The organism is Streptomyces griseoflavus, from assembly GCF_014649995.1.
In the GTDB taxonomy this organism is placed as follows: Bacteria; Actinomycetota; Actinomycetes; order Streptomycetales; family Streptomycetaceae; genus Streptomyces; species Streptomyces griseoflavus.
The window spans coordinates 59,940-175,282 of the sequence record NZ_BMUC01000005.1 but is presented as its reverse complement, the minus strand read 5'-3'; the positions used below and the strand labels follow the sequence as shown (position 1 = coordinate 175,282).

Here is a 115,343-nt window from a genome sequence, read left to right as displayed (position 1 = left end):
TGGCGGCGTTCGTCAAGGCGGTGCGGACCGGTGGCCCGATGCCGGTGCCGCTCGAGTCGCTGGTCGCCACCACCGCGGCGACCCTCGCCGTGCGGGCGGGCCTGGCCGCCGGCGTGCCGGTGACGCTGGCGGGGGCACGATGACGGTGAGCTCGGGGAGTCCGGGCTGGTACCTGCGGCGGCTGTCCCGGATGGGGCCGCGGGAGGTCGCCGGCCGGGTGGGCGACACGGTGCGCAGACGGCGGTGGCGGTCGGTGCCGCCGCCGGACTGCCCGGCCGTGACCGGCGCCAAATTCACCGCCGTCCTGCCCGCCGGGGCGATCGCCGCGGTGCCGCCGGACGCCGCGAAACGCCTGGTCGCCGACGCGGACCGGCTGATGGCCGGGCACGCCGTGTTCTTCGGGGTGGAGCGCGCCGACCTGGCCGACCCGGACTGGTGGTTCGACCCGAAGACGGGCCGTCGCGCGCCGGGAGGCTACGCCTTCGACGTGCCGTACCGGGACGAGGACGCGGCCGGCGACATCAAGCAGATCTGGGAGCCGTCCCGGCACCAGTACCTCACCGTGCTCGCCGCCGCCCACGCGGTCACCGGGGACGAACGGTACGCCGAGCGCGTCGCCGGGCACCTGCGGTCGTGGTGGGCTGCCAACCCGCCGCTGCGCGGGGTGCACTGGACCAGCGGCATCGAGCTGGGCATCCGGCTGCTGTCGTGGGTGTGGATCCGCCGGCTGCTCGACGGCTGGCCGGGCGCGGCCGGGCTGTTCGAGGACGATCCGGTGGCGCGGAACCAGATCTGGCACCACCAGCGCTGGCTGGCCGCCTTCCCCAGCCGGGGGTCCTCCGCCAACAACCACGCCGTCGCCGAGGCGGCCGGACAGCTCGCCGCGGCCTGCGCGTTCGGCTGGTTCCCCGAATCGGCGCGGCTGCGGGCCGACGCGCTGCGGTCGCTGGAGCGGCATCTGCGCGGCAACACCTTCGGCTCCGGCCTCAACCGCGAGCTGGCCACCGAGTACCACGGGCTGGTGCTGGAGCTCGGCCTGGCCGCGGTCGCCGAGGCCGACGCCGCGGGCGTGGAGGTGCCCGCGACCGTACGGCGGGTGCTGCTGCGGATGACGGACGCGCTCGCGGCCGTGGTGGACGACCGGCTGCGGCCTCCCCGCCAGGGGGACGCCGACGACGGGCACGGTCTGGTGGTGGACGGCGCGGGCACCGACCGCTGGGGTTCGCTGCTGGCCACCGGGGACGCGGTCTTCGGCCGGCTCCCGTGGTGGCCGGAGGTGACCGGCACGGACGTGCGCACCCCGCTGCTGGCCGCGTTGATCCGGCCCGGAACCGGCCCGGCCCCCGCCCCCGCGCCCGCTTCCGCGGCCGGCGGGCGCCCCGGCCGCACGGCGTTCCCGGACGGAGTGCCGCGCGCCGGCCGCGGGGCGCCTTCGGGCCGGTGGCTCCGCCGCCCGCCCGGCGCCGGGCTCGTACAGCCGCCGGACGGCGGGACGCTCCCGGCCGTGACGCGCCCGGCGAGCCGGCCGGACCACTTCGCCGACGCGGGGCTCACCGTCCTGCGCGGGCCGGGAGGGATCTGGTGCCGCTGCGACGGCGGCCCGCACGGGTTCCTGTCCATCGCCGCGCACGCCCACGCGGACGCGCTGTCCGTGGAGGTCCGGCACGACGGGGTCGACGTGCTCGCCGACCCGGGAACCTACTGCTACCACGGGCAGCCCGAGTGGCGGCGGTACTTCCGGTCGACCCTCGGCCACAACACCCTGGAGCTGGACGGCGCCGACCAGTCCGTCTCCGGCGGCCCGTTCCTGTGGACGCGGCACGCCCGCAGCCGGGTCCTGTCCGTGGACACCTCCGGCGCGGACATGGCCCGCTGGTGCGCCGAACACGACGGCTACGGGGCGTCCGTGCACCGGCGCGAGGTGGAACTGACGCACGCCACACGCGAGGTGAGGATCGTCGACGAGGTGCGCGGGCCGCGCCGGGCCGTCCGGCTGGCGTTCCACCTCGGTCCCTCGGTCACCGCGGACCTGTCGGACGGCCGGGCGGTGCTCACCTGGTCCCGGGACGGCGCGGACCGCTCCGCGGTGCTCGACCTGCCCGCGCGGCTGGACTGGCGCGCGCACCGCGGCGAGAGCGACCCGCCGCTGGGCTGGTACTCCCCCGGCTTCGGCCGCAGGGAACCCGCCACCACGCTGGTCGGCACCGGCTTCACCGACGGCACGGAGGGCTTCACCACCGTGCTCGGGTTCCAGGACTGAGGGGAGGAGGGCAGGTGGGGAGCACGTGGCGGCGCCGGGCGTTACCGGCGGCACCGCTGGTACTGGTCCTGCTGGCGGCGACCGGCTGTGACGGCACACCGGACGCACGGCCGGAGCCGACCGCCGCGCCGGCCACCCCCGTCGCCCGGGTGTGCGACCGGCCCGCACCCGGACCGGCGAAGGCGCCGGCGGGAGCGGTGGCCGTCGACCCCGCGGTCACCGGCGACCTCGCCGCGAAGACCAGGAACAGCCCCCCGCACACCACCTTCTGGCTCCGGCCGGGCACGCACCGGCTCGGACCGGACCGCTACGCCCAGGTCGTCCCCAAGGAGGGCAACACCTACCTCGGCGCGCCCGGCGCGGTGCTCGACGGCCGGAGGACCAACCAGTACGCGTTCGGCGGCGCCGCCCGGGACGTCACCGTCCGCCACCTGACCGTGCGGGGCTTCGTCGCCCCGCACGACGAGGGCGTGGTCAACCACGACTCCGCCGACGGGTGGGTGATCGAGCACACGACGATCCGGGACAACACCGGCGCCGGTCTGATGGCCGGCGCCCGCCAGCGGGTCCGTGCCAACTGCCTGCGCGACAACGGGCAGTACGGCATGAACGCCTACAAGGGAGGCGGCCGGATCACCGGTCTGGTGGTCGAGGGCAACGAGATCACCGGCAACAACACCGGCGACTGGGAGCGGAAGCGGCCGGGCTGCGGCTGCACCGGCGGCATCAAGTTCTGGGCCGTCGACGGCGCCGACGTCCGCGGCAACTGGGTGCACGACAACCGCGGGACCGGGCTGTGGGCGGACACCAACAACAACGACTTCCGCATCGAGGACAACGTGCTCGAGGCCAACGACGGTGCCGCGCTGATCTACGAGACCAGCTACAACGCGGTCATCCGCGGAAACACCATCCGGCGCAACAACTGGGTCGAGGGCCGCAGGTACGCCGACCGCGGCGACACCTTCCCCCTCGCGACCGTCTACGTGTCGGAGTCCGGCGGCGAACCACGGGTACGGGCCCGCACGGACCGGATCGAGATCCACCGCAACGTGCTGGAGGACAACTGGTCCGGGATCACCCTGTGGGAGAACGCCGACCGGTTCTGCAACAGCCCGGCCAACACCTCCTCCGGCCACTGCACGCTGCTGGTGGCGGACACCGCCCGCTGCGCGCAGCCGCGGATCGCCGCCGCGCCCCTGCGCTCGGACTGCCGGTGGAAGACCCAGCGGGTGGACATCCACGACAACCGCTTCCTGCTGGACAAGTCCGTCGTCGACTGCGCGGACCTGTGCGACCGCATGGCGGTGCTGGCCAACTACGGCACCTACCCGGACTGGTCGCCGTACCAGGGCGAGGGGGTCGCCGAGGCGATCACCCACGGGCAGCACAACCGCTGGTACGACAACGTGTACGTCGGGGCGTGGAAGTTCGTCGCCCACGACCCGAGCCGGGTGCTGGACCGCGGGCAGTGGCAGGGCGCGCCGTACCGGCAGGACGCGGGCAGCACCTTCCGTACCCGGGACGGTGGTTGAGATGGGCGCGGAGCGCACGCCGCGGGCCGTCGGGACGGCCTGGGGGCTGCTGGTCCTCAACACGCTCGGCTCCGCCGGGGCGAAGACCATCGTGCCGCTGCCCCGCTCCCTCATCCAGATGGTCACGATGGGCGCGCTGGTCGCCGCGTTCGCGCTGGCGCTCGCGGTCGACCTCCGGCTGCGCGTCCGGCCGAGCGCCTTCCTGTTCCTGCTCACCCTGCTGCTGGTGCCGAGCGTGCTGGCCAGCGCGAGCCTGGAGTCGGGGTTCGGCGCGCTGTTCCGCTGCGCCCGGCTGACCTTCTTCATCGCCACGCTGTGGCTGCTCAGCCGCTGGTGGGACGGCGGCACGGCCTTCGTGCGGCACCACATCCGGATGTACTTCCTGGTGCTGTGTTCGGTGGCCGCCGGACTGGCCGTCTCGCCGGGCGCCGCCCTGCCCGACCTCTACGGCGGCCGGCTGGTCGGCGCGTTGTGGCCGCTCACCCCGCCGCAGATCGGACAGTACGCCGCGGTGATCACCGGGCTCACCGTGCTGCTCCTGCTGGGCCGCCGCACCGACCGGGGCAGCGCGGCCCTGGTGGTCGTGCCGGCCCTGGTGCTGCTGGCGCTGACCCACACCCGTACGGCCACGCTCGGTCTGATCGCCGGACTGGCGGTGGCGATCGGCTCGCTCGTGCTGACCAGCGCCGCCGCCCGCCGCTTCTTCACCTGGGCGGTACTGGTGGCCGCCGTGGCCGCCGTGGGGTTCGGCTCCCTGCTCCAGGCGTGGTTCCTGCGCGGACAGAGCCAGGAGAACTTCACCAGCCTCACCGGCCGGGCCAAGGTGTGGGACGCCCTGCTGGCGGCACCGCGGTCGACCCCGGAGTTCCTGTTCGGCTCGGGCCTGGGCGACAAGTCGTTCGGCGGGCTGCCCATCGACAACAGCTGGCTGGCCGTCTACCACGAGCAGGGGGTGACCGGCGTGACCCTGGTGGCGGCGATGATCGCCGTGCTGGGCGGGGTCGCGCTGCTGCGGCCGCCGTCGCTGTCGAGGGCCTGCGCGCTGTTCCTGATCAGCTACTGCGCGATCGCCTCGTACACCGAGGCCGGGCTGGGCGACGCCTCGCCGTACCTGCTGCACCTGACCGTGGCCGCCTCCCTGCTGGCGGCGCCCGCGGCGGCCCCCGCCCTCCCGGTGCCCGGGGCCGCCCGGCGGCGCGTACCGCGGTGGGCCCAGCGATCGGAGGTGACCTGACATGCACGTCCTCGTGGTGCACAACCGCTACGCCTCGGCGCAGCCGAGCGGGGAGAACAAGGTCGTCGACCAGGAGGTGGCGCTGCTGCGCGGGGCCGGCCACCGGGTCGGGCTGTTCGAGCGGCGCAGCGACGACATCCCCGGCCGGTCGCTGCCCGGCAAGGCGGCGCTGCCGCTGCTGGTGCCGTGGAACCCGGCGGTCCGCAGGGAGCTCGCCGCGCGGCTGCGCGCCGAACGGCCGGACGTGGTGCACGTCCACAACGTCTTCCCGCTGCTGTCGCCGGCGGTGCTGGCCGCCTGCGCCGACGCGGGGGTGCCCGCCGTCGCCACACTGCACAACTACACCCAGGTCTGCCCGCCCGGCACGCTCCAGCGGGACGGCCGGCCGTGCACCGAGTGCGTCGGCGGCTCACCGCTGCCCGCCGTCCGGCACGGCTGCTACCGGGACTCCCGGCTGGCCACGGTGCCGCTCGCGGTCAGTCTGTCGCTGAACCGGCGGCGGTGGTGGTCCGGCGTGGAGCGGTTCTTCTGCATCTCGGCGGCGCAGCGCGACGTGCTGGTCGGGGCGGGCCTGCCGGCGGGACGGCTGGCGGTGAAGCACAACTTCGTGCCCGACCCGGAGGCGCGGCGGGCGGGCGACGGTGAGCACGTGCTCTTCCTCGGCCGCCTCGCGGAGGCCAAGGGCGTGCGGCTGCTGATGGCCGCCTGGGACGAGATCGCCGCCGGCGGCGGCGCGGGCGTGCCGCTGGTGATCGCCGGGGCGGGGCCGCTGGAGCGGGAGGTCGCCGCCTGGGCGGCGGGCCGGGACGACGTGCGGTACGCCGGCCTGTACGACACGGCTCGGTGCCGGGAGGCCGTCGCGCGGTCGGTCGCCGTGGTGGCTCCCTCGACGTGGCTGGAGACGTTCGGCCTGGTGGTCGTGGAGGCGATGGCGGCGGGGGTCCCGGCCGTCGCCGCCGGGCACGGCGCCTTCGCCGAACTCGTCGACGACGGGGAGACGGGGCTGCTGCACCGGCCGGGCGACGCCGCCTCGCTGGCGGCCTGTCTGCGCCGGATCACCGCCGGGGGCGCCCGCAACCGGGAGATGGGGCGGGCGGCCCGGCGCCGTTACGAACGGGACTTCAGCCCGGCCGTCGGGCTGGAGCGCCTGCTGGAGGGGTATCGCGCCGCGGTCGCGGGGCGGTCCGGCGGCGGGGACGGCCCGCCGCCGGGGGACGGAAGCACTGGCTCGCGGCGGGGCGACCCGCGCGGGCGGGATGGGGGCAGTAGATGACACGATGCCGACTCTGCGGCTCGGCGGCGCTCGCGAGCGTCGTCGACCTGGGGGCGACTCCGCCGTGCGAGAGCTTCCTCGCCGCGGACGAACTGGACCGGCCGGAACCGGCGTACCCGCTGCATCTGCGGGTGTGCACGGACTGCTGGCTGGCGCAGATCCCTCCGCTGATCACTCCGGAGGAGACGTTCACCCAGTACGCGTACTTCTCCTCCTACTCCACCTCCTGGGTGGAGCACGCGCGCGCCTTCGTCGCCGACGCGGCGGCCCGGCTGGACCTCGGCTCGGACTCCTTCGTGGTCGAGGTGGCGAGCAACGACGGGTACCTGCTGAAGCACGTGGTGGACCGGGGGATCCGCTGCCTGGGCATCGAGCCGTCGGTGAACGTGGGCGCCACCGCCAGGGACGCGGGCGTGCCCACGCTCACCGCGTTCCTCGACCCGGCCACCGGCTCGGACGTGCGGGCCGAGCACGGCCCGGCGGACCTGGTCGTGGCCAACAACGTGTACGCGCACATCCCCGACGTGGTCGGCTTCACCCGGGGACTGCGCGCCCTGGTCGCCGACGACGGCTGGGTCTCGGTCGAGGTACAGCACCTGCTGACCCTGATCGAGGAGAACCAGTACGACACGATCTACCACGAGCACTTCCAGTACTACACGGTCGCGGCGGCGGCCCGGGCGCTGGCGAGCGGCGGACTGACCCTGGTGGACGTGGAGCTGCTGCCGACGCACGGCGGTTCGATCCGGCTGTGGGCCCGGCCGGAGGGGGTGGCCGGGGAGCCCTCCCGGCAGGTGTCCGAGGTGCTGGACCGGGAGAAGGCCGCCGGACTGCAGGAGCTGTCCGGGTACGCCGAGTTCGCCGCCCGGGTGGCCAAGGTGCGCCGGGACCTGCTGCGGTTCCTCATCGACGCGGCCGAGCGGGGCGAGACGGTCGTCGGCTACGGCGCGCCCGGCAAGGGCAACACCCTGCTCAACCACTGCGGCATCCGGCCCGACCTGCTGCCGTACACGGTGGACCGCAACCCCTACAAACACGGCAGGTTCACCCCCGGCACCCGCATCCCGGTCCTGCCGCCGGAGCGGATCGCCGCCGACCGGCCGGACTACGTGCTGGTGCTCCCGTGGAACCTGCGGGCCGAGCTGACCGAGCAGCTGTCCTTCGTGCACGAGTGGGGCGGACGGCTCGTCTTCCCCATACCCGAACTGAGCATTGTCGAGGTCGAGCGATGAAGGTCGTACTGTTCTGCGGCGGTTACGGGCTGCGGATGCGCAGCGGGACCTCCGACGACGTGCCCAAGCCGATGGCGATGGTCGGGCCGCGCCCGCTGATCTGGCACGTCATGCGCTACTACGCGTACTACGGGCACACGGAGTTCATCCTGTGCCTCGGCTACGGGGCGCACCACATCAAGGACTTCTTCCTCAACTACGAGGAGACGACGTCCAACGACTTCGTGCTGCGGGGCGGGCGGACCGAGTTGCTGTCCACCGACATCGCCGACTGGACGATCACGTTCGCGCAGACCGGCATCGAGTCGCCCATCGGGGAGCGGCTGCGCCGGGTGCGGCACCACCTGGACGGCGACGAGATGTTCCTCGCCAACTACGCCGACGTGCTCACCGACGCCCCGCTGCCGGAGATGATCGACCGGTTCGCCCGGCGTGACGCCGGCGCGTCGATGATGGTGGTGCCGCCGCAGTCCTCGTTCCACTGCGTGGACCTGGGCGAGGACGGGCTGGTGGGGGGCATCACCCCGGTGAGCGAACTGCCGCTGTGGGAGAACGGCGGCTACTTCGTCCTGCGCCGTGAGGTCCTCGACCACATCCCCGAGGGCGGTGACCTGGTCGCCGACGGCTGCGCCGGGCTCGCCAAGCAGGGGCGGCTGATGGCCTACCGGCACCGCGGCTTCTGGAAGCCGACCGACACCGTGAAGGAGCGGGCCGCGCTCGACGAGGCCTACGCGCGGGGCGACCGCCCGTGGGCAGTGTGGGAGCGGGACGGTGCGGGCGCCGGGGTGACGGCGTGATCCGGCTCGGGACCGGCCGTCTGGACCGGGTCGTCGCGGTGGGCGCGCACTGCGACGACATCGCCATCGGCGCCGGCGGCACGCTGCTGACCCTGTGCCTCGCGCGGCCCGGCATCCGCGTCGACGCGCTGGTGCTGTCCGGCGGCGGCGGTGAACGCGAGGAGGAGGAGCGGGCCGCGCTCGCCGCCTTCTGCCCCGGCGCCGACCTGCGGCTGACCGTGCTGAAGCTGCCGGACGGCCGGATGCCCGCGCACTGGGAGGAGGCCAAGGCCGCGGTCGAGGAGCTGCGCGCGCGGACCGAGCCGGATGTCGTGCTGGCCCCGCGCGCCGAGGACGCGCACCAGGACCACCGCGGCCTGGCGCGCATGATGACCACCGCCTTCCGGGACCACCTCGTGCTCGGCTACGAGATCGTCAAGTGGGACGGCGACCTCGGCCCGATGACGGCGTACCAGCCGCTGTCGCCGGAGACCGCCGAGCGGAAGGTGCGGCTGCTGCAGGAGCACTACCCCTCGCAGCGGCACCGGCCCTGGTACGACCGGGAGGCCTTCCTCGGTCTGGCCCGGATCCGCGGCATCGAATGCCACGCCCGCTACGCCGAGGCGTTCGCCGTCACCAAACTCACTCTCGACCTGGGGGAATGACCCGTGCGCGTACTGCTGACCGGACACCAGGGCTACCTGGGCACCGTGATGGCCCCGGTCCTCGCGGCCGCGGGCCACGAGGTCGTCGGTCTGGACGCCGGCCTGTTCGCCGACTGCGTCCTCGGCCCGGCGCCCGCCGACCCGCCGGGGACCCGGGTGGACCTGAGGGACGTCACGGCCGAGCACGTGGCCGGGGTGGACGCCGTGATCCACCTGGCCGCGCTGTCCAACGACCCGCTGGGCTCGCTGGCGCCGGAACTCACCTACGACATCAACCACCACGCCTCGGTGCGGCTGGCCCGGCTGGCCCGCGACGCGGGGGTCCAGCGTTTCCTGTACGCGTCGACCTGCTCGGTCTACGGGGCCGCCGGCGGTGACGACCTGGTGGGCGAGGACGCCCCGCTGCGCCCGGTGACGCCGTACGCGGAGTCCAAGGTGCGGGTGGAGGACGACCTGCACGCGCTGGCCGACGGCGACTTCAGCCCGGTGTACCTGCGCAACGCCACCGCGTTCGGGTTCTCGCCCCGGCTGCGCGCCGACATCGTGCTGAACAACCTGGTGGGCCACGCGCTGCTGTCCGGTGAGGTGCTCGTGCTCTCCGACGGCACCCCCTGGCGTCCGCTGGTGCACGCCGCCGACATCGCGCGCGCCTTCACCGCCGCGCTGACCGCGCCGCGGGTGGCGGTGCACGACCGGGCGTTCAACATCGGCACCGAGGCCAACAACGTCACGGTCGCGGAGATCGCCGGGCAGGTCGCCGAGGCGGTGTCCGGCTCCAAGGTGGTGATCACCGGGGAGAGCGGCGCCGACCCGCGGTCCTACCGGGTGGACTTCTCCCGCTTCCGGGCCGCCGTGCCCGGCTTCGACTGCGCGTGGACGGTGAAGCGGGGCGCGCTCGAACTCGCCGACGCCTACCGCACGCACGGGCTGACCCAGGAGGACTTCGAGCGGCGCTTCACCCGCCTCGCGGTGCTGCGGGCGGCCTCCGACGCCAAGGCCGTCGACGACACCCTGCGGTGGCGCCGGTGACCGACGTCGGCGAGGAGATGCACGCGCTGGTACGGCGGCTGTACCCGCTGTGCCGGAGCATCACCGGCGACGGGGTGCGCGCCACCCTGGACATCGTCGGTGAGTACGTCCCGCTGGAGGTGCACGAGGTGCCGACCGGGACCCAGGTCCTGGACTGGACGGTGCCGCAGGAGTGGAACATCCGCGACGCGTACGTCGCCGACGCCTCCGGCCGCCGGGTCGTCGACTTCGCCGCGTCCAGCCTGCACGTCCTCGGCTACAGCGTGCCGGTGTCGGCGACCATGCCGCTCACCGCACTGCGCCCGCACCTGCACACGCTGCCCGACCATCCGTCCTGGGTGCCGTACCGCACCAGCTACTACACACCGGAGTGGGGGTTCTGCCTGGCCCAGGAGACCCTGGACGCGATGCCGGACGGCGACTACGAGGTGCGGATCGACTCCACGCTCGCCGACGGCCACCTCACCTACGCCGAGCACGTGGTCCCCGGGCGGGTCCCCGACGAGGTGATCGTCTCCTGCCACGTCTGCCACCCGTCGCTCGCCAACGACAACCTGGCCGGCGTCGCGGTGGCGGTCTTCCTGGCCCGGGCGCTCGCGGAGCGGCAGCCCCACTACACCTACCGGTTCGTCTTCGCCCCCGGCACCATCGGGGCGATCACCTGGCTGGCCCGCAACGCCGAACGGGTGGGACGGGTCAGGCACGGGCTGGTGCTGGCCTGCGCCGGCGACCGGGGGCAGCTGACGTACAAGCGGAGCAGGCGCGGGGACGCGGAGATCGACCGGGTGCTGCGGCATGTGCTGGCGGCCTCCGGACGCCCGCACCGGATCACCGAGTTCACCCCGTACGGCTACGACGAGCGGCAGTACTGCTCGCCCGGGTTCGACCTCGGCGTGGGCTCGCTCAGCCGGACCCCGTACGCCGGGTACCCCGAGTACCACACCTCGGCGGACGACCCGGACTTCGTGTCCGCGGAGGCGATGGCGGACACCCTGGCGGTCTGCCGCGAGGCGTTCGGCGTCCTGGACCGCAACCGGCGGTACGTCAATCTGAGCCCGTACGGGGAGCCGCAGTTGGGCCGGCGCGGGCTGTACGACTCGCTCGGGGGGCGCAGCGACGCGAAGCAGGCCCAGATGGCGATGCTGTGGGTCCTGAGCCTGTCCGACGGGGAGCACGGCCTGCTGGACGTCGCCGAGCGGTCCGGGCTGCCGTTCGACACCGTCGCGGCGGCCGCCGACGCCCTGCACACCGCCGGGCTGCTCAAGGCATGACGCCGATGACCACCGAGGGGGAGAGGACGAGGCCGCGGGCGGCGTCGGCGAGGCGGGCCGTCGTCGGGCGGCTGTCCTGGGGACTGGCCGACCAGGCGGCCTCCAGCGTGAGCAACTTCGTGGTGGGCGTCTACGTGGCCCGCTCGCTCGGGGTGACCGCGTTCGGCGTGTTCAGCCTCGCCTGGGTGACCTACGGGGTGGTGCTCAACGTGTCGCGCGGGGTGGCCACCGACCCGCTCGTGGTGCGGTTCAGCGGCGTGCCGGAGGCGTCCTGGCGCGGGGCGGTGGCCCGGTCGTCGGGGGCCGCGCTCGGTGTCGGTGCCGCCCTCGGCGCGGTGTCCGTGGCGGTCGGTCTCGCCCTCGGCGGCCCGGTCGGGACGGCGTTCGCCTGCCTCGGTGTCGTCCTGCCGGGGCTGCTGCTCCAGGACGCGTGGCGGTTCGCGTTCTTCGCCGCCGGCACCGGGCGGAAGGCGTTCGTCAACGACGTCGTGTGGGGCGTGGCGCTCGTCCCGGCCCTGGTGGCGGCGGCCCGGGTGGGCAGCGTGTCCGCCTTCGTGCTCGCCTGGGGCGGGTCCGCCGCGGTGGCCGCGGTGTACGGCTGCTTCCAGTCCGGCATCCGGCCCCGCCTCTCCGGCGCGCGCCCGTGGGTGCGCGAGCACCGCGACCTCGGCTACCGCTACCTGGTCGAGAACGTCAGCAACAGCGGCGCGAGCCAGCTGCGGGCGTACGGGCTCGGCGCGATCGTCGGGGTCGGCGCGGTGGGGGTGATCCGGGGGGCGGAGCTGCTGCTGGGCCCGTTCCTCGCCCTGCTGATGGGCCTGTCGCTGGTCACCGTCGCGGAGGCGGCACGGGTGCTGCGGCGGGCCCCGCACCGCCTCGGCACGTTCTGCCTGCTCCTCGGCGGCGGTCAGGCCGTCGCCGCGCTGCTGTGGGGCGGGGCCCTGCTGCTGGTGCCGGACCGGCTCGGCGAGCTGGTGCTCGGCGGTGTCTGGAGCGCCGCCGCCGAGCTCGTCGTGCCGGTCACGCTGGGCGTCGCGGGCGCCGGCCTGGGCACCGGCGCGGCGGCCGGGCTGCGCGCCCTGGGCGCGGCCCGGCGCAGTCTGCGCAGCCAGCTGTTCGCCTCCGTCTGTTACGTCACCGGCGGGCTCGGCGGGGCGGTCGTGGCCGGCACGGCCGGCTCGGCCTGGGGCGTCGCCGCCGCCACCCTGTGCGGTTCGGCCGTGTGGTGGCTGCACCTGCGGTCCGCCCTGCGCGAGCACCACCAGAAGACCATCCGTGAAGTTCCGTGAAATCCCGTGAAGTCGCGTGAAGTGAGGACCTCATGACAGCCCAACCCAGGCTGAGCGTCGGCCTGCCCGTGTACAACGGCGAGGAGTACCTCGCCGAGGCGTTCGACGCGCTGCTCGGCCAGACCTACGAGGACTTCGAACTGGTCGTCTCCGACAACGCCTCGACCGACGGCACCCAGGACATCTGCCGGACGTACGCGGCGAAGGACTCCCGCATCCGCTACATCCGGCTGACCCGTAACATCGGCGCCGCCCCGAACCACAACCACGTGTTCACCCAGTGCCGGGGCGAGCTGTTCAAGTGGGCCTCGCACGACGACCTGTACGCCCGGGACCTGCTGCGGGCCTGCGTCGAGGCGCTGGACGAGCGGCCGGACGTGATCCTCGCGCACAGCGGCCAGGCCGTCATCGACGGCGACGGCAAGGTGAAGGTCCCCTACGCGTACGGGCTCGCCACCGACTCCCCGCACGCGCCGGAACGCTTCCGCAGCCTGCTGTTCGAACCCGGCGGCGACGACTTCTACGGCGTGATGCGGGCCGACGTGCTGCGCCGGGTCAAGCCGCACGACAGCTACCACCACGCGGACCGCACGTTCGTCGCCGAGATCACCCTGCACGGGCCGTTCCACCAGGTGCCGGAACTGCTGTACTTCCGCCGCGACCACCCCACCCGCGCCGAGCGGGCGAACCCCTCCAAGCGCTCCCGGTGCGTCAACCTGGACCCGCGCCGCGCGGGCCCGCTGCACCCGACGCCCCGGCTGCTCGCCGAGTACGTGTGGGGTTTCGTCTCGGCGATCCGGCGGGCGCCGCTGTCCCCGGCCGACCGGCGCGCCTGCTACCGCCACCTGGCCGCGTGGATGACCTCCCGGGCCCGGCCGGGCGCCGGCGAGCGGGTCGAGGACCGCGCCCCGGTCGACCCGGACCGGCTCACCGTGTCCGTCGACGCCCTCGTCGCCGGGCGGGAAGGGCGGCAGGCGTGAGGCAGGCGCGCGTCGGCCTGTTCGGCCTGCTCGGCTCCGGCAACCTCGGCAACGACGGATCGCTGGAGGCCGTGCTCGGGTACCTGCGGGCCGCGCACCCGGAGGCCGTCGTGGACGCGCTGTGCGGCGGACCCGAGGTCGTCACCGCCCGGTACGGCATCCCCGCGACACGGCTGCACTGGTACCGCGGGGAGTACCGGACCGCGTCACGGGCGGGCGCGATCGCGGGCAAAGGGCTGGGCAAGCTCGTCGACGCCGTGCGCACCGCCGCCTGGGTGCGCCGGCACGACGTGGTGATCGTGCCGGGCATGGGCGTCCTGGAGGCCACGCTGCCGCTGCGGCCCTGGGGCTTCCCGTACGCGCTGTTCCTGCTCTGCGCGAGCGGCAGGCTGCTCGGCACGAAGGTGGCGCTGGTCGGTGTCGGCGCCGCCCCGATCGGCAGCCGGCCCACCCGGGCCCTGGTGCGCCGGTCGGCGCGGCTCGCCGCCCACCGGTCGTACCGGGACACCCTGTCCCGTGACGCGATGCGGGCGATGGGCGTGGACACCACGCGCGACGCGGTCCACCCGGACCTCGCGTTCGCCCTGCCGGCACCCCCGGCCGGCGAGGGCAGGCAGCCGGGCCGGGTCTGCGTCGGCGTGATGGACTTCCACGGCGGCGACGACGACCGCGACCGCGCCGAGGAGATCCACCGGCGCTACCTCGACGGCACCGTCCGGTTCGTGCGCACGCTGGCCGGGGAGGGCAGGCCGGTCCGGCTGCTCACCGGCGACGCCTGCGACACGCGGGTCGTCGAGGCGATCCTCGACGCGGTGGACTCGCCCCTGGTCACCGCCGCCGAAGCCACCTCGCTGGCGGACCTGATGAAGGAGACGGCGGCCGCCGACACCGTGGTGGCCACCCGGTACCACAACCTCGTCTGCGCCCTGAGGACCGGGACGCCGACGCTGGCGCTGAGCTACGCGGCGAAGAGCGAGGCGCTCATGGCCCGCATGGGCCTGGACGCCTACTGCCACCCGGCCCGCGAGGTCGACGCCGACCGGCTCCTCGAACAGTTCCGGTCACTGGAGCGGCGGTCCGCCGGGCTGCGGCGGACCCTGGCCGAGCGGAACCGGGCCGTCACCGAGCAACTCGACCGTCAGTTCGCCGCGTTGACGGCAGCCCTCTTCCCGGCGACCGACCGTCCCCACGCCCCGCAGGAGAGTTCATGAAAGCGACCGACGTCCCGGCGATCGCCGGCGCGTACCTGTTCCGGCCGACGCCGTACACGGACGAACGCGGCTTCTTCTGCCGCACCTTCGACGCCGGCGTGGTCCGCTCGGCGGGCATCGACCCGGACGCCTTCGTCCAGGACAGCCTCTCCCGCTCGGTCCGGGGCGTCCTGCGCGGGCTGCACCTGCGCTCCGGCGCCGGCGAGGCGAAGCTGGTGCGCTGCTCGTACGGGAGGATCTTCGACGTCGTCGTGGACCTGCGGCCGGACTCCCCCACCTACCTGCGCCACGCCACGTTCGAACTGTCCGGCGAGACCCAGACGACCCTGTACGTCCCCGCGGGGTGCGCGCACGGCTTCCAGGCGCTCACGGACACCGCCGACACCTCCTACCGCATCGACCGCCCGCACGACCCGGCCGAGGACGTGACGATCGCCTTCGACGACCCGGACCTCGCCATCGACTGGCCGCTGCCGGTCACCTCGATGTCCGAGCGGGACCGGCGGGCGCCGAGCCTCGCCGACGTGCTGAAGCAGAGGGAGAACTGAGGCGTGAGTACCGCCGAATTCCGCCTGCCCCGTTCACGGGAGGCGAACGAACGCCTGCACGCCCTGATCCCCGGGGGCGCGCACACCTACGCCAAGGGCGACGACCAGTACCCCGAGAGCCTGGCCCCGGTCATCAGCCACGGCCGCGGCGCCCACGTGTGGGACGTCGACGGCAACCGCTACGTCGAGTACGGCTCCGGCCTGCGCTCGGTCAGTCTCGGTCACGCGCACCCGCGCGTGGTCGACGCGGTGCGGCGCGAACTGGACCGCGGCGGCAACTTCGTCCGCCCGTCCCTCCTGGAGGCCGAGGCCGCGGAACGCTTCCTGGCCACCGTGCCGACCGCCGAGATGGTGAAGTTCGCCAAGAACGGCTCCGACGCCACCACCGCCGCGGTCCGTCTGGCCCGCGCCGCCACCGGCCGCCCCCGGGTGGCGCTCTGCGCCGACCACCCGTTCTTCTCCGTCGACGACTGGTTCATCGGCACCACCCCGATGTCCGCGGGCATCCCGGCGGCGACCACCGACCTCACGGTGGGCTTCCCCTACGGCGACCTGGCCGCCACGGAGGAACTGCTCACCCGGTACGAGGGCGAGGTCGCGTGCCTGATCCTCGAACCCGCCACCCACACCGAGCCGCCGCCCGGCTACCTCGCCGGCCTGCGCGCCCTGGCCGACCGGCACGGCTGCGTCCTGGTCTTCGACGAGATGATCACCGGTTTCCGCTGGTCCGAGGCGGGCGCCCAGGGCCTGTACGGCGTCGTCCCCGACCTCTCCACGTTCGGCAAGGCGCTGGGCAACGGGTTCGCCGTCTCCGCGCTCGCCGGGCGCCGCGACCTGATGGAGCTCGGGGGCCTGCGCCACTCCGGGGACCGGGTGTTCCTGCTCTCCACCACGCACGGCGCGGAGACGCACTCCCTGGCCGCCGCGATGGCCGTGCAGCGCACCTACGCCGAGGAGGGCGTCACCGCGCGGCTGCACGCCCTCGGCGAGCGGCTGGCCACCGGGGTGCGCGACGCCGCGGCGAGCATGGGCGTCGGCGACCACGTCGTCGTCCGGGGCCGGGCCAGCAACCTGGTCTTCGCCACCCTCGACGAACGGCGGCGGCCCTCGCAGGAGTACCGCACCCTGTTCCTGCGCCACCTCCTCGCGGGCGGGGTGCTGGCCCCCTCCTTCGTGGTGAGCGCCGCCCTCACCGACGCCGACATCGACCACACCGTCGACGTGGTGTCCCAGGCGTGCGCGGTGTACCGCAAGGCCCTCGACGCGGGCGACCCGACGCCCTGGCTGGGCGGACGCCCGGTGAAACCGGTGTTCAGGCGCCGGGCGTGACCCGACGCCGGGACGGTCTCGCCCGACCGGCGTCGGCCACCCGGTCGACCAGCCGTGCGGCCGCCGGTGTCACCGCCGACGCCGTGCACCAGCCGCCGAGGACGTCGGTCGGGTAGTGCGCGCCCAGGGTCACCTGCGCCCAGCCCATGGCGGCGCCGGCGGCCAGGGCGGCGCCCAGCACCAGTGCCGTGCCGGCCGTCCTGCCGAGGCCGAGCCGGCCGGCCACGAGCAGCGCCGCGGTGAGGGCGAACGCGGTGAGGAAGGCGGTGTGCCCGCTCGGGTAGGACAGGTTGTCGTCGCCGTGGATGGTACGGCCCACCCATGGCTTGAGCAGCGTCGTCGCGGCCACGGCCAGACCGGCGCCGGTCACGGCCAGCACCGCCGCGCGAGGCCACCGGAGCAGCAGACAGCCGGTGACGGCGGCGCCGACCAGCACCGCCGCACCCGCCGGCTCCCCGAGGAAGTCGACGGCCAGGGCGGCCTTCCGCCACCACGGCCCTCCGCCCTCCGCCGCCGCGGACACCCGCGCGTCCACCGTGCCGGGCTCGCTGTCGCCTGCGTACAGCATCCCGAGCAGGGCGACCAGGAGTGCGGCAGGCACCGCGCCCCACCCCAACGGCCCTCGCAGCGGCGGGGGCAGCAGCACGCGCCCCGGCCGGCCGGTCACCCCGCCCCCACGCACGCCTCGGCCGTCCGGTGCCCCGGCCGGGGCGGACACCCCGCCCCCCACCGCCGATCCCCTGCCGCGGCCCATGACTCCCCCGTACGCCGCCCGACTTGGCCGGCCCGGCACGCGGGCCCGCTCCGGCCAGGCGATCGTACGTCACCGACGCCGCCCGGAAATAAGCACATGATGCACGCCGGTGCGCGGCCGTAGTGTGGTGACGACGGAGCGGACCCCACCTCACCAGGAGCCGGACGTTGACACCCGATCCCATGGTTCTCCACCCGCTGCCGGCCCACGACAGGGTGGTGTTCCTCAAACCGCTGGTCCGCTCCCCGAAGATCGTCGTCGGCGAGTACACGTACTACGACGACCCCGAAGCCGCCACCGACTTCGAACACCGCAACGTGCTCTACGCCTACGGACCGGAGCGGCTCGTCATCGGCAGGTACTGCGCCATCGCCATGGGCACCCGGTTCCTGATGGCCGGTGCCGCACACCCGACGACGGGCTCGTCCACCTTCCCGTTCACCATGTTCGGCGGCGAGTGGGCCGAGCGGACCCTCGACATCGTCACCGGCATGCCCAGCCGGGGCGACACCGTCGTCGGCAACGACGTCTGGCTCGGCCACGGCGCCACCGTCATGCCCGGCGTACGCATCGGTGACGGCGCCATCGTCGCCGCCGGAGCGGTCGTCACCGCGGACGTCCCGCCGTACACCGTCGTCGGCGGCAACCCGGCCCGCCGGATCCGGCAGCGGTTCGACGACGCCGACGTCGACCTGCTTCTGAGGGCCGCCTGGTGGGACTGGCCGGCGGAGCTGGTCACGGAACACGCCCGCACCCTCATGGCCGGCACCCCGGCCGACGTCGCCCGCATCGCCGCCGACCACGGACTGGAGACGGCATGACGAACGTGTCGATCGAGGAACACCCGGTGGGTGGCGGCGGACCGTACGCGGTCACCACCGGTCCGGACGGCGCGTTGTGGTACACCCTGGTCCACAGTGGCCGGATCGGCCGGCTCGTACCCGGCGGGGAACCGGACAGCCACCGGCTCGACCCGGACTGCGGACCGACGGTCATCACCGACGGTCCGGACGGAGCCCTGTGGTTCACCGAGTACCGGGCCCACCGCATCGGCCGCATCACCACCGGGGGCGACGTCACCGAACACCCCCTGCCCACCGCCGGGTGCGGACCGTTCGGCATCACGGCAGGGCCCGACGGGGCGCTGTGGTTCACCGAGACCACCGCCGACCGCATCGGCCGCATCACCACCGGCGGTGAGGTCACCGAGTTCCCGCTCCCGGTCACCGGCGCGTTCCCGTCCGCGATCACCGCGGGACCGGACGGCGCCCTGTGGTTCACCATGAACCAGGCCGACGCCGTCGGCCGGATCACGGTCGACGGCACCGTCACCCTCCACCCGTTGCCCACCGCGGCCTGCGCACCGGTGGGCATCACCTCCGGCCCCGACGGTGCCCTCTGGTACGTCGCCATCGCCGCCGGTCACATCGGCCGCATCACCCCCGGGGGCGGGATAACGGAGTTCCCGCTGCCCGACCGCGCGGGACGGCCGCACGCCATCACCCCGGGCGCCGACGGCTCCCTGTGGTTCACCGAGTGGGGCGGCAACCGCGTCGGCTCGATCACCACCGCAGGCGTGATCGCGGTGCACGACCTGCCCACCCCGGGCTCGGAACCGCACGGCATCACCCCCGGCCCCGACGGCGCCATGTGGGCGGCACTGGAGACCGGTTCCCTCGCCCGCATCACCCCGGCAGCCGCCGCCTCCCGGTGAGCACTCCGCCCACCACCGAGAAAGGGGTCGGGCGCCGGTGGTCAGTCGCAGGACGCCCGGTGCGTGAGGTGCGGGAAGAGCTGCTCCCACCGGTCCTCGGGGATGCTCGCGGGATGGGCCGCGCACAGGGCCCGGTAGAGGCGGTCCGTGTCGAGGTCGAGTACGTAGGTCCGCTCCGACAGCAGGCCGGGCGCCTCGCGGTCGGTGACGGCCAGCCACCGGGGGCCGTCGTCCCGGGCCGGCGGTACGCGTACCGCGTCCGCGTGCTCCAGGGTGAAGAGTTCGGGTGTCTCCCACCGCCCGTCCTCCCGGACGGACCAGAGGCGGTACGGCTCGCTGGTCACCGCGTGCCGGCCGTCGGCCGTCATGCCGATCGAGCGGACCGCACGGTCGAAGAGCAGGTCCTGGCGGGTCTTCTCGGGCCGCCCGGGATCGGAGACGTCCCAGAACTCGAGGCTTCCGTCGGCCGAGGCCGCCGCCAACTCGTCGCCTCCCGTGGGGAAGTAGCCGCCGGGTGCGGCCGGCAGCGTCCCGCCCTCGACGGGACGGGCGGGCCGGGACAGGTCCCAGAGCCGGACCCGGTCCCCGACCGTCTCCGTGAGGAGCAGCTGAGGGGTGTCGACATACATCGCGCCGTCCATCGCCGCCGCCCCTTCGATGCGGCCGCCCTTGCGGGGGCGGGACGGGTCGGAGAGGTCCCAGAACCTCAGGTGTTCCTCCTCCTCGACGGTCACCAGCGCATCCTGTCCGGCGAACCACAGCGTTCCCGAACCGAAGAGCGCGCCGCTCGACCGTACGGGGACGGCGCCCCGGCGCACGGGCCGGTCAGGATCGCGGATGTCCCAGATCGCGGTCCCGGGTTCCTCGTGCGAGCCCACGGCGAGGAGTGTTCCGTCGGGGCTCACGGTGATGCTCGGCATGTCGGCGGTGAACCGGATGCCGGCCCCCTTCCGCACGGCGCCGCCGGGGGTCACCTCCCAGAGTGCCAGGGTGTGCTCCAGTCCTTCGGTCCAGTGATGGCCGAGGAACACCGTCTCCTCACGCCGGGTCAGGAAGAACTTCGCCTCCCAGCCTCGCGGCAGCGTGTACCGCACCTCGGGCGACTCGAGGTCGCTGACGTCCCACACCTTCGTCGTGGACTGTCCCCCGGTGCTCTGCGTGGCGAGGACCAGGCTGCCGTCGGCGCTGAACGGGCCGGTGCCCGTCCGGTGTCCGTCGTCCACCCTCCCGGTGATCGCCGGTGTCCACGGCCGGTCGGGCCACACCCGTATCCCTCCGCCCACCTCGCCTGCCGCCAGGTACCGGCTGTCCGGGCTGAACGCCACCGACTGGGACGGCCGGCCCGTCGGCAGGTTCAGCGAGGGGAGGGGCGCCGTCAGGTCCGACACCTCCGCCGGGGGTTCGGCCCGCAGGACACCGGCTCCGCGGTCCGCCCCGGCCAGGTACCGGCCGTCCGCGCTGAAGGCCAGGGACGGCATGCCCTCGTACTCCGTGCCCCAGGTGTTCCGGTCGTCGTCCGCCACGGGCCGCAGTTCCCGTCCGTCCACCACCTCCCACCAGACGGTCCTCCCCGCCGCACCGGCGGCGACGACCAGGTCGCGGTCGGGGGCGGCGGCCACCGCCATGACCGTCTCGGTCTCCTCCGTGTCCCGCGGCACGGGCCGGTCCGGGTCGGTGAGGTCCCAGAGCCGGACCTGCGCGGGCCCGCCGCCCGTCCCCGTGGCCCCGTCCTCGTCCCCGTTCCCGTCCTCGGTCCCGTCCTCGGTCCCGTCCTCATCCCCGGCCCGGATGCCGTGGCCGGTGACCAGATGCGCGCCGTCGCGCGTGAAGGCGAGGGAGATCAGCGGCGCACCGGCGACCGTCCGCTGGGCGCGCAGAGCGGGCCGGGCGGGGTCGGTCACGTCCCACAGCCGCAGCAGTCCTCCCTCGCTCCCGGCCGCGAGGGTGCGGCCGTCCCCGCTGAAGGCCAGCGTGAACGTCGCCCGTGGGTCCAGTGGCACGTTCGCCAGACTCCGCGGTTCTCGCGGATCCGTGGTGTCCCACAGCCTCAGTTCGTCGGCGGACTGTGCGGCGAGGATCCGTGAGCGCGGGTGGTAGGCGACGGCTGCGCTGCTCCGCATGCTCACCCGGCCCGCTTCGGCGGGCCGCGACGGCACGGACACGTCCCAGAGCTGGATGCGGGCACCGGCCTCCCCGTCTGCCCGGTGACTGCCGGCCAGGACCTTGCCGTCGGGGCTGTAGGCGACGTTCAGGACGGGCATGCGGTGCGGTTCACCGGGCACGAGGTGCACCGGTGTGACGGTCATCGACGCCGCGTACAGACTGGAGCGGGTCGCGGGCGTCCGTGCCGTACGGTAGGCCGCCAGGGCGATGGCGAGCGCGGTCCGCGGGTCACGCTCGCGCAGGACGTCGGCCTTCGCGGCCAGTTCCCTGGCGATCAGTCCCCGCTCCCGGCTCGCCGCCTGCCCGTTCTCGTGGAACGCCCACCCGAAGAGGGACATCGCCACCAGGGCGAGCGCGGAGAGCGAGGCGATCCACGCCCGGGTGACGAGGCGCCGCCGGCGTTGCGCGAGTTCACCGGCGGCGACGAAGTCCCGCACCACGGGCGGGACCGGCACCCGGACGGCCGGCGTGTCCGCCACGTCGGCCGGGCCGGCGGCGAGCACCGCACCGGTCCGCACGGTGTGCGCCCCGGTGAGCTTCCGCGCCTCCGCCAGCGCGTCGCCCGCGTAGAGGCCGCTCGGCCTGCGCCCCGCCTCGGCCCAGGTCTCCGCCGCCGCTGTCAGCCGGCGCAGCCTCAGCAGGTCGTCCCGTACCTCGTCGATCCAGCCGCGCAGCCTCGCCCAGGCGTGCAGCAGCGCGTCGTGGCCCAGTTGGGCCCCGCCCTCCTCGTCCACGACGACCAGGCGCGCGTCCGCCAGCCGGCGCAGCAGGTCCTCGCTCCCGGCCAGTTCCGCCGGCAGCGCCCGGCGGCGGACCAGCCGCCCCTCACCGTCGACGACGTGGACCATGGACAGCAGGAGCGTCCGCAGTGCCGTGCGGCCGGAGTCGTCCAGGGAGTCGTGGATGCGTTCGGCGGCCGTGGCGACCGCGCCCCGGATGCCTCCGGCGGCGGCGTACCCGGCGTACGTCAGCGTCGTCCCCCGGCGCCGCAGCCAGATCTCGGGGAGTGCGTAGGAGAGGAAGGGAAGCGCCGCCGCGTCGCCCGTGCCGCGCCGTTCCTCGTTCACGTCGCGCCGCAGGAGCCGCGGTACGCCCTCCTCCCACCGCAGGCCCGCGTACCGGGCCGGGCCCACGATCGCGGCCTCCACCTCGGCGTCGGTCAGGGCGGGGACGGCGAAGTGGCCGGGTCGTACGAGCGGCGCCAGGCGCGGGTCGCTCAGGGCGTCGCCGTAGAAGTCGGCACGCAGGGCCAGGACGAGGCGGGGCCCGGAAGCTCCCCCGGCGGTGAGGGCGGCGGCGAACCGGTCGCGCTCGGCCTCGTCGGAGCAGAGCGTGAAGTACTCCTCCAGTTGGTCGACGACGAGGAGACCCGGCGCCCGCCCGCTCCCGGGGCCCGTCCGCGGCGGCTCGCTCCAGCGGCCCCGTTCCAGGTCCCGCACCACCTCCGACGCGGCCCTGTCGACCGCCGCCGCCCACGTCTCGGCGAGCCTGCGGAAGGGCCGCTCACCCGGGGCGGACACCAGTCGTACGGGCCCGAGCCCCGCGTCCTCGGCGCTCACGGCGAGCCCTGCCCGCAGCAGGGAGGACTTGCCGACGCCCGAGGGTCCGACCAGGACCACCGGCTCGCCGGGCCGTGCCCGCCCGACACGGTCCAGCAGCTCCCGGGTCAGTCCTTCCCGGCCGAAGAAGAGCCGGTGCTGTTCCGGGAGGAAGGGGACGATGCCGGGGTACGGGCAGACGGCGTCCGGATCCGCGACGGCGGACGCCGGTTCCTCGGTCCGCGGCTCGTACCGCCGGTTGACGGCGAGGGCCAGCTCGCTCATGCGGGCGGTGCCGCCCCCGTAGGGCCGGCCGGCGCCGCCCTGGAGCCGCTGGTCGAGCAGCCGGTAGACACCACCCAGGGTCAGCCGCTTCGGGCCGGCCGCGTCCCCCTCCCGCAGCAGCTCGATCAACCGGCCACTGAAAAGGGTGTGTTCCGCGTCGCGCGGGGCGTACGCCAGGGTGTCACGCATCGCCGAGGCGAGCAGGTAGCTGCCGGCGGGCCGGGCCGCGGCGAAGGAGTCCGCGGCCGTCGGCCGTCCCGGCTCCCGGGCGTTCCCCGCGAAACAGCAGTCGAGGATCACGACCGGGTCGGCGGCGGCGTCGCTCAGGTATCGCTCGGCCTCCGCATAGGGGACGGAGTGCGCGAGGTCCGTCTGGGACTTGGTGCTCGCGGTGGCCAGGTAGAGCCGCCGGCCGGGACCGCGGAGCCCGTGCCCGACGAAGTACAGCAGGACGGTCCCGCGTGTGTGACGCTCCTCGGTGGGTTCGGCCAGGCGAATCACCGTGGCCAGCGCCTCCAGCACCTCGCTCGGCGAGTCCGGGTCGGTGAGCAGGGTGACCCGCTCGCCCATGCCGCACACCGTGCTCAGCACCTCGGCCACGTCCCGCGCCGACCGGAGGGCGGAGGGCAGGCCGGGCAGGTGCGGCCCCGGGTGGGTGCCCGTGCCGACCACCAGTGCGTGGCAGCCCGGCGCGGCCAGATCCGTCCCCGCCGCTCCGTGCGGAGCCTCCCCCGAAGCCATCGTCAGCCCGCCGCTCCCGACGATCCGCCCTCCGCGGCGCGCGGCCCGTCACCGTCGGCCGCCCGGCTCCCGGGCCGCCCCTCCTGCCGCTCCTGCTGGAGCGCGGCGGCGACCCGCTCGGCCAGCTCACTGGCGCCTTCCGCGGTCAGACCGCGCACCTTTTCCGAGGAGACCACGACCTGCGTGCCGTCCGGCAGGGTGAGCGTCACCGTCTGGTTCCCCCGGCGCCCCTGCAACCACACCACCACGGCCGCCCCCACGGCGGCGGTCGGGCCTCCGGGGGCGAGCAGCAGCGACACCAGTTCCCCCAGCGCCCCCATGGCACCGTCCTCCGGTGCCGCGGGAACCTCCCGGCGCACGAACGGTCGCACGTCCGGGTCCTGGCGGAGCCACTCATACAGGTCCTCGGACGCTCCGGCCTCGTCACCGTCCCCGGACGCGACGGCCAGTGTCACTCTCATCTCCGCTGCCCTTCCGACCCCACGACGGCACAAGTGACACCAACTCTGAACGCAGGGAACGGAGTTGGCAACCGCGGCAACGCGGCCACGACGGCCTGCTCCACTGCCGGTTTCGCCGTACGACGAGTCCGGCTGCCGGTGAGCGCTTTTCGGACAACTGCGGCCAACCGGGTGAGCGGAGCCAACCCGGAGGGTGCCCGGCCCCCTCTCACGTTCCGAACACAGCAGCCCCACAAGCCAGTTCGGGCCGCACTGCTCATCCAGGTTCCACAACGCACTCCACAGCCGGAAGCACGAGGACTGATGACCAGACTCCAGCAGAGCCGCACCAGCCGCCTGACCCGCCCCTCCCTCGCAGCCGCCGCGGCCATCGCCGTGACCGCGGGCGTCGTCGCCGCCGCGCCCGACGCGAAGACCGCGGAGCCGACGCCGAAACTCAACCTGATCGCCGCGTCCACCTCGGTCACGCTCGACTCGTGGAAGGAGGACCCCGGGGTCTACCTCGACCTCGGTACGTACCTCACCTCCGAGAACGGCGCCTTCGAACTCAAGGTGACCCGCAAGTCCTACAAGGACCCGGTCGTCGCCCAGCAGATCCTCCGGGACGGGAAGAAGACCCGGACCAAGACGCTCCCCGCCGGACTCGTGAAGGACTTCGCCGGACTGCCGGACTTCACACGGATCACCCTCACCGACGCGGCCGGCGCGAAGGTGCTGGAGAGGACCGAGGCGTTCTGCCCCAACAACGCCTCCGGACGGGTCCGGCCGGACGCCCCCGCCAACTCGAAGTATCCGGAGAGCTGCCCGACGAACCCCTTCACCCTCGGCTCGGTGTGGGGCGTCGAGAACGGCTGGGCGTCCAACACCTACTCCGCGTACTACACCGCGCCGATCCAGCTAGACCCCGGCACCTACACCGCCGAGATCAACGTGTCCGAGAAGTACCGCGACCTCTTCGGCATCGCCGACCAGCCGCAGACCGTCAAGGTCGTCGTACGCGAGCGCAGCTGGGAGGACTCCTCGAACTCGGCCTCCCGCAGCTCGGCGAGGACCGCCGCCTCCGGGCACGACGCCCACGCGCAGCACGGGGCGCCCGCGAAGGACGGCGCGCACGCGGGGCACGGAGCGCACGCACAGCACGGGGCCGCCGCGAACACCCCGGCCCCCGGCGCCGTGACGAGCGGCGCCGGCCCCTCGTACAACGCCGGCCACGGCCCCTACCCGTCGGCTCCGCCCGCCCTGCCGTGGGCGTTGAAGAGGAAGTCCCTGGGGCGCCAGGCCGTCGCCGCCGCCGAGACGGGCGACGGTCCCGGGCAGACCGACGGTTCGCGTCAGGCGCCGGGCGCCCAGCCCAACGCGAAGCGGCCCACCGGCAAGGCGTCGGTGCCTGACGTCCCGAAGCCCGACCTGCGCTCGCTGCCCGCCTACGGCATCACCGTCAGCGACGGCTACGAGGAGGTGCCCGGCAAGGACTACCTCGCCTTCAGCGCCAACGTGTGGAACGCGGGCCCGGCCAAGCTCGTCGTGGACGGCTTCCGCTCCCCGGGCAAGGAAGTGATGGACGCCTACCAGTACTTCTACGACGCCGACGGCAAGCAGGTCGGGTACACCCCGACCGGCGGCATGGAGTGGGACCCGCGTCCCGGCCACGAACACTGGCACTTCCTGGACTTCGCCAGCTACCGGCTGCTGACGGCCGACCAGAAGGAGACGGTGCGCAGCGGCAAGGAGGCGTTCTGCCTGGCCAACACCGACGCCGTCGACTACACGGTGAAGAACGCCGCCTGGCACCCGGGCAACACGGACCTGTCCACCGCGTGCGGCTACGAGAACTCCATCTCCGTCCGCGAGGTGCTCGACGTCGGCTCCGGTGACACCTACACCCAGGACCTGCCCGGCCAGTCCTTCGACATCACGGACCTGCCGAACGGCACGTACTACATCCAGGTCCTCGCCAACCCGGAGAACCGGCTCAAGGAGACCGACCACAGCAACAACAGCGCGCTGCGGGAGGTGGTCCTGGGCGGCGAGAAGGGCGCCCGCACGGTGACGGTCCCCCCGCACCACCTGGTGGACGCCAACTGACCCGTCCGTGACGGCAGGGGCGGCCCCGCGTGAGCGGCCGCCCCTGCCGGAGCGGGCCGCGTCAGGTCGCCACCCGTTCACCGGACGGGCGTGGCCGGGTGCCGCGGCTACGCGGGATCCAGCACGGGCTGTGCGGGGAGCCCGCCGTCATCCTCGCAGCCCAACTCCTTGGCCATGGCCAGCGAGACGGAGTGAGCCACGGTCGCGTAGGCGTCCTTCAACGCCCCGACGTCACCCTCGGGCTCCGTCGGCACGGCCCAATGCTGCACGCCGATGACGATGTGGGCCACACTGGACGCGTTGAGCAGCTTCTCGCTGCGGCATGCGAAGAAGACGTACGCCTTGTCCGCCGCCGTCACGGACCGCTCCCCCATCTTCACCTTGGTGAATTCCGGTGCCGGGACTCCCGTTGGGGCACCGTCTTCCAGACTCCAGGTGATTCTGAGGTCGAAATCCGGAGTGCCGATGGGTGTGTACACACGGCAGACGTCCTTTCTACCGACGGTGGGAACTGGGAACGCCTCGACCAGGTCCGCAGCGGCCTGTTCGACCGTGTACTCCTCCGCCGACGCCTCGAACCGCGACGTCCCCGTGATCACCTTCAGGGCTTTGGACGCGTCTGCGGTCACCACCCCGCCACCACACAGTTGCGTCCCGCCGACGACCTTGTAGTCCTTGGGAGTCTTCGGAGTTCCGTCCGCCTCTCCGTCCCCTCCACAACCCGTGGCTCCGAAGAACAACGAGCCGGCCACGACCGCGGCGAGTAATCCCCCGCGTACCGACCTCCGATTGATCACTGTCCGCGTCCTCTTGCGTCCTCGGCCGTCCACTGGTCTCAGTCGGTCTCCGGGGCGTTGCCCTGCTGCCTCTGCCTATCGTTGCCAACTCCGTAGCCGATCAGCATCGATTCGTACAGTTCCTGTCTGAATTCGTCGTCCTCGCCCACATCATGATGCTGCAGGAACGCGTCCTTCGGGGCCTCGACCATGCTCTCACCGGCGGTGTAGATCTTCTTCCTCTCCTCGTCGGTGAGGTCTTCCATCTTCTCCTTGTGCTCATCCACCGAGTTGCCGGAGATGTCGCCGATCATCTGGCCGATGACCTGTTCGGCGGCGCCGCTGGCGGTGTCGGTCGCCAAGGGGACGAGCACCGCGGCCGTGCCCACGGCCGCGGTCGCGGGCAGGAAGGCGACGCCCGCCGCGATGCCCGCCGTGGCCCCGAACTCGATCCAGCCCGCCCGCGCGGCGACCGCGGCCGCGTACTCCTCGTGGGTCTTGAGGTTCGTCGCTTCGACCTGGTCGGCCCGGGACTGGTCGAGCATGCCCTGCACCTCGGCGCCCACCCGCACGGTCGCCCTGGCAGCGCCCTGGCTGATCGTTCCGTCCGGGCCCACTGTCCCTTCGAGGACGCTGCGGGTGTAGACCTGTTCCGCGGCCGACACCGTCGCGTAGGCGTCCGGGTGTTGTCCCAGGGTGCTGAGGAAGCCCCGGACGGCACTTCGCCCGTTCCCGTCCGCGGTGTACGCGAAGTCGACGTGTCCGTCCGGGTTCCTGCCCGGCGCGAACACGCTTCCCGGTTCGTTCTTGGCCAGCGCCCAGTTGATGTCGTCGATGTAGCCGGCGCCCATGACGCCCAGGCTGTCGGCCATCACCTCGTGCTTCTTGAGCAGCTCCGGTTCCGCACCGTACTTCTCCATGACCTTCTGCATGACCGCGGCGTTGTCCGCGTCCCGCACCACGCCGGCGTCCGGATGCCCGGCCGGATGGCCGAGGGTCGCCGCCTCCAGGGCGTGGCCGAGGGCGTCGGGCATGTAGCCGTGCGACGCCGTGATCTCCTTCTGGTCCAGCGCGTTGATGTCGGAGAAGGACTCCCACTTCTCGTTGCCGAAGAAGTCGAGGTAGTTGTCGATCGCCTCGCCGTACTTGTTCTTGCCGAGGTCGGCCGTGGCGCCGTGGTGGACCGTGCCGTCCTCGTTGTACGCGGTCGGGGGGTCGGCGAAGAACTTCTTCGCCGCTTCCGGGCTGTTGCCGAGCGCTTCCAGCATGGCGGTGGCCGGGTCGTAGCCGGCCCCGTTCACGCCGGAGGGGTTGAACGGGTTCTTCCCCACCCTGTTGCCGGCGAACATGTCGGGGTCCTTCTGGTGCAGCTGCGCCACGTGTTCGGCGATCGGGTTGAGGAACTCCGCGTCGTAGTTCCCGTACCGCATGATGCCGCCGAGCAGCTGGTATCCGAACGGCCCGCCGCGTTCGTGCTCGGCCAGCGGAACGTGCTCCGTACCCAGTCTGCGGAGCTCCGGTCCCCACCGGTCGGTGAACTCCTTGTCGTGGGAGGCGGTACCCAACGTGAGGCCCAGGTTCCGCTGGAGTTCCTGGACGTCCTTGAGCCGCTCCTGGTCGACCTTGCCGAACTCGTACGTGTCCGTGGAGAGCCGGCCGAAGAACGCCAGCGACTTCTCGGGGCCGAGCTTCTCGTAGAAACCCTTGGAGAACTCCGCCGACGAACTGTTGTCCTTCAGCAGGTCGTTGAGCTGCTGAAGCTCGGCGTGTGTGAGGTCCCGCCCCTTGGCCGCGAGGGCGGCGGCGCGGGCGGCCTCCTCCTGGTCCAGTTTCGTGTACGTCGGGGCGCTGAAGTCCTTGCGGTCGGTGACGTTGGCCTCGAGCGTGTTCTTGAGGGCTAGGTCGGTGTCGTTGCAGTTGTCGACAATGATGTCGATGCGCTTCTGCCACGACTCGATGTTCCGCTTCTCCTTCCGCACCATCTCGTTGTGGTCGGGGTCGAGCAACGCCGCCTCGTTCTCGGACAACGGGTGCCGTGCCACGACCTTGCCGTTGCCGTCCACGCGGATGCCGGCCGCGGGCCCCTCGTGGTCCCGGATGTCGATCAGGTCGTCCCTGGCCTTCTTGATGGCCGCGTAGCCCTCTTCCAGGATCCGCTTCACACCCTTGGCCTCGGCCGCGGCGTCCGCGAACTCCTTGGCCGTCCTGCCGATGAACGCCTTGGTGACGCCGGCGTTGACGCCTTCCCAGTCCGCGCGGTCCGCCTTGGCCTTCATCCCGTCGGCGGCCTCGGTGGCGAGCTTGTCCAGCTTCCCCGCCATCTCCGACCAGTCGTCGACGGCGGCCTTCAGCTTCGCCACCGGGGCGTCGATCACGTCCTCGTACTTCAGCATGCCGAGCGCTCCCCCGAGCCCTAGCTCATGTAGTCGGTGAGCAGGGAGATCCGCGTCAGCTCTCCCTCGATCCTCGCCTCGTTCTTGTCGTGCTGGGCCTTGCTGTAATCGAGGTGGTTCGAGATCTGCGCGCAGGCGTCCAGCAGCGTCTTCAGGTGGGTCCCCCAGAAGTCATGCACCTTCAGCACGGCCGAACCGCTCACGAAGTTCCCGTTGGTCAGTGCCGTCGCCGCGTCGAACGTGGCGGGACGGGCGATGTCGCCCTCCTTCGTCAGCCGGCCCAACAGGTCGTAGGCGTCACTGCCGATGGCGCCGAGGTCGTCCCGGCTGACCACCAGGTCCTTTCCGCCGCCCCCGCCTCTGCCACCGTCGGCCGGAGTGCTGTTGATCCGTACGGCGGTCCGCTCGACCGCCGCCGCACGCAGTTCCCACCACTCCCGCTCGAACGACATCGAACTCCCCCAGACCCATCCGGACAGGCCACTCACCATACTCGCGCCGCCACCGGCCCGTTCACCTGTCGCCTGCGTCGTCACCCGCACGTGGGGCGGTGGTGGTTGCCTCGCCGCGCCCACCGGCGGTCCCGGCATCGACATCACCCGAAGGCGAGGGACTGCGCCACAGGCACCCTGCGGCGCGCCACGGTCGTGCGCGGGCACGGCCGGCCGCGGCCCCGACCGGGTCCGGGTGGAACCAGTGCGGGGAGAACAGGGCGAGAGTGGTGCCCGTGGTGTCGTGGCCCTGGCCGGTGAGCAGGGTGCGGATGTGCTCCAGGCGTTGCAGGTCGCCGGTGCCGCGGCGGGCGACCGTGGCCCTGGCCTCGCCGAGGAGGGCGATCCGGGCACGGGGGGCCCGCGGGCGCTCGCCCAGGGCCGCGGCGATGACGTCGACCTCGTCGAGACCCCCGGCACTCCTGCTGAACCGCAGGTCAGGCGCCCTTGCCGGCCGGCTCCAGGATCGCCACGCACTCCACGTGATGCGTCATGGGAAACAGGTCGAACACCCGCAGCGTCCGCACCCGGTACCCGCCGTCCCGGAAGTACGCCAGGTCCCGGGCCAGTGCCGCCGGGTCGCAGGCGACGTAGGCGATGCGGCGGGCGCCGAGGGACGACAGGTGCTCGACGGTCTTGCGGCCGGCGCCGGAGCGCGGCGGGTCGAGGACGACGAGGTCGACCTCGCTGATGCCGGTGCGGGGCAGGACGGAGTCGACCTTGCCCTGTTCGATGCGGACGCGGGGGAAGTCCGCCAGGTTGTGGCGGGCGTCCTCGACGGCGCGCTTGCCGGACTCGATGCCGAGGACCGCGCCCGCCTCACCGACGCGGTCGGCCAGGGCGCCGGCGAACAGGCCGACGCCGCAGTAGAGGTCGAGGGCCATGTCGCCCTTGCGGGGCAGCAGGCCCTGCATGACGGCGGTGACGAGGGTGTCGGCGGCCTTCGGGTGGACCTGCCAGAAGCCGCCGCCGGCGACGCGGTGGGTGCGGCCGTCGGCGCGTTCGCGGACGAAGGGGCGGCCGTGGACGCGGTGCAGCTGACCGGAGCGCTCGTCGACGCGCATGACCGACACGGGGCGGTCCAGCTCGACCAGGGGGAGCCGGGCGCCGGGCTTGGGGGTGAGGACGACCTGGCGGTCCTGGGAGCCGGTCGCGGCGATCGCCTCGACGGAGTCCATGCCCGTCCAGTCCCGCTTCTCGATGCCCAGCTCGCTGACGCCCTCAGCGGCGATCATGCAGTGGTCGATCGCCTCGACCTCGTGCGAGCGGTGCCGGCGCAGTCCTGCCCGGCCGTCGGCGGTGACGGCGTACTGCACGCGCGTGCGCCACGCCGGGACCTGACCGGCGGGGACCTTGTCGCCCTCGGCCGGCATCACGGTGCCGTCCCAGCCGGCCTCCTCCGGGGTGAGCCCGGCGAGGCGCTGGAGCTGCTCGGCGACGACCTCGCCCTTGAGGCGCCGCTGGGCGCCGGGCTTGGCGTGCTGCCAGTCGCAGCCGCCGCAGCGGCCGGGGCCGGCGAAGGGGCAGGGGGCGTCGATGCGGTCCTTGGAGGCGTCCAGCACCCGTACCGCGTCCGCGCGCAGGAAGCGGGCCCCCTGCTCGCCCTCGGTGACCTGGGCGACGACCCGTTCGCCGGGCAGGGCGTGCCGGACGAAGAGGACCTGGCCCTCGGAGGTGCGGGCGATGCAGTGGCCGCCGTGGGCGACGGGGCCGACCTCGACCTCGTACTCCTCCCCCACCAGTGATTTCCTCGGTTCTGCCTGCATGGCGGGGTGACTCCACAACATCGGGAACGGGCGGACCCCTCAGGGCCCGGGACAACAACAGCCCACCAGTCTACGTGTGCCGGGAGGAGTCCTTCGCCCGCTCCTTCGGGCCGCGGCGCACGGATCCGGGCGCGGCCCAGTCCGCCCGCTTGCGGGCCCGCTTCTTCGCGGCCTCGGAGGACTCCAGCTGGTACGGCACCGAGGTCACCATCACGCCGGGTGTGAACAGCAGCCGGCCCTTGAGCCGCAGCGCGCTCTGGTTGTGCAGCAGCTGCTCGTACCAGTGGCCGACCACGTATTCGGGGATGAACACGGACACCACGTCCCGCGGCGACTCCCTGCGCAGGTTCTTGACGTACTCGATGACCGGCCGCGTGACCTCGCGGTAGGGGGAGTCCAGCACCTTCAGGGGCACCTCGATGCCGCGCCGCTCCCATTCCTCGTGCAGCGCCCGGGTCTCCGCCGCGTCGACGTTGACGCTGAGCGCCTCGAGGCTGTCCGAGCGCATCAGCTTGGCGTAGGCGAGGGCCCGCAGGGTCGGGCGGTGGATCCTGGAAACCAGGACGACCGAGTGGACCCGGGAGGGGCGCACCATGTCGTCGCTCGGCTCCTCCGGTGCGGCGACCTCCTCGGCGACGCGGTCGTAGTGCCGGCGGATCAACGTCATCGTCACGAAGAAGACGCACATGCCGAGCAGCGCCACCCATGCTCCGTGGGTGAACTTGGAGACCAGCACGACGATCAGGACCACGCCGGTGAAGAAGGCGCCGAAGGTGTTGATGGCCCGGGAGCGGATCATGTGACGGCGCTTGGCCTGATCCTTCTCGGTGGTCAGCAGGCGGTTCCAGTGCCGGACCATGCCGATCTGGCTGAGCGTGAAGGACACGAACACGCCGACGATGTAGAGCTGGATCAGACGGGTGGTGCTGGCGCCGTACGCCCACACCAGCAGCGCGGCGGCGCCGGCGAGCAGCAGGATGCCGTTGGAGAAGGCGAGCCGGTCGCCGCGGGTGTGGAGCTGGCGGGGGAGGTAGCGGTCCTGGGCGAGGATCGAGCCGAGGAGCGGGAAGCCGTTGTAGGCGGTGTTCGCGGCGAGGAACAGCACCAGCGCGGTGGCGGCGGCAAGGAGGAGGAACAGCAGGCTGCCGTGGCCGAAGACGGCTTCGGCCACCTGCGAGATCACCGGGTGCTGTACGTAGTCCGGACCGAGCGGTACGCCGTTGTCGAAGAGATCGGTGGCCGGGTTCTCGGCCATGCGCACCCGGGTGGCGCCGGCCAGGGCGATGATGCCGCAGAACATGGTGACGGCGAGCAGGCCCATCAGCGCGAGCGTGGTCGCCGCGTTCTTGGACTTGGGCTTGCGGAAGGCCGGGACACCGTTGGAGATCGCCTCGACGCCGGTGAGCGCGGCACAGCCGGAGGAGAAGGCGCGCAGCAGGAGGAAGAACAGGGCGAAGCCCGCCAGGCCGGGGTGTTCGGGTTTGATCTCGAAGTCCGCGGTCGGGGCCCGCATCTCGTCGCCGAGCACCAGGCCGCGGAACGCGCCCCACGCGATCATGGTGAAGACGCCGGTGACGAAGATGTACGTCGGGATGGCGAAGAGAGTGCCCGATTCCCGCACGCCGCGCAGGTTCATCAGCGTCAGCAGCACGATCACGGCGATGGCGCAGGCCACCTTGTTCTCGACGACGAACGGGATCGCCGAGCCCAGGTTCTCCACACCGGCGGAGATCGACACGGCGACGGTGAGGACGTAGTCGACCAGCAGGGCACTCGCGACGGTCCGGCCGGCCCTGGGGCCGAGGTTGGTGGTCACCACTTCGTAGCCGCCGCCACCGTTGGGGTAGGCGTGCACGTTCTGCCGGTAGGAGGCGACCACGGTGAACATCAGCACGACGACCGCCACGGCGATCCAGGGGCTGAAGTGGTACGCCGACAGGCCCGCGATGGACAGGACCAGCAGCACCTCGCCGGGGGCGTAGGCCACGGAGGACAGCGGGTCGGAGGCGAAGACGGGCAGTGCGACGCGCTTCGGCAGAAGCGTTTCCCCGAGCCGGTCGCTGCGGAGTGCGCGCCCGATGAGGATGCGTTTGGGCACGTCGGTCAGTTTGGACACAAGAGTGGATCGTAGGCCGTCGGCCAGGGGGTGACCCACTCGCCACCCCAATCCATACGGCGTCCATACGGCCTCGGCCCACCGGGTGAATTCGCCGGGGACCGGGGTGCGGATTCCGCAGGTCGCGGGAGTTCCATGCCTATATGACTAGCCCGGCCGCAGGCGCCGCTCCTCGTGGAGGTCCCATGCACACGACCGCAGAACTGATCGGCGCCGCGGCGGCGCTCGTCGTCCTCGGCGTCCTCACCGTGGCGAGCGTGCGCAGCTTCACACGCCGCTGACCGCGTCGCCGGCGTCTTCGGACGCGGGCCCGGCGGCTCCGGCGAGCAGTGCCCCGGGTCCGATGGCGGCCACCCGCGTCGAGGGGACCGTGCAGGCGTACGCGCCGGCCACCGCCCCGAGGCGGGCGCAGCGCGGGGGCGGTTCGCCGTGGAGCATGCCGTACAGGAACGCGGCCGCGAAGGCGTCGCCGGCGCCGTTGGAGTCCACCGGGGGTGCCGGGGGTTCGGCCGCGGGGACGTGGGTCAGCCTGCCGTCGGCGAGGAGGAACGCTCCGTCGGCGCCCGCGGTGGCGACGACGGTCCGGGCCCGGCCCCGTGCGGTGATCCGGCGCATGGTGGCCTCCGGGTCGGTCAGGGCGGCGGCGGAGAGGAACACGAGGTCGGCGGCGTGGGCGAAGGCCTCGTGGTAGGGGTTGGCGCCGTCCCAGTCGTGCAGGTCGGTGGAGATCGTCACGCCCGTCTCCCGCAGCAGGGGGAGGGCGTCCGCGCAGGGCTGGGTGATGACCACGTGGGCGTGGCGGCTGACCGAGGCGAGGTCGCGCACGGTCCGCTCGGGCAGCCGGTCGCCGTCCGCCCAGCGGGTCGCGTCGTACAGGGAGAGCCGCCGGCCGTCGGGGCCGACCAGGTTGACGGCGCGCTTGGTGCCGCGCGGCTGCGGCAGGGCGGTGAGCGCGATGCCGTGGTCCCGGTGCAGGGCCCGGACGAGGTCGCCCTCGTGGTCGTCGCCGATCAGGTCGAGGTGGTGGGTGCGCAGGCCGAGGGTGCTGGTGCCGAGGGCGACGAAGTCGCCGCTCTGCCCCGCGCGGGTGACGATTCCCGGCTGGATCATGTGGCTGTCGGCGAGCGGCACGGGCAGTTCGGGCACGTGCACGACGGTGTCCACTCCGGCGCCGCCCAGTACGAGGACGTCGATCTGTGTGGTCATGGCTGCTTCTCCCCTTGCCCCGAACCTCGGAGGTTCGCCGGCGGTGTCGGTTGCGTCGGACCGGGCACGCGGACGCGGCGGCCGGACCCCGGAGGGCGTCAGGACCGCGGTCCCCCGGCATGATGTTGCCTGGCGGCCCGGTCTCCGGCGCCGCGACGTCCTGCCTGGCGAGCCGAAAGAGAGACATGAGCACGAAGGTCATGAAGGTCCGAGGGCCTTCAGGAAGCGCGGTGTGACGCGATGCATATTGTCATCATGGGCTGCGGAAGGGTGGGTTCCGCCCTGGCCCAGACCCTGGAGGAACAGGGCCACACGGTCGCCGTGATCGACCAGGACCCCACCGCCTTCCGCCGGCTGGGCTCCTCGTTCGGCGGGCGCCGGGTCACCGGTGTCGGCTTCGACCAGGACACCCTGCGTGAGGCGGGCATCGAGGACGCGGGCGCCTTCGCCGCCGTCTCCAGCGGCGACAACTCCAACATCATCGCCGCACGGGTGGCCCGCGAGATGTTCGGCATCGAGAACGTCGCCGCCCGCATCTACGACCCCCGCTCTACGACCCCCGCCGTGCGGAGGTCTACCAGCGCCTCGGCATCCCCACGGTGGCGACCGTGCGCTGGACGGCCGACCAGATGCTGCGCCGGCTGCTGCCCTCGGGCGCCGAGCCGTTGTGGCGCGATCCCACCGGTGGTGTCCAGCTCGCCGAGGTGCACACCTCCACGGCCTGGGTGGGCCACCGGATCAGCAGACTGCAGGACCAGACCGGTGTGCGGGTGGCGTTCCTGACCCGGCTCGGCGAGGCCATACTGCCCAGCTCGCAGACGGTGCTTCAGGAGGGGGACCTGGTGCACGTGATGATGCGCACCGACGAGATCGACCGGGTCGAGGCGGCGTTCGCCAAGGGACCCGACGAGGAGGGCGGTCACTGATGAGGGTCGCCATTGCCGGAGCCGGCGCGGTCGGCCGCTCGATCGCGGGCGAGCTGCTGGAGAACGGCCACGAGATCCTGCTGATCGACAAGGCGCCGACCGCCATCTCGGTCGAGCGGGTCCCGATGGCGGAGTGGCTGCTCGCCGACGCGTGCGAGATCACGTCACTGGACGAGGCGGCGCTCCAGCGCTGCAACGTCGTCATCGCCGCGACGGGCGACGACAAGGTCAACCTGGTCGTCGCCCTGCTGGCCAAGACGGAGTACGGCGTGCCGCGGGTCGTCGCCCGGGTGAACAACCCGAAGAACGAGTGGCTGTTCAACGAGTCCTGGGGCGTGGACGTCGCCGTCTCCACCCCGCGCCTGATGTCGGCCCTGGTGGAGGAGGCGGTCAGCGTCGGCGACCTGGTCCGGCTGCTGCGCTTCAGCCACGGCGACGCCAACCTGGTCGAACTGACCCTGCCGGAGGAGTCGGCGCTGGCCGGCACCCAGGTCGGGGACGTCCAGTGGCCGCAGGACACCTCGCTGGTCACCATCATCCGCGGCACCCGCGTGCTGACGCCGACGCGGGAGGACTCCCTGGAGGCCGGCGACGAACTCCTCTTCGTGGCCGCGCAGGCCCGCGAGGAGCAGCTGGAGGACCTGCTGTCGGTCCGCAAGGAGTCGTAGGACCGCGGCGGGAACGACGACGGGGGGCGCCCGGATCACTCCGGGCGCCCCCCGTCGTCGTACGGGCCGGGACTCGCGTCGTCACACGGGCCGGGACTCGCGTCCTCGTCCGGGCCGGGACCCGCGTCCCGTACGGGCTAGGACTCGCGGCGGTGGCGGCCGGCCGTGGCCGCCCCGCCGTCGCCCTGCGCGGCGGCGGCCTTCCGCTCCTCCTCCGCGCGCTCCTCCGCCTCCATCTCGGCGAAGACGTCGATCGGCGGCGGCGCCTTCGCGAGGAAGACCCAGGTCAGGTAGACCGCGAGCAGGAACGGCGGGATCTTCAGCGCGACCAGCACCCAGCCCAGCTGGGTCGTGTCCGCCCACCAGTAGAGCGGGAAGAGGATCGCGCTCTTGCCCAGCAGGATCAGTCCCCAGGCCCAGCTGGCCTTGGTGTAGGCCTTCTTCCGTCCGGGGTTGCGGGTCCGCCAGGACAGGTTCTCCCGGAAGACCGGGCCCAGCATCAGGCCGATCAGCGGGACGCCCGCCATCGCCGTCACGATGTACGCCAGGGCCAGGCCCAGCGTGTAGAGCATGCCCGGCAGGTAGAAGTCCTTGGCGTTGCCGGTCATCATCGCGAAGACCACACCGAAGGCCACACCGAAGACGCCACTGAAGGCGTGCTTGACGGTGTCCTTCCGGGCCAGCCGGACCACGACCATCGCCAGCGCCACGGCGAGCGCCGCGATCGCCGACATGTGCAGGTCCTTGTTGACCGTGTAGATGCTGACGAAGAGGAGTCCGGGCAGCACCGTCTCGACCATGCCCCGCACCCCGCCGAACGCCTCGAACAGGGCGGCCTCCGTCACCGCCCGGGCGTCGTCCGCGGATGTGTCTTCGGTTGTCGGCTTGTCGAGCGACGTCACCGGCTACTCCCGTCCGAGGGGTCTCAGTTCGTATTTCGGGTTGAACAGCACCCGGCGGCCCCGGCTCATCGAGATCCGGCCCGATGCGATCAGCTTGCGTCCCGGCTCGATCCCGACGATGGAGCGCCGTCCGAGCCACACCACGTCCAGCGCGGCGGTGCCGTCGAACAGCTCGGCCTCCAGGGCCGGTACTCCCGCGCGCGGCCGCAGCGTGACCGTGCGCAAGGTACCAGTAACCGTAACGATCTGCCGGTCCTGGCAGTCACCTATCCGCGTGCAGCCGGCGGTCTCGGCGTCCTCGCGCAGCTCCTCGGACTCCAGGTCCTCCTGGGACGAGGAGAGCCGGTCGAGCATGCGCCGGAACCGGCCTGCCGGCTTCTCGGAACGAGGAACAGCACTCATATCTGAAGCGTACCGGGGTGCACTGACGGTTACGTACCCCCTGCCGCCCCGGCCCGAACCGGCCGCTGCCGGCCGCCGGCGCGGGGCCGCCGCCGGGCCTCACTTCTCGAAGCGGTACCCCATGCCGGGCTCGGTGATGAGGTGCCGGGGGTGCGACGGATCCGCCTCCAGTTTCCGCCGCAGCTGCGCCATGTACACGCGGAGGTAGTTGGTCTCCTTGCCGTACGACGGGCCCCACACCTCCCGCAGCAGCTGCTTCTGCGCCACCAGCCGCCCGCCGGCCCGCACCAGCACCTCCAGCAGATGCCATTCGGTGGGCGTCAGCCGTACGTCCCTGCCGTCACGGTTGACCTTCTTGGCGGCCAGGTCGACGGTGAACCCGGCGGTCTCCACCACCGCGTCCCCCCCGTCGGCGGGCTCGGCGCGGCGCACGGCGGCCCGCAGCCGGGCGAGGAGTTCGTCCATGCCGAAGGGCTTGGTGACGTAGTCGTCGGCGCCCGCGTCGAGGGCCTGGACCTTCTCGTCGGAGGCGTGCCGGGCGGACAGCACCAGGACCGGCACCCGGCTCCAGCCGCGCAGCTGACGGATCACCTCGACGCCGTCCATGTCGGGCAGCCCCAGGTCGAGGACGACCACGTCGGGGTGGTGCGCGGCGGCCGCGCGGAGGGCGGCGGCGCCGTCGTGGGCGGAGTCGACCTCGTAGGAGCGTGCCTTGAGGTTGATCACCAGGGCGCGCACGATGGCCGGGTCGTCGTCGACCACCAGTACACGGGTCATGAGGGCCGCCTTTCCGGTTCTGCCGCTGCGGGTGGGGCGCTCGGCCCGTCCGGCACGGGTGCGCGGCGCGTTCCCGCGGCGCGCAGGGTGAGTGTCATGGTGAGACCGCCGCCGGGTGTGTCCTCTGCGTTCAGCGTGCCGCCCATGGCCTCGGCGAAGCCCCGGGCGACGGCGAGGCCGAGGCCGACACCGGCTCCGCGCGGGGCGTCGCCGTGCCGCTGGAAGGGTTCGAAGATGCGGTCCTTGGCCTCGTCGGGGACACCGGGGCCGCGGTCGACGACCCGCACCTCGACCCGGTCGGCGAGGGCGCTGGCCGCGACCAGGACGGGCAGGCCCGCGGGGCTGTACTTGACGGCGTTCTCGATCACGTTGGCCATCGCCCGCTCCAGCAGCCCGGGGTCGACCGCGACCATGGGCAGGGCCTCGGGGATGTCCAGGGCGACACCGGCCCCGGGCACCCCGCCGAGCGCCCTCGGCACCACCTCGTCGAGGTCGATCCCGCGGATCAGGGGGGTGACCGTGCCGGTGCGCAGCCGGGACATGTCGAGCAGGTTGCCGACCAGGTGGTCCAGGCGGTCGGCGCCGTCCTCGATGCCCTCCAGCAGTTCGGCGCGGTCCGCGGGCGACCACTCGACGTCCGCGGAGCGCAGCGAGGTGACGGCCGCCTTGATCCCGGCGAGCGGGGTGCGCAGGTCGTGGCTGACGGCGGCCAGCAGGGCGGTGCGGATGCGGTTGCCCTCGGCCAGGGCGAGGGCCCGGTCGGCCTGCTCGCGCAGCCGGCGGCGGTCCAGGACGACGGCGGCCTGCGCCGCGAAGGCACCCAGGACCCTGCGGTCCTCGGCGGGCGGCACCCTGCCGGTGAGCGCCAGCGCCATGTGGTCGCCGACCGGCACCTCCACGTCCGCGTCCTCGGGCCGTTCGACGGGCCGTCCGCGGCCCGCGTGGCCCGCGCAGGTCCACGGTTCGACGTCGCCCGCGCGTTCGAGGAGCGCGGCCGACTCCATGCCGAAGGTCTCCCGCACCCTCTCCAGCAGGTCCTCCAGGCCGGTCTCGCCGCGCAGCACGTTGCCGGCGAGGAAGGAGAGGATCTCCGACTCGGCGCGCAGCCGGGCCGCCTGGTGGGTGCGCCGGGCCGCGAGATCGACCACGGACGCCACCGACGCGCCGACCCCGACGAAGATCACGATGGCGATGATGTTCCTCGGGTCGGCGACGCTCCAGGTGTGCAGGGGCGGGGTGTGGAAGTAGTTGAGCAGCAGGGAGCCGGCCGCCGCGGAGGCGAGCGCCGGCCACAGACCGCCGAGCAGGGCGGCCGCCACCGTCAGGGTCAGGAACAGCAGCATGTCGTTGGCGAGCCCCAGGTCCACGGCGATGAGCAGCGCCGCGAGCGCCGCCGGTCCGCCCACGCCGACCGCCCAGCCCCAGGCCCGCCGGGAGCGTCCGAGCCGCGCGCCCCGGGCGCCGGGGAGGCCGCGGCCCTTGGCGACCTCCCCGTGGGTGACGATGTGCACGTCCAGGTCGGGCCCCGAGTCCCGGGCGACGGTCGCGCCGACGCCGGGGCCGAAGACGTACTGCCAGGTTCTGCGGCGGGAGGAGCCGAGGACGATCTGGGTGGCGTTGGCGCCGCGCGCGAAGGCGAGCAGCGCGGCCGGAATGTCGTCGCCGACGACGTGGTGGAAGCTGCCGCCGAGGTCCTCGGCGAGGGTGCGCTGCTCGGCGAGTTCCTTGGGGGAGGCGGCGGTCAGGCCGTCGCTGCGCGAGATGTACACGGCGAGCAGTTCGCCGCCGGCGCCCTTCTCCGCCAGCCGTGCGGCCCGCCGGATCAGGGTGCGGCCCTCGGGGCCGCCGGTCAGGCCGACCACGATCCGCTCGCGCGAGCCCCAGATCGCGGAGACCTGGTGCTCGCTGCGGTAGCGCTGGAGATGGGCGTCGACCCGGTCGGCCACCCACAGCAGGGCCAGTTCCCTGAGCGCGGTGAGGTTGCCGGGGCGGAAGTAGTTCGACAGGGCGGCGTCGACCTCGTCCGGCTGGTGGATGTTGCCGTGCGCCATGCGGCGGCGCAGCGCCTCGGGGGTCATGTCGACCAGTTCGACCTGGTCCGCCCGCCGCACCACCTCGTCCGGTACGGTCTCCGGCTCCCGCACTCCGGTGATCGACTCCACGACGTCGCCGAGTGATTCCAGGTGCTGGATGTTGACGGTGGAGAGCACGTCGATCCCGGCGGCCAGCAGTTCCTCCACGTCCTGCCAGCGCTTGGCGTTGCGGGAGCCGGGGGCGTTGGTGTGGGCGAGCTCGTCGACCAGGGCCACCCGGGGGCGGCGGGCCAGGACGGCGTCGAGGTCCATCTCGGCGACGACCGTCCCGCGGTGCCGTCTCTCCGCGTACGGGATCTGTTCCAGGCCCTCCAGCAGGGCCTCGGTGCGGGGCCGGCCGTGGGGCTGGGCGAAGGCGATGACGCAGTCGGTCCCTCGCTCCGCGCGCCGGTGTGCCTCGGCGAGCATCGCGTAGGTCTTGCCGACACCCGGCGCCGCACCGAGGTGGATCCGAAGCCTGCCGCGTCCCATACGGCCATTGTCCCGTCCCCGAACGGCCGTCCGAACGCCGGGCCCGCACCGGGGCCCGGCGGCACGGTCCCGGACCGGTGCGGTGCGGTGCGGTGCGGTGTCAGTGTTCGGTGATCTCGCCGTCGCGGAGTTCCAGGACGCGGTCGGCGAGGTCGAGCAGGGTGGCGTCGTGGGTGGCGACGAGGGCGGTGACGTGCTCGCTGCGGACGACCGCGCGGAGCAGTTCCATGACGGCGTGCCCGGTCTCGGCGTCGAGCTGGCCGGTCGGCTCGTCGGCGATGAGGAGGGAGGGGCTGTTGGCGAGGGCGCGGGCGATGGCGACCCGCTGCTGCTGGCCGCCGGACAGTTCACCGGGCCGCTGCGCGGCGTGGTCGGCGAGGCCGACGAGGGACAGCAGCAGTTCGACGCGCTCCTCGCGCTCGCGCGGGTCGGCCCGGCGCAGCCGCAGCGGGACGCCGACGTTCTCGGCGGCGGTGAGGATCGGGATGAGGCCGAAGGACTGGAAGACGAAGCCGACGTGGTCGCGGCGCAGCGCGAGCAGCCCGTTCTCGTCGAGCCCGGCGAGGTCGCTGCCGTCGATGTGGACCCGGCCGCGGTCGGGGGTGTCGAGGCCGCCGACGATGTTCAGCAGGGTCGTCTTGCCCGATCCGGAACGCCCCTTGAGGGCGACGAGTTCGCCCCGCGGGACCTCGAAGGAGACGCCCCGCAGCGCGTGGACGGCGGCGGCTCCGGTGCCGTACGACTTGTGCACGTCCTCGACGCGCACCATCGTCTCGGTGACCACCTGACTCATCGGCTGCCCTCCCCCGTGGACCGGACGCCAAGTATCGCTGCCCGGCGCCCGCCCGATCAACGGCGGCGCCGGACCGTCCGGGCGGGCGGCGGAGGGCCGCGCCGTTCGCCCCCGCGGTCCGTGTACGCGCGAAAGGGCCGCGTCCCTCCCGGGACGCGGCCCCGTGAAGCGCCGACCGCGCCCCGGCGACAGCCGTCTAGCGGACCTCGGTGATCTCCGGTCCGCGCTGGAGCTGGCCCATGCCGCCGGCGAAGCGGGAGCCGCCCTCCTCCTGCTGCACGTTCTCGGGGACCATCTGGGCGTCGTTCGGCAGCTTGAGGACGATCGGGTCGCGCGGGGCCATCGGGCCCTCACCGCGGACCACGACCGTGTCCCGGAAGATCTGCTCGAGCAGTCCGGCGGCCTGCGGCTGCACCGCGCCCTGACCCGAGATCACCCCGCGCAGGAACCAGCGGGGGCCGTCCACACCGACGAACCGCACGACCTGGTAGCCGCCGGTGCCGTCCGGCAGCTGCACCGGCACCTGGGCGCGCAGTTCCCAGCCCAGCGGACCCTCGACCTCGTCGATGATGCCGCCCTGCTGGGTGATGCCGGAGGCGATCTCCTCGCGCACCTCGCCCCAGATGCCCTCACGCTTGGGTGCGGCGAAGGCCTGCAGCTGGATGGCGCTGTCCCGCAGTACGACCGTGGCCGCGACGATCGCGTCGCCCGCGACCTCCACCCGCAGCTCCATGCCGTCGACGCCGGGCACGAACAGCCCGCCCAGGTCGACCCGGCCCTCGGCGGGTTCACGGATCTCGGTGCTGTCCCAGGGTCCGTCGGGCCGCGGCGCGGGCTCGAGCCTCAGCCGCTCGGCCTCCGCACCGTCCGCCTCAGCGTCGACACCGTCGACGACCTGCTCGGCCTCGCCGGCCGCACCGTCGGCGGCATCCTTCTTCTTGCGACGTCCGAACACGTCACTGTCCTTCCCGGTCGGATACGACCGAAGCGTATCGATTCCCACCCGCTGTACCGCCCACGGCGGCCTGAACGCTTGTGCCGCTCTTACCTTCTTCTTCCACCGCGGCATGGCCGCCGGTGGACCCGAAGCCCCCCTCGGCCCGGGCCGAGGGGGGAAGCTCCGCGACCGACACGAAGCGGACCCTCTCGACCTGCTGGACGACCAGTTGGGCAATCCGGTCGAAGCGCTCGAACCGCACGGACTCGCGCGGGTCGAGATTCACCACGATCACCTTGATCTCCCCACGGTACCCGGCATCAACCGTCCCCGGGGCATTCACCAGGGCGACGCCGCAGCGGGCGGCCAGACCGGATCGCGGGTGCACGAAGGCCGCGTACCCCTCAGGCAGCGCCACAGACACCCCCGTCGGCAGCACGGCCCGTTCCCCGGGAGCCAGTTCGCAGGCCTCGGTGGTCCGCAGATCGGCCCCGGCGTCGCCCGGGTGCTCGTACGCCGGAAGCGGTACGTCGGGGTCGACGCGCCGGAGCAGTACCTCGAGGGCTCCGCCGCCGGGCTCGCTCACGGGTTGACCTCGAAGGCACGCGCGCGGCGGACCTGGTCGGGGTCGCTCATGGCGGCCTGGATCTCCTCCTCGCGGCCGTGGTCGATGAAGTGGTCGACCTTGACCTCGATGAACAGGGCGTCGGCGCGGACCGCGACGGGTCCCTCCGGGCCGCCGATGCGCCCGGTGGCGGTGCAGTAGATCTTCCGGCCGGCCACCGCGGTGACCTCCGCCTCCAGGTACAGCACGGTGTCGACCGGCACGGGCCGGACGAAGTCCGTCTCCAGCCTGCCGGTGACCGCGATGGTGCGCAGCAGCCAGTTGAGGGAGCCGAGCGCCTCGTCGAGGGCGGTGGCGAGCACCCCGCCGTGCGCGAGTCCCGGGGCGCCCTGGTGGGCGGCCTGCACGGTGAACTCGGCGGTGATCGTCACGCCTTCGCCGGCGCGGGCCTGGAGGTGCAGCCCGTGGGGCTGTTCGTCACCACAGCCGAAGCACTGGCCGTAGTGGGCGCCGAGGAGTTCGCCGGGTGCGGGGGCGTCGGGGTGGCGCACCGGTTTCGAGGCGTCGGCGGGGGGCTGAAGGGCTGCGGAAGTACCACTCACAGGCGCAGACCTTACCCGCCCGTACCGCACCCGCGACCGGCCCGCCCGGCGGCGCCCCGCCCCCGGCCGCCCCTGATGGCGGCCGTGTCCCGCCACCGTGCCAAGCTTGGTTCCATGCAGCTCTCCGCCGCCCCGTACGAAGAACGCCTCACCGCCCCCCGCTCCTGGTGGCTGCTCTGCATCCTGGCGGGGGTCTCCATGGCGCTGATCCTGCTGCCGTTCGGCACGCTGCCGATGCTCGGCGGTCTGGCCGCCGGCACCGCCGCCGCGGCCGTGGTGGCGAGCTCGTACGGCTCGGTGCGCATCCGGGTCGTGGGCGGTCATCTGATCGCGGGCGAGGCGAAGATCCCGGTGTCGGCTCTCGGCGAGGCGGAGGTCCTCGACGCGGAGGAGGCCCGCGCCTGGCGTGGCCACAAGGCCGACCCGCGCTGCTTCATGCTGCTCCGTGCGTACATTCCGGGCGCGCTGCGCGTGGACGTCACCGACCCGGACGACCCGACCCCCTACGTCTTCCTGTCCACTCGTGAGCCCGAGCGGCTGGCGCAGGCGCTGCGGGCGGCGAAGGACGCGGCGGACGCCGCGTAGCGCCTGTCCGGCGGAGCGTGCCGGGGGCTGTGGGGGGCGCGTCGCCCTTTCCCACGGACAGCTGGGGTCCAGGGGCGTGCCGGCCCCGCGGTCGCCCGTCCCACCACGGGGCACCGGTGCTTCCGGTCACGGGCCGCCCCGCCCGAGCGTGCGGGCCCGCCCCCGGTCCGCGTCCAGCGTCCGGGCGAAGGCCCGCACAGGGCCGCCACCGACTCCGGAGCGGTTCGCGTGGCGCCGCCTTGCACGCGCGGGCGTCGCGGCCGGCTCGTAACCGTGGTGCCCTCACGGTGCGCGGGGCCCTCACGGGGTGTGGTGACCGCCGCCCTTCTTCCGCGGGTGGCCGCCGAGCTCCTTGAGGGCGTCCTCGGGGAGGACGTCGTCGGGGCGCTCCAGGGCGGGCAGCGCCGGCAGGGCGTCCCAGGGCACCTGGATCCGGCGCAGGTCGTCACGGATGCGGGCGGCGAGCTTTCTGGTGTCCCGGCGGTTCATCACGGCGCCCACCGCGGCTCCGACCAGGAACGGCATCAGGTTGGGCAGGTTGCGGACCGTGCGCTTCATGATCCGCTGGCGCAGTTCGCGCTTCATGCGGCTGTTGAGGGCCGCGCTCACGGTGGAGGGCCTGGTCGCCTCGACCCCTCGCTCCTCCGACCAGGAGTTCAGGTACACGGTGCTGCGCTGGGCGAGGGTGCCGGGGGGCCGTACGCCGTAGACCTCGTGGAGTTCGGCGATCAGCTTCAGTTCGATCGCGGCGACGCCGGTGATCTCGGCGGCCAGTTCGGTCGGCATCGCCGGCGGCACGGGCATCATCGCCGCCGCGCCGACTCCGGCGCCGACGGTCGCGGTGGCCTTCGCCGCTCCCGCCACCAGTCTGTCCGCGAGTTCCTCGGGGCCGAGCCCGGGGAACTGCCGGCGCAGTGTCCCGAGGTCGCGTACGGGCACACGCGGGGCGATCTCGATGATCCGGTCCGCCAGGTGCGCCAGCCCCGCGCGGGCGCGTGCGCCGCCCCTGCGGGCGCCTTCCCGGGCCTTCTCGCGGAACGCGGCGGCCCGCCGGTGCGCCACGGGCGCGGTGACCTCCAGGGATGCCGGGAGGTCACCCCGGCCGGTTGCTGCTTCGAGCGAGGCCGCCCCGGTACCGGTTGGGCCCCGCTCTGGGTCACGCGTGTCGTGCTGCGGGCCCCGCCGGGGCCCTGTGTCCGCTCCCTTCGTGAAGAAGCGGCGCTTCCGCGGAGGGGTCGAGCCAGTCACGGCCGACCCCGCCTCAGTCGCAGTCGCGGCAGATCGGCTGGCCGTTCTTCTCGCGGGCCAGCTGGCTGCGGTGGTGGACCAGGAAGCAGCTCATGCAGGTGAACTCGTCCTGCTGCTTGGGCAGCACCCGGACGGCCAGCTCCTCGTTCGAGAGGTCCGCGCCGGGCAGTTCGAGGCCTTCGGCGGCCTCGAACTCGTCGACGTCCACGGCCGAGGCGGACTTGTCGTTCCGCCGGGCCTTCAGCTCTTCCAGGCTGTCCGAGTCGACGTCGTCGTCGGTCTTGCGTGGAGTGTCGTAGTCGGTTGCCATAGTCGCTCTCCCCCTCTGGGTGTATGCGGTGTCTCCAGCGCACGTAACGCGTGAGAGGCCGGACTTGTGCCCGACCTGAGGCGGAGATTTTGCCTCACATCAAGGTCTGTTACTCAATCGACACCCAACCGGACTCCCCTTGGGTGATCGGCTTGGATGGCGATGGGGACCGTACACGGTCCGAACGCCGCACATCAAAGGCGCCTCACCGTGTACTTCCCGTGATCAGGGCCCCTGAAAACCGGGACTTTCCCGACCTTCCGGCCCGATACATGATCACGGAGAGTGGATGACCGGGAAAACACCCCTGTGATCGATCACACAGGGGAGTCCCGGACATGCGTCTCGAAAATTCCGCGCAAAGCGAACACCCCGTCGTGTCGGGGGCATGATCTCAGATCGGCAGGGTGACACGCATCACGAGACCGCCCCCCTCTCGCGGTCGCGCGTAGATGTGTCCGCCGTGCGCCCGGGCGACCGACCGCACGATGGACAGACCGAGTCCCACGCCCTTGTCGCTGCCCGTGCGCTCGGTGCGCAGCCGGCGGAACGGCTCGAAGAGGTTGTCGATCTCGTACGCCGGGACGACCGGCCCCGTGTTCGACACGACCAGGACCGCCTGGCCGTGCTGGACCTCGGTGGTGACCTCGACCCAGCCGTCCTCGGGCACGTTGTAGCGCACGGCGTTCTGCACCAGGTTCAGGGCGATCCGCTCCAGCAGCACACCGTTGCCCTGGACGACCGCGGGCCGGCGCTCGCCGCGGAACACCACGTGTCTGCTCTCGGCCTCGGCGTGCACCTGGTCGATGGCCTGGCCGGCCACCTCGGCGAGGTCCACCGGCCCCCGCTCGACGATCTGGTTGTCGCTGCGGGCGAGCAGCAGCAGGCCCTCCACGAGCTGTTCGCTGCGCTCGTTGGTGGCCAGCAGCGTCTTGCCCAGCTGCTGGAGCTCCACCGGGGCGTCCGGGTCCGACAGGTGCACTTCGAGCAGGGTGCGGTTGATGGCCAGCGGGGTGCGCAGCTCGTGCGAGGCGTTGCCGACGAAGCGCTGCTGGGCGGTGAACGCCCGCTGGAGCCGCTCCAGCATGTCGTCGAAGGTGTCGGCCAGCTCCTTCAGCTCGTCGTCCGGGCCGTCCAGCTCGATCCGGCGGGACAGGTCGGAGCCCGCCACCGCGCGGGCGGTGCGGGTGATCCGGCCCAGCGGCGACAGGACCCGGCCGGCCATGGCGTAGCCGAAGGCGAAGGCGATGACCGCGAGCCCGAGCAGGGCCAGCAGCGAGCGGCTGAGCAGATCGTCCAGGGCGTGCTGGCGCTGCTCGTTGACGCACTGGTTCAGCGCCCGGTTGAGCTCGTCCGCGGGCAGCTCGGCGCTGCGCAGGTTGCACACGTCGCTGGAGACCTGGCCCACGACGATCCGGAAGGGCAGGTCACTGCCCACGTTGAGCGCGTTGGCCGCGAGCAGGTAGATGATCGACAGCAGCATTATCCCGGCGATCAGGAACATGCCGCCGTAGAGCAGGGTGAGCCTTATCCGGATGGTCGGGCGCAGCCAGGGGAAGGGCGGAACCGGCCTGTGGGGGTCCCAGGTGGGCTTCGGGGGTGGTGCCTGCGGGGACGCCGGCGTGGGGGTGGAGGCCACGGTGATCAGATCCGGTAGCCCGAGCCGGGCACGGTCACGATGACCGGCGGCTCGCCCAGCTTGCGGCGCAGGGTCATCACGGTCACCCGGACCACGTTGGTGAAGGGGTCGGTGTTCTCGTCCCACGCCTTCTCCAGCAGCTGCTCGGCGGAGACCACCGCGCCCTCACTGCGCATGAGCACCTCCAGCACGGCGAACTCCTTCGGCGCCAGCTGGACCTCCTTGCCGTCGCGGAAGACCTCGCGGCGGTTGGGGTCGAGCTTGATCCCGGCGCGCTCGAGCACGGGCGGCAGCGGCACGCTCGTCCGCCGTCCCAGGGCCCGCACGCGCGCGATGAGCTCGCTGAACGCGAAGGGCTTGGGCAGGTAGTCGTCGGCGCCGATCTCCAGGCCCTCGACCCGGTCGCTGACGTCACCGGACGCGGTGAGCATCAGCACGCGCGTGGGCATGCCGAGCTCGACGATCCTGCGGCAGACGTCGTCACCGTGCACGAGCGGGAGGTCCCGGTCGAGGACGACCACGTCGTAGTCGTTGACTCCGATGCGCTCCAGGGCGGCCGCACCGTCGTACACGACGTCGACGGCCATGGCCTCCCGGCGCAGGCCGGTGGCCACCGCATCGGCGAGCAGCTGCTCGTCCTCGACGACGAGTACGCGCACGTCGCTTGTCCTTCCTCATGTCCCGCGCCCGCGCAGCGCCTCGGGGCGCACGCGGGCGGGGATGCGGGTGGGTGTTGCCCCCATCCTGCCCTTTTCGGCCGTAAGTCGGCCGTAAGGCGGTGGGACGGCCGGTGACCTGCGGCCGTGGTACCGGGGAACGTACGGGCGAACGGCGCGGGAATACAAGATTTTCTCGCGCGGTGAGGTTTCCACGGAAGAGAGCGTGGGGAGGACGGGTTTACATCCCGCGATCACGCTCCGCATGTACCGCACCACCATGCGGTGCCACGCAGTCCGCTTCCGCAGAGCGGGCCTGGATGTCCGGCACCGCCGCCGCCCGGCCGGGTGGCGCTGGGCATCCGCTTCGGACGTGATCGTCCCTTCCCGACCGGCACACCCCCGTGCCACCGACCCACCGACCCAGGACGAGGGGGCGCAGCATGGACGCATTCACCGCAGGACTTCTGCAGCGCATAAGGGCGACCGAGTCCGATCTGACGCGGGCACGCGACGAGGGCGACGACTTCCTCGTCGACGTGGAGCAGGGCGAGCTCGACGACCTGCGCCGCCTCGCCGCCGAACACGGCGTGGAGGTCGGCGCGTACAGCGTCTGACCGGTCCGCACGCGACGGGCCCCGGCGAATCCAGCGCCGGGGCCCGTTCGCGCGTTCAGGCGCCCCGCGGGGGTGCGGGGCGTTCCTCTCCGTCGTGCCAGGCGCCGAAGTCCTCCAGCAGCCGCTGGAGGGGCTCGAAGACGCCCGGGGAGGCGGCGACGGTCAGCTCGTAGGAGGGGCGGTCGCCGGGGCGGCCGCCGGTGAGGGCGCCCGCCTCACGGGCGATCAGGTCACCGGCGGCCAGGTCCCACGGGTGCAGGCCGCGCTCGTAGTAGCCGTCGAGCCGCCCGGCCGCGACGTCGCACAGGTCGATCGCGGCCGACCCGCCGCGCCGGATGTCGCGGAGCAGCGGGATCAGCCGGCGCGCGACGTCCGCCTGGTGGGTGCGGACCTCGGTGACGTAGTTGAAGCCGGTCGACACCAGGGCCTGGTCCAGCGGCGGCGAGGGCCGGCAGCTCAGCCGGCGCTCGCCCGCCCAGGCGCCGGTGGCGTACGCCCCGCCGCCGCGCACCGCGTGGTACGCCTCGCCGCGCATGGGGGCCACCACGGCCCCGGCGACCGTCTCGCCGTCCTGCTCGGCGGCGACGGACACGGACCAGCTCGGCAGGCCGTACAGGTAGTTCACCGTGCCGTCGAGGGGGTCGATCACCCAGCGGACACCGCTGCTGCCCTCCGTGGAGGCGCCCTCCTCGCCGAGGAACCCGTCCTGCGGGCGGCGCTCGGCGATGACCGTGGTGATCAGTTTCTCGGCGGCGATGTCCATCTCGGTGACGACGTCGATGGGGCTGGACTTGGTCGCCGCGACCGCGAGGTCCGCGGGACGGCCGTCCCGCAGCAGCTCGCCCGCGCGGCGGGCGGCCTCCCGGGCGAGTTGCAGCAGTTCCGCGTGCAGCAGGTCGGTCACGGGACTCCTCACGCGTAGGGGCTGTCGGCGCCCGCCGCGGCGGGACGCGGGGCGCGGGCCGGGCAGCAGCCGACGGGACAGAGGTCGTGGCTCGCGCCCAGGGCGCCCAGGGCGCACGGTGTGACGTCCTCGCCGCGCTCGGTCCGCGCACGCTCCACGGTCAGCTCGCGGATCGCGGCGGCGAACCGCGGGTCGGCGCCGACGGTCGCCGAGCGGCGTACCGGCAGCCCCAGTTCCCGCGCCTTGGCCGTGGCCTCCGTGTCGAGGTCGTACAGCACCTCCATGTGGTCGGAGACGAAGCCGATGGGGGCCATCACCACGGCCGGTGCCCCGGCCGCGTGCCGCTCCTCGAGGTGGTCGCAGATGTCGGGCTCCAGCCAGGGGATGTGCGGGGCGCCCGAGCGGGACTGGTAGACGAGCTGCCAGGGGTGGTCGACGCCGGTGCGCTCCCGGACGGCGTCGACGATCAGCCGGGCCACGTCGAGGTGCTGGGCGACGTAGGCCCCGCCGTCCCCGTGGTCCTCGACGGGGCCGGAGGTGTCCGCGGCGGTGTTCGGGATGGAGTGGGTGCAGAAGGCGATGTGCGCGCCGTCCCGGACGTCCTCGGGGAGGTCGGCGAGCGAGCGGAGCACGCCGTCGACCATGGGTTCGACGAAGCCGGGGTGGTTGAAGTAGTGCCGCAGCTTGTCGACCTTCGGCAGCTCCAGGCCCTCGGCCTCCAGGGCCGCGAGGGAGTCGGCGAGGTTCTCGCGGTACTGGCGGCAGCCGGAGTACGAGGCGTAGGCGCTGGTGGCGAGGACCAGGATGCGGCGGCGGCCGTCCCTGACCATCTCGCGCAGGGTGTCGGTGAGGTAGGGCGCCCAGTTGCGGTTGCCCCAGTAGACGGGCAGGTCGAGGTGGTGCCCGGCGAAGTCCTCGCGCAGCGCGTCCAGCAGGGCGCGGTTCTGGTCGTTGATGGGGCTGACCCCGCCGAAGAGGAAGTAGTGCTGCCCGACCTCCTTGAGGCGTTCCTTGGGGATACCGCGCCCGCGGGTCACGTTCTCCAGGAACGGGACCACGTCGTCCGGGCCTTCGGGGCCGCCGAAGGAGAGCAGGAGGAGGGCGTCGTAGGGGCTGGCATCAAGCACGTCAGGCATGTCTCGATCCTGCCACCCGGCACCGGTGGCCGGGACGGGGGTGGGGGTGTCGCCGGCCGCGCCGCTCCATTCGGTGGTGCATTGGAGTGACCCCGGCAGTAATCTGTACCGACCGTGGTCGCACCTTACTGAGCCCTTCGGAGCCTCCGTGCCCAGCCCCTATCGCGCCCTGTTCGCCGCCCCCGGCAGCAAGGCCTTCTCCGCCGCGGGGTTCCTCGGCCGGATGCCGCTGTCCATGATGGGCATCGGCGTGGTGACGATGATCTCCCAGCTCACCGGGCGGTACGGGCTGGCCGGCGCCCTGTCGGCCACGATCGCGCTCTCGGCGGCGTTGGCGGGCCCCCAGGTCTCGCGTCTGGTGGACCAGTACGGACAGCGGCGGGTGCTCCGCCCGGCGACCCTGATCTCGCTGGCCGCGGCGGCGCTGCTGCTCCTCGCCGCGCACTTCGCGTGGCCGGAATGGGTGCTGTTCGTCGCGTGTGTCGGCATCGGCTGCGTGCCGAGCGTCGGCGCGATGGTCCGTGCCCGCTGGGCCGCCGTGTACCGGGGCACCCCCAAGCTGCACACCGCGTACTCCTTCGAGTCCGTGGTCGACGAGATGTGCTTCATCTTCGGGCCGATCGTCTCCATCGGGCTGTCCACGGCCTGGTTCCCGGAGGCCGGCCCGCTGCTCGCGGCCTGCTTCCTCGCGGCCGGCGTCTTCTGGCTGACCTCGCAGCGGGCCACCGAGCCGGAGCCGCATCCGCGCGCGCACAAGGGCGGCGGTACGGCGTTGCGTTCCGGCGGGCTCCAGGTCCTCGTCCTGACCTTCGTGGCGACGGGGACGATCTTCGGCGCCGTGGACGTGGTCACCGTGGCCTTCGCCGAGGAACAGGGGAGCAAGACCGCGGCCAGCGTGGTGCTCGCCGTGTACGCGCTGGGCTCGTGCGTGGCCGGGGTGGTCTTCGGGCTGCTGCACTTCGCGGGGGCGCCGGAGCGCCGGTGGCTGCTCGGCGTCTGCGCCATGGCCGTGAGTATGATCCCACTCCTACTGGTCGGAAACTTGCCGTTTCTGGCCGTGGCGCTGTTCGTTGCGGGACTGTCCATCGCTCCGACGATGATCACGACGATGTCCCTCATCGAAGAGCACGTACCACGCGCGCAGCTCACCGAGGGCATGACCTGGGTGAGCACCGGGCTCGCGGTCGGGGTCGCGGCGGGCTCCGCCGTGGCCGGCTGGGTGATCGACGCGGCCGGGGCGCGTGCCGGGTACGGGGTTCCGGCGGTGGCCGGGGCCGTCGCGGTCGCGGTCGGTTTCCTCGGTTACCGCCGGCTCAAGCGGCCGGCTCCGGGTCGGGGAGGCTCCGTTGGGCAGCACAGCGAGCACGAGGAACGGCACATGGCGTAACTGGGGAGGCACCGTCTCCGCCCGCCCCGCGCGGGAGGTCGCGCCGGCCTCGGTCGACGAGCTGGCCGCCGTGCTGCGCCGGGCCACCGAGGACGGGCTGCCGGTGAAGGCGGTCGGCAGCGGGCACTCCTTCACGTCCATAGCCGCCACGGACGGGGTGCTGATCCGCCCCGACCTGCTGACGGGCATCCGTGACATCGACCGGGAGGCCGGTACGGTCACGGTCGAGGCCGGCACCCCGCTCAGGCGGCTCAACGTGGCCCTCGCGCGGGAGGGCCTGTCGCTGACCAACATGGGCGACATCATGGAGCAGACGGTGTCCGGGGCCACCAGCACCGGCACGCACGGCACGGGCCGGGACTCCGCCTCCATCGCCGCGCAGATCAAGGGCCTGGAACTGGTCACCGCCGACGGTACGGTGCTCACCTGTTCCGAGAAGGAGAACCCGGACGTCTTCGCGGCCGCGCGGATCTCCCTGGGCGCGCTCGGCGTCGTCACCGCGGTCACGTTCGCCGTGGAGCCCGTCTTCCTGCTCACGGCCCGCGAGGAGCCGATGCCCTTCGACCGGGTCTGCGCCGAGTTCGACCAACTGCATGCCGAGAACGAACACTTCGAGTTCTACTGGTTCCCGCACACCGGCAACACCACCACCAAGCGCAACAACCGCAGTGCGGGTCCTGAGCGGCCGGTGCCGCGGCTGAAGGGCTGGATCGAGGACGAGTTCCTCTCCAACGGGGTGTTCCAGGCGGTCAACTGGCTCGGCCGGGCGGTACCCGCGAGCATTCCGGCCATCGCGCAGATCTCCAGCAAGGCACTGTCCGCGCGGACCTACACCGACATTCCCTACAAGGTGTTCACGTCGCCGCGCCGGGTGCGCTTCGTGGAGATGGAATACGCGGTCCCGCGCGAGGCCCTGGTGGAGACGCTGCGTGAATTGAAAGCCATGATCGACCGCTCGCGCCTGCGGATCACCTTCCCGGTCGAGGTGCGCACCGCGCCGTCCGACGACATCACGCTGTCCACGGCTTCCGGCCGGGACACCGCGTACATCGCCGTCCACATGTTCAAGGGCACCCCCTATCAGGGGTATTTCACCGCCGCCGAGCGGGTCTTCACCGCCCATGAGGGGCGGCCGCACTGGGGGAAGATCCACACACGGGACGCCGAGTACTTCTCCCGGGTGTATCCGCGCTTCACGGAATTCACGGCGCTCCGGGACCGCCTCGACCCGGAACGCCGGTTCCGTAATGACTACTTGCGGAGGATCCTGGGCACATAGAGGATGCCTTGGGCGGCGCGCCAATCCACGCACGTGGCCCATATGGAGTACTGTTGCGAGCCCTGGGTCCGGTCTCCCGTCAGGGTGCTCGGAACCTGTCAGGACCGCCGGGAGGGGGGCTAGTTGCACAGGGTGACGCGTTTGGTCACTTAGCGTTGCGAACAGGTAACCGTGCCATAACGGCGATCCAGGGCCCGCGCCCGACACGCCGGGCAACTCGGCAAGGTTGTGGCAGGCTGCACCCGGGCAGGCCACACTCGACTAGCGGAAGCAGCGACGCACGTGACGTCGGCAGGCACCACCCGGGAGGTCCCCATGCCCGAACTGCGTGTCGTGGCCGTCTCGAATGACGGCACACGGCTGGTGCTCAAGGCTGCGGACAGCACGGAGTACACGCTTCCGATCGATGAGCGGCTCCGGGCCGCCGTACGCGGCGACCGTCCGCGTCTCGGCCAGATCGAGATCGAGGTGGAGAGCCATCTCCGCCCCCGTGACATCCAGGCACGTATAAGAGCCGGTGCGACCGCGGAAGAGGTCGCGCAGATGGCCGGCATCCCCGTGGACCGGGTCCGCCGCTTCGAGGGCCCCGTGCTCGCCGAGCGCGCGTTCATGGCCGAGCGTGCCCGCAAGACCCCGGTCCGCCGCCCCGGTGAGAACTCCGGTCCGCCGCTCGGCGAAACCGTGCAGGAGCGGCTGCTGCTGCGCGGCGCGGAGAAGGACACCGTCCAGTGGGACTCCTGGCGCCGCGACGACGGCACCTGGGAAGTGCTGCTGGTCTACCGGGTCGCGGGGGAACCGCACTCGGCGAGCTGGACGTACGACCCGCCCCGGCGGCTCGTCCAGGCCGTCGACGACGAGGCGCGCTCGCTGATCGGCGAGTCCGACGACCTCGCGGCGCCCGAGCCCAGCTTCCCCTTCGTCCCGCGCATCGCGCGGCTGCCGCGCGACCGTCCGCTGGACCGTTCCCTGGACCGCCCCGGCGACCGCGAACGGCCGAGTCTGCCCGCGCAGGCGTCCGAGCCCGCCGAGGAGTCCACGGCGGTCACGGCCTCCGGCGAACGGGACTCGCTGACCAGCCTGCTGGAGGCGGTGCCCAGCTTCCGGGGCGACCTGGTGGTGCCGGAGCGCACACCCGAGGCCGTGCCCGAGGAGCCGGAGTCCGAGCCCGAGGTGGAGGAGCCGCCGGCTCCCGCCGCGTCCGCCGGTGCCGCCTACGCGGACGTCCTGATGCCGCGTTCCGTCACCAGCCACCGGGACCGTCTCATCGGCTCGACCGACCGTCAGGCCGAGGCGGACGGCGTCCGCCCGGGCCGCCGCGCGGCGGTGCCGAGCTGGGACGAGATCGTGTTCGGGACCCGGCGGAAGAAGCAGGAGTAAGCCTTTCGTGCCGTCCGCACGGGCGGACGGTTGACGGAGCCGCGCAGCGCCGAAGGGGCGCCCGCCGGTCGGCGGGCGCCCCTTCGGCCTGTGCCACGGGGACCGGTCGTCCCCTGCGGAACGGGTCGGGCGGTGCGGTGCACGCCCTGCCTGCGCCGGCCGGCCGGCGGTTCGCGGCCCGGACCGGCGTGCGGGTGCCTCCCGGGCCGACGGAAGCGACGCGGCGCGCGTGCGCACCGGGCCGGCCCGTCGGCGCGGCCCGCATCAGGACCGCGGCCGGGGAGCGCCCCGTGCCGCGGAAGCGGTCGAGGCGCCGCCCTTCCGGCTACTGCGGGTCCGGGCCCACCGCGACCGGCCGCTCCGGGTCCGCGGACCACTCCGACCAGGAACCGACGTAGAGGTCCGCGGGGATGCCCGCGACCGCCAGCGCCAGCACCTCGTGCGCGCCGGAGACACCCGAACCGCAGTACACGCCGACCGGGGAACCCCCCGACACGCCCAGGCCCCCGAACCGGGACGCCAGTTCCGCGGCCGGCAGGAAGCGGCCGTCGGCGCCGACGTTCTCCGTGGTGGGCGCCGAGACCGCGCCCGGGATGTGCCCGCCGACCCGGTCGATCGGCTCCACCTCGCCGCGGTACCGCTCCCCCGCCCGGGCGTCCAGCAGCACGCCCGAACGGGCCAGCGCCGCCGCGCCGTCGGCGTCGAGCAGCCCGGTCTCCCCCGGCACCGGTGCAAAGTCCCCCTCGTCCGGCCGCGGCACCGACGTCTCCAACGGCCCCTCCCAGGACGGCAACCCGCCGTCGAGGACCCGCACGTCCGGGTGACCCGTCCAGCGCAGCAGCCACCACGCACGGGCCGCGCCCCAGCCGATGCCCCCGTCGTACACGACGACCGGCCGCGCGGACGACACGCCCGCCCGCCGCATCGCGGCACCGAACACCGCCAGGTCCGGCAGCGGATGACGGCCGTGCCCGCCCGGCGCGGAGGCCAACTCCGCGTCCAGGTCGACGAAGACGGCACCGGGAAGGTGCCCGGCCCGGTACGCGGCCCGTCCGTCGAACGGCGGTTCACCGGCCGCCCGGGCCGTGCTGAGCTGCCAGCGGACATCGAGCAGCACCGGCGGATTACCGCCCGTCAGTTCGCTCGCGAGTTCGGATGCGGAGATGATGGCGTTCATGGTCACTCATCCTCGCGCACGGGGTGGCCGTGTCGTCCAGGTCCGGCTACTCTGCTCGGCCGGACAGGACCGGTCACGAGGCGTACGGTACCGGGCACATACGGTGTCGGCTCCGGCGCGGGGACGATCCGCCGAGCGGACGGGACACGCCCCCGCAGGGGCGAGAAGACCACGGCCGGCGCCACGGGCGGCCGGGAAGGCAGCGACGATGACCGACGCACGGGGCAACGCCCGCCCGAACGGTGAGGCACCCGCTCCGCATCCACCCGGCACACCCTGCTGGGTGAGCCTCATGGTCCACGGGCTGGAGGCGACCGAGGAGTTCTACGGAGCGCTGTTCGGCTGGGAGTTCCGCCCCGGCCCCGAGCAACTGGGCCCCTACGTACGAGCCTTACGGGACGGGCACGCGGTGGCCGGCGTCGGCGTGCTGCCCCCGGACCGCCGGCTGCCCATCGCCTGGACGCCCTACTTCGCCTCGGACGACGTGAACGCCACGGCCGACGCCGTGCGCTCGTGCGGCGGCACCATCGGGGTGGGCCCGCTGGACGCCGGCGACGCGGGACGCCTGGCGATCGGCTCCGACCCCGGCGGTGCCGTCTTCGGCATCTGGCAGCCGGCCACGCACACCGGCCACGCCCTCACCGGCACGCCCGGAACGCCCGCCTGGAACGAGCTGACCACCTACGAGTCCGCCCCCGTGGCCAAGTTCTACGGCACCGTCTTCGGCCACGACGGGGAACGCACGGTCTCCGCCGACCTCGACCACGTCACCCTCCACCTGGACGGCCGTCCCGTCGCCGCCGTCCACGGCCTGGGCCGCGCCCTGCCCCGGGACCGGGGCCCGCACTGGACGACGTACTTCGCCGTGGCCGACACCGACGACGCGGTGGAGCGGGTCCGGCACCTGGGCGGCCGGGTCCTCCGACCGCCCCGCGACGGCGACCGCGGCCGCTCCGCCCTGGTCGCGGACCCGGAGGGGGCGCGGTTCGCCGTGGTGCAGACCGTGCGGTGACGCGGGCGCTCAGTCCCCGGGAGACGGGGAACAGGTGGGCGCAGGGGTCGGGTTCGCCGGTGCACGGGTCCAGGCCGGCCGCGAGTCGCCGTTCCTGCTCCCGCCAACTGACGAAGACATCCGTCCGGTTCCAGAGCGACGCGTCCCCGAGCGGGCAGGCGTCGAACCGGCCCAGCATCATGCGGATGGGGAACTGCACCGTGCCGCAGTCGACCAGCGTCCAGCTCGACTCGTTCCACGCGTGCCGGCGACGCCAGGCCACCACGGGCCACTTGTCCCGATATCAGTGACGGGCAACCCTGGTCGCAGGGTGGGCGGTGGCGGGGGGAGCCCGGGGGTGTGACGGTGGAGGGGTGCGGGGAGACGCAGCCGGCGTTCCCCGGCCCTTCACCACGTACGGAGCAGCGCATGATCGTCACCATCGCCGGTGCCGGGAACATGGCCCGGGGCATCGGTACGCGGATGCTGGCGGGCGGGCACACCCTCCGGCTGTACGACCGTACGCGCGCCAAGGCGGAGGAGCTGGCCGCAGCGCTGAGTCAGGGGACCTCCGGGGCGGATGCCGCGGCGGTGGACGAGGGGGCGGTGGGTGATGCCGACGTGGTGGTGCTCGCGCTGCCCCATCCGGCCGGGCGGGACGTGGCCTCGGGGTGGGCGGGCGCGCTGGCGGGGAAGGTCGTGATCGACATCTCCAATCCCGTGGACTTCTCCACGTTCGACTCGCTCGTCGTCGCCCCCGGTACGTCCGCCGCCGAGGAGATCGCCGCCGCCGTGCCGGACGCCCGGGTGGTCAAGGCGTTCAACACGACGTTCGCCGGGCCGCTGGCCGCCGGTGAGGTGGCCGGGCGGCCGCTGGACGTCTTCGTCGCGGGTGACGACGAGGGCGCGAAGGAGACGGTGTCGGCCCTCGTCGCCTCCGGCGGGCTGCGTCCCCTGGACGTCGGGCCGTTGCGGCGGGCCCGGGAGCTGGAGGGGTTCCAGTTCCTGCACATGGCGGCGCAGGACCGGCTCGGTCTGAACTGGTCGAGCGGTATCGCGATCCTGCCGTGACCGGCCGGAGCGGGGTGGTCAGTGGCCGGTGGTGCGTGTGATGCGGGCGTCGAGTCGGTAGCGGGACTGGACCGCGAGGGCGGCTGCCATGAGGAGGGCGGGCAGGAGCGTGAAGCCGAGGAGGATGGCGGTGTGGGCGGCGCCGGTCTGGGTGACCTCCTCGCCGGCCCGCGCGGCGGCGTATCCGCCGAGGCCGAGGGCCGCCGAGTACAGGTAGGGGCCGGCGGCGGCGCCCGTCGACTCCGTCGCGGTCCACACGCCCGTGTAGGCGCCGGTGCGTCGGATCTCTTCGCTGCCCGCCGAGCGGACGGTGTCCGGGACCATCGAGAACGGGAAGAGCTGGAGGCCGGCGAAGCACACGCCGAGGATCAGTGTGCACAGCACGGGGACCACGATCCCGGCGGAGTCGCCCGCGGCCAGGCCGAGTGCCCCGGCGGCGAAGAACGCCTGGCAGAGCAGCAGGCAGCGCTGTTTGCCCCAGCTTCGCGAGAGGCGGAACCACAGGGGCGTGGTGAGCAGGGCGGGGGCCACGAACGCGGCCATGAGGACGGTGGTGAAGCCGGGGCGGCCCAGTTCGTGCCGGGCGTAGTAGGGCAGGCCCGCGAGGACCAGGTGGGTGGTGGTGGAGACGAGGAGGTAGGCGAGGACCAGGACGCGGAAGGACGGGTTGGCGCGCAGCACGTCCCGTACCTGGGCCAGGGCCGAGCCGTGTGCCGTCGGCGCCGGGGACTCGGGGTGCGTCCGGGGTGCGGTGGGCAGGAGGTCGCGGACGCCGCCGACGCCGACGATCTGGAAGGCGAGGGTGAAGGCGCCGAGGACGAGGGCCATGACGGCGTACCGGGCGACCGAGTCGCCCTCGCCCGCCAGGAGCGGGGCCAAGGCGCCGCCGGCCAGGATGCCGACGGTGAGGACCACCATGCGGAAGGACAGCACCCGCGTCCGGCCGTGGTAGCCGACCGTCATGTCGGTGGGCGTGGAGAGGTACGGCACCTGGTACGCGGCGAAGAGGGCGTTGGCGACGACGAACCAGCCGGCGACCCAGAGGGCGGCGGCCCAGGGCCGGTCCGCCACGGGCGCGGGCACCGCGAAGAGCGCGACGAACGCCGGGGCGAGCGCGCAGCCCGCCGCCAGGAGCCGCAGCCTGTTGCCCCGTCGGGCGCGTTCCCGGTCGGAGAGGGAGCCGACGAACGGGTGCAGCACGATGTCCACGGCCTTCGGCACGAGCAGCGCCAGTCCGGCCAGCCAGGGGGCCACACCGAGGGTGTCGGTGAGGAAGTACAGCAGGAGCAGGCCGGGGACCGTCACGTAGACGCCCATGCCGGCCGAGCCGAGGGCGTAGCGCACAAGGGCGGGGCGGGGCACGTCGGTGCCGTCCCGGTCGGTCCCGTCGGCGGCGGGGACCGGGTGTCCGGGGAGAGGGGCTTCGGATCCTGTGGCGGCGTTCATGAATCCCTCAGGTGTTTGATTGCGAGGTCTGCGGATCCTAGCCAGACTGGGCCGGATGAGGAAGAGCGATCAGACACCCGACGAGCGGCCCGCCCGGCGCGGTCCGGGCAGGCCGAGGCGCGCGGAGCGGGAGGGGCCCTCCACGCGTGAGCTGATCCTGCGGGAGGCGACGGCGCTGTTCGCCGCGCGGGGGCCGGAGGGGACCTCGCTGCGGGACATCGCGGCGCGGGTGGGTATCGACGTGTCGAGCCTGCACCACCACTTCCCGGCCAAGGACGCGCTGTACGACGCCTGCTTCGAGCGGGTGCACGAGGCCGAGCGGGCGGCGCTGGCCCCGCTGGTGGCGGAGCTGAGGCGGGCGGCGGCGGCCGGCGGGCCGCCGCTGGCCGCGGCGCTCAGTGCGCTCGCGGAGGGTTTCGTGGACTTCCTGGAGGAGCATCCGCACACCACGTTCCTGTGGCTGCGCCGCTGGCTCGACCCCACGCGCGGCACCGGCCTGGACCGGGCCTACGCGCTGCCGCTGTACGGCGAGGTGGAGCGGGCCCTGCTGGAGGCGGCGCAGGCGGGGACGGTGCGGGAGACGACCCCGCACGTGACGGTGCGCAGCCTGGTGTGGGCGGCGCACGGCCACGTCACCGCGCTGGCGGCGGCCTCCCCCGCCGAGCGGGAGCGGGAGCGCTACGAGTTCCGCCTGTGGGTGCGCAGGTTCCTGGCCGCGCTGTACGGACCGGCGCCGGGCGGCGGGGAGCCGGGGTCTGGTGCCGGTGACGGAAGTGACGTAATAATCCCTCGCACGTTGGATTAGCTCGGAGGAAGGGCGCGGGGCGATGGGCGCAGGGCGGGAGACGGCGGGGCCGGGTCGGGTGGCCGTCGTCGGGGGCGGGGTCGCGGGCATCGCGGCGGTGAAGGCGCTGATCGAGGCGGGCGTCGAGGTGTTCGGCCTGGAGCGTGCCGGGGAACTGGGCGGGCTGTGGCGGCTCTCCGACGACACCGCCGCCTACGAAGGGCTGCGGCTCAACACCTCCAAGCCACGGACCGAGTTCAGCGACCACCCGATGCCACCGGAGTGGCCCGACTACCCCTCGCGCGCCCAACTCCTGGCGTACGTACAGGAGTACGCGGAGCGCTTCGGCGTCCCGGGGCACTACCGGATGCACACGGAACTCGTCGCCGCGCGACGCACCGGGGAGGGCTGGCTGCTCGAACTGGACGGCCCCGACGGCCCGTACGAGGAGTCCGTCGCGCACCTGGTGGTGGCCAACGGGCACAACCACACGCCGCGCCTGCCCGAACCGCCCTACCCCGGCACCTTCGCGGGCACCTCCTCGCACGCCCACGCCTACCGCGAGCCCGCCGAGTTCGCCGGGCGCCGGGTGCTCGTCGTGGGCACCGGCAACTCCGCGATGGACATCGCCACGGAGCTGGCCGGGCAGGCGAGCGAGGTGCTGATATCGACCCGGCGCGGTGTGTGGGTGCTGCCGAAGCGGCTGCTGGGCCGGCCCACCGACCAGTGGAACGGCGCGCTCGCCGCCGTACTGCCGTGGCGGCTGCGCCAGCGGGTGTCCCAGGCGATGCTGCGGCTGGCCGGCCGGGGCGGCGAGGGGCCGGCGCTGCCGCCCTCCCCCGAAGGGGTGCTCCAGGACCACCCGACGCTGAGCGACACGGTCCCGGCGCTGGTGGCGGCCGGGCGGATCGGCGTACGGACGGGCATCGAGCGGTTCGAGGGACGCCGGGTGCGCTTCACGGACGGACGCGAGGACGAGGTGGACCACGTGCTGTGGTGCACCGGGTACCGGGCGACCGTCCCCTTCCTCGACCCGGAGCTGGTGCCCGATCCGGCGCGGCTGCCGCTGTACCGGCACGTGTTCCCGCTCGACGAACCCGCGCTGTCCTTCGTCGGGCTGATGCAGTCGACGGGCTCCGCGCTGCCGGTCGTGGAGGCACAGGGCAGGCTGCTGGCCGCACACCTGTCCGGGCGGCTGCGCCGGCCGCACCGGGACCGGATGCTGGCCGCCGTCACCTCCGAGCTGCACGCCGCGCGGGACCGGTGGGGCACCAAGCGCCCGCACATGCGCATCGACGTGGACCGCTACCTCCGTCAGGTGGCACGCGACCTCGCGGAGCGGCGGGGCACGGCGTCCTCCCTCGCGGGGCGTCGGGTGATCGTGACGGGCGCGGCGGGGACCTTCGGCCGGGCGCTCGGGGACCGCTTCACCGCACTCGGTGCGCGGGTGGTCGGGCTGGACCTGGTGGCGGACGAGACGGCGCCGGTGCCCGTGGTGGGCTGCGACCTGACCGACCCCGAGTCCGTGACCAAGGGGGTGGAAGAAGCGGTGCGGCTGCTCGGCGGCGGTGTGGACGTCCTGGTCAACAACGCGGGGCGGGGCGGTCCCGCGCCCGCGGAGCTGCGGCCGTCCGAGGAGGTGCACACGCAGCTGCGGCTCAACCTGCTCGGCGCCTGGGAGGTGACGGCCGCGGCGCTGCCGCACCTCGAACGGGCCCGCGGGCGGGTGGTGTTCGTCGCCTCGCGGATGGCGCTGCTGCCGCTGCCGCTGGCCGCCGCCTACGGGGTCTCCAAGCGGGCCCTCGCCGCGTACGCGGACACGCTCCGGCTGGAGGTCGGCACGCACGTCGGGGTGACGACCGTGTACCCGAGCATGGTGCGCAGCCCGATCCACGACAGCACCCGCGAGGCCGGACTCTCGCTCGACGGGGTGTCCCGGCCCGAGCCGCTCGAAGGGGTGGTGTCCGCGGTGGTCTCGGCGGTCACGGCCCGGCGGGCACCGCGCGACGTGGCGACGACCTCACGGGGACGGGCCGAGATGGCGCTGGCCCGGCACGCGCCCGCCCTGACCGACCGGATCGTGCGGCGGACCGTCGCGTCCCGGCTCGCGGCGGGCGCGTTCGCGAAGGCACCGCTCGCCGAGGGTCTGCGGCGCCGGCACGGCCGCGACGGCTGACGGCGGTCGCCCGCGGGGAAAACCCCGGGCAGGACCGGGCGGAACCGGACGGGACGGGGCAGGACCAGGCAGCGGGAACAGCCGCGGCCCGCGCCGTGTTGGCCCGGGCATGACGACGCACGCCTCACGGCTCGAAGTACTGCGCTACACAGCCTTCTCCAGCACGCCCGACGGCGGGAACCCCGCCGGTGTCGTCCTGGACGCCACCGGTCTGGACGACACCGACATGCTGGCCCTCGCCGCCGAACTGGGCTACTCGGAGTCCGCGTTCCTGACCGCGCCGCCGGAAGGGTTCGACGGCCGGGAGGGGCGGGCGTACGGCATCCGCTACTTCAGTCCCCGGGCCGAGGTGCCGTTCTGCGGGCACGCCACCGTCGCGACCGCCCTCGCGCTCGCGGAGCGCGTCGGCCCCGGGGAACTGGTGTTCGCGACGCGCGCCGGCACCGTACCGGTGGAGGTGACCGAGGAGGACGGGACGCTGAGGGCCACGCTCACCAGCGTCGAGCCGCACGTCGAGGAGATCGCCGACGCCGACCTCGCGGAGGCGCTCGCCGCGCTCGACTGGCCGGCGGCCGATCTGGATCCGGCCTTCCCGCCCCGGATCGCGTTCGCCGGCGCCCGCCATCTCGTCCTCGCGGCGTCCACGCGCGCCCGGCTCGCGGATCTCGCGTACGACTTCGCGCGCCTGGAAGCCCTGATGCAGCGGCTGGACCTGACCACGGTCCAGCTGGTGTGGCGGGAATCGGCGACCGTCTTCCACGTCCGCGACCCGTTCCCCGTGGGCGGTGTGGTCGAGGACCCGGCGACGGGTGCGGCGGCCGCGGCGTTCGGCGCGTACGCCCGTGAGTTCGGCCTGGTCGCGCGGGACGCCGTCCTCACCCTGCACCAGGGCGAGGACATGGGCCGCCCCGGGGAGCTCACGGTGACGCTGCGCGCGGGCGACCCGCGCGTGCGGGTGAGCGGTGCGGGAGTCCGTATCGGCTGAGCGCGGCCGTCAGGTGGCCGACACCGGGAGCACGTCCGGGGACAGGGCCGCGGCGCGGGCCGTCGCGGCCGTCATGTGGCGGCGGTGGTGACGCCGGCACAGCACCTCGTAGCCGATCTCGTCGGGCGACTGGGCGACGTCGCCGATGACCACCTGGGCGCCCTCGACCACCATGACACCGCCGACGGTCCGGGCGTTGTGCGTGGCGCGGGCGCCGCACCAGCACAGGGCCTCGACCTGGAGCACCTCGACCCGGTCGGCGAGTTCGACCAGACGCTGGGAGCCGGGGAAGAGCTTGGAGCGGAAGTCGGTGGTGATGCCGAAGGCGTACACGTCGATGTTGAGGTCGTCCACCACGCGGGCGAGCTGGTCTATCTGGTCCGGTGCGAGGAACTGCGCCTCGTCGGCGATCACGTAGTCGACGCGTCCGCCCTGCGAGAGGTGGTCGACGACGTGGGCGTACAGATCGTGCCCGTCCACGACCTCCACCGCGTCCGTGACCAGGCCGAGCCGGGAAGAGAGCTTGCCCTCGCCCGCGCGGTCGTCGCGGGTGAAGATCATGCCGGCCAGGCCCCGCGCCGAACGGTTGTGCTCGATCTGGAGAGCCAGCGTCGACTTCCCGCAGTCCATCGTTCCGGAGAAGAACACCAGCTCGGGCATGGAGGGTCGGAAACCTTTCGGCGGGACGGTCACGGGCGGAACCTCAGGAGCGTACTTCGAGGAGGGGGACGAGCTGCTCGGCAGGGGTCATCGAGCCGTGGTTGCCCACCATCGCCGACTCCCTGGGCTCCCGCTCGGAGGCGATCAGCAGCACGTCGTCCCGCGCGGCGGCGACCACGTCGCCGATGCGGCGGTACACCCGCTCGTCGACGGCCGGCCCGAACCAGCCGGAGTCGATCGCCTCGTCGCGCGAGGCCACCCAGAACTGCTCGCCGAGCACCTCGCGCCAGCAGGTCAGTACGTCGTTCGCCGCGCCGGGGACCGCGTACACGTGCCGGGCGCGGCCCTCGCCGCCGAGGAGGGCGACGCCCGCCTTCAGCTCCCAGTCCTCGTCGAAGTCGATGCGGTGCGTCTCGTCGAAGGGGACGTCGATCATGCCGTGGTCGGCGGTGACGTAGAGGGCGCTGCGCGGCGGCAGCTGCTCGGCGAGCCGCTGGACGAGCCGGTCGACGTGGGCGAGCTGGCCGCGCCAGGTGTCGGAGTCGACACCGAAGCGGTGACCGGCGCCGTCCACCTCGGCGTAGTACGTGTAGACCAGGGCGCGGTCCGCGCCGGCCAGCTGTGCCGCGGAGAGGTCCATGCGGTCCTCGCCGGAGAGCCGCCCGTGGAAGGAGCCGCCGCTGAGCGCGACCTTGGTCAGCGGGGTGTTCGCGAAGGTCGGGGAGGACACCTGGGCGGCGTGCACACCCGCCCGGTGGGCCAGCTCGAAGACGGTGGGGTACGGCTGCCAGGCGCCGGGGGCGGTCCACGGCTGCCAGCGCAGCTGGTTCATCAGCTCGCCGGTGTCCGGGTCGCGCACGGTGTAACCGGGCAGGCCGTGGGCGCCGGGCGGCAGTCCGGTGCCGACGGAGGCCAGCGAGGTCGCGGTGGTCGCCGGGTAGCCCGCGGTGATCGGGCGGCCGGTGCCGCCGCGCGAGCTGCCGAGCAGCGACGTCATGAAGGGGGCGTCCTCGGGGTGGGCGCGCAGCTGCTCCCAGCCGAGGCCGTCGATCAGGAACACGCAGTTGCGGTCGGCGGGGGTCAGCTCCCCGATGCCGGCGGTCATGCCGGGGACGCCGAGGCCCGCGGCGAGCGTGGGCAGCAGGTCGGCGAGCGAACCGGTGCCGTACTCGGGCACGGGGGCGGAGTCGAGGGGGAGGGGTTCCGGGTGGGAGTCCCAGACCGCGGAATCGGCAGGGGCGGGCGCGAAGCGCCCTCGGTCATGGGCGGCGGGGGGAGGCGGGTGGGCCATCAGCGGGTGTCCGCGGTCGCCTCGGAGAGGGCCTGCGCGAAGACGAGCGCCTGGCGCACCGTCTCCGGCCCGTCGCCGGCCTCGCTGACGCGCAGGCTCAGGTCGTCGGCGGTCGAGCTGCCCGTGTAACCGTGGTCGGCCTCGCAGTTGGGGTCGCCGCAGGCGGCCGGTTCGAGGTCGATGCGGGCGACGGCACCCCAGCCGATGGTGAGCACGATCTCCCGCGGCAGCGTGCCCGGCTTGTACGACTCCGGGTTGGCGACCACTCGGCTGACCACGATCGACGAGATCCGGCCGAGCTTGACCGACTCCGTCGACGTGGTGGCGTAGGGCGTCGGGGAGGTGCTGTCCGCGGCCTGCTCGTCGGTGTGGCTGACGATGAAGCGGTTGCCGGTGAGGACGAGCACGGTCACGTGCCGCCGCACCTCGTTCTGGTCGAACGTCGTCTCCTGGTGGACCAGGTACGACCGGATGGGCTCGCCGCCCACGGCGGCCTCCACCGCCTCGGCCACGAGAGCCGGGTAGTAGCCGCTGCGCTCGATCGCCGCCCGCAGCCCCTGGGTCGTCGTACTGGTCTTGGCCATGACGCCCATCCTACGGGTGGCCACTGACTGCCAGGCACCGCTCTCACCCGCCTCCGCTCCCCGGGCGGCCTCAGTACGCCGGGAGGGTGCGCGGGCCGAGGTCGTCGCGGGCGGGCGGCGGGGAGAGCCGCACGGAGGCGCCGAGGACGCTGACGCCGTGCGGGGCGACGACGACCGGTTCCAGGGTGACCGCGACGACCTCCGGATGGTCGTGGACCAGCCGCGACACCCGCAGCATCAGCTCCTCCAGCGCCGGGGTGTCCACCGGCGCGGATCCCCGCCAGCCGAAGAGGAGGGGGGCGGTCCGGATGGATCGCACCAGTGAGGTCGCGTCCCGGTCGGTGACCGGGATCAGGCGGTGCGCCATGTCCCCGAGCAGCTGCGAGGGGGCCCCGGCGAGCCCGAAGGACAGCACGGCTCCGGCGGCGGGGTCGATGACCGCGCGGACGAGGGTGTCGACACCGCGCGGTGCCATGCGCTGCACCACGGGGCGCAGCTCCCCCGGCGTGCCGAACAGGTCCGTCAGCTCGCCGTACGCGCGGCGCAGTTGTTCCTCGTCCGCGAGGTCGAGGCGGACGCCGCCGAGGTCGGCGCGGTGCCTGAGGTGGGGGGCCGTGGCCTTGAGGACCACCGGGTAGCCGAGGGTGCGCGCGGCCCGGGCCGCGGCGTCGGGGGTGGGGGCGGGCAGGGCGCGGTACACGTGGATGCCGTACGCGCCGAGCAGGTCGCAGGTGTCGTCGCTGCCGAGGGTGAGGTCCTCGCCGTGCGAGAGCAGCGTGTCGATGAGCGAGGCGGCGCCCCTCTCGTCGATGTTCTCGTGCTCGGGCACCTTGCCGGGTTCGGCGGCGTCCCGCCGCCACTGGGCGTACGCGACGGCGTGCGCGAGGGCCCGGACGGCGCGCTCGGAGGCGGGGTAGGCGGGGATGAGGTGAGCGTCCTCGGGGGGCTCGACGGGGGTGGGCGGACCGGCGGCGGCCGCCGGGCCGCTCCCCGCCGGGGACACCGCGCCCCGTCCGTCCGGCGTACCGGCGGCCGGTCCCGTCTCCGCGGGAGTTCCCTGCCCCGTCCGTGGCGGCGGGTCCGCGCCCGGGCCCCCCGCGGGGGGCCGGTCCCCCGCCGGGCCGGTTCCGGCCCCCGGGGGCGCCGGCGGTTGGGGGGCCGTGCCGGCCGCGGCCGACAGGGCCTCCGCGAGGCCGCCGAGTTCGACGTGGACGACGAGGACCGGCTTGGTCGGGGCAGCGGCGGCGGCCGAGCGCAGGGCGTCCGCCAGGGCCGCGTCGCCCATCGGGCCCTCCCCCACCGCGGGGATCGCGGTCACCACGACCGCGTCGCTGGTCTCGTCGGCCAGCGCGTGCGAGAGCGCCGCGTGGAACTCCGCCGCCGACGCCGCCGTGGTGAGGTCCCGCGGGGGGTGCGGGCGCAGCCCTTCGGCGAGGCATGCCTCGTAGGTCAGCAGTCCCAGCGACTCGGAGTTGCCGAGGATCGCCACCCGGGGCCCGGTCGGCAGGGGCTGGCGGGCCAGCAGCAGACCGGCGTCGACCAGCTCGGTGATGGTGTCCACCCGGATCACCCCGGCCTGCCGCAGCAGCGCGGACACCGTCTCGTGGGGCAGCCGGGTCGCCCGTACGGCGTGTCCCCGGGGTCCGGCGCCGTGGCGTGCGCCCTGGACCACGACCAGCGGCTTCGCCGCCGCGGTCCGCCGCGCGAGGCGGGTGAACTTGCGGGGGTTGCCGATGGACTCCAGGTACATCAGGGCGACGTCGGTGTCGGGGTCCTCGTACCAGTACTGCAGGACGTCGTTGCCGGAGACGTCGGCCCGGTTGCCCGAGGAGACGAAGCTGGAGACGCCCGTGACCCCGGTGACGCCGCCGCCGCGCCGGTGCAGGCGGGAGAGCAGGGCGACGCCGATCGCGCCGGACTGGGCGAACAGCCCGATGCGGCCCGCGCGGGGCGACTCGGGGGCCAGCGACGCGTTCAGCCGCACGTCCGGCGAGGTGTTGATGACGCCGAAGGAGTTCGGGCCGATGATCCGCATGCCGTACGAGCGTGCCTGCCGTACGAGGGCGCGCTGGCGCTCGCGGCCCTCGGGGCCGGACTCGGCGTAGCCGGCGGAGACGACGACGAGCCCCTGCACCCCGTGCTCACCGCACTCGGTGACCACCTCGGGCACGTGCTCGGCGGGCACGGCGACGACGGCGAGGTCGACGGGACCGTCGACCTCGCGGACGGAGCGGTGGGCGGCCACCCCGTCGAGTTCCCTGCGGTCCGCCTCGAACGCCTTGTTGACGGCGTACAGGCGTCCGGTGAAACCGGCGTCCCTGATGTTGTCGAGGATGCTGCGGCCCACACCGCCGGGCGTGCGTCCGGCGCCGACGACGGCCACCGAACCGGGGGCCAGCAGCCGCTGCACCGAGCGGGCCTCCGCCCGCTGTTCCCGCGCGTACTGCACGGCCATGGACCGGTCGGTGGGTTCGAGACCGAACTCCAGGCGTACGACGCCGTCCTCGAAGCTGCGCTTCTGGGTGTACCCGGCGTCGGTGAACACCTTGATCATCTTGGTGTTGGCGGGCAGTACCTCGGCGGCGAACCGGCGGATGCCGCGCTCCCGCGCGACGGCTCCGATGTGTTCGAGCAGGGCGGAGGCCACGCCCCTGCCCTGGTGGGCGTCCTGCACGAGGAAGGCGACCTCGGCCTCGTCGGCCGGCGCGGACGCGGGCGTCCCGTCGGCGCCGATCCGGTCGTAGCGTACGGTGGCGATGAACTCGCCGCCGATCGTGGCCGCGAGTCCCACCCGGTCCACGAAGTCGTGGTGCGTGAAGCGGTGGACGTCCTTGGCGGACAGACGCGGGTAGGGCGCGAAGAAGCGGTAGTACTTCGACTCGTCCGACACCTGCTCGTAGAAGCTGACCAGGCGCTCGGCGTCATCGACGGTGATGGGGCGGATGCGCGCGGTGCCGCCGTCGCGCAGCACCACGTCGGCTTCCCAGTGGGCGGGATACTCGTGCCGGTCCGACGAGATCTGCATGGGCCCCAGAGTACGGCTCGCGTGCGACAGGGGCGCGAGGCAGTCTGTGGTGGACGACAGCCGGGCCGAGGCCGCGGGCCGGCTGTCGCCGGGAGCGGGCACGATGCCGCTCTCCGGCACGCTTCACGATGTGGGAAACTGGTCTAGACAACCCTGAACACCGAAGGGCAGCAACACATGGCTGAGCGCCGCGTCAACGTCGGCTGGGCCGAGGGCCTCCACGCCCGCCCCGCTTCCATCTTCGTCCGAGCCGCCACGGCCGCAGGCGTCCCGGTGACGATCGCCAAGGCCGGGGGCGACCCCGTCAACGCGGCCTCCATGCTGGCCGTCCTGGGCCTGGGCGCCCAGGGCGGCGAGGAGATCGTCCTCGCCTCCGACGCCGAAGGGGCGGATGCCGCCCTGGACCGTCTGGCGAAGCTGGTCTCCGAGGGTCTCGAGGAGCTTCCCGAGACCGTCTGACGCCCTCGAGAATGCGGTGACCGCCTTTTCGCGGGTTGTCGACCGCACACGGAAAGGCCCGCCCGGCTCCCCGGGCGGGCCTTTCGCATTTCCCGCGTTCCCCTTTTACGGGCAGCAGAAATAACCCCCGCGAATAACTCCCTCTTTGTATACGGCACTCGTGTTAAGGGCGCAGACTCGGCGTGTTTACGGGATGTTGCGCGTTCCTCACACGGTCCACGCGCCCGGCGCCGGAGCCGAACCGCGGGCGCTGACCGGCGCTCGCGCGTTCGGTGTGCAGGGCCGTGACGGACCTCGCGCGCTCGCCGTCCCCGCGGGCGACCGCGTCCACGATCGCGCCGTGCTCCGCCCAGTACTCGACGGGGTCGGACGGCCCCTCGGTGGTGTACATCCAGGCGATCTTGTAGCGCAGCTGGGTCAGCGCCGACGTCAGCGCCGGGCTGCCGGAGGCCTGGGCGAGCGTCTCGTGGAACCAGCCGCTCAGGGAGCGCAGGTCGTCGCTGTTGCCCTGGCGGGCGCGTTCCTGCCCCAGCCGGACCAGACCCCGCAGCACCTTCAGATGGGCCTCGGTGCGGCGCTGGGCGGCGCGGGCGGCACCGAGCGGTTCGAGGAGCGCGCGCATCTCCAGCAGGTCCGCCGCCTCCTGCTCGGTGGGCTCCGCCACGCACGCGCCAGCGTGCCGGCGGGTGACGACGAAGCCCTCCGCCTCCAGGGTGCGCAGCGCCTCACGGACGGGGACGCGGGAGACGCCGTACCGGCGGGCGAGGACTTCCTCGGTGAGCCGGCCGCCGCGCTCGTGGACACCCGCGACGATGTCGTCCCGGATCGCCGTGCACACCGAGTGCGCGGGAATGCGCATGACCGACCTCCGGCTTAATCCCCGTGAAACGTCGCCGCTTGACGTCCGTTCCGTGACTCTATTGCAATCAGCGGGAATTTCCGACGGCGATCCGGAATCCATGCATATTTTTTTGCACGAGCGGCACGCACGGGCGGCACCCCGAAACACCGAATGCCCCGGCTCGGGGAGCCGGGGCATCGGGAAACGCGGGGGGCGCGGGCGCCTTGCGTCTCAGAGGTTCACGCCGTGCGCGCGGAGGTAGGCGACGGGGTCGAGGTCGGAGCCGTAGTCGGCGCCGGACCGGGCCTCGAAGTGCAGGTGCGCGCCCGTGACGTTGCCGGTCGCGCCGGAGACGCCGATCCGCTGGCCGGCCGCAACCTGCTGGCCCGGCGAGACGGCGATGGACGACAGGTGGCCGTACTGGGTGTAGGTGCCGTCGTTCATCCTGATGACGACCTGGTTGCCGTACGCGCCGCCCCAGCCGGCCTCGACGACGGTGCCCATGCCGACCGACTGGACGGGGGTGCCGGTCGCGGCGTGGAAGTCGACACCGGTGTGGCTGCCGGAGGACCAGACGGCGCCGCCGCTCTTGTAGCCGGTCGACACGTACGAGCCGGGGATCGGGGAGACGAAGGTGTTGAGGCGCTTGCGCTCGGCCTCGCGCGCGGCCCGCTCCTTCTCCGCGCGGGCCTTCTCCGCCTCCTCGGCCGCCTTCTCGCGGGCGGCTTCCTCGGCGGCCTTGCGGGCGGCGGCCTCGGCCGCCTCGCGCGCGGCCTCGTGCTGGGCCGCGGCCTGGGCGTCGATGCGGTCGGCGACCGCGTCCCCGAGGGTGACGACGGGGGTGAGACCGGTCTGCGCGGCGGCGGGTTCGGCGGCGAGCGCGGGAGCCGCGAGGGAACCGACGACGCCGGTGCCGGCGAGCGCCGCGACGCCCGCCGCGCGGGCGGTGCCGCGCTGCATCCTGCTGGGACGACGGTGCTTGCCCGGGGCGCGGGTGAACGCCATGTACAGGCTGGTCCTTTCCTTCCCTCTCGCCTACCGGGTTAGCTGACGGGTTCGGAGCAGGAAGGTCTCCTACGGACCCCCTCGCGACACGCGCGGGCGTCCGATTCACCCCAGGGACTCATGTGGGTCCCCGGCTCCCCTGGCTCGCGCCGTACGGGGACTCGGCGATGGCTGTCCGGTGCCGCGGGTGCGGCGCACTGCCCGACGAACAGCCCGGACGAAGCTAAGCGGGGCGCCCCGCAATCCTCAAACGGATCCCGGTTTTTGTAGCGCATCCCACAGGGCAGACAGGCAACCTCTGCCCCAATTCGGGCATAAGAGGGCCCCGGTGACGTTCACGTCACCGGGGCCCTCCGGGCGTGTGCCGTACGGCGGCTCGCTACTCGGCGCTCACCACGGTGACTTCGCCGATCCCGAGGGCCTCCACGGGCGCCTTGATCTGCGCGGCGTCACCGACGAGGACCGTCACCAGCCGGTCCTCCGGGAAGGCGTTCACGACGGCGGCGGTGGCCTCCACGGTGCCGGTCGCGGCCAACTGCCGGTACAGGTCGGCCTGGTAGTGGTCCGGCAGGTGCTGCTCCACCTGGTCGGCCAGGGTGCTCGCGACGGCCGCGGCGGTCTCGTACTTCAGCGGCGCCACCCCCACCAGGTTCTGCACGGCGACGTCGCGTTCGGCGTCGGTGAGCCCCTCGGCGGCGAGCGTGCGCAGCACCTTCCACAGGTCGTCCAGGGCCGGACCGGTGTTCGGGGTGTCGACGGAGCCGCTGATGGCCAGCATCGCCGCGCCCGTGCCGTCCGGCGCGGACCTGAGGACCTGCCCGAAGGACCGCACGCCGTAGGTGTAGCCCTTCTCCTCGCGCAGGACGCGGTCCAGGCGGGAGGTGAGGGTGCCGCCGAGGCAGTAGGTGCCGAGCACCTGCGCGGGCCACACGCGGTCGTGCCGGTCCGGGCCGACACGGCCGATCAGCAGCTGCGTCTGGACGGCGCCGGGGCGGTCCACGATCACGACGCGGCCGGTGTCGTCGGCGACCACCGGGGGGACGGGCCGCGGCTCGGCCGAGGAGCCCGTCCAGGCACCCAGGGTGTCGCCGAGCAGCTCGTCCAGGTCGACACCGGTGAGGTCGCCGACGACCACGGCGGTGGCCGTGGCGGGACGTACGTGCTTCTCGTGGAAGGCGCGCACGGCCGCGGAGTCGATGCCGGCCACGGTCTCCTCGGTGCCCTGGCGCGGACGCGACATGCGTGAACTCGCCGGGAACAGCTCCTTGGAGAGTTCCTTGGCCGCACGGCGGGAGGGGTTGGCCAGCTCGTGCGGGATCTCGTCGAGGCGGTTGCGGACGAGCCGCTCGACCTCGCTGTCGGCGAAGGCGGGCGCCCTCAGGGCGTCGGCGAGCAGCCCGAGTCCCTTGGGCAGCCGTGAGGCCGGGACCTCCAGGCTGAGACGGACACCGGGGTGGTCGGCGTGCGCGTCCAGGGTGGCGCCGCACCGCTCGAGTTCGGCCGCGAACTCCTCGGCGGAGTGCTTGTCGGTGCCCTCGGAGAAGGCCCGCGCCATGATCGTGGCGACACCGTCGAGGCCGGCCGGCTCCGCCTCCAGGGGGGCGTCGAGCAGCACCTCGACGGCGACGACCTGCTGGCCGGGGCGGTGGCAGCGCAGCACGGTCAGCCCGTTGTCGAGCGAGCCGCGCTCGGGGGCCGGGAAGGCCCAGGGCTTGGCCTCGCCGGCCTGCGGCTGCGGGTGGAAGTCCATCGTGGCGAGCTCGGTCACTTCGCCGCCTCCTCGTTCTCGTCGGCGCCGGCTGCGGCGGCCTCATCGGTCTCGTCGGCCTCGCCGGCGACGGGCTCGTAGACGAGCACGGCGCGGTTGTCCGGGCGCAGACGGCTCTTGGCGACCTCCTGCACCTCCTGCGGCGTCACCTCGAGGACGCGCCGGACGGCGGTGAGGGCGAGCTGCGGGTCACCGAACAGGACGGCGTACCGGCACAGTTCGTCGGCGCGGCCCGCGACCGTGCCGAGCCGGTCGAGCCACTCGCGCTCCAGCTGGGCCTGCGCGCGCTCCATCTCCTCGGCCGTGGGGCCCTGCTCGGCGAACCGGGCGAGCTCCTCGTCGATGGCGGACTCGATGACGGGCACCTCGACGTCGCCGGACGCCTTCACGTCCAGCCAGCCCAGGGACGGCGCCCCGGCCAGCCGCAGCAGGCCGAACCCGGCGGCCACGGCCGTACGGTCACGCCGTACGAGACGGTTGTAGAGGCGCGAGGACTCGCCGCCGCCGAGGATGGTCAGCGCCACGTCGGCCGCGTCGCACGCGCGCGTGCCGTCCTGCGGCAGCCGGTAGGCCGCCATCAGCGCACGCGCGGGCACCTCCTCCTCCACGACCTCGCGCAGCTGCTCGCCGATGACGTCGGGCAGCGCGCCGTCACGCGGGGCGGGCTTGCCGTCGTGGGCGGGGATGGAGCCGAAGTACTTCTCGATCCACGCCAGCGTCCGCTCCGGGTCGATGTCGCCGACGACGGAGAGCACGGCGTTGTTCGGCGCGTAGTAGGTGCGGAAGAACTGGCGCGCGTCCTCCAGGGTGGCCGCGTCCAGGTCCGCCATCGATCCGATGGGCGTGTGGTGGTACGGGTGGCCCTCCGGGTAGGAGAGGGCGGTCAGCTTCTCGAAGGCCGTGCCGTAGGGGACGTTGTCGTAGCGCTGGCGGCGCTCGTTCTTGACGACGTCGCGCTGGTTCTCCATCGACTCGTCGTCCAGGGCGGTCAGCAGGGAGCCCATGCGGTCGGCCTCCAGCCAGAGCGCGAGCTCCAGCTGGTGGGCGGGCATGGTCTCGAAGTAGTTGGTGCGCTCGAAGCTGGTGGTGCCGTTGAGGGAGCCGCCGGCGCCCTGGACCAGCTCGAAGTGACCGTTGCCCTTCACCTGGGCGGAACCCTGGAACATCAGGTGCTCGAAAAGGTGAGCCAGACCGGTACGCCCCTTGACTTCGTGGCGTGAGCCCACGTCGTACCAGAGGCACACCGCGGCGACCGGGGTCAGGTGGTCCTCGGAGAGCACCACGCGCAGGCCGTTGGCCAGGCGGTGCTCGGTCGCTGTCAGGCCCCCGGAGCCTGCCTGGGCTGTGGCCGTGTGACCCATGGGCATGTACGTCCCTTCGATCGCGGAGGCGGTCGTCGACACCGCCGTTCCTGCCGGTCCTGCCACTGTATGCAAGCGCGCGGACGAACCGGGAAGTTCCCGCGGGGGGCGGCTACGCCGAGAGCGAGCACCCGGCCGGAACCGCGGGGCGGCCCCGTGTCCCGGCACGCTTCCGGGATGCTGGAGACGCCCGCGGGCACCGGGCCGCGCGGGCCTTCCCCGGCCTCCTCCGCCCCTCCGGCCGGGAACCCCGCACCATCCCGGCCGCCCGCGCCGCGTAGCCTGCTCGCGCCGCCGCACCGCCCCGAACCGACCGGCCGGACCCGGGTCCTGGTCCCGCCTGTCAGTGCGACGGTCCACAATGGTCCGCGTCAGATCCCGTCCCACGCTCAGCAAGGAGCCGGCAGCGATGGCCCGCCGCAGCACAAAGACCCCGCCGCCCGACGACTCGTACGAGGAGAAGATCCTCGACATCGACGTCGTCGACGAGATGCAGGGCTCCTTCCTCGAGTACGCCTACTCGGTCATCTACTCGCGCGCCCTGCCGGACGCGCGGGACGGCCTGAAGCCGGTGCACCGCCGCATCGTCTACCAGATGAACGAGATGGGCCTGCGGCCCGAGCGCGGCTACGTGAAGTGCGCCCGCGTCGTCGGCGAGGTCATGGGCAAGCTGCACCCCCATGGCGACGCGTCGATCTACGACGCCCTGGTGCGCATGGCGCAGTCGTTCTCGATGCGCGTCCCGCTGGTCGACGGCCACGGCAACTTCGGCTCGCTGGGCAACGACGACCCGCCCGCGGCGATGCGGTACACCGAGTGCCGGATGGCCGAGGCCACCAGCCTGATGACCGAGTCCATCGACGAGGACACGGTCGACTTCGCGCCCAACTACGACGGCCAGGAGCGGGAGCCGGTGGCGCTGCCCGCCGCGTTCCCGAACCTGCTGGTCAACGGCGCGTCGGGGATCGCGGTCGGTATGGCCACCAACATGCCGCCGCACAACCTGCGCGAGGTGATCGCGGCCGCGCGGCACCTGATCAGGCACCCCGGCGCCGACCTCGACGCCCTGATGAAGCACGTCCCCGGCCCCGACCTGCCCACCGGTGGCCGGATCGTCGGCCTCTCCGGCGTCCGCGACGCCTACGAGACCGGCCGCGGCACGTTCAAGATCCGCGCGACGGTCACGGTCGAGGACGTGACGGCCCGCCGCAAGGGCCTGGTCGTCACCGAGCTGCCGTTCGCGGTCGGCCCCGAGAAGGTGATCGCCAAGATCAAGGACCTGGTCGGCTCGAAGAAGCTCCAGGGCATCGCCGACGTCAAGGACCTCACCGACCGCGAGCACGGGCTGCGCCTGGTCATCGAGATCAAGAACGGCTTCGTGCCGGAGGCGGTGCTGGAGCAGCTGTACAAGCTGACGCCGATGGAGGAGTCCTTCGGCATCAACAACGTGGCGCTGGTGGACGGCCAGCCGCTCACCCTGGGCCTCAAGGAACTCCTGGAGGTCTACCTCGACCACCGGTTCGACGTGGTGCGCCGACGCTCGGAGTTCCGCCGCGGCAAGCGGCGCGACCGCCTCCACCTGGTCGAGGGTCTGCTCACGGCGCTGGTGGACATCGACGAGGTCATCCGCCTCATCCGCTCCAGTGACAACTCGGCGGAGGCCAAGCAGCGCCTGATCGAGCGCTTCTCCCTCAGCGACATCCAGACCCAGTACATCCTGGACACGCCGCTGCGCCGCCTCACCAAGTACGACCGGATCGAGCTGGAGGCCGAGAAGGACCGGCTCAACACGGAGATCGAGGAACTGACCCGGATCCTGGACTCGGACGCGGAGCTGCGCAAGCTGGTCTCCGCCGAACTGGCCTCGGTCGCGAAGAAGTTCGGCGACGACCGGCGCACGCTGCTGCTGGAGTCGGCCGGCGCGCCGGCCGCGGCCGTGCCGCTCCAGGTGGCGGACGACCCGTGCCGCGTCCTGCTGTCCTCCACGGGCCTGCTCGCCCGCACGGCGAACAACGCGCCGCTCACCGACAACGGCAAGCGGGTCAAGCACGACGTGATCGTCTCGGCGGTGCCCGCGACGGCCCGCGGCGAGGTCGGTGCCGTCACCTCCTCGGGCCGTCTGCTCCGGCTGAACGTCGTGGACCTGCCGCAGCTCCCGGAGACGATGCCGACGCCGAACCTCTCGGGCGGGGCTCCGCTGGCCGAGTTCGTGTCCCTGGAGGACGACGAGCAGGTGGTGTGCCTGACCACGCTCGACGAGTCGTCACCGGGTCTGGCGCTCGGCACCGAGCAGGGTGTCGTCAAGCGCGTGGTGCCCGACTACCCCTCCAACAAGGAGGAGCTGGAGGTCATCACGCTCAAGGAGGGCGACCGGATCGTCGGCGCGGTGGAGCTGCGCACGGGCGACGAGGACCTGGTCTTCATCAGCGACGACGCGCAACTGCTGCGCTTCCAGGCGGCGCAGGTCCGCCCGCAAGGCCGCCCCGCGGGCGGCGTGGCGGGCATCAAGCTCACCGAGGGCGCGAAGGTCATCAGCTTCACGGCGGTCGATCCGGCCGCGGACGCGGTGGTGTTCACGGTCGCGGGTTCACGCGGCACGCTGGACGACTCCGTCCAGACGACGGCCAAGCTCACCCCGTTCGACCAGTATCCGCGCAAGGGCCGGGCCACCGGCGGCGTCCGCTGCCAGCGGTTCCTCAAGGGCGAGGACTGTCTGTCCCTGGCGTGGGCGGGTCCGCTGCCGGCCCGTGCCGCGCAGAAGAACGGCACGGCGGTGGACCTGCCGGAGCCCGACCCGCGCCGTGACGGTTCGGGTGTGTCCCTGGCGAAGACGGTTTCCGTGGTGGCGGGCCCGGTCTAGGCGGCCGGGTCTTCCGCGGCCCCCTGCACATAGCGCAGGACGCCCCACATGCCTTCCTCGTCGGCGTGTGGGGCGCCGTCGCCCACACACGCCTCCAGGTCCGCCCGGAGGGCGGCGGTGTCGAGGTCCGTGCCGATGAGCACCAGTTGCGTGAGCCGCTCCGCCCCGGCCGTCCAGGGCTCGGGGTAGAAGCGCAGGAACCGCCCCACGGCGTGCACGGCGTACCGGTTGCGGACGTCGTACGGCCCGAAGTCGACGTAGCCCTTGATGCGGTACAGCCCCTCGGGCCGGCTGTCCAGGAAGCGGATCAGGCGCCGCGGGTCCAGCGGACGCCCGGACGTGAAGGAGAGGCTGTCGTAGGCGGTGTGCAGGTGCCCGGCGTGCTCGTCGGGTCCGTCGCGGTGCAGGTCGTCGAAGGACAGCTGCCCGACACGCTCCTCGCTCGGCCGGCAGTCGAACAGGAACTCCGGGTCGACGCGGCCGTGCGTGGCGGGCACCACGGCCGCACGGTCGGCCAGTGACCGGACGAGCCCCAGCACCCTCCCGGCGTCCGCGGCCCGGTCGACCTTGTTGACGACGACGAGGTCGGCGAGTGCGAGGTGCCGGTCGATCTCGGGATGGCGGGCCCGGGTCCCGTCGAACTCGGCGGCGTCCACCACCTCGACGAGCCCGCCGTAGACGATCCCCGGATGCTCGCTGGCGAGCACCATCCGCACGAGCTCCTGCGGTTCGGCGAGCCCGCTGGCCTCGATGACGATGACGTCGATGCGGGCCTCGGGCCGGGCGAGTCGTTCGAGGTAGACGTCCAGCTCGCTGCTGTCGACCGCGCAGCACAGGCACCCGTTGCCGAGCGAGACCGTCGAGTCCCCGAGCGCGCCGGCCACGGCCATGGCGTCGATCTCGATGGCCCCGAAGTCGTTGACGACCGCGCCGATGCGGCTGCCGCCGCTGCGGTGGAGGAGGTGATTGAGCAGGGTGGTCTTCCCCGAACCGAGGAATCCGGCCAGCACCACGACCGGAATCTGCCGCCCACCGCTGCGCACCACCACGCGACCCCTTTCACCTCTGGGCGTGCCCCGGCCCGCGTCCGCGCGTACGCCGGGGAATTGACTGACGTACCAGGATACGAGCCGTGCGGCCGGCGCCGAAGTGAACGATTGTTAGCAGCACCGGCGGGGCAGACGTTGGGCAAGGCGCCGGTTCGTGCGACCCTCGCTTCCCTCCGTGCGCCTCTTCTCCGCCTTCCTGCCGATCAGAGCCGCTCGGCACCCTGGAAGGCGGCAAGCGCCGCCCACCGCTCGCCGGTTCCCTCCAGTCGACCCGCATTCCGACGACCGGCGGACGGCGGCCCGATCGGGGGTATGTGACATGGCCACACAGAACAGTGGCGTCTGGAGTCGGGGCCTCGCCCTCGCGGCGGGGTCCTCCTTCGCCGCGGGAGTCCTCACCGGGCTCGCCGCGCGGCAGCGTCGGCACGAGGAACTCCGCCGGCAGTCGGTCGAGCTGAAGAAGGCCGAGAGCCGCCGCGCAGCGCTCGTGGACTACCAACGACTGCAGCTGGGACTCCTGGAACGGGCCATCGACGACCCCGAACTGGCTGCGGTGCTGAGCACCTTCGAGACCGACTCCCCCACCCACCTCCGCCAGCACCTCTTCGCCAACGCGCTGTACTCCACCGCCCTGTTCGGCTATCGCATCGGTGTGGCGACCCGGGAGGAACTCCACGGGCATCTGCGGGTGCTGTGCAGGAGCGCCGCGTTCCGCACGTACTGGGACTCCACGCGCCCCCACAGGGCGAGTCTGCGTGACGACTCGGAGGAAGGACGCATCGGCCGGATGGTGGACTCCCTCCTGCACGATCTGGACGCGGCCGGCGACACCGAGGAGTGGTGGGTGGTGGGTGAACTTCCCACGGACCAAAGGTGATTGGTGTCGACTGCAGCCCTGACGGGGCGTGCGTGTTCGGGGCGCGGCATCTCAATGGACGGACGGCACCCTCGACCGCGGACCAATACTCTGTCCCCGCCCAACAGCCACACTGCGAGAATGGGGACCCCCGTTGGAAATCGTGCGTCGCATTGGTGCCTCCCCCAAGGAGCGCGGGAGCATGACCGGCGACACCTGTCCCGACATCTTCGAACTGTCCGACGGCAACTTCGCCGTCATCGGCACGGACGCCACGGCGGCACTCGACGCGAAACTACCGGCCGACGCCGCGCGCGCCGACCACGAGCGGATCGTGGTGATCAGCCGCGACACGCTGCTCCGCGCGAAGGGAGACATTCCCCATGGCTGACATAGCCGATGTCGTGGGGGCCATCGGTACGGCTCTCGCCGGTATGGCGGCGGTAGCCGCGGTGCTGATCAACTGGCGCACGTCCAAGAGGGAATCGCACGATCCGCCCGAGTGAGCACCCCGGGGAGGAGCCCGGCGCCGGTGCCGCGCCGGGCTCCGCGGCCAGGCGGCACCCGGGTACCGCACCGACCCGGGGGTGCAGCGGTCGGCCTCCGCACCACGGCCGAAGCCGCTGGCCCCCGATGTGGCCGGAACACGGGCGGAACGACCGAGCACGCCCGCGCAAGTCAGGTTAGGCTCACCTCTGTGAGTAGCACGTGCTCAACCGTCGCCCGCGAGCTCGACGAGCCGGTCGCGGGAACCGCGGCGACCGCGAGGACCTGGCTGCTACTGGAGCAGCCCGGACCCTGGGGTGCCAAGGCGCTCACGTCGAGCCATCTCGACCCCGCGCTGGGCAGGGCCCTGGAGGCCGCCGCGAAGGGCACCGGGGTGCGGATCGCGCTCGTACGCCGGGCCGGACGTCACGCGGACAGCGGGGTTCCCGCCCTGCGCCGGGTGTACGTGGCCCACACCGTGCCGGGAAACGTGTGGCTGCACACCACCACGCTCACCGACCCCGGCCGGCTGCTCGGCCTCGACTTCGCCGCGCTGGGCCGGGGCGAGCCCGGGACCTTCGACGCGGTGCTCGGCGGAGCGGTCCACGAGGGCGACCCGCTCGCCCTGGTGTGCACCAACGGCAAGCGTGACCGCTGCTGCGCCCTGCTCGGACGGCCGCTCGCGGCCGAGCTGGCCGCCTCCGGGGTCGAGGGTGTCTGGGAGGTCACCCACCTGGGAGGTCACCGCTTCGCCCCCACGGTGCTCGTACTGCCGTACGGCTACGCGTACGGCCGGGCCGAGGCACACGCCGTCAAGGAGGTGCTGCACGGCGCCCAGGAGGGCCGGATCGTCGTGGAGGGGTGCCGGGGCCGGTCCGCGTGGGAGCGGCCCGGTCAGGCGGCCGAGCTGGCCGTCCGGCGCACGGTGGGCGAGTACGGCGCCGCGGCCCTGGACGTCGTGACGACGGAGGGCGCCGCACCCCGCTGGACGGTGACCGTCGCCCACGCGGACGGGCGCCGCTGGCGGGTCGAGGTCGCCCAGGGCGCGTCCCTGCCGCCGCGACCGGAGAGCTGCGGGTCCGCGCTCGGCTCGCCCGCGCGGATGGACGTCGTGGACGTCCGCGAGGTGACCGTGTCGTCGCCGGCGCGCTGACGGCCCCCGGGAGGTCTCACAAGGCCCCGGAAGGGTCCGCGAGGTCCGGGGGGGCGAGAGGTCCGAGAGGTCCGAGAGGTCCGGGGGGTCGAGGGGTCCGAGAGATCCGAGAGGTCCGGGGGGTCGAGGGATCCGAGGGGCCCGGGGAAAGTACCCGCCCCCGCCCCGGCGGCACCCCGCCGCCACCCACGTACCGTCAGGGGCATGCGTTCCGCTCCCCCCGCACGCCGTCTGCGCCTCGGTCTGCCGCGGCGGGCGTTCTCGCAGGTCCTGCTGATGCAGCTGGCGATCGCCGCGGGCGTCGCGGTGCTCGCCACCGGGCTGTTCCTGGCGCCGCTCGGCGAGCAGCTGGACGACCAGGCGATGCGCCGGGCGCTCGCCATCGCGCAGACCACCGCCCAGCAGCCGCAGATCGCGGACGGCGTCCGGAGCACCGAGCCGTCGCCGGACGGACCGGTGCAGCGGGAGGCGGAACGCATCCGGCGGGCGACCGGCGCCGAGTACGTCGTGGTGCTGGACGTGCGGGGCGTGCGCTGGTCGCACACTGATCCGGAACGGATCGGCGGCCTGGTGTCGACCGACCCCGGTGAGGCGCTGGCCGGCCGCGACGTCATGGAGATCGACGACGGCACCCTCGGTCGCTCCGCGCGGGGCAAGGTGCCGCTGCGTGACGACGACGGCGAGATCGTCGGCGCGGTGTCCGTCGGTATCGCCTACGACAGCGTGCGGGCCCGGCTGGTCCACGCCGTCCCGGGGCTGTTCGCCCACGCGGGCGGCGCCCTGGCCGTGGGCGCGCTCGCTGCCTGGATCGTCTCCCGCCGTGTGCAGCGTCAGACCCGTGACCTGGCCTTCTCGGACATCGCGGCGCTGCTCGCGGAGCGCGAGGCCATGCTGCACGGCATCCGGGAGGGTGTCGTCGCCCTGGACGCCGACGGCCGCGTCCGCCTGCTCAACGACGAGGCGCAGCGGCTGCTGGGGGTCGGCGAGGAGGCCGTCGGCCGCTCCCCCGGCGAGGCGCTCGGCGCGGGACGCACCGCCGATGTGCTGGCCGGGCGGGTGACCGGCACCGATCTGCTCGCCGTCCGCGGCCGGCGGGTGCTGGTCGCCAACCGGATGCCGACCGACGACGGCGGTGCCGTGGTCACGCTGCGCGACCGCACGGAGCTGGAACGGCTCGGCCGGGAGCTGGACTCCACGCGCGGCCTGATCGACGCGCTGCGCGCCCAGGACCACGAGCACGCCAACCGCATGCACACCCTGCTGGGACTGCTGGAGCTGGAGATGTACGACGACGCGGTGGAGTTCGTCGGCGAGGTCGTCGGCGATCACCGGGTCACCTCGGAGCAGGTCACCGAGAAGATCCGCGACCCGCTCCTCGCGGCGCTGCTGGTCGGCAAGGCCACCGTGGCGGCCGAGCGCCAGGTGGCCCTGCGGATCTCGGACGGGACGCGGCTGCCGGACCGGCTGGTCGACCCCCGCGGCCTCGCCACCGTCGTCGGCAACCTGGTGGACAACGCCCTGGACGCCGTCGCCGGGACACCGCAGGCGCGCGTCGAGGTCGAACTGCGCGCCGAGGGGCGCACGGCGGTGCTCGTGGTGCGCGACACCGGGCCCGGCGTCCCGCCGGAGCGACGGGAGCTGATCTTCACGGAGGGCTGGTCCACGAAGGAACCGCCCGCCCACCGCGAACGGGGCATCGGGCTGTCCCTGGTGCGTACGCTCGCCGAACGGCAGGGCGGCAGCGCGCGTGTGGGCGAGGCGAGCGGCGGGGGCGCCGAGTTCACCGTCGTCCTGCCCGAGGCCCTGACCGGGCCGGGCGCGGAACCCGCGCCCACGGGGGCTCGCGAGGCGACCGAGGAGCGGGCGTGACGGTCGGGGTCCTGACGGTGGGCGACGTCCTGGTGCTGGACGACGACGTGCGGGGCGCACGGGACGGGCCGCACCGCCCGCGAAGTACACGGGCCGCACCGGCCGCGAAGTACGGGGACCGCGGGCCGCCCGGAACACCGGTACGTGGGGGGCGACCCGCGCCCAGGGGCACGGCCCGTGGGGGGCGAGGAACCGTGCTCACCTTCCCTGCGGATGCCGGCCCCCTTCGTCTCCGCCGCCGCCTACACCGCCCCCGCACCGGTGAGGGAACGCACCTCGGTCTCGGCGTGCCGGGCCTCGTCGGGAATCTCGGCCGAGGTGACCGTGCCGAGCCAGCCCGCGAGGAAGCCCAGCGGGATGGAGACCAGCCCCGGGTTCTGCAGCGGGAAGAGCTGGAAGTCGACGCCCGGGAACAGGGATTCGGGGCTGCCGGACACCACGGGCGACAGCAGCACCAGCACCACGGCCGGGACCAGACCTCCGTAGACGGACCACACCGCGCCGCGCGTGGTGAAGCCGCGCCAGAACAGCGAGTACAGCAGCACCGGCAGGTTGGCCGAGGCGGCCACGGCGAAGGCGAGGCCCACGAGGAACGCCACGTTCAGGTCGCGGGCCAGGAGTCCGAGGGCGATCGCGAGCAGGCCGATGCCGACCGCGGCGACGCGGGCCACGGCCACCTCGCTGCGCGGCTTTCCGCGCCGGCGCCGCAGGGAGGCGTACAGGTCGTGCGCGACGGACGCGGACGAGGCGAGCGTGATGCCGGCGACCACCGCGAGGATCGTGGCGAAGGCGATCGCGGCGACGACCGCGAACAGGACCGTGCCGCCCGTGGTGCCGGCGCCACCGCCCAGGTCGAGCGCGAGCAGGGGCACCGCCGTGTTCCCGGACGCGTGGGAGGCGCGGACGGCGTCCGGTCCGATGAGGGCCGCGGCGCCGAAGCCGAGCACGATGGTCATCAGGTAGAAGCCGCCGATGAGTCCGATCGACCAGACCACCGAACGCCGTGCCGCCCGCGCGGTGGGCACCGTGTAGAAGCGGGACAGGATGTGCGGCAGCCCCGCCGTGCCGAGCACCAGGGCGAGGCCCAGGCTGATGAAGTCGAACCGTGCCGTCCAGTCCGCGCCGTAGGCGAGCCCGGGCGCCAGGAACGCGTCCCCGTGGCCGCTGCGTTCGGCCGCCGTCTGCAGCAGGAGGTTGAGGTCGCCGTGGAACCGCAGCAGGACCAGGACGGTCAGCGCGACGGTGCCGCCGAGCAGCAGGACCGCCTTGACGATCTGGATCCAGGTGGTGGCCCGCATGCCGCCCAGCGACACGTAGATCACCATGAGGACACCGACGCCGACGACCGTCCACGCCTGCGCCGCCTCGCCGGTGCCGCCGAGCAGCAGCGCGACCAGGCTGCCCGCGCCCACCATCTGCGCGACCAGGTACAGCACCGACACGGTGACCGAGGACGTTCCCGCCGCGATCCGCACCGGCCGCTCGCGCATGCGGGCGGCGACCACGTCGGCGAGGGTGAACCGGCCGCAGTTGCGCACCAGTTCGGCGACCAGGAACAGAACCACCAGCCAGGCCACGAGGAAGCCCACCGAGTAGAGCATCCCGTCGTAGCCGACGAGGCAGATGAGTCCGGAGATGCCGAGGAAGGAGGCCGCCGACATGTAGTCCCCCGCGAGGGCGAAACCGTTCTCCATGGGGGAGAACAGCCGGCCGCCCGCGTAGAACTCCTCGGCCGAGCCCTGCCGGTGGCGGCTCACCCAAGTCGTGATGGCCAGGGTGACCGCGACGAACAGTCCGAACAGCAGCAGCGCCATGGTCCGGTGATCGGCCGTCATGACGGGCCGCCCCGGCCCCGCGCCAGTTCCTGCGTGTCCCAGCGCAGTTCCAGCGCCGCGCGGTCCCTGCGCAACCGTGCGTGCCGCACGTAGGCCCAGGTGAGCAGGAAGGTGGTGAGGAACTGGCCGAGTCCCACCAGCATCCCGAGGTTCACCGCGCCCGCGACGGGCCGTGCCAGCAGGCCCGGCGAGGTCGTGGCGGTCACGACGTACGCCACGTACCAGGTGAAGAAGACCACGACCGCCGGGACCACGAACCGCCGGTACCTGTGGCGCACCTCCTGGAAGGCGGCGCTGCGCTGTACTTCGAGGTAGATGTCGGCGGCCGTCACGGTGGTGTCCCGCTCACCTCGCGCCGGCGGGACCCCCGCGTCGGGCGACTCGCCCCACCCCGAGGCCAGGGCGTCGTACCAGGGATCGTCGTAGGCGACGTCCCCCGAATTGCTTGGCTGCATGCCCAAGGATGGACAGAACGGGAAGATCCCTGACTCTTCTTCCCGTTCTGCTTCACCCCATCAGGTGACTGGACCGCGCACGCGCCCGGTGAAACCGCTAGGCGTCGATGCGGGAGCGGTCCAGCGTCGCCGCGGAGCTGGAGATGAACTCCTTGCGCGGCGCCACGTCGTTGCCCATGAGGAGGTCGAAGACCTGCTCGGCCGCTTCCAGGTCGGTGAGGTTGATCCGGCGCAGGGTGCGGTGACGCGGGTCCATCGTGGTCTCGGCCAGCTGGTCGGCGTCCATCTCGCCGAGGCCCTTGTAGCGCTGGATCGAGTCCTTGTAGCGGATGTTCCTGCTCTGGAACTCCATGAGCTTGTCGCGCAGTTCCCGGTCCGAGTACGTGTAGACGTACTTGTCCTGGCCCTTCTTGGGCTGGATCAGCTCGATGCGGTGCAGCGGCGGCACCGCGGCGAAGACCCGGCCGGCCTCGACCATGGGCCGCATGTAGCGGTGGAAGAGGGTCAGGAGCAGCGTGCGGATGTGGGAGCCGTCGACATCGGCGTCGGTCATCATGATGATCTTGCCGTAGCGGGCGGTGTCGATGTCGAAGGTCCGGCCCGAGCCGGCTCCTATGACCTGGATGATCGCACCGCACTCGGCGTTCTTCAGCATGTCCGTCACGGACGACTTCTGGACGTTGAGGATCTTCCCGCGGATCGGCAGGAGCGCCTGGAACTCCGAGTTGCGGGCGAGCTTCGCGGTGCCGAGGGCGGAGTCGCCCTCGACGATGAACAGCTCGCTGCGGTCCACGTCGTCGCTGCGGCAGTCGGCCAGCTTCGCGGGCAGCGACGAGGACTCCAGGGCCGTCTTGCGGCGCTGCGCGTCCTTGTGCTGGCGGGCCGCGATCCTCGTGCGGGCCGCGGCGACGGCCTTCTCCATGACGACGCGGGCCTGCTGGGCGGCGTCCCGCTTGGTGGAGGTCAGGAACGCCTTGAGTTCCCTGGAGATCACGGTGCTCACGATGCGGCGGGCCGCCGAGGTGCCGAGGACCTCCTTGGTCTGGCCCTCGAACTGCGGCTCGGCGAGGCGGACCGTGACCACCGCGGTGAGACCTTCGAGGGCGTCGTCCTTGACGATGTCGTCCTCGGCCACCCGCAGCATCTTCTTCGTGCGCAGCACCTCGTTCATCGTCCGGGCGACGGCCTGCTCGAAGCCCGCGACGTGGGTGCCGCCCTTGGGGGTGGCGATGATGTTGACGAAGGAGCGGAGCGTGGTGTCGTAGCCGGTTCCCCAGCGCATCGCGACGTCCACGCCGAGCTCGCGCGTGACCTCGGTGGGCGTCATCTGGCCGCGCTCGTCGAGGACGGGGACGGTCTCCTTGAAGGTGCCCTGCCCGGTGAAGCGGAGCGTGTCGCAGACGGGCCGGTCGGCGGCGAGGAACTCGCAGAACTCGCTGATGCCGCCGTCGAAGCGGAAGGATTCCTCGCCCTTGCTGCCGCCCTCGCCGAGTCCGTACTCGTCCCGGACCACGATGGTGAGGCCGGGCACCAGGAAAGCGGTCTGGCGGGCGCGCTGGTGCAGCGTCTCCAGGGCCAGCTTGGCGTCCTTGAGGAAGATCTGGCGGTCGGCCCAGTAGCGCACGCGGGTGCCGCTGCGGCTCTTGGGGATCTTCTTCGTCCTGCGCAGTCCGCTGCCGGGCTCGAACTTCGCGTCCGGGCCGACCGCGGCGAAGGCACCGGGGACACCGCGCCGGAAGCTGATCGCGTGGGTGTGCCCGCCGCGGTCCACCTCCACGTCCAGCCGTGCGGAGAGGGCGTTGACGACGGAGGCGCCGACGCCGTGCAGACCGCCGGAGGCGGCGTAGGAGCCGCCGCCGAACTTGCCGCCGGCGTGCAGCTTGGTCATGACGACCTCGACGCCGGAGAGGCCGGTCTTGGGCTCGACGTCGACCGGGATGCCCCGGCCGTTGTCCCGGACCTCCACCGAGCCGTCGTCGTGGAGGATCACCTCGATGTGGTCGCAGTAGCTTCCGAGGGCCTCGTCGACGGAGTTGTCGATGATCTCCCAGAGGCAGTGCATCAGACCACGGCTGTCGGTGGATCCGATGTACATACCGGGGCGCTTCCGCACGGCCTCGAGCCCTTCGAGGACGAGCAGGTGCCGCGCGGTGTAGTTGGAACCGTCCCGGTCTGCTCCTGCCAGCAGCGCTGTGGACGGCACGGACGTCTCGGCGGTCACGCGGTTCGCTCCTCGCTGAATTTCAGATGGGGCCCTCATGGGTAAGGGCGCGGCCTGGGTCACCGGTGAGAGGGTACCGATGCCTGGTAGAGCCGTTGTAACGCCACCCTCGTCCCGGTCCCACCCTAGTCCAGGGTCGTATGCCTGTTCGATCCCTCGATGGAGTGAAGCACACATCACGTTCCCTTCGAGGCATGAACCATTTAGGCTCCGGGCACGTCCTCATGAACAACCGGCAAGCCAGCCGGGAGGGCCGACCACCGATCCGAACGCGAATCCGTACGACACACAGACACGCACTACGGCACATTCGCCGCCAACCGGCAGCAGCCGACCGCCTCGGAAAAGAATTTTCGAGGAAAAGCCACGAGCGGGAACGTTTTGGGCCTGGTTGGATGTTGACCCTGGTACGACAGCTCGTCGAGCTAGAGAAGAGGCGACGTGACTACTGTTCTGACCCCCGCGAGCCCCCTGACGGCCGCCGATCGCTGCGACCGCTGCGGCGCCCAGGCATACCTGCGCGTCGTCCTGCTGAGCGGCGGAGAACTGCTCTTCTGCGCCCACCACGGCCGCAAGTTCGAGCCGGAACTCAAGAAGATCGCCGCTGAGATACAGGACGAGACGGAGCGGCTGACCGCTCCGGCGAGCACTCCCGACGAAGAGCGCTGACACCTCGCGTCCGACGACGAGCTAACTGGCACAGGCCGGCGAACGGGCGACCGCCTCCGCTTCGGAGAGTGGTCGCCCGTCTCGTGTTCCCGCCGCGCTCCAGGCCGCTCAGGGCCCGTCCAGGGCCCTGCCGCCCGCCTTCTGGCCCTGCGGCCACCCAAGGGTGTGCAGGACGTCGGAGACGCGCGTGTAGACGCCGGGGCTGCCCACCCAGCCGCAGCCGGCCCCCCAGGACACGAGCCCTATCAGCCGCCCCTCCGCCACCAGCGGTCCGCCGCTGTCCCCCTGGCAGGCGTCGCGGCCCCCCGCCACCTCTCCCGCGCACAGCATCGTCTCGGCGCGGTAGGTGCCCTCGGCACCGCCCGGATACGCGCGCTCGCACCGCGCGTCCGGCTGTACGCGCACACGGGCCGCGTGCAGACGCCCGGTGTAGCCGCCGGAGCCCGTGGTGTCCCCCCAGCCGTAGACCGTGGCCGGCGTACCGGCGCGGTAGGCGGGGTCTCCCGCCCCGGCCATGCCTATGACCGAGCTCGCCGGCAGCGGCTCGGCCAGGCTGAGCACGGCGAAGTCGCCGGAGTTGGTGGCGCCGTCGTAGCGGGGGTTCACCCAGGTGTCGCGTACGGCGATCTCCTGGCCGCTCTCCGCGAGCAGCTCCGCGCGTCCCGTGATCACTCTGAGGTCGGGCACCCGCTCCGGCGGTGCTCCCAGCACTTCCTCGTCCATGCAGTGGGCCGCGGTGAGCACGGTGGTCCGGCCGACCGCCACTCCCCCGCAGAACTGCCCCGCCCGCGTACCCCCGAACCGGTCACGGCTGGACAGCGCCACCGTCCAGGGGCTTTCCGCTATGTCGACAGGGAGGCCGCCGACGACGCTGCTGTCGGCGGCCGCCGGAACGGCCGAGGCCAGCGGTATGAAGGTCCCCACGGCCGCGAGGGCCAGCGGCCGGGCCAGGGCCCGAGCAAGACGACGTCGCATGCGCGCTCCTCACACTGGGGTGATCCTGAAGCACCCAGAGTGATCGACCGCACGGGGGAGCGCACCCGCGCGACAGCGCCGAGGCCCGGCTCCCGAGAACGGGAGCCGGGCCTCGGCGGACGTACGCGACGGCGGAGCGCCGTGGCGGTGGTGCCTAGTCGAGGTAGTCGCGCAGCACCTGGGAACGCGAGGGGTGGCGCAGCTTCGACATGGTCTTGGACTCGATCTGGCGGATGCGCTCGCGGGTGACCCCGTACACCTTGCCGATCTCGTCGAGGGTCTTCGGCTGACCGTCGGTGAGGCCGAAGCGCATGGAGACGACGCCCGCCTCGCGCTCGGACAGGGTGTCGAGGACCGAGTGCAGCTGCTCCTGCAGCAGCGTGAAGCTGACCGCGTCGGCCGGGACGACCGCCTCGGAGTCCTCGATGAGGTCACCGAACTCGCTGTCGCCGTCCTCGCCCAGCGGGGTGTGCAGGGAGATGGGCTCACGGCCGTACTTCTGGACCTCGATGACCTTCTCGGGGGTCATGTCGAGTTCCTTGGCCAGCTCCTCCGGGGTGGGCTCGCGGCCCAGGTCCTGGAGCATCTGGCGCTGCACGCGCGCGAGCTTGTTGATGACCTCGACCATGTGCACCGGGATACGGATGGTGCGGGCCTGGTCGGCCATCGCGCGGGTGATCGCCTGGCGGATCCACCAGGTCGCGTACGTGGAGAACTTGTAGCCCTTGGTGTAGTCGAACTTCTCCACGGCACGGATCAGACCCAGGTTGCCCTCCTGGATGAGGTCCAGGAAGAGCATGCCGCGGCCGGTGTAGCGCTTGGCCAGGGAGACCACCAGGCGGAGGTTGGCCTCCAGCAGGTGGTTCTTGGCGCGGCGGCCGTCCTCGGCGATGATCTCCAGCTCGCGCTTGAGCTTCGGCGCCAGCTTGTCGGCGTTCGCCAGCTTGTCCTCGGCGAACAGGCCCGCCTCGATGCGCTTGGCGAGCTCGACCTCCTGCTCGGCGTTGAGCAGGGGGACCTTGCCGATCTGCTTGAGGTAGTCCTTGACCGGGTCGGCGGTGGCACCGGCGGCGGCGACCTGCTGGGCCGGCGCGTCGTCCTCGTCCTCGTCGGAGAGCACGAAACCGGCGTTCTCGGCGCCCTCGGGCTCGTCCGCCGCCTTGGTCTCCTCGATGACCTCGTCGTCGGCCGGCGCGTCGTCGTCCTTCTTCGCCGTGGTCTTCTTCGCGGCCGTCTTCTTGGCCGTGGTCTTCTTCGCGGCCGTCTTCTTGGCCGTGGTCTTCTTCGCGACCGCCTTCTTGGCGGGCGCCTCCTCCTCCGCCTCTGCGGCGGGGTCGGCGGCGGGCGCCGCCGGTGCGGCGGTGGCGGCCTTGCGGGTGGTCGTCGTCTTGGCCGCGACCGTCTTGGTGGCGGTGCGCTTGGCGGGACTCTTCGCTGCGACGCTCTTGCGGGTGCGCTTGGGCTCTGCGGCACTGACCATCAGCGTCACACCCTCTTCCTCGAGGATCTGATTGAGGCTGCGCAGTACGTTCTTCCACTGAGTGGCCGGAATCTGGTCAGCTTCGAAGGCCCGACGCACGTCATCGCCGGCGATCTGCCCCTCAGCCTTTCCCCGCTCAATGAGAGCCATGACAGAGACGGACTCGGCGATCTCCGGCGGGAGCGTACGGGATGTGCTGGCCGACACGAACAACCTCTCGGAACGTTGATAAACGGCTTCCGGCCTCGTCCACAGCGGACAGGGGCCGACCACCGGCTCGGGGACGGGCCGACGGCGCGGGCGGGGGCCGGGAGGATGCACAGCGCCATGTCTGGCGTCCGTATTCCCTCCGCGGCTGTCACCTCTTAGGTCATCGCGTTCTCCACGGGAGCGTTACGCCCAATCCGCGTGGCCCGAGTCACACCCCGTACGCAATCAAAAACGAGCACACAAGGACAAACGTGTTCACCCGGGGGCGAGGGGGGTCCACGGGGGTCGGGCGCCTGTCCTTCTCGCCGTCGGACCCAGGGGGATCGGTCGACGATCCCCCTGGGTCCGACGCGGGGGACGGCGACCGGTGGGACGCTTGCCACAGGAGGGGGATGGCATGCCGCACCGCGCCGTCCGCGGAAACGCGGTCAGTGCTCGCGGGGAGCGGGCACGACGCGTTCCACCTCGGGGTGGACGGTGAGGAGCTGCCGCATGGCCGCCTCTGCCGCGGCGCCGTCACCGCCGGCGAGGGCGTCGAGGATCCGGGCGTGGTGCGCCAGCGAGGCCTCGTTCGGCCGCTCACAGCCCGTGACCGGGCTGCCCGAGACCTGGAGGGCGGCGGACACGATCCCGGAGAGGTGCTCCAGCATCCGGTTGCCCCCGACCTGGATGAGCAGGGAGTGGAACTCCGCGTCGGCGCGGGCGAACGTGAGCCCGTCCCCCTGCCCCAGCGCGTGCCCCATGATCTCCACCATGTCGGACAGTCGCTGCTGGACGTCCTCCCGCCCGTGGCCGGCCGCGAGGCGCGCGGCGAGCGGCTCGATGGTCCAGCGCAGCTCGCTGAGCTCGCGGCGCTGATCGTCCCGCTGGGGCCCGTAGGCCCGCCATTCGATGATGTCGGGATCGAGGAGGTTCCAGTCGCTGACGGGGCGCACGCGCGTGCCGACGTTCGGCCGGGCGCTGACCAGGCCCTTGGCCTCCAGGACACGGAGCGACTCACGGACGACGGTGCGGGAGACCTCGAAACGCTGGCCGATCTCCTCGGGGACCAGCGGGCGGTCGGCGCCGAGGTCTCCGGAAACGATCATCTGTCCCAGTTGCTGGACGAGTTGGCCGTGTAGCCCTCGCCCGCGGCTGCCCGCGGCGCGGCGGCTCACACGGCCGAGCTCCGGGTCCGCGCCGTCCCAGACGGGGGCCCCGACGCGGTCGGCGGCGGCGGCCTCGCCGTACGGGTAGCGGTCGAGTTCGCCCGGGGTCGCGAGGCCGGAGTCGGCGGAGCGGGCGGCGGTCATCATGGTGTGCGCAAGGGTACTCACGCATCTTTTGTCGGCGTCGCTTCCAACTCCCTTGAGGTCTTTGGTGAAAAGCACACGAAAGGGTGATCGCTCACCCCGTCGCACTTGACGCCTTATCGGAAAGAAACGCGCTCCCGGTGGGAAGTTGTGAACAGAGACGGCCCGATGTGTTCGTGGACGGTCGTCATCGGACCCTGCTCCGCAGACCGGTGAGCAGATACGCGCAGAGCAGTACGGCCAGCGACAACGTCAGGGCACCGCCCACAGGTTGGGCGACCAGCCGCAGCACGGCGTCCAGATGACGCTCGCCCCCGAACGGCCACCGCAGCGGCAGCCCTTCGCGCAGCCGCTCGGAGAGCGGGGCGGGGGTGCGTCCCGACGGCCCGGCCGGCACGTTGCGCACGAGAGGGACGACGAGGAGGGGGACAGCGACGACCGCGGCCACTCCGGCGGTGGTGGACCGGAAGACGCCGGCGGCCAGCACGCCGGCGCAGGCACACCCCGTCACCAGGGCGAGCCAACCCGCGCTCAGCGGGAGCCAGTCGGCGGGAACCTCCACGAGTTCCGGTCCGTAGACGAGGTAGAGCACCTCGGCGTCGCAGCCGACGGTCAGGACGGCCAGCACCAGCGCGGTGGCCGAGGCGACGAGGAGTTTCGCGGTCAGCAGCCCCAGCCTGCGGGGCACGGTGCCGCGGTCCGCCGCCAGCGCGGGGTGGCGGAACTCGTCGCCGAAGGCCAGCGCGCCGAGCAGCCCCGCGCCGAGGGCCGCGGGCGGCAGCGGCAACTCGGCAGGCCAGGCGGCCAGCAGGCGCGGCTGCGGGGTGTGCCCGACGCGCGCGAGCAGCACGGCCGTGAGGGCGGACACGACGAGCACGCCGGCCGCGACGAGGAACCCCGTGCCGATCCCGGTGGCACGGCGGATCTCGTAGCGGACGGGGCGGAGCGGCCGGGGTGCGGGACGGATCGAGATGGGGGGCGGCAGGCCGTCCCCGGCGGGCAGCGCCCGGTCTCCGCGGGGCGGGCGGCCGGCCCGCCGCCATCCGCGCCGGGGTTCCTCGGCGCCGGTCTCCTCCGGGGGGTTGTGGTCGCCGGGCACGGGTGTGAGGGACGCGACGGCGGCCGGCTCGGCGGGGGTGGGCCGCGGGTCGTCCGCGGCGGTCTCCGCGCCGCCGCCGGCCCGTTCGGCCGTCCCGGCGCCTGGTCCCATGTCGCCGATCTCGTCCGCCAGTTGGTGCACGACGATGCCGTTGCGGAACGCCGTCTCGCCGATGTGCGCGCAGGTACTGCCGTAGACGCACAGGCGGTTGCCGCCCTCCCGGACGACCTCGACGGACCGCCGGGCGGAGCGCGCCTCCTGCGCGAGCAGCGCGGACAGGCGCGCGGCGTGCGGGCTGCGGACGGCGACGCGAGGGCGCAGCCGGGTGCGGGCGAACTCGCGGACCTCCTGGTCGGCGACGACCTTTCCGCCGTCCAGGGTGACCACGTGGTCCGCGGTCCGCGCGGCCTCCTTCGGGTCCGTCGTCGTGCACAGCACGGTGCCCCCGTGGTCCGCGTGTGCCCGGAGCACGCCGTGCAGCCAGCGCCCCTCCCCGGCGGACAGCCCTCGCGCGGGGTCGTCCAGCACGAGTGTGTGCGGGTCCGGCAGCAGCGCGCAGGCGAGCCCCAGGCGGCGGTCGAGGCCGCGGGACAGGGTGCCGAGGCGTTCGTCGCGCAGGCTCACCAGCCCCACCGCTTCGAGGACTTCGTCGGCGCGGCTCCCCGGCAGGCCCGAAGCGGCGCAGAGCATGCGCAGATGGCCGCGTACGGTGCGCGCGGGGTGCCCCGGCACGTCGCCCAGCAGTACGCCGACCTCGTGCGCGGGGTGGGGGATGCGGTGCAGGGGCCGGCCTCTGAAGTGCGTGACGCCACGGCCGCGTTGGAGTTCGAGCATGAGCCGCAGCACCGCCGTCTTGCCGGCTCCCGGTGCTCCGAGCAGTGCGGTGACGCGGCCCGCGTGCGCCTCGAAGGAGACGTCGTCGACGGCGGGCGGAAGCTCTTTGCGGGGGCTGCTGGTCAGTCCGATGGCCTCGATCACCCGATGCAAGATAGCGTGTCATATAGGGTTTTTCGGGCATCGCGCGGCTCACCGCGGAAGGAGGAGTACGTGGTTCCCGGCCCGTTGGCCGCTCGGCCGGCCCCCGCCGCGCGACCGCGGGGAACTCCCGGCTCAGACCTCGGGGCGCAGCATCGGGGGGTTGAGCAGGGTGGCTCCGCCGGCCCGGAAGAGCTGGGCGGGGCGACCGCCCTGCCGGGTGGTGGTGCCGCCGGTGGGGACCAGGAAGCCGGGTGTGCCCGTCACCTTGCGGTGGAAGTTGCGCGGGTCGAGCGCCACGCCCCAGACCGCCTCGTAGACCCGGCGCAGCTCGCCGACGGTGAACTCGGGCGGGCAGAAGGCCGTCGCCAGCGAGGAGTACTCGATCTTGGAGCGGGCGCGCTCCACCCCGTCCGACAGGATCTGGGCGTGGTCGAAGGCGAGCGGCGCCACCGGCTCGCCGTCCCTGCCGTCACCCTGCCGCAACAGCTCTTCCACGGGCGCCCAGCGCGCGTTGCTGGCGTCACCGCCGGCCCGGGGCGCGGGCAGGTCGGGCGCCAGGGCGAGGTGTGCCACGCTGACGACGCGCATCCGGGGGTCGCGCTCGGGATCGCCGTAGGTGGCGAGCTGTTCCAGATGGGCGCCGTTGTCCTGGGCGGGGGCGGCCGGGTCGTGCACGCTCAGTCCGGTTTCCTCGGCCAGCTCGCGGGCCGCCGCCTGCGCCAGGTCCTCGTCGGCCCGCACGAAACCGCCGGGGAGGGCCCATCGTCCCTGGAACGGCGATTCGCCCCTGCGTACCGCGAGCGCGCACAGGGAGTGCGTGCGCACGGTCAGCACGACCAGGTCCACGGTGACGGCGAAGGGCGGAAAGGCTGACGGGTCGTAGGGCATGCCGCGATCATAGTCGTCTGCCTGACGATAAACACTCCCTTCGCCGGTCGTATCGATGGCTGATCCACTTCGGTTCCGCCCGGCTCGCGCGACGGGCGGGCAGCCACCGCTCCCCCGCTTCCGGCCAGCCGGTGCCGCCACGCGACCGCAGGTCACACCCCGGCTCCGGTCGTTCGGCCGCTTCCTCGACCGCGGCAGGACCGTCCCACGCGGGAAGGGCCTCGCCGCTCTCGGGGCGATCACCGCCCCGCTCCGGGCGATCACCGCCGGCCGCGCCAAGCACCCGGCTGCCCGCCGTCGCCCACGCCTCCGCCCCGCTCCGGTCCCTGACCGGGGCCGGCCTGGCGGTCACGTCCGGCCCGCCGCCCGCCGGCCACGGCCCGCCCCGCGCAGGGACGGGCGCGGCATCCCCGCGAACCGGGCACGGTCGGCCGCCACGGGTCCGGGCCGGTTCCGGGAACGGAACCCGCCACGCCGTCCCGTACACGCCGTCGCCGGTCGGGTCCACGCCCGGCGCACTCCCTCCTCCGTGCCGCGCCCGGCCCCGTCATCACGACCGAGGGCAGCCCGACGTCCACCTCACTCCTCACGGGACATGGCCCCCGGGCCTCACTCCTTCCCGTCACTGCCCCGACGGCCGGTCCGGGCTTCACCGGACCGCGTCCCACGCGTGTCCTCGCCGACGGGGCGCGCGCCGCCCGCCGCGCCCCCGCCGGGATGTGTGCTGCCGGCCGGCACGCGTGGGCGCGGGAGCCGCCCGCTCGGCCGGCTGCCCTCCGCGCGCTTCCGCCGGAGTGAACCGCCGCCGGTTCCGGAGCCGCGTGCGCGGTGACGGCGGGTCAGGGGTGGTGTGCCGGGGCCGGGAACCGCGGGCCGGGGGGTGCGGGATTCGTGATCGTCCCCGGGGTCGGGGTCGGGGCCGGGGTCCGGGTCCCGGTCCGTCGGCCCAGCCGGTTCCCCGGGCGCCCGCGGCCCGCGCTCCTCGCGTTCGGTGCGCAGGCAGCGGCGGACCGACTCCGGGTCGAGGCCCTCGTTGCACGCCTGGTGCAGCAGACGGGCGAAGAGGTAGTCGGGATCGGCGCCCAGGGCCATGGCGAACGCCTCCCGTGCCTCCAGCTCGTCACCGGTGGACCAGGCGACCCACCCGGCGAGTGCGAGGGGCGCCGCGGCGTGTTCGCCGTACGGTCCGACGCAGCGGCGGGCCAGGGCGCGCCACAGGCGCAGGGCCGGGCCCGCCTCGGCGCCCTCCATCCACTCCGCCGCGCGGTCCCGGGTCGTACGGTCCTGCAGGCCGAGGATCAGCGCGGCCGCCTCCTCGTGCCCGAGCAGGTCGTCGTCGCGCAGGTCGGCCGGGGCGGCACCGGATGCGGCTGGGGCGTCGGCGAGGCGGGCCATGATCCGCTCGGCCAGGGTCAGTGTCTCCCCGGCGACCTCGAGGCGGCCCGCGGCGTCGAGGATCCGGGGGACCAGCGCCATGCCGGCGGCGTCCAGCGCCTTCCGCTGTTCCGGCGCGGCGGCGTTCTGCCGGGGAAGGAACCTGGCCCGCAGTTCGCGCAGTGTGCCGCGGACCTGGAGCCCGGCGTAGGCCGCGGCGGCGGCCAGCACCGAGGTGCCGGGCAGCCCCGTCGGCGTCCCCTCGGCCGGGCAGCAGCCGTCGTCGTCACAGCAGTACGACCAGTAGCGGCCGTCCGAGACGCACAGGGCCTCCACCACCGGGATGTCCAGGGCACCGCACTCCAGGCGGAGGGCGCGGGCCAGCGGGGCCAGGCGCTCCTTGACCTGCCGGCCGGATTCGCCCGGACCGGGCTCCTGGCAGAGGAAGACGACCATCTGTTCCGGACGGGTGCCCCGGCGCTCACTGCCCGCCACCAGACCGTGGGTCAACTGGCGTGCGGCGGCGGGCCAGTCGTCCACGCTGCCGGGGATGCCGAGCCGGGCGCGGCCGCCGAACCGGCCACGGCCGTCCCGGTCGTGCAGGGCGACCAGGACGACGCTGTCCTCGGGGCGGTAGCCGAGGAGGTAGGGCAGGGCGTCGGCGAGTTCGGCGGGGGTGCGCAGGGTGACCTGTTGTGCGCCGCCGTGGCTGTCGTAGGCGGTGCGGGCGAGGTCGTCGGGGAACGGTGCGCTGCCTCGCGCGCCGCCGTCCGGGCGGGAGCCGGTTGATCCGGTGGGGCCCTCGGCCCGGTCCCCCGGCGGAAGGCCGGTGTGCTCGTGCCGGTCGTGCTCCGGGATGTCACTGTCTTCGGGGGATCCGGTCGCCCCGCTGTGGTTCGTCATGCCCAGACGATCTCGCAGATCTCCGCATTCCGGTTCTTCCTGTGGATAAGTCGCATCAGGGACATGCCACTGATGTCCCTCGGTACCGCTCACGTCCTCCGTACCGCTCATGTGGCTCGTGCCGCTCATGCCTCCCCTCCCCGGCCGGAGCGCGGGCGGGCGCCCGGTCCCACCGCGCGACGGGCCGGATGTCGGTGCCGTCCTGTTGTATGGAACCCATGGAGCACACGAACAACGCGGATCTCCGGGCGGACGCCGACGCGGTCCTCGCCCGTCTCGTCGGGGACACCTCGGGCGGGGCCCGGCTGCGCGAGGACCAGTGGCGGGCCATCGAGGCGCTGGTGGCCGACAAGCGCAGGGCCCTGGTCGTGCAGCGCACGGGGTGGGGGAAGTCCGCCGTCTACTTCGTGGCCACGTCGCTGCTGCGGGCGCGGGGCAGCGGCCCCACCGTGATCGTCTCTCCCCTCCTGGCGCTCATGCGCAACCAGGTGGAGGCCGCGGCCCGCGCCGGCATCCGCGCCCGGACCATCAACTCCTCGAACAGCGAGGAGTGGGACGCCATCCAGGGCGAGATCGCCGCGGGCGACGTCGATGTGCTGCTGGTGAGTCCGGAGCGGCTGAACAACCCGGACTTCCGTGACCAGGTCCTGCCCAGGCTCTCCGCGGCGACCGGGCTCCTCGTGGTCGACGAGGCGCACTGCATCTCCGACTGGGGACACGACTTCCGCCCGGACTACCGCCGGCTGCGCACCATGCTCACCGACCTCCCCGACGGCGTGCCGGTGCTCGCCACCACCGCCACCGCCAACGCGCGCGTCACCGCCGACGTCGCGGAGCAGCTCGGTACGGGCGGCTCGTCGGACGCACTGGTGCTGCGCGGTCCGCTGGACCGGGAGAGTCTGAGCCTGAGCGTGCTGGCACTGCCGGACGCCGCGCACCGGATGGCCTGGCTCGCCGACCACCTGGACGAACTCCCGGGCTCGGGGATCGTCTACACGCTGACCGTGGCCGCCGCCGAGGAGGTGACCGCCTTCCTGCGGCAGCGCGGTCACACCGTCGCCTCGTACACCGGCCGCACGGAGAACGCCGACCGGCAGCAGGCAGAGGAGGACCTGCTGGCCAACAAGGTGAAGGCGCTGGTGGCCACCTCGGCTCTCGGCATGGGCTTCGACAAGCCCGACCTGGGCTTCGTGGTCCACCTCGGTTCGCCCTCCTCCCCCATTTCCTACTACCAGCAGGTGGGCCGCGCAGGCCGCGGTGTGCGGCACGCCGAGGTGCTCCTCCTTCCCGGGAAGGAGGACGAGGCGATCTGGGAGTACTTCGCGTCGCTCGCCTTCCCCTCGGAAAACCTGGTGCGCCGCACGCTCGACGTCCTCGCGGGAGCGGACCGGCCCGTCTCCCTGCCGGCCCTCGAGCCGCTGGTCGAACTGCGCCGCTCCCGGCTGGAGACCATGCTGAAGGTGCTCGACGTGGACGGGGCGGTGAAACGCGTCAAGGGCGGCTGGATCGCCACCGGGCAGCCCTGGGCGTACGACGCCGAGCGGTACGCGTGGGTGGCCCGCCAGCGCAAGGCCGAGCAGCAGGCGATGCGCACGTACGCGACGACCACGGACTGCCGGATGGAGTTCCTGCAACGCCAACTGGACGACGAGGGCGCCAAGCCCTGCGGACGCTGCGACAACTGCGCGGGCGCCCGCTACACCGCCGACGCCTCCGCGGCCGCGCTCGAGGCGGCCCGCGTGGACCTGGGCCGGGCGGGCGTCGAGGTGGAGCCGCGGCGGATGTGGCCCACCGGACTTCCCGCGATCGGCATGGACCTCAAGGGCCGCATCCCGGCCGGGGAACAGGCCGCGCAGGGCAGGGCGCTGGGGCGGCTGTCCGACATCGGCTGGGGCAACCGGCTGCGGCCGATGTTCGCGCCCCAGGCGCCGGACGGGCCGGTGCCGGACGACGTCGCCCAGGCCGTGGTGGGTGTGCTGGCCGACTGGGCCAAGGGGCCCGGCGGATGGGCGGCGGGAGCGGTGGACGCCCGGCCCCGGCCGGTGGGGGTGGTGACCCTCGCCTCGCGCAGCCGGCCCCGGCTGATCCACTCCCTCGGAGCGCGCATCGCGGAGATCGGCCGACTGCCGCTGCTGGGGTCGGTGGAGTACACGGGCGAGGCGCGCCCCGCCTCGCGGAGCAACAGCGCCCAGCGCCTCAAGGCCCTCGACGGCGCGCTCACCGTGCCCGGCGACCTCGCGGACGCGCTCGCGCGGGCCCAGGGACCGGTCTTCCTCGTCGACGACTACACGGAGACGGGCTGGACCCTGGCCGTCGCGGCGCGACTGCTCCGGCGTGCCGGTGCACAGGGCGTACTGCCGCTGGTGCTGGCCGTACAGGGCTGACGGTTCGCCGCACCCCGCGGGTGGGGATATTAGCCGTGGAACGCCCGATACCGGCCCGCGGCTCCAATTGCTCGTTGCCGCATCCCAGTTCGACAGCAAGAATTGAAGTCCGCACCCGCACGGCTCGCCCGCCGATCAGGTAGGGCTCTGTTGCGTGCGCGCTCCCCTGATCCGTCCCCGCCCGCAGTCCGGGCGTAGCCGAAGGGAGGACCGTGACCTTCGGATTCGCTCCGTCCTCGGCGGCACCGCTGTCGACGTCCGCCGCTTCCGCCGCCCGTGTGCTCGAGCCCGCGGAGTGGGCCGCCGCGGGCATCCCGCTGCTGCGCAGTCCGCGCGAGGTCGTCAGCGGACTGCACGCCCGGCACCGCCCCGGTCCGGCGACCGCGGTCGTCGCCGTGCTGGACCCGGACGAACGCCTGCGGGCGAGCGCCTCGTTCACCCGCCGCACCGCCTCGGCGGACGGCTGGATGCTCCGCAACGTGCTGCTGGCCCAGTTGCGGCGGGTCATCCCGCACGATCTGCGGCGCCGCACACCGGTGCGCACCGCCGTGCTGCTCTACTGCCGTGAGGGTGATGCCCGGTGGACCGAGGAGGACGGCGCGTGGATGTGGGGGCTGCGGGACGCCTGCACACTGCACGGGCTGCGTTGCGGGGCCTACATCACGCTGACCCGTGACGGCTGGCAGGTGCTCGGCGAAGGGCGTGGCGGCCGGCATCCCAGCGCCGGCTCGGCGCCGGAGCCGTTCGCCATGTCCGAGGCGCCGCCGCGGATTCCGCGTACCGGCGGCGCCGCCTCGGAGGTGCTGCGCCGCGCGGCGGCCCGCTGACGTCACGGGGACGCCGCCCGGATGCCCGGGCCCGCGCGTCCGTGCGGGACCGGGTGGCGGGACGGCACCTCCGGCACGACGGACGGGCGCGAACGCGGTGGTGGCCACCGGCCGTTGCCCGTCCGGCCCCGTACGTACCGGGGCGCCGACCGCACGAACGCCGCCGCGGGGGCATCCGCGGCGTCCGCGGCTCCGGTCCGGCCTCCGGCCGGCGGTGGTGGCGCCGGGTCAGGCAGCCGTTCCCAGCATCGAGTTGATCCGCTGCGGGTCCCCGCAGACGATCAGCAGGGCGCCGGCCCGGGTGTGTGCCACCGACAGGGCGGAGACGGTCGCGGACTCCGGGCCGCCGTTGACGGCGACCACGACGACCGGCCGTGCTCCGGCACGGTCCGCGACCTGGGCGTCCGTGTAGAAGACGTCGTCGCCGGAGTCGTGCTGGGCCCAGTAGGACGCCTCACCGAAGGACAGTTCGTGGGTGGCCCACGGGTGCGGCTCACCGGTGGTGATCACCAGTACGTCGCCGGGGGCTCGCCCCGAGTCCAGCAGCAGGTCCACGGCTTCCTCGGCGGCGTCGAGCGCCCCCTCGGCGGAGGCCGGGATCAGCTGGATCTGCGGGGTGGTCGTGGTGGGTGCGGGCTTGGCCGCGGGTGCCGGCTCGGCCGTGGCCGCCGGCTTGGCCGCGGGTGCAGCGTCGCGCGGCGCGCGCTGCGCCGGCGGCGTGGGCCGTGGCGGGCCGGGACGGCCGGGACGCGAAGCCGCGGGGCGGGGACCGGGTACGGGGCGGGGGGTCGGCGCGGTGCGGCCGCTGGCCGGCGTGGCGCGGGGACCCTGGGCACTCTCGTGAATCTGAGGCTCCTCGGGAATGAGAGGCATGAGCTGATTTTTATCAAACGTTGGTACGACACGCGCCGCCGGGTGGGCACATGAGTACGAGCGGCCGGTCAGAAGTCGAAGCCGAGCTGACCCTCGATCCCCGGAACACGCCCGTCCGCCCAGCTGCGGACCTTCTTGAGGTGCCGCCACTGGGGCAGCGCATCAAGATACGCCCACGACAACCGGTGGTACGGGGTGGGGCCCCGGACCTCCAGTGCGGCCTTGTGCACGGGTGACGGATACCCGGCGTTGTCCGCAAAACCGAAGTCTGCATGGTCGATGCCCAGTTCGGCCATCATTTTGTCGCGCTGAACCTTGGCGATCACGGAGGCCGCCGCGACCGCCACGCACGACTGGTCACCCTTGATGACCGTGCGCACCCGCCAGGGTGACCCGAGGTAGTCGTGCTTGCCGTCGAGGATCACCGCGTCGGGCCGGACCGGCAGCGCGTCCAGCGCGCGGACCGCGGCCAGCCGCAGCGCGGCGGTCATCCCCAGCCGGTCGATCTCCTCGGGGGACGCGTGCCCCAGGGCGTACGACGTCACCCAGGTCCGCAGCGTCTCCGCGAGCTCGGTGCGCCGCTTGACGGTGAGGAGCTTGGAATCGGTGAGCCCCTGCGGGGGCCGGCGGAGTCCGGTGACCGCCGCGCAGACGGTGACGGGGCCGGCCCAGGCACCGCGCCCCACCTCGTCGACACCCGCAACGATCTTCGCCCCGGTCGTGGCGCGGAGAGAGCGCTCGACGGTGTGAGTAGGTGGTTCGTACGGCATGGCGCCCTTAGCGTACGCCGCCCACGACGGGGTGCGACACCCCGGCCCCCGGGTAGGGAGCGGGCAGCGTGCGGCCGAGGGGTCAGGCGCCGGTGCGCCGCAACAGCGGAACCATCAACTGGTCGATCATCTCCTCCAGATCGGCGTCGGCCAGTTCGCTGCCGCACATCTTCGACCGGTACATCATCATCGCCGGGACCGCGTCGAAGACGTAACCGTTGGCCGCGTCCGCGCGCACCTCGCCGCGTTCGATTCCACGCTCGATCACCTCGCGCAGCATTCTTATGGTCGGCTCCACGACCCCTTCGAAGATGACGGCGTGGAAGCGCTCCGCCTGCGTGCTGTCGCATTCGTAAATCACCGAGCGCACCGCGAACCCGGAGGGGGAGAACATCGCGTCGCGCGCCCGCCGGCACAGGTCGAGCAGGTCCTCGCGGACGCTCCCGAGGTCCGGCACCGCGTCGACCTGCGGAAGTCCGGCCCACAGGGCGTCGGCGACCAGGTCCTCCTTGGAGGGCCAGCGCCGGTAGACGGCGGCCTTGCCGGTCTGGGCGGCGGCGGCGACACCTTCCATCGTCAGGCCGTTCCAGCCGACCGTGCTGAGCTGCTCCAGGGCGGCATCGAGGATCGCGCGTTCCAGCACGGCGCCTCGGCGGCGGGAAGCGGCCGTATGAGCGTGGGACGCCGCCCAGCTCGAAGTAACCATCTGAACTCTCCAACGAGCAGCGGAAACGAACATGCGGGGATGAAGTACGCGCCGCGCGGCGACTGAGGGGGGACACGCCGAGCGACAACTCCCTAAGTGAACGCTTGCGTTCACTGTCAGGGACTCCTACCGTTGACGCAACAGTGAACGCGAGCGTTCACTGACACACTCGTGGGGGACCCATAGTGACAACCTCTCCTTTGATCCAGGACCGCAAGCCAGGTGCGGCCCGCCGGGGCGGACGCCCCGGCGTCGCGCTCGCCGTCATCGCGGCCTGCCAACTCATGGTGGTACTCGACGCGACGATTGTGAACATCGCGCTGCCACACATCCAGAACGCCCTTCGGTTCAGCACCACCGACCTCACCTGGGTGGTCAGCGCCTACACGCTGACCTTCGGCGGCCTGCTGCTGCTCGGCGGCCGCGCGGGCGACATACTCGGCCGCCGCCGTGTCTTCATGAGCGGCATCCTGCTGTTCACCCTGGCCTCGCTGCTCGGCGGATTCGCCCAGGAGCCGTGGCAGCTGCTGGCCGCGCGGGTGCTCCAGGGTGTGGGCGGCGCGATCGCGTCGCCGACGTCGCTGGCGCTCATCACCACCACGTTCCCCGAAGGGCCCGAGCGCAATCGGGCCTTCGGTGTCTTCGCCGCGGTCTCCGCGGGCGGAGGCGCCATCGGACTGCTCGCGGGCGGCATGCTCACCGAGTGGCTCGACTGGCGGTGGGTGCTCTTCGTCAACGTGCCGATCGGTCTGCTGATCGCCGTACTCACACCGATGTATATCAACGAGTCCGAGCGGCACACCGGCCGGTTCGACATCGCGGGAGCCGTGACCTCGACGGCCGGCATGGCCTCCCTCGTCTACGGCTTCATCCGCGCCGCGGAGGAAGGCTGGCGGGACGGCCTGACCATCGGCTCCTTCACGGCCGCCGTGGTCCTGCTGGTGGCCTTCGTGCTGATCGAGTCCCGGGCCAGGGAACCGATCACCCCGCTGCGGATGTTCACCGACCGCAACCGCGCGGGCACCTACGTGATCATGCTCAGCCTGGCCGCGGCGATGTTCGGCATGTTCTTCTACATCGTCCTGTTCGTGCAGAACGTGCTCGGGTACACCCCGATCGAGGCGGGCCTCGCCTTCCTCCCGGTGACGGTCGTGATCGCGCTCGGGGCGGGACTGTCGCAGCGGTTCCTTCCCGTGTTCGGGCCCAAGCCGTTCATGCTGGCCGGTTCGGCCCTCGCCGCGACCGGGCTGGCCTGGCAGACGCTCATCAGCTCCGACAGCTCCTACGTCACCGGCATCCTGGGTCCGATGCTCGTCTTCGGCTTCGGCATGGGCCTGAACTTCGTGACGCTGACGCTCACCGCCGTCTCCGGGGTGGCCCAGCACGAGGCCGGCGCGGCATCCGGCCTCCTGAACGCCACGCAGCAGGTGGGCGGGTCGGTGGGCCTGGCCCTCCTGACGACGGTGTTCGGCACGGCGAGCAGGAACGAGGCGGAGAAGCAGGTGCCCGCCTTCCTCGCCGAGGGGACGGCCGAGCAGAAGGCGCAGTTCGCGCAGACCCAGCAGTTGCCCGCGCCCTGGGGGCACGAGGTGCTGGCGCAGGGCATCTCCACGGCCTTCGTCCCCGCCGCCGCGATGGCCGTACTCGCCCTGGGCACCGCGTGGTTCGTCATCCGGGTCCGCAAGAGCGACCTGGAGGCGCTGTCCGGCACGGCCGGACCCGGCATGGGCTGAGCCGCGACTCCCGCGGGTCCCGCCCGGCGGTTCCCCGACCGTCACGGGGGTCGGCCGGGGAACGCCGGGCCGGCCCCCGGGACACGGCACCACGGCGCCCGGCGCGAGCCGGACGGCGAGCCACCTCCACAAGGTCATGGCGACCGCCCCTCTCCCCGACCGACGACACCCCGCCCGGCACACCCGTGTGTGCCGGGCCTCATGCCTCACACAGCGCTTGTCCGGACAACGCACGGCCGGTCACGGAGAGTTCCCGGAGCGCACGGAGAGTTCCGGTGGAGCTCCCGAGCTCAGACCCGGGTCGGCATCCACTCCGGCAGCGACTCGACCTGCCCGGCCCAGTCGGCGGGCGGGGCCCCGGCCTTCCCGGCGGCGACCACCCCTCCGACGATCGCGCAGGTCGTGTCGACGTCTCCGCCCACCTGAGCGGTCGTCCAGAAGGCCCCCTCGTAGTCACCGAGGGACCGGGCCGCCGACCAGAGCGCGAAGGGAACGGTGTCATGGGCCGTCGTACGCCGTCCGCAGCCGAGCACGGCCGCGACGGTGGCGGCGTCACCGTAGTCGAGCATGTCCCGGCCCCGGCGCAGACCGGCGCCGACGGCGCTCCTCGCCGGGACCAGACCGATCACCCCGTCCAGGAGGGCCTCCGGGCCGGGCGGCCCGCCCGGCGCGGCGGCGAACGCGGCGGCCGCGGCGACGGCCATGGCGCCGACCACGGCCTCACGATGCTGGTGGGTGGGGTAGGCGGAGATCTCGGCCTGGTGGGTGGCCTGCTCCGGGTCGTCCGCGTACCAGGCGCCCAGCGGGGCGATCCGCATCGCGGCGCCGTTGCCCCAGGACCCCTGCCCGTTGAAGAGCGCGGCGGCCAGCTCACGCCAGTCCCCGCCCTCGCGGACCAGGCGCAGCAGCCGGTTGACCGCGGGACCGTATCCCCGGTCGAAGTCGTGGTGGTCGGCGAAGGAACGCGCCAGGGCGTCCTGGTCGATCCGGTGGTGCGCGGCCAGGACGGCGACGACGGAGCACGCCATCTCGGTGTCGTCGGTCCACTGCCACGGACCCGGGGGCAGTTCCCGGCGCTTGAGCAGCGGGTAGTTCACCGGCACGAAGAACTGGGAGCCGAGCGCGTCGCCCACGGACAGTCCGCGCAGGCTGGCCAGAGCGCGCTCCAGGCGCCCGGCGGGAGAAGAATCAGAGGTCATCGCCCTGCCACTCTATCCGTGACCCCCTGTCTATCCGGTGATCCCGTACGGTTCCGGTTCGCGCCAGCGTTCGAAGGGCCGGTCGAGGGTGTACTTGCCGTTCTCCCCCAGAACGAGCATCCGCATCTCGGCGTTCCCCGGGTTCGACAGCGACTCGAACTCCGCCACGGTCCAGTGGAACCACCGCATGCAGAACAGCCGCATGGCCAGCCCGTGGGTGACGATCAGGACGTTCGGCGGATGGTCGGGGGCCTCGAAGCTGCGGAAGAGGCTTTCGAGGAAGCCGCCGACCCGGTCGTAGACGTCGGCTCCGGACTCCCCTTGCGCGAAGCGGTAGTAGAAGTGCCCGTAGGCGTCCCGGTACGCCTTCTGCAGACGCACGTCCTCGCGGTCCTGCCAGTTGCCCCAGTCCTGCTCGCGCAGCCGCGGCTCCTCGCGCACGCGTATCAGCCCCGGGTCGAACCCGAAGGCGCTCAGCGTCTGGTGCGTGCGCCGGTACGGGGAGACGTAGACGCTGACGCGTTCGTCGCCGAACAGGGTGCGCAGCCGCTCCCCCGTCTCCTCCGCCTGCCGCCGGCCGCGCTCGGTCAGGGCCAGGGCGTGGTCGGGTTCGCGTTCGTAGACGGAGTCATCGACATTGCCCGTCGACTCGCCGTGCCGGACAAGGACGATGCGCCGTGGTCGTACCATGCCAAGACCCTAGATCGGGTGACGTCCGGACGGGCACTCGTGCGGTCCCCATACGGCGTACGTCACACACCTTCCCCACCGTGGGGCCCGGGCGGCGACCCGCCCACCCGTGACGGAGCGAGCATTTCCGGTTCCAGGGCTCGGACCGTCCAGGCATTCCGTCGCCGGGGCTCAGACCGTCCAGGCCTTCTCCATGTCGACGATGTCTCCCGCCAGGGCCGCGACATCGGCCTCCGTCTGCGCCCGCAGCGCCAGCCGCTCCACCCGCTCGGCGCGGTACTTGCCGTGCTCGGCGGCCGAACGCCACATCGACAGCACCAGGAACTCGTGCCCGGGCGCCTCGCCGAACAGTCCCCGGACCATGCCGGGCGAGCCGGCCATCGCCGGGTTCCAGACCTTCTCCTGCATCAGGACGAAGTGTTCCGCCCGCTCCTCGTGGACCCGGCACAGGGCCACCCGGAGCAGGTCGGCGTCGGTGAAGCGCGGTTCGAAGCCGGTCTTCACGTCGAAACGGTGGTCGAAGAGCCTGACCTGGGCGTCCTTGAAGGTGCCCGCCTGGGTGGAGGCGAGCCGGTCGTGGGAGCGCGCCATGAAGGAGTCGTAGAAGGCGCGGCTCTCCCAGAAGGAGAAGATGTGCGCCACGTCCGCCCGTCCCCGGCTCCAGCCCCCGCCCTGCCCCCGAAACCCCGGCTCCCCCAGAAGCCCCGCCCACTTCCGCTGCCCCCGCTCGAACCCGCGGCGGTCCACCACGGTGCAGCGAATCCACTTGACCAGCACCGCGCCATCGTAAGGCCCCGGGGCGTGGCGTCGGTCACCCTCGTCGGGACCGCTTGGCGGCATCGGTCGCCACGCGCATGGCAGGATGGACAACCTGCCACGAACGCCCGGCAGTTGGGGTGGGCCGGGCAGGACGGTCACGGGAAGGGGAAGACTGGTGAACGGCCTCAGCAAGGGCTTCGGGAAGGTCGAGATCGCACTGCGGTGGGACCCGAGTCCTTCGGGTGAACCCTCCACCGACCTGGACCTCGTCGCCGCGCCCTATCCGGCGGGCGACCCGCACGGTGATCCCGCCTACGTGGTGCACTTCGACAGTCGTTCCCCCGACGGCACCATCATCCTCAACCGGGACAGCAAGGACGGTAAGGGCTTCGGCTACGACGAGGTCATGACGCTGGAACTGGACCGGCTCCACGAGCGGTACGCGCGCGTAGTGGTCGGTGTGGTCATCCAGCAGCACCGGACGCGGCGGACCTTCTCCGGCGTGGACAGCCCGGGTCTGCGCATCCGCGAGGGCTACACCGTCCTGGCCGAGGACGACTTCGGCGGCGTCCCGGGGGCCACGGCGGCGACGGTCGCGGAGTTCGTGCGCGAGGGGTCGGGTCCCTGGGAGTTCCGCTTCGGCGTCCAGGGCTTCGAGGGCGACCCGGCGGACTTCCCCCGCGCGATGGGAGCCGTACGCCGGGCCTGACGGCGCGGGGGACCCGGGCCGTCACGGCGGGCCCGGGCCGACGGAGCGGAGCGCCGGGGGCGGTGGTACCGGGAGGCCGGCACCACCGCCCCCGGCGCCGGCGCGTGCGGCCGGGCGGGGTGCTCCCGGCTCACGGCGCGTGGTCGCGGAAGGCACGCAGGTCGAGTTCCGGTGCCATGGAGCCCGCCGGCCAGGTCATCCGCCCGTCACCGGCCGCCAGTCCCTCCCGTGCGGCGACGCACCAGTCCGCACGGTCGGTGAGGGCGAGGTAGGACGTCCGGACCTGGTCCCAGCGCGCCCTGACCGCGGCGTCGTCGGACCAGGCGGGCGTCTCGGCGCCCAGGTACTGGGCGACACTCGCCGCGGCGAAGTACCGCTCGGCCGTCGGCCCCAGGTCCGTGATGTGGCGGACGTGCGCCTCCATCACCGTGAGCGCCTGCGGGTAGTGACGCAACGAGGTGCCCATCCCCTCGCAGTGCTTCATAACGTGCAGGATCCGGCCCGCGTGGTCCACGATCCCGGCGTCGTGCCCGGACCGCACGATGACCTCGTGGAGCACGGTCACCCGGGCGACCTCGGCGGCGAAGTAGCCGTTGAGGTGGTCCCCGTCGACGGCTCTGCGCAGCAGCCACGGCCGGACGGCCGGGTGGTCGTCCAGATGCCGGCAGAGCGTGTCCACCGCGTGCACGCGGCCCCAGGCCGTCACGCGTTCGGCCAGCCAGATCAGTGCCTCGACGCCGCCCGGCAGGCGGTCCAGAGCCCTTACCGCCAGTGGACCGAAGGGGTTGGACAGGAGGCCGATGGTCTGGATGAGGGGGATGTCGTCCACCGTGGCGGTCTCGGTGAGGAGCGCGAGCCCGACGGCCACGGGGGTGAGACCGGTCCCGTGCCGGACCAGCCACCGTCCGGTCTCCCGGACCCTGGGCGCCGGTGCGCCGAGTGCCACGGCGGTGACGCTCTCGTCGTGCCGGGAGGGAAACGGGACGTCGCGGAGCCCGGCGGCCAGCCGGTGGGGCGGGGTGCGGGGGTCGAGGAAGTAGGCGCCGAGGATGCCCGCGGCCTCGTCGGTTCCGCCGTCGTGGTCGTGCGTCCGCTGCCGACGGCGACGCCGCGCGGTCGCGGGAAACGGTTCTCCGCTGCGGAGGAGCGGCTCGTCCGGGGTCAGGCGGTGCAGCCGGAGGGCGTGCAGGAACAGGGGCGTCGGGACACCGGGCAGTCCGGTCCCGGGCGTCTCGCTCACCGGTGGGTGGCGGACTCGATTCTCTTGATCATGCCCGGCAGCCTGCCACCGTCTCCCCCGCCGAGACAACCCCCGCGGTGCGGCCGACGGCCGCACCGCGCCACGGACATGCCGAGGGCGGCGGCGCCGGAAACCGGCACCACCGCCCTGACCGGGCACTCTCATGCCCGGGCCGTGCCCTGTGTCAGCTGCAGCCGCTCGTCGAGCCGCAACCCTCGCAGATGTAGCAGGAACCGGCCCGCTGCATCTTCGTACCGCAGGAGAAGCACAGCGGGGCGTCCGCCTGGATGCCCAGCTGCATCTCGACCAGCTCGGCGCTGGTGTGGGCCTGCTTCGGGGCGGGCTCGACCGCCTCGACCTCGGCCTTCGGCGCGGCGACCGCCTTCAGTTCCTGGGCCAGCGGCGCCGACTGGGCGAGGCCCTCGACGTCGAGCTCGTCGTCGGACGGCTCGTACGAACCGGTCTCCAGGTGACGCTGACGCTCCTCGGCGGAGTGGATGCCGAGCGCGGAGCGCGTCTCGAAGGGCAGGAAGTCCAGCGCCAGGCGGCGGAAGATGTAGTCGACGATCGACTGCGCCATCCGCACGTCGGGGTCGTCCGTCATGCCGGCCGGCTCGAAGCGCATGTTGGTGAACTTCGAGACGTACGTCTCCAGCGGCACGCCGTACTGGAGGCCCACGGAGACGGCGATGGAGAAGGCGTCCATCATGCCGGCGAGGGTGGAGCCCTGCTTGGACATCTTCAGGAAGACCTCGCCGAGACCGTCGTCCGGGTAGGAATTGGCGGTCATGTAGCCCTCGGCGCCACCGACCGTGAACGAGGTGGTGATGCCGGGACGGCCCTTGGGGAGACGCTTGCGGACCGGGCGGTACTCGACCACCTTCTCGACCGCGGCGCGGATCGTCTCCTCGGCCTTCTCGGTGACCTCGGCCTTCTCCTTCTCCTTGGTCTTCGCGGAGAGCGGCTGGCCGACCTTGCAGTTGTCGCGGTAGATCGCGAGCGCCTTGACGCCGAGCTTCCAGGCCTCGAAGTAGATCTCCTCGACCTCCTCGACGGTCGCCGTCTCCGGCATGTTGACCGTCTTGGAGATGGCGCCGGAGATCCAGGGCTGGATCGCGGCCATCATGCGGACGTGGCCCATCGGGGAGATCGCCCGCTCGCCCATGGCGCAGTCGAACACCTCGTAGTGCTCCGGCTTGAGGCCGGGGGCGTCGATCACATTGCCGTTCTCGGCGATGTGGGCGACGATCGCCTCGATCTGCTCCTCCTGGTAGCCCAGGCGGCGCAGGGCCTGCGGGACGGTGCCGTTGACGATCTGCATGGAGCCGCCGCCGACGAGCTTCTTGAACTTGACCAGCGCCAGGTCCGGCTCGACACCGGTGGTGTCGCAGGACATCGCCAGGCCGATGGTGCCGGTCGGGGCGAGCACCGACGCCTGGGCGTTGCGGAAGCCGTTCTTCTCGCCGACGCGGACCACGTCCTGCCAGGCCTCGGTGGCGGCGGCCCACACCGGGGTGTCCAGGTCGTCCATGCGCACGGCCGTGCCGTTGGCGTCGGCGTGCTGCTTCATGACGCGCTTGTGGGCGTCGGCGTTGCGCGCGTAACCGTCGTACGGGCCGACGATCCCGGCGAGTTCGGCGGAGCGCCGGTACGCCGTGCCGGTCATCAGGGAGGTGATGGCACCGGCGAGGGCGCGGCCGCCGTCGGAGTCGTAGGCGTGGCCGGTTGCCATCAGCAGGGCGCCGAGGTTGGCGTAGCCGATGCCGAGCTGGCGGAAGGCGCGGGTGTTCTCGCCGATCTTCTGGGTCGGGAAGTCCGCGAAGCAGATCGAGATGTCCATCGCGGTGATGACCAGCTCGACGACCTTCTGGAAGCGCTCGGTCTCGAAGGACTGGTTGCCCAGGCCGTCGTCCTTGAGGAACTTCATCAGGTTCAGCGAGGCCAGGTTGCAGGACGTGTTGTCCAGGTGCATGTACTCGCTGCACGGGTTCGACGCGGTGATCCGGCCGGACTCGGGGCAGGTGTGCCAGTTGTTGATGACGCCGTCGTACTGGATGCCCGGGTCGGCGCAGGCCCACGCGGCCTCGGCGAGCTTGCGGAACAGCGCCTTGGCGTCGACCTCCTCGATGACCTCACCGGTCATCCGGGCGCGCAGGCCGAACCGGCCGCCCTGCTCGACCGCCCGCATGAACTCGTCGTTCACGCGGACCGAGTTGTTGGCGTTCTGGTACTGGACGGAGGCGATGTCGTCGCCGCCCAGGTCCATGTCGAAGCCCGCGTCGCGCAGGACGCGGATCTTCTCCTCTTCCTTGACCTTGGTCTCGATGAAGTCCTCGATGTCCGGGTGGTCCACGTCGAGGACGACCATCTTGGCGGCGCGGCGGGTGGCGCCACCGGACTTGATCGTGCCGGCGGAGGCGTCCGCGCCGCGCATGAAGGAGACCGGGCCGGAGGCGTTGCCGCCGGAGGACAGCAGCTCCTTGGAGGAGCGGATCCGGGAGAGGTTCAGGCCGGCTCCGGAGCCGCCCTTGAAGATCATGCCCTCTTCCTTGTACCAGTCGAGGATCGACTCCATGGAGTCGTCGACGGACAGGATGAAGCAGGCGGAGACCTGCTGCGGCTGGGGCGTGCCCACGTTGAACCACACGGGGCTGTTGAAGCTGAAGATCTGGTGCAGGAGGGCGTACGCCAGCTCGTGCTCGAAGATCTCGGCGTCGGCGGGCGAGGCGAAGTACCTGTGGTCCTCGCCGGCCTTCCGGTACGTCTTCACGATGCGGTCGATCAGCTGCCTGAGGCCGGTCTCGCGCTGCGGGGTGCCCACGGCACCGCGGAAGTACTTGCTGGTCACGATGTTGACCGCGTTCACCGACCAGAAGTCGGGGAACTCCACGCCGCGCTGCTCGAAGTTGACCGAGCCGTCGCGCCAGTTGGTCATGACGACGTCACGGCGTTCCCAGGTCACCTCGTCGTAGGGGTGGACTCCCGGGGTGGTGTGGATGCGCTCGACCCGCAGCCCCTTGCCGGTCTTGGTGCCCTTGGCTCGGGAACTCCGTGCCGGACCGCTCGCCGTCTCTGTCATGCCGCCTCCCTGGTACGGGCGAAAACGCCCTGAAGTGCCCCGATTGTTCCCGTGGCACGGTGTTCTGTCTGGTGCTGCGGGCGCCCACTCGCCTGCCCGCAACGGGTCTTCTCATCGCCGCCGCCCGGCCGGTCCCCGTGTCCTGACGCCCGGGGCCGGCCCGCCGGTCAGCCGGCGGCGGGAGCGGGCCGGGGAACCTGCACGGTTCCCCCGGACCCGCCGTCTTCTTCCTGGCTCCCCGGAACGGCCCCGACGCCGTCCCCGTCGCCCTCGGCGGGCCGCTCCGCCCGCCGGAGTTCCGCGATCGCGGCCTCGAAGTCGTCCAGCGAGTCGAACGCCCGGTAGACGGACGCGAACCGCAGATAGGCGACGAGGTCGAGTTCCTGCAACGGGCCGAGTATGGCCAGCCCCACGTCGTGGGTGGTCAGCTCGGCGCTTCCGGTGGCCCGCACCGCCTCCTCGACCCGCTGGCCGAGCTGGGCCAGGGCGTCCTCGGTGACGGGCCGCCCCTGGCATGCCTTGCGCACACCGTTGATGACCTTGGTGCGGCTGAACGGTTCGGTGACCCCGGACCGCTTGACCACCATGAGCGAACACGTCTCCACGGTCGTGAAACGACGGGAGCAGTCCGGACACTGGCGGCGCCTGCGGATCGACGTGCCGTCGTCGGTCGTACGGCTGTCGACGACACGGCTGTCGGGGTGCCTGCAGAAGGGGCAGTGCATGGAACTCCCAACCCTCCTCACAGCAGACTCAATGACCTCGCAGGCCCTCAGGGGCCTCACGAAGCAGCACCAGCATAGGCGATCGTGGAGGGCTCGAAGACCCGGGGGACCACAACTTCTGGGCTGCTGCCGCAATCCAACCACTAGATGTGGGGATTGGCTCAAACATTCACGCTCTGCACGCGTGTCGCGTACGCACCGGAACCGGACGTCGTGCGACAGGGAGACCGCGTGCCCCGGAGAGGAGGAAACATGCGGCGCAGGAGGGAAGCCGGGGGCCGCTTCCCGCGCGCGGGGGCGCCCGATGGCAGGATGGGGCCGACAACCCGGAAGGTCATCGCCTCGGCGGTGAAGAGTACAACGATCAGCCCGTTTGTCCGGCCGAGAGCGTGGCGACCAATACACCTCGACACAAGATCGCGTACCCCAATTCGCGTTTTTTCACTCGAACGTGTGTTTGGCGCAACCTTTCGAAAGCAACTACCGTTGTGCTGCAGGGAGACCATCGAGAGGGGCCGACGTGACCACCACCGCAGACAGTGCCGCCATCACTGCCCAGGACCACTCCCAGGGCCGGCTCGAACCGGTGCACGCGATCAACGAAACCGTGCATCCCGAGGGACCCAAGCGCTCCCTGCCGGGCCGACCTCCCGGCATCCGGGCGGACAGCTCCGGACTCACCGACCGCCAGCGCCGGGTGATCGAGGTCATCAGGGACTCCGTGCAGCGACGGGGCTACCCGCCCTCGATGCGGGAGATCGGCCAGGCGGTCGGCCTCTCCAGCACCTCCTCGGTGGCACACCAGCTCATGGCACTCGAGCGCAAGGGCTTCCTGCGCCGCGACCCGCACCGCCCCCGGGCGTACGAGGTGCGCGGCTCCGACCAGGCCGCCTCCGTGCAGCCGACGGACACCGCCGGCAAGCCCGCCGCGTCCTACGTCCCGCTGGTCGGCCGTATCGCCGCCGGTGGTCCGATCCTCGCCGAGGAGTCCGTGGAGGACGTCTTCCCGCTGCCCCGGCAGCTGGTCGGTGACGGCGAGCTGTTCGTGCTGAAGGTCGTGGGCGACTCCATGATCGAGGCCGCGATCTGCGACGGGGACTGGGTCACGGTCCGCCGCCAGCCGGTCGCGGAGAACGGCGACATCGTGGCGGCGATGCTCGACGGCGAGGCGACCGTCAAGCGCTTCAAGCGCGAGGACGGCCATGTGTGGCTCCTCCCGCACAACGCCGCCTACGAGCCGATCCCCGGCGACGACGCGACCATCCTCGGCAAGGTGGTGGCCGTACTGCGCCGCGTCTGAGCACAGCGCGGGACCGGCCTCGGCCTCGACCCCGCTCCCTGACCGGGCCCCGGAACCCCTGCGCCGGTTCCGGGGTCCTGTGCTGTCCGGACCCGCTCCACCCGACGTGGTGTGCCGCCGGCCATGCGGCACACCACCGGAATCACTCCGCGCCGGCCTCCTCCTCGGCCTCCGCCCGCACGGCCGCCGCGTCGATGGCGGCCAGCGACTTCCTGACCTGGTTGCGGTCCGTGGTGTACCAGAAGTCGGGCAGGGAGGCCTTGAGGTAGCTCCCGTAGCGGGCGGTGGCCAGGCGCTGATCCAGCACGGCGACCACACCCCGGTCCCCCGACGCGCGGACGAGACGGCCGGCGCCCTGCGCCATGAGCAGCGCGGCGTGGGTCGCGGCGACCGCCATGAATCCGTTGCCGCCCGCCTCCTCCACGGCCTTCTGGCGGGCGCTCATCAGGGGATCGTCCGGACGCGGGAAGGGGATCTTGTCCATGACCACCAGCTGACAGCTGGGGCCCGGCACGTCGACGCCCTGCCAGAGCGACAGCGTGCCGAAGAGACAGGTCCTCGGGTCGGCCGCGAAGTTCTTGATCAGCTCGCCGAGCGTCTCCTCGCCCTGGAGGAGGATCGGGAACTGGGGAATGCGCGAGCGCAGCTCCTCGGCGGCCAGCTGCGCGGCCCGCATCG

The 115,343-nt window shown here is 72.9% G+C and carries 95 protein-coding genes, 2 pseudogenes and 1 riboswitch (1 of these 98 only partly in view); of the genes and pseudogenes, 43 read left to right on the top strand and 54 right to left on the bottom strand.

What is annotated here, in order from left to right; genetic code table 11:
- The 15 genes in view from IE172_RS13680 to IE172_RS13610 are tightly spaced (at most 32 nt apart) and all read left to right on the top strand, a layout consistent with a single transcriptional unit that may run on beyond the window.
- Positions 1-143 carry the final stretch of a bi-domain-containing oxidoreductase gene (locus tag IE172_RS13680; RefSeq protein ID WP_190097473.1) on the top strand. It extends 2,041 nt beyond the left edge of the window, so 143 of the gene's 2,184 nt are visible here — the last part of the coding sequence; its start codon lies beyond the left edge, outside the window; it ends in the stop codon at positions 141-143.
- Positions 140-2,260 (top strand): alginate lyase family protein, encoded by a 2,121-nt coding sequence (locus IE172_RS13675; RefSeq protein WP_190097472.1) that lies wholly within the window; start codon positions 140-142, stop codon positions 2,258-2,260. The genes IE172_RS13680 and IE172_RS13675 overlap by 4 nt, the downstream gene beginning before the upstream one ends.
- Positions 2,261-2,274: 14 nt before the next feature.
- A complete protein-coding gene (locus IE172_RS13670; RefSeq protein WP_190097471.1) occupies positions 2,275-3,795 on the top strand; it encodes a right-handed parallel beta-helix repeat-containing protein in 1,521 nt (506 codons plus the stop codon).
- 1 nt (position 3,796) lies between these two features.
- A complete protein-coding gene (locus IE172_RS13665) occupies positions 3,797-5,029 on the top strand; it encodes an O-antigen ligase domain-containing protein (protein WP_190097470.1) in 1,233 nt (410 codons plus the stop codon).
- A 1-nt stretch (position 5,030) separates the two neighbouring features.
- Positions 5,031-6,302, top strand: a complete 1,272-nt coding sequence (locus IE172_RS13660; protein ID WP_190097469.1) for a glycosyltransferase — start codon at positions 5,031-5,033, stop codon at positions 6,300-6,302.
- Complete coding sequence (locus IE172_RS13655) at positions 6,299-7,534, top strand: class I SAM-dependent methyltransferase (RefSeq protein ID WP_190097468.1); 1,236 nt, start codon at positions 6,299-6,301, stop codon at positions 7,532-7,534. Before IE172_RS13660 ends, IE172_RS13655 begins: the two co-directional genes overlap by 4 nt.
- The gene (locus tag IE172_RS13650; protein ID WP_190097467.1) at positions 7,531-8,331 is read left to right on the top strand and encodes a glycosyltransferase family protein; all 801 of its coding nucleotides are present in this window, start codon (positions 7,531-7,533) and stop codon (positions 8,329-8,331) included. Before IE172_RS13655 ends, IE172_RS13650 begins: the two co-directional genes overlap by 4 nt.
- Positions 8,328-8,975: a PIG-L deacetylase family protein gene (locus tag IE172_RS13645; RefSeq protein ID WP_190097466.1), complete on the top strand. Its 648-nt coding sequence runs from the start codon at positions 8,328-8,330 to the stop codon at positions 8,973-8,975. Before IE172_RS13650 ends, IE172_RS13645 begins: the two co-directional genes overlap by 4 nt.
- 3 nt (positions 8,976-8,978) lie before the next feature.
- On the top strand, positions 8,979-10,004 hold the full coding sequence (locus IE172_RS13640; RefSeq protein WP_190097465.1) for an NAD-dependent epimerase/dehydratase family protein: 1,026 nt from the start codon (positions 8,979-8,981) through the stop codon (positions 10,002-10,004).
- Positions 9,992-11,275: a DUF4910 domain-containing protein gene (locus IE172_RS13635; protein WP_190097464.1), complete on the top strand. Its 1,284-nt coding sequence runs from the start codon at positions 9,992-9,994 to the stop codon at positions 11,273-11,275. The genes IE172_RS13640 and IE172_RS13635 overlap by 13 nt, the downstream gene beginning before the upstream one ends.
- Positions 11,276-11,280: 5 nt before the next feature.
- Positions 11,281-12,564 (top strand): MATE family efflux transporter, encoded by a 1,284-nt coding sequence (locus IE172_RS13630; protein WP_431985767.1) that lies wholly within the window; start codon positions 11,281-11,283, stop codon positions 12,562-12,564.
- Between the two features lie 32 nt (positions 12,565-12,596).
- Positions 12,597-13,544 (top strand): glycosyltransferase family 2 protein, encoded by a 948-nt coding sequence (locus IE172_RS13625; protein WP_190097462.1) that lies wholly within the window; start codon positions 12,597-12,599, stop codon positions 13,542-13,544.
- Positions 13,541-14,755 (top strand): polysaccharide pyruvyl transferase family protein, encoded by a 1,215-nt coding sequence (locus IE172_RS13620; RefSeq protein ID WP_190097461.1) that lies wholly within the window; start codon positions 13,541-13,543, stop codon positions 14,753-14,755. The genes IE172_RS13625 and IE172_RS13620 overlap by 4 nt, the downstream gene beginning before the upstream one ends.
- Positions 14,752-15,303 carry a dTDP-4-dehydrorhamnose 3,5-epimerase gene (gene rfbC, locus IE172_RS13615; protein WP_190097460.1) on the top strand — a complete coding sequence of 184 codons (552 nt, stop codon included), beginning with the start codon at positions 14,752-14,754 and terminating at the stop codon, positions 15,301-15,303. Before IE172_RS13620 ends, rfbC begins: the two co-directional genes overlap by 4 nt.
- Positions 15,304-15,306: 3 nt before the next feature.
- Positions 15,307-16,632, top strand: coding sequence for a glutamate-1-semialdehyde 2,1-aminomutase (locus IE172_RS13610; protein WP_190097459.1), 1,326 nt, complete (start codon positions 15,307-15,309; stop codon positions 16,630-16,632).
- Here IE172_RS13610 and IE172_RS13605 read toward each other — a convergent pair.
- Positions 16,616-17,299 carry a phosphatase PAP2 family protein gene (locus IE172_RS13605; RefSeq protein WP_229886011.1) on the bottom strand — a complete coding sequence of 228 codons (684 nt, stop codon included), beginning with the start codon at positions 17,297-17,299 and terminating at the stop codon, positions 16,616-16,618. The two genes, IE172_RS13610 and IE172_RS13605, sit on opposite strands and share 17 nt — an antisense overlap.
- A gap of 269 nt (positions 17,300-17,568) precedes the next feature.
- Here IE172_RS13605 and IE172_RS13600 point away from each other — a divergent pair, with 269 nt between their 5' ends.
- Both IE172_RS13600 and IE172_RS13595 read left to right on the top strand, forming a co-directional pair.
- Positions 17,569-18,207: a CatB-related O-acetyltransferase gene (locus IE172_RS13600; protein ID WP_229886009.1), complete on the top strand. Its 639-nt coding sequence runs from the start codon at positions 17,569-17,571 to the stop codon at positions 18,205-18,207.
- Positions 18,204-19,100: a Vgb family protein gene (locus IE172_RS13595; protein ID WP_190097456.1), complete on the top strand. Its 897-nt coding sequence runs from the start codon at positions 18,204-18,206 to the stop codon at positions 19,098-19,100. The genes IE172_RS13600 and IE172_RS13595 overlap by 4 nt, the downstream gene beginning before the upstream one ends.
- A gap of 41 nt (positions 19,101-19,141) precedes the next feature.
- Here IE172_RS13595 and IE172_RS13590 read toward each other — a convergent pair whose 3' ends face one another.
- Together IE172_RS13590 and IE172_RS13585 are read right to left on the bottom strand one after the other, a co-directional pair.
- The gene (locus tag IE172_RS13590; protein ID WP_190097455.1) at positions 19,142-23,827 is read right to left on the bottom strand and encodes a caspase, EACC1-associated type; all 4,686 of its coding nucleotides are present in this window, start codon (positions 23,825-23,827) and stop codon (positions 19,142-19,144) included.
- A gap of 2 nt (positions 23,828-23,829) precedes the next feature.
- Positions 23,830-24,288: an effector-associated constant component EACC1 gene (locus tag IE172_RS13585; protein WP_190097454.1), complete on the bottom strand. Its 459-nt coding sequence runs from the start codon at positions 24,286-24,288 to the stop codon at positions 23,830-23,832.
- Between the two features lie 303 nt (positions 24,289-24,591).
- Here IE172_RS13585 and IE172_RS13580 point away from each other — a divergent pair, with 303 nt between their 5' ends.
- Positions 24,592-26,373, top strand: a complete 1,782-nt coding sequence (locus tag IE172_RS13580; RefSeq protein ID WP_190097453.1) for a lysyl oxidase family protein — start codon at positions 24,592-24,594, stop codon at positions 26,371-26,373.
- Positions 26,374-26,480: 107 nt separating this feature from the next.
- Here the strand turns inward: IE172_RS13580 and IE172_RS13575 are convergent, their stop codons facing one another.
- The 7 genes and pseudogenes from IE172_RS13575 to IE172_RS13550 form a co-directional block, all read right to left on the bottom strand.
- Complete coding sequence (locus IE172_RS13575; protein WP_229886007.1) at positions 26,481-27,125, bottom strand: hypothetical protein; 645 nt, start codon at positions 27,123-27,125, stop codon at positions 26,481-26,483.
- Between the two features lie 83 nt (positions 27,126-27,208).
- Positions 27,209-29,542: a hypothetical protein gene (locus IE172_RS13570; protein ID WP_190097451.1), complete on the bottom strand. Its 2,334-nt coding sequence runs from the start codon at positions 29,540-29,542 to the stop codon at positions 27,209-27,211.
- A 20-nt stretch (positions 29,543-29,562) separates the two neighbouring features.
- The gene (locus IE172_RS13565; RefSeq protein ID WP_190097450.1) at positions 29,563-29,994 is read right to left on the bottom strand and encodes a hypothetical protein; all 432 of its coding nucleotides are present in this window, start codon (positions 29,992-29,994) and stop codon (positions 29,563-29,565) included.
- A gap of 205 nt (positions 29,995-30,199) precedes the next feature.
- Positions 30,200-30,436 (bottom strand): annotated as a pseudogene (locus IE172_RS34475) (ATP-binding protein); the annotation flags it as partial.
- Positions 30,437-30,470: 34 nt separating this feature from the next.
- Entirely contained in the window at positions 30,471-31,799 is a 1,329-nt protein-coding gene (locus IE172_RS13560) for a class I SAM-dependent RNA methyltransferase (protein ID WP_190097449.1), read from the bottom strand.
- Positions 31,800-31,869: 70 nt separating this feature from the next.
- Positions 31,870-33,915: an APC family permease gene (locus IE172_RS13555; protein ID WP_190097448.1), complete on the bottom strand. Its 2,046-nt coding sequence runs from the start codon at positions 33,913-33,915 to the stop codon at positions 31,870-31,872.
- A 267-nt stretch (positions 33,916-34,182) separates the two neighbouring features.
- Complete coding sequence (locus IE172_RS13550) at positions 34,183-35,121, bottom strand: PfkB family carbohydrate kinase (protein ID WP_190097447.1); 939 nt, start codon at positions 35,119-35,121, stop codon at positions 34,183-34,185.
- Between the two features lie 240 nt (positions 35,122-35,361).
- On the opposite strand from IE172_RS13550, the pseudogene IE172_RS13545 reads away from it, so the two are divergent.
- Positions 35,362-36,047, top strand: a pseudogene (locus tag IE172_RS13545) (potassium channel family protein).
- On the top strand, positions 36,047-36,715 hold the full coding sequence (locus IE172_RS13540; protein WP_190097446.1) for a potassium channel family protein: 669 nt from the start codon (positions 36,047-36,049) through the stop codon (positions 36,713-36,715). The pseudogene IE172_RS13545 and the gene IE172_RS13540 overlap by 1 nt, the downstream one beginning before the upstream one ends.
- 137 nt (positions 36,716-36,852) lie before the next feature.
- Here IE172_RS13540 and IE172_RS13535 read toward each other — a convergent pair whose 3' ends face one another.
- From IE172_RS13535 to IE172_RS13500, 8 genes are all read right to left on the bottom strand, one after another.
- A complete protein-coding gene (locus tag IE172_RS13535) occupies positions 36,853-37,617 on the bottom strand; it encodes a DUF3159 domain-containing protein (protein WP_190097445.1) in 765 nt (254 codons plus the stop codon).
- A 3-nt stretch (positions 37,618-37,620) separates the two neighbouring features.
- Positions 37,621-38,019, bottom strand: a complete 399-nt coding sequence (locus tag IE172_RS13530; RefSeq protein WP_190097444.1) for an OB-fold nucleic acid binding domain-containing protein — start codon at positions 38,017-38,019, stop codon at positions 37,621-37,623.
- A 99-nt stretch (positions 38,020-38,118) separates the two neighbouring features.
- Positions 38,119-38,796: a response regulator gene (locus IE172_RS13525; RefSeq protein WP_190097443.1), complete on the bottom strand. Its 678-nt coding sequence runs from the start codon at positions 38,794-38,796 to the stop codon at positions 38,119-38,121.
- A complete protein-coding gene (locus IE172_RS13520; protein ID WP_190097442.1) occupies positions 38,793-41,360 on the bottom strand; it encodes a DUF4118 domain-containing protein in 2,568 nt (855 codons plus the stop codon). Before IE172_RS13520 ends, IE172_RS13525 begins: the two co-directional genes overlap by 4 nt.
- 100 nt (positions 41,361-41,460) lie before the next feature.
- Positions 41,461-42,153 (bottom strand): ABC transporter ATP-binding protein, encoded by a 693-nt coding sequence (locus IE172_RS13515; protein WP_190097441.1) that lies wholly within the window; start codon positions 42,151-42,153, stop codon positions 41,461-41,463.
- A gap of 196 nt (positions 42,154-42,349) precedes the next feature.
- Positions 42,350-43,108, bottom strand: a complete 759-nt coding sequence (locus IE172_RS13510; RefSeq protein WP_190097440.1) for a DUF3710 domain-containing protein — start codon at positions 43,106-43,108, stop codon at positions 42,350-42,352.
- Position 43,109: 1 nt separating this feature from the next.
- Positions 43,110-43,676, bottom strand: coding sequence for a dUTP diphosphatase (gene dut / locus IE172_RS13505; protein ID WP_190097439.1), 567 nt, complete (start codon positions 43,674-43,676; stop codon positions 43,110-43,112).
- Positions 43,673-44,257: a PaaI family thioesterase gene (locus IE172_RS13500; RefSeq protein ID WP_190097438.1), complete on the bottom strand. Its 585-nt coding sequence runs from the start codon at positions 44,255-44,257 to the stop codon at positions 43,673-43,675. The genes dut and IE172_RS13500 overlap by 4 nt, the downstream gene beginning before the upstream one ends.
- Positions 44,258-44,371: 114 nt before the next feature.
- Here IE172_RS13500 and IE172_RS13495 point away from each other — a divergent pair, with 114 nt between their 5' ends.
- On the top strand, positions 44,372-44,842 hold the full coding sequence (locus IE172_RS13495) for a DUF3093 domain-containing protein (RefSeq protein ID WP_190097437.1): 471 nt from the start codon (positions 44,372-44,374) through the stop codon (positions 44,840-44,842).
- Positions 44,843-45,142: 300 nt separating this feature from the next.
- Here IE172_RS13495 and IE172_RS13490 read toward each other — a convergent pair whose 3' ends face one another.
- From IE172_RS13490 to IE172_RS13475, 4 genes are all read right to left on the bottom strand, one after another.
- Entirely contained in the window at positions 45,143-46,090 is a 948-nt protein-coding gene (locus IE172_RS13490; RefSeq protein ID WP_190097436.1) for a hypothetical protein, read from the bottom strand.
- Between the two features lie 13 nt (positions 46,091-46,103).
- A complete protein-coding gene (locus IE172_RS13485; protein WP_003993510.1) occupies positions 46,104-46,400 on the bottom strand; it encodes a DUF4193 domain-containing protein in 297 nt (98 codons plus the stop codon).
- Between the two features lie 394 nt (positions 46,401-46,794).
- The gene (locus IE172_RS13480) at positions 46,795-48,039 is read right to left on the bottom strand and encodes a sensor histidine kinase (protein WP_190097435.1); all 1,245 of its coding nucleotides are present in this window, start codon (positions 48,037-48,039) and stop codon (positions 46,795-46,797) included.
- A 5-nt stretch (positions 48,040-48,044) separates the two neighbouring features.
- Positions 48,045-48,698: a response regulator transcription factor gene (locus tag IE172_RS13475; protein WP_007387794.1), complete on the bottom strand. Its 654-nt coding sequence runs from the start codon at positions 48,696-48,698 to the stop codon at positions 48,045-48,047.
- Positions 48,699-49,138: 440 nt separating this feature from the next.
- On the opposite strand from IE172_RS13475, the gene IE172_RS13470 reads away from it, so the two are divergent.
- On the top strand, positions 49,139-49,312 hold the full coding sequence (locus IE172_RS13470; RefSeq protein ID WP_181007333.1) for a hypothetical protein: 174 nt from the start codon (positions 49,139-49,141) through the stop codon (positions 49,310-49,312).
- Positions 49,313-49,367: 55 nt separating this feature from the next.
- Here IE172_RS13470 and IE172_RS13465 read toward each other — a convergent pair whose 3' ends face one another.
- Both IE172_RS13465 and IE172_RS13460 read right to left on the bottom strand, forming a co-directional pair.
- Complete coding sequence (locus IE172_RS13465) at positions 49,368-50,216, bottom strand: inositol monophosphatase family protein (RefSeq protein WP_190097434.1); 849 nt, start codon at positions 50,214-50,216, stop codon at positions 49,368-49,370.
- Between the two features lie 8 nt (positions 50,217-50,224).
- On the bottom strand, positions 50,225-51,352 hold the full coding sequence (locus IE172_RS13460; protein WP_190097433.1) for a ferrochelatase: 1,128 nt from the start codon (positions 51,350-51,352) through the stop codon (positions 50,225-50,227).
- A 148-nt stretch (positions 51,353-51,500) separates the two neighbouring features.
- Between IE172_RS13460 and IE172_RS13455 the strand changes: the two genes are divergently transcribed.
- From IE172_RS13455 to sepH, 3 genes are all read left to right on the top strand, one after another.
- Positions 51,501-52,739: an MFS transporter gene (locus IE172_RS13455; RefSeq protein ID WP_190097432.1), complete on the top strand. Its 1,239-nt coding sequence runs from the start codon at positions 51,501-51,503 to the stop codon at positions 52,737-52,739.
- Positions 52,699-54,018: a D-arabinono-1,4-lactone oxidase gene (locus IE172_RS13450; protein ID WP_190097431.1), complete on the top strand. Its 1,320-nt coding sequence runs from the start codon at positions 52,699-52,701 to the stop codon at positions 54,016-54,018. Before IE172_RS13455 ends, IE172_RS13450 begins: the two co-directional genes overlap by 41 nt.
- Positions 54,019-54,333: 315 nt before the next feature.
- Positions 54,334-55,395: a septation protein SepH gene (gene sepH, locus IE172_RS13445; protein ID WP_190097430.1), complete on the top strand. Its 1,062-nt coding sequence runs from the start codon at positions 54,334-54,336 to the stop codon at positions 55,393-55,395.
- A 325-nt stretch (positions 55,396-55,720) separates the two neighbouring features.
- On the opposite strand, the gene IE172_RS13440 is transcribed toward sepH, so the two are convergent.
- Positions 55,721-56,572: a sulfurtransferase gene (locus IE172_RS13440; protein WP_190097429.1), complete on the bottom strand. Its 852-nt coding sequence runs from the start codon at positions 56,570-56,572 to the stop codon at positions 55,721-55,723.
- A gap of 208 nt (positions 56,573-56,780) precedes the next feature.
- Between IE172_RS13440 and IE172_RS13435 the strand changes: the two genes are divergently transcribed.
- Both IE172_RS13435 and IE172_RS13430 read left to right on the top strand, forming a co-directional pair.
- Entirely contained in the window at positions 56,781-57,584 is an 804-nt protein-coding gene (locus tag IE172_RS13435; protein ID WP_190097428.1) for a VOC family protein, read from the top strand.
- Between the two features lie 408 nt (positions 57,585-57,992).
- A complete protein-coding gene (locus tag IE172_RS13430) occupies positions 57,993-58,634 on the top strand; it encodes an NADPH-dependent F420 reductase (protein ID WP_190097427.1) in 642 nt (213 codons plus the stop codon).
- 18 nt (positions 58,635-58,652) lie between these two features.
- On the opposite strand, the gene IE172_RS13425 is transcribed toward IE172_RS13430, so the two are convergent.
- Positions 58,653-60,080 carry an MFS transporter gene (locus IE172_RS13425; RefSeq protein WP_190097426.1) on the bottom strand — a complete coding sequence of 476 codons (1,428 nt, stop codon included), beginning with the start codon at positions 60,078-60,080 and terminating at the stop codon, positions 58,653-58,655.
- A 55-nt stretch (positions 60,081-60,135) separates the two neighbouring features.
- On the opposite strand from IE172_RS13425, the gene IE172_RS13420 reads away from it, so the two are divergent.
- From IE172_RS13420 to IE172_RS13410, 3 genes are all read left to right on the top strand, one after another.
- Positions 60,136-60,885 (top strand): TetR/AcrR family transcriptional regulator, encoded by a 750-nt coding sequence (locus IE172_RS13420; protein ID WP_229886004.1) that lies wholly within the window; start codon positions 60,136-60,138, stop codon positions 60,883-60,885.
- Between the two features lie 22 nt (positions 60,886-60,907).
- Complete coding sequence (locus IE172_RS13415) at positions 60,908-63,040, top strand: SDR family NAD(P)-dependent oxidoreductase (RefSeq protein WP_190097425.1); 2,133 nt, start codon at positions 60,908-60,910, stop codon at positions 63,038-63,040.
- 109 nt (positions 63,041-63,149) lie between these two features.
- Positions 63,150-64,025 carry a PhzF family phenazine biosynthesis protein gene (locus IE172_RS13410; RefSeq protein WP_190097424.1) on the top strand — a complete coding sequence of 292 codons (876 nt, stop codon included), beginning with the start codon at positions 63,150-63,152 and terminating at the stop codon, positions 64,023-64,025.
- A 9-nt stretch (positions 64,026-64,034) separates the two neighbouring features.
- Here the strand turns inward: IE172_RS13410 and IE172_RS13405 are convergent, their stop codons facing one another.
- The 4 genes from IE172_RS13405 to IE172_RS13390 all read right to left on the bottom strand — a co-directional run bounded on the left by IE172_RS13405 (position 64,035) and on the right by IE172_RS13390 (position 69,585).
- A complete protein-coding gene (locus tag IE172_RS13405) occupies positions 64,035-64,685 on the bottom strand; it encodes a thymidine kinase (protein ID WP_189558023.1) in 651 nt (216 codons plus the stop codon).
- Between the two features lie 43 nt (positions 64,686-64,728).
- Positions 64,729-65,976: an alkaline phosphatase family protein gene (locus IE172_RS13400; RefSeq protein WP_190097423.1), complete on the bottom strand. Its 1,248-nt coding sequence runs from the start codon at positions 65,974-65,976 to the stop codon at positions 64,729-64,731.
- On the bottom strand, positions 65,976-66,560 hold the full coding sequence (locus IE172_RS13395; protein WP_190097422.1) for a DUF5998 family protein: 585 nt from the start codon (positions 66,558-66,560) through the stop codon (positions 65,976-65,978). Before IE172_RS13395 ends, IE172_RS13400 begins: the two co-directional genes overlap by 1 nt.
- Before the next feature lie 70 nt (positions 66,561-66,630).
- A complete protein-coding gene (locus tag IE172_RS13390; protein WP_190097421.1) occupies positions 66,631-69,585 on the bottom strand; it encodes a bifunctional acetate--CoA ligase family protein/GNAT family N-acetyltransferase in 2,955 nt (984 codons plus the stop codon).
- Between the two features lie 177 nt (positions 69,586-69,762).
- On the opposite strand from IE172_RS13390, the gene IE172_RS13385 reads away from it, so the two are divergent.
- Complete coding sequence (locus IE172_RS13385; RefSeq protein WP_053637259.1) at positions 69,763-70,044, top strand: HPr family phosphocarrier protein; 282 nt, start codon at positions 69,763-69,765, stop codon at positions 70,042-70,044.
- 163 nt (positions 70,045-70,207) lie between these two features.
- Here IE172_RS13385 and IE172_RS13380 read toward each other — a convergent pair whose 3' ends face one another.
- The 4 genes from IE172_RS13380 to IE172_RS13365 all read right to left on the bottom strand — a co-directional run bounded on the left by IE172_RS13380 (position 70,208) and on the right by IE172_RS13365 (position 75,025).
- Positions 70,208-70,903 (bottom strand): GntR family transcriptional regulator, encoded by a 696-nt coding sequence (locus tag IE172_RS13380; RefSeq protein WP_190097420.1) that lies wholly within the window; start codon positions 70,901-70,903, stop codon positions 70,208-70,210.
- Between the two features lie 213 nt (positions 70,904-71,116).
- A complete protein-coding gene (locus IE172_RS13375) occupies positions 71,117-71,890 on the bottom strand; it encodes a M23 family metallopeptidase (protein WP_190097419.1) in 774 nt (257 codons plus the stop codon).
- 12 nt (positions 71,891-71,902) lie between these two features.
- Positions 71,903-72,067, bottom strand: a riboswitch (cyclic di-AMP (ydaO/yuaA leader).
- Between the two features lie 202 nt (positions 72,068-72,269).
- The gene (locus tag IE172_RS13370) at positions 72,270-73,658 is read right to left on the bottom strand and encodes a M16 family metallopeptidase (protein WP_190097418.1); all 1,389 of its coding nucleotides are present in this window, start codon (positions 73,656-73,658) and stop codon (positions 72,270-72,272) included.
- Entirely contained in the window at positions 73,655-75,025 is a 1,371-nt protein-coding gene (locus tag IE172_RS13365) for a M16 family metallopeptidase (RefSeq protein WP_190097613.1), read from the bottom strand. The genes IE172_RS13370 and IE172_RS13365 overlap by 4 nt, the downstream gene beginning before the upstream one ends.
- 403 nt (positions 75,026-75,428) lie before the next feature.
- On the opposite strand from IE172_RS13365, the gene IE172_RS13360 reads away from it, so the two are divergent.
- Positions 75,429-77,879: a DNA gyrase/topoisomerase IV subunit A gene (locus tag IE172_RS13360; RefSeq protein WP_190097417.1), complete on the top strand. Its 2,451-nt coding sequence runs from the start codon at positions 75,429-75,431 to the stop codon at positions 77,877-77,879.
- On the opposite strand, the gene IE172_RS13355 is transcribed toward IE172_RS13360, so the two are convergent.
- Entirely contained in the window at positions 77,876-78,928 is a 1,053-nt protein-coding gene (locus IE172_RS13355; RefSeq protein WP_403380480.1) for a CobW family GTP-binding protein, read from the bottom strand. The two genes, IE172_RS13360 and IE172_RS13355, sit on opposite strands and share 4 nt — an antisense overlap.
- Positions 78,929-79,247: 319 nt before the next feature.
- Here IE172_RS13355 and IE172_RS13350 point away from each other — a divergent pair, with 319 nt between their 5' ends.
- From IE172_RS13350 to IE172_RS13335, 5 genes are all read left to right on the top strand, one after another.
- Entirely contained in the window at positions 79,248-79,805 is a 558-nt protein-coding gene (locus IE172_RS13350) for a DUF6082 family protein (protein ID WP_190097416.1), read from the top strand.
- Positions 79,806-79,938: 133 nt separating this feature from the next.
- Complete coding sequence (locus tag IE172_RS13345; protein ID WP_190097415.1) at positions 79,939-80,175, top strand: hypothetical protein; 237 nt, start codon at positions 79,939-79,941, stop codon at positions 80,173-80,175.
- Complete coding sequence (locus IE172_RS35120; protein WP_268253472.1) at positions 80,168-80,290, top strand: hypothetical protein; 123 nt, start codon at positions 80,168-80,170, stop codon at positions 80,288-80,290. The genes IE172_RS13345 and IE172_RS35120 overlap by 8 nt, the downstream gene beginning before the upstream one ends.
- 191 nt (positions 80,291-80,481) lie before the next feature.
- Positions 80,482-81,423, top strand: a complete 942-nt coding sequence (locus IE172_RS13340; RefSeq protein WP_190097414.1) for a ferredoxin family protein — start codon at positions 80,482-80,484, stop codon at positions 81,421-81,423.
- 204 nt (positions 81,424-81,627) lie between these two features.
- Positions 81,628-83,292, top strand: a complete 1,665-nt coding sequence (locus IE172_RS13335) for an ATP-binding protein (RefSeq protein WP_190097413.1) — start codon at positions 81,628-81,630, stop codon at positions 83,290-83,292.
- Between the two features lie 242 nt (positions 83,293-83,534).
- Here the strand turns inward: IE172_RS13335 and IE172_RS13330 are convergent, their stop codons facing one another.
- The 3 genes from IE172_RS13330 to IE172_RS13320 form a co-directional block, all read right to left on the bottom strand.
- Positions 83,535-85,127, bottom strand: a complete 1,593-nt coding sequence (locus tag IE172_RS13330) for a monocarboxylic acid transporter (protein ID WP_190097412.1) — start codon at positions 85,125-85,127, stop codon at positions 83,535-83,537.
- Entirely contained in the window at positions 85,124-85,582 is a 459-nt protein-coding gene (locus tag IE172_RS13325) for a DUF485 domain-containing protein (protein WP_190097411.1), read from the bottom strand. The genes IE172_RS13330 and IE172_RS13325 overlap by 4 nt, the downstream gene beginning before the upstream one ends.
- Positions 85,583-85,679: 97 nt before the next feature.
- Entirely contained in the window at positions 85,680-87,803 is a 2,124-nt protein-coding gene (locus IE172_RS13320) for a DNA gyrase/topoisomerase IV subunit B (RefSeq protein WP_190097410.1), read from the bottom strand.
- A 441-nt stretch (positions 87,804-88,244) separates the two neighbouring features.
- Between IE172_RS13320 and IE172_RS13315 the strand changes: the two genes are divergently transcribed.
- Entirely contained in the window at positions 88,245-88,472 is a 228-nt protein-coding gene (locus IE172_RS13315; RefSeq protein ID WP_189558042.1) for a DUF7455 domain-containing protein, read from the top strand.
- A gap of 108 nt (positions 88,473-88,580) precedes the next feature.
- Here IE172_RS13315 and IE172_RS13310 read toward each other — a convergent pair whose 3' ends face one another.
- From IE172_RS13310 to IE172_RS13285, 6 genes are all read right to left on the bottom strand, one after another.
- Positions 88,581-89,447 (bottom strand): S1 family peptidase, encoded by an 867-nt coding sequence (locus IE172_RS13310; RefSeq protein WP_190097409.1) that lies wholly within the window; start codon positions 89,445-89,447, stop codon positions 88,581-88,583.
- Between the two features lie 154 nt (positions 89,448-89,601).
- Complete coding sequence (locus IE172_RS13305) at positions 89,602-91,134, bottom strand: RNA polymerase sigma factor (protein WP_190097408.1); 1,533 nt, start codon at positions 91,132-91,134, stop codon at positions 89,602-89,604.
- 431 nt (positions 91,135-91,565) lie between these two features.
- Positions 91,566-92,453, bottom strand: a complete 888-nt coding sequence (locus tag IE172_RS13300; protein WP_190097407.1) for a FadR/GntR family transcriptional regulator — start codon at positions 92,451-92,453, stop codon at positions 91,566-91,568.
- Between the two features lie 163 nt (positions 92,454-92,616).
- Complete coding sequence (locus tag IE172_RS13295) at positions 92,617-94,506, bottom strand: ABC transporter ATP-binding protein (RefSeq protein ID WP_190097406.1); 1,890 nt, start codon at positions 94,504-94,506, stop codon at positions 92,617-92,619.
- Positions 94,507-94,638: 132 nt separating this feature from the next.
- Positions 94,639-95,394, bottom strand: coding sequence for an NUDIX hydrolase (locus IE172_RS13290; RefSeq protein WP_190097405.1), 756 nt, complete (start codon positions 95,392-95,394; stop codon positions 94,639-94,641).
- A gap of 609 nt (positions 95,395-96,003) precedes the next feature.
- Entirely contained in the window at positions 96,004-97,671 is a 1,668-nt protein-coding gene (locus IE172_RS13285) for a DUF4192 domain-containing protein (RefSeq protein WP_190097404.1), read from the bottom strand.
- Between the two features lie 218 nt (positions 97,672-97,889).
- Here IE172_RS13285 and IE172_RS13280 point away from each other — a divergent pair, with 218 nt between their 5' ends.
- Positions 97,890-100,055, top strand: coding sequence for a RecQ family ATP-dependent DNA helicase (locus tag IE172_RS13280; protein WP_190097403.1), 2,166 nt, complete (start codon positions 97,890-97,892; stop codon positions 100,053-100,055).
- Positions 100,056-100,267: 212 nt separating this feature from the next.
- Positions 100,268-100,882 carry a hypothetical protein gene (locus tag IE172_RS13275; RefSeq protein WP_190097402.1) on the top strand — a complete coding sequence of 205 codons (615 nt, stop codon included), beginning with the start codon at positions 100,268-100,270 and terminating at the stop codon, positions 100,880-100,882.
- 228 nt (positions 100,883-101,110) lie between these two features.
- Here IE172_RS13275 and IE172_RS13270 read toward each other — a convergent pair whose 3' ends face one another.
- The 3 genes from IE172_RS13270 to IE172_RS13260 form a co-directional block, all read right to left on the bottom strand.
- Complete coding sequence (locus IE172_RS13270; protein ID WP_190097401.1) at positions 101,111-101,755, bottom strand: hypothetical protein; 645 nt, start codon at positions 101,753-101,755, stop codon at positions 101,111-101,113.
- Positions 101,756-101,823: 68 nt separating this feature from the next.
- Complete coding sequence (rnhB, locus tag IE172_RS13265; RefSeq protein ID WP_190097400.1) at positions 101,824-102,525, bottom strand: ribonuclease HII; 702 nt, start codon at positions 102,523-102,525, stop codon at positions 101,824-101,826.
- Positions 102,526-102,607: 82 nt separating this feature from the next.
- Positions 102,608-103,231, bottom strand: coding sequence for a TetR/AcrR family transcriptional regulator (locus tag IE172_RS13260; protein ID WP_190097399.1), 624 nt, complete (start codon positions 103,229-103,231; stop codon positions 102,608-102,610).
- A gap of 185 nt (positions 103,232-103,416) precedes the next feature.
- Here IE172_RS13260 and IE172_RS13255 point away from each other — a divergent pair, with 185 nt between their 5' ends.
- Positions 103,417-104,964: an MFS transporter gene (locus IE172_RS13255; RefSeq protein ID WP_190097398.1), complete on the top strand. Its 1,548-nt coding sequence runs from the start codon at positions 103,417-103,419 to the stop codon at positions 104,962-104,964.
- 290 nt (positions 104,965-105,254) lie between these two features.
- Here IE172_RS13255 and IE172_RS13250 read toward each other — a convergent pair whose 3' ends face one another.
- From IE172_RS13250 to IE172_RS13240, 3 genes are all read right to left on the bottom strand, one after another.
- Positions 105,255-106,163, bottom strand: a complete 909-nt coding sequence (locus tag IE172_RS13250) for an ADP-ribosylglycohydrolase family protein (protein ID WP_190097397.1) — start codon at positions 106,161-106,163, stop codon at positions 105,255-105,257.
- 30 nt (positions 106,164-106,193) lie between these two features.
- A complete protein-coding gene (locus IE172_RS13245; protein WP_190097396.1) occupies positions 106,194-106,853 on the bottom strand; it encodes a histidine phosphatase family protein in 660 nt (219 codons plus the stop codon).
- A 171-nt stretch (positions 106,854-107,024) separates the two neighbouring features.
- Positions 107,025-107,630, bottom strand: a complete 606-nt coding sequence (locus tag IE172_RS13240) for a YdbC family protein (protein WP_190097395.1) — start codon at positions 107,628-107,630, stop codon at positions 107,025-107,027.
- A 157-nt stretch (positions 107,631-107,787) separates the two neighbouring features.
- Between IE172_RS13240 and IE172_RS13235 the strand changes: the two genes are divergently transcribed.
- Positions 107,788-108,321 carry a TerD family protein gene (locus IE172_RS13235; RefSeq protein WP_190097394.1) on the top strand — a complete coding sequence of 178 codons (534 nt, stop codon included), beginning with the start codon at positions 107,788-107,790 and terminating at the stop codon, positions 108,319-108,321.
- A gap of 130 nt (positions 108,322-108,451) precedes the next feature.
- Here IE172_RS13235 and IE172_RS13230 read toward each other — a convergent pair whose 3' ends face one another.
- The 3 genes from IE172_RS13230 to nrdR all read right to left on the bottom strand — a co-directional run bounded on the left by IE172_RS13230 (position 108,452) and on the right by nrdR (position 113,365).
- Entirely contained in the window at positions 108,452-109,561 is a 1,110-nt protein-coding gene (locus tag IE172_RS13230; RefSeq protein WP_190097393.1) for a hypothetical protein, read from the bottom strand.
- A gap of 184 nt (positions 109,562-109,745) precedes the next feature.
- On the bottom strand, positions 109,746-112,640 hold the full coding sequence (locus IE172_RS13225; protein ID WP_190097392.1) for a vitamin B12-dependent ribonucleotide reductase: 2,895 nt from the start codon (positions 112,638-112,640) through the stop codon (positions 109,746-109,748).
- Between the two features lie 167 nt (positions 112,641-112,807).
- The gene (gene nrdR, locus IE172_RS13220; RefSeq protein WP_190097391.1) at positions 112,808-113,365 is read right to left on the bottom strand and encodes a transcriptional regulator NrdR; all 558 of its coding nucleotides are present in this window, start codon (positions 113,363-113,365) and stop codon (positions 112,808-112,810) included.
- A 520-nt stretch (positions 113,366-113,885) separates the two neighbouring features.
- Between nrdR and lexA the strand changes: the two genes are divergently transcribed.
- Positions 113,886-114,665 (top strand): transcriptional repressor LexA, encoded by a 780-nt coding sequence (gene lexA, locus IE172_RS13215; protein ID WP_190097390.1) that lies wholly within the window; start codon positions 113,886-113,888, stop codon positions 114,663-114,665.
- Between the two features lie 142 nt (positions 114,666-114,807).
- Here the strand turns inward: lexA and IE172_RS34470 are convergent.
- Positions 114,808-115,343, bottom strand: a 536-nt coding sequence (locus IE172_RS34470) for an ATP-dependent DNA helicase (RefSeq protein ID WP_306432788.1), incomplete at its 5' end; no start/stop codon positions are given.

What these genes read in the sequence shown, in the direction of transcription:
- IE172_RS13565 (WP_190097450.1), bottom strand. Translation starts at nt 29,994, where the DNA reads ATGTCGTTCGAGCGGGAGTGGTGGGAACTGCGTGCGGCGGCGGTCGAG.
- IE172_RS13335 (WP_190097413.1), top strand. Translation starts at nt 81,628, where the DNA reads ATGCGTTCCGCTCCCCCCGCACGCCGTCTGCGCCTCGGTCTGCCGCGG.
- IE172_RS13405 (WP_189558023.1), bottom strand. Translation starts at nt 64,685, where the DNA reads ATGCCCGAGCTGGTGTTCTTCTCCGGAACGATGGACTGCGGGAAGTCG.
- IE172_RS13600 (WP_229886009.1), top strand. Translation starts at nt 17,569, where the DNA reads ATGGTTCTCCACCCGCTGCCGGCCCACGACAGGGTGGTGTTCCTCAAA.
- IE172_RS13310 (WP_190097409.1), bottom strand. Translation starts at nt 89,447, where the DNA reads ATGCGACGTCGTCTTGCTCGGGCCCTGGCCCGGCCGCTGGCCCTCGCG.
- IE172_RS13285 (WP_190097404.1), bottom strand. Translation starts at nt 97,671, where the DNA reads ATGACGAACCACAGCGGGGCGACCGGATCCCCCGAAGACAGTGACATC.
- IE172_RS13410 (WP_190097424.1), top strand. Translation starts at nt 63,150, where the DNA reads ATGACGACGCACGCCTCACGGCTCGAAGTACTGCGCTACACAGCCTTC.
- IE172_RS13625 (WP_190097462.1), top strand. Translation starts at nt 12,597, where the DNA reads ATGACAGCCCAACCCAGGCTGAGCGTCGGCCTGCCCGTGTACAACGGC.
- IE172_RS13260 (WP_190097399.1), bottom strand. Translation starts at nt 103,231, where the DNA reads ATGGTTACTTCGAGCTGGGCGGCGTCCCACGCTCATACGGCCGCTTCC.
- IE172_RS13270 (WP_190097401.1), bottom strand. Translation starts at nt 101,755, where the DNA reads ATGCCTCTCATTCCCGAGGAGCCTCAGATTCACGAGAGTGCCCAGGGT.
- IE172_RS13330 (WP_190097412.1), bottom strand. Translation starts at nt 85,127, where the DNA reads ATGACGGCCGATCACCGGACCATGGCGCTGCTGCTGTTCGGACTGTTC.
- IE172_RS13425 (WP_190097426.1), bottom strand. Translation starts at nt 60,080, where the DNA reads ATGAACGCCGCCACAGGATCCGAAGCCCCTCTCCCCGGACACCCGGTC.
- IE172_RS13430 (WP_190097427.1), top strand. Translation starts at nt 57,993, where the DNA reads ATGATCGTCACCATCGCCGGTGCCGGGAACATGGCCCGGGGCATCGGT.
- IE172_RS13520 (WP_190097442.1), bottom strand. Translation starts at nt 41,360, where the DNA reads ATGGGACGCGGCAGGCTTCGGATCCACCTCGGTGCGGCGCCGGGTGTC.
- IE172_RS13415 (WP_190097425.1), top strand. Translation starts at nt 60,908, where the DNA reads ATGGGCGCAGGGCGGGAGACGGCGGGGCCGGGTCGGGTGGCCGTCGTC.
- IE172_RS13630 (WP_431985767.1), top strand. Translation starts at nt 11,281, where the DNA reads ATGACCACCGAGGGGGAGAGGACGAGGCCGCGGGCGGCGTCGGCGAGG.
- IE172_RS13420 (WP_229886004.1), top strand. Translation starts at nt 60,136, where the DNA reads ATGAGGAAGAGCGATCAGACACCCGACGAGCGGCCCGCCCGGCGCGGT.
- IE172_RS13290 (WP_190097405.1), bottom strand. Translation starts at nt 95,394, where the DNA reads ATGCCCTACGACCCGTCAGCCTTTCCGCCCTTCGCCGTCACCGTGGAC.
- IE172_RS13550 (WP_190097447.1), bottom strand. Translation starts at nt 35,121, where the DNA reads ATGACCACACAGATCGACGTCCTCGTACTGGGCGGCGCCGGAGTGGAC.
- sepH (WP_190097430.1), top strand. Translation starts at nt 54,334, where the DNA reads ATGCCCGAACTGCGTGTCGTGGCCGTCTCGAATGACGGCACACGGCTG.
- IE172_RS13495 (WP_190097437.1), top strand. Translation starts at nt 44,372, where the DNA reads ATGCAGCTCTCCGCCGCCCCGTACGAAGAACGCCTCACCGCCCCCCGC.
- rnhB (WP_190097400.1), bottom strand. Translation starts at nt 102,525, where the DNA reads ATGCCGTACGAACCACCTACTCACACCGTCGAGCGCTCTCTCCGCGCC.
- IE172_RS13585 (WP_190097454.1), bottom strand. Translation starts at nt 24,288, where the DNA reads ATGAGAGTGACACTGGCCGTCGCGTCCGGGGACGGTGACGAGGCCGGA.
- IE172_RS13470 (WP_181007333.1), top strand. Translation starts at nt 49,139, where the DNA reads ATGGACGCATTCACCGCAGGACTTCTGCAGCGCATAAGGGCGACCGAG.
- IE172_RS13540 (WP_190097446.1), top strand. Translation starts at nt 36,047, where the DNA reads ATGAGGGTCGCCATTGCCGGAGCCGGCGCGGTCGGCCGCTCGATCGCG.
- IE172_RS13390 (WP_190097421.1), bottom strand. Translation starts at nt 69,585, where the DNA reads ATGCAGATCTCGTCGGACCGGCACGAGTATCCCGCCCACTGGGAAGCC.
- IE172_RS13660 (WP_190097469.1), top strand. Translation starts at nt 5,031, where the DNA reads ATGCACGTCCTCGTGGTGCACAACCGCTACGCCTCGGCGCAGCCGAGC.
- IE172_RS13435 (WP_190097428.1), top strand. Translation starts at nt 56,781, where the DNA reads ATGACCGACGCACGGGGCAACGCCCGCCCGAACGGTGAGGCACCCGCT.
- IE172_RS13245 (WP_190097396.1), bottom strand. Translation starts at nt 106,853, where the DNA reads ATGGTACGACCACGGCGCATCGTCCTTGTCCGGCACGGCGAGTCGACG.
- IE172_RS13380 (WP_190097420.1), bottom strand. Translation starts at nt 70,903, where the DNA reads ATGCGCATTCCCGCGCACTCGGTGTGCACGGCGATCCGGGACGACATC.
- IE172_RS13385 (WP_053637259.1), top strand. Translation starts at nt 69,763, where the DNA reads ATGGCTGAGCGCCGCGTCAACGTCGGCTGGGCCGAGGGCCTCCACGCC.
- IE172_RS13525 (WP_190097443.1), bottom strand. Translation starts at nt 38,796, where the DNA reads ATGACCCGTGTACTGGTGGTCGACGACGACCCGGCCATCGTGCGCGCC.
- IE172_RS13360 (WP_190097417.1), top strand. Translation starts at nt 75,429, where the DNA reads ATGGCCCGCCGCAGCACAAAGACCCCGCCGCCCGACGACTCGTACGAG.
- IE172_RS13665 (WP_190097470.1), top strand. Translation starts at nt 3,797, where the DNA reads ATGGGCGCGGAGCGCACGCCGCGGGCCGTCGGGACGGCCTGGGGGCTG.
- IE172_RS13440 (WP_190097429.1), bottom strand. Translation starts at nt 56,572, where the DNA reads ATGAACGCCATCATCTCCGCATCCGAACTCGCGAGCGAACTGACGGGC.
- IE172_RS13375 (WP_190097419.1), bottom strand. Translation starts at nt 71,890, where the DNA reads ATGGCGTTCACCCGCGCCCCGGGCAAGCACCGTCGTCCCAGCAGGATG.
- IE172_RS13530 (WP_190097444.1), bottom strand. Translation starts at nt 38,019, where the DNA reads ATGAGTGCTGTTCCTCGTTCCGAGAAGCCGGCAGGCCGGTTCCGGCGC.
- IE172_RS35120 (WP_268253472.1), top strand. Translation starts at nt 80,168, where the DNA reads ATGGCTGACATAGCCGATGTCGTGGGGGCCATCGGTACGGCTCTCGCC.
- IE172_RS13580 (WP_190097453.1), top strand. Translation starts at nt 24,592, where the DNA reads ATGACCAGACTCCAGCAGAGCCGCACCAGCCGCCTGACCCGCCCCTCC.
- rfbC (WP_190097460.1), top strand. Translation starts at nt 14,752, where the DNA reads ATGAAAGCGACCGACGTCCCGGCGATCGCCGGCGCGTACCTGTTCCGG.
- IE172_RS13280 (WP_190097403.1), top strand. Translation starts at nt 97,890, where the DNA reads ATGGAGCACACGAACAACGCGGATCTCCGGGCGGACGCCGACGCGGTC.
- IE172_RS13350 (WP_190097416.1), top strand. Translation starts at nt 79,248, where the DNA reads ATGGCCACACAGAACAGTGGCGTCTGGAGTCGGGGCCTCGCCCTCGCG.
- IE172_RS13400 (WP_190097423.1), bottom strand. Translation starts at nt 65,976, where the DNA reads ATGGCCCACCCGCCTCCCCCCGCCGCCCATGACCGAGGGCGCTTCGCG.
- nrdR (WP_190097391.1), bottom strand. Translation starts at nt 113,365, where the DNA reads ATGCACTGCCCCTTCTGCAGGCACCCCGACAGCCGTGTCGTCGACAGC.
- IE172_RS13395 (WP_190097422.1), bottom strand. Translation starts at nt 66,560, where the DNA reads ATGGCCAAGACCAGTACGACGACCCAGGGGCTGCGGGCGGCGATCGAG.
- IE172_RS13570 (WP_190097451.1), bottom strand. Translation starts at nt 29,542, where the DNA reads ATGCTGAAGTACGAGGACGTGATCGACGCCCCGGTGGCGAAGCTGAAG.
- IE172_RS13250 (WP_190097397.1), bottom strand. Translation starts at nt 106,163, where the DNA reads ATGACCTCTGATTCTTCTCCCGCCGGGCGCCTGGAGCGCGCTCTGGCC.
- IE172_RS13650 (WP_190097467.1), top strand. Translation starts at nt 7,531, where the DNA reads ATGAAGGTCGTACTGTTCTGCGGCGGTTACGGGCTGCGGATGCGCAGC.
- IE172_RS13655 (WP_190097468.1), top strand. Translation starts at nt 6,299, where the DNA reads ATGACACGATGCCGACTCTGCGGCTCGGCGGCGCTCGCGAGCGTCGTC.
- IE172_RS13325 (WP_190097411.1), bottom strand. Translation starts at nt 85,582, where the DNA reads ATGCAGCCAAGCAATTCGGGGGACGTCGCCTACGACGATCCCTGGTAC.
- IE172_RS13485 (WP_003993510.1), bottom strand. Translation starts at nt 46,400, where the DNA reads ATGGCAACCGACTACGACACTCCACGCAAGACCGACGACGACGTCGAC.
- IE172_RS13225 (WP_190097392.1), bottom strand. Translation starts at nt 112,640, where the DNA reads ATGACAGAGACGGCGAGCGGTCCGGCACGGAGTTCCCGAGCCAAGGGC.
- IE172_RS13365 (WP_190097613.1), bottom strand. Translation starts at nt 75,025, where the DNA reads ATGCCCATGGGTCACACGGCCACAGCCCAGGCAGGCTCCGGGGGCCTG.
- IE172_RS13515 (WP_190097441.1), bottom strand. Translation starts at nt 42,153, where the DNA reads ATGAGTCAGGTGGTCACCGAGACGATGGTGCGCGTCGAGGACGTGCAC.
- IE172_RS13675 (WP_190097472.1), top strand. Translation starts at nt 140, where the DNA reads ATGACGGTGAGCTCGGGGAGTCCGGGCTGGTACCTGCGGCGGCTGTCC.
- IE172_RS13590 (WP_190097455.1), bottom strand. Translation starts at nt 23,827, where the DNA reads ATGGCTTCGGGGGAGGCTCCGCACGGAGCGGCGGGGACGGATCTGGCC.
- IE172_RS13595 (WP_190097456.1), top strand. Translation starts at nt 18,204, where the DNA reads ATGACGAACGTGTCGATCGAGGAACACCCGGTGGGTGGCGGCGGACCG.
- IE172_RS13560 (WP_190097449.1), bottom strand. Translation starts at nt 31,799, where the DNA reads ATGCAGGCAGAACCGAGGAAATCACTGGTGGGGGAGGAGTACGAGGTC.
- IE172_RS13460 (WP_190097433.1), bottom strand. Translation starts at nt 51,352, where the DNA reads ATGCCTGACGTGCTTGATGCCAGCCCCTACGACGCCCTCCTCCTGCTC.